The following is a 115,343-nucleotide window of genomic DNA, read 5'->3' on the forward strand; positions in this document are numbered from 1 at the left end:
ACTATGTCGATGTGCTCGTCTACGGCCTGCTCCGCTCAGAGCATCATCCCGAAACTCCATGAGCACTCCTCCCAACCCGTCCAGAGTGAGGTTGGAAAGGCCCATCACCGGACTTCCGCATTTCGCGTGCTCCCGCCGGAAACAGTGGAAACCGTGCCCTCGGGGCACACTCGAGAAGATTCCCCGGCCGCCATCCACAAAGGATCGTCGCTTACTTCCTAAGTATTAACCGATCTCATCCTCGCAGCGGGCGCGGAATGGGCGCGCCGGATTTAAGGTCGGAGCGACCAGGACGATCGAGTGTCCCGGCCGCCGCCCCAGCGGCCGTCATCGGCCACAGGAGGAAACATGATCGAGGCGATCGGCCTCACCAAACGATACGGGAACACGGTCGCCGTGCGAAACCTGTCGTTCGCCGTCAAGCCCGGAAAGGTCACCGGGTTCCTCGGCCCGAACGGGGCGGGAAAGTCGACGACCATGCGGATGGCACTCGGCTTGGACAATCCCACTTCCGGCGAAGTCCGGATCGACGGCGAGAAGTACCGAGACCTGAAATACCCGCTGCGCAAGATCGGCGCGCTGGTGGATCCGAAATGGGTGCATCCGAACCGCTCGGCGCGGGCGCATCTGGCTTGGATGGCGCGCTCCAACCGCATCCCCGTCCGCCGGATCGACGAAGTCCTCGACACGGTGGGCCTGACCGCGGTGGCGGGCAAGAACGTCGGCGGGTTCTCGCTGGGCATGTCCCAGCGGCTCGGCATCGCCGGCGCGCTGCTCGGCGACCCCGAGATCCTGATGTTCGACGAGCCGGTCAACGGGCTCGACCCCGAGGGCATCCTCTGGATCAGGAACCTCATGCACCGCCTCGCCGACGAGGGCCGCACGGTGTTCGTGTCCAGCCACCTGCTCTCCGAGATGTCGCTGACCGCGACCGAACTGGTCGTCATCGGCAGGGGCGAACTGATCTCCCAGTGCAGCACCGGCGAGTTCGTGGCCAGGGCGTCCGACAACTCCGTCCGCGTCCGCGGCCCACAGCTGCCCCGGTTGCGCCAGCTGCTCGCCGGAATCGGCGCGAGGATCGACGACGTCACCGACGAGGCGGGCAATGCGCTACTCGTGTCCGGATTGGACAGTGACGGCATCGGCGAAGCGGCGGCGGCCAACGGCTTGGTCCTGCACGAGCTGAGTCCGCAGCGGGGCTCGCTCGAGCAGGCGTTCATGCAGCTCACCGGCGACTCGGTGCAGTACCAGAGCGACCCGGGCGGCAACGCGCCCGATCGGGCCCCGGTCTCCGGGACCGACTGACTTCGAAGGGACTTCACCCATGACACTGCTCGCCGTCGAACGCATCAAGCTGTTCTCCACCCGCTCGCCGTGGTGGTGCATGCTCGCCGCGCTGGTGGTCACCGTCGGGATCGCGGCGGTGATGAGCGCGGCCTCTAACCCGGTCACCATCTCCGGCAGCCAGACCGGCTACACCTTCGGCATGGCCGTGGTCATGGTGCTCGCGGCGCTCGCCGTGACCACCGAGTACCGCTTCGGCACCATCCGCACCACCTTTCAGGCCGTCCCCCGTCGCGGCGCGGCGCTCACGGCCAAAGCCGTGGTCGCGGGGCTCCTCTCGGTCTTCGTCGGCCTGCTGGCGGGCTTCGGTTCCTGGGCGATCGCGAAACTGCTCTCGCCCGAAGCCGACCTCGCGCTGAACAGCACGGCCAGGTGGATCAACGTCGGCGGGATCAGCGTGGTCTACGGACTCGCGGCGGTCATCGCGGTCGCCGTCGGCATCCTCGTCCGGCAGAGCGCCGGCGCGGTGTCGTTGCTGCTGATCTACATGCTGGCGGTGGAGAACCTCGTCCGGGTGATCCCCACCGTCGGAGACAAGATCTACGCCTGGCTGCCCTTCACTGTCGCGGACCGGTTCATCAGCGGAGCGGGACAGACCACTTCGAGTTCCCCGCTCAGCCCAGGCTGGGCGTTGGCCTACTTCGCGGGTGTCGCGGTGGTATCCCTCGCGATCGCCATCGCGGTGGCGAAGAAGCGGGACGCGTGAATCGCGCTCGACACCAGTGACACGGTGTCACACGGAAGTGATGACTCGCGCGCACTGGCAGGCGCCGCCCGGCGTTGATGGAATCCGACCATGATCCTCCACAGGAAGGCCCGGCGATGACGACCCGTATTCTTTCGGCCGCCCGGAGGCGCCCCTGGCGTTCCCTCGTGGCCGTGACCACCGCGGCCGCGCTGGTGGCCACCTTGACCGGCGCCGCCTCGGCGACCGAGCAGGCGGGCGCCACGGTGGCCACCGCCGACGATCCGGTCACCCACAAGGAGAACAGCCGTGTCCCCGAGGGCGCGGCGTGGACCCAGCACTACTTCCCGTCGTCGGACGGGTCCACTGTGGAATTACACGCCGACGTGCTGCGTCCGGAAGGCTTGCCCGACGGGCGGAAACTGCCGGTCATCCTCTCCGTCGGACCTTACTTCGGGCACTCGGGTCAGCTGGACTTCGAGCATCCCGCGCACACCGGCCCCTCCGGCCGGTTCGGCGACCTCGTCGAAGGCGCCGATCTGCTGGGCCGCGGCTACGCCCTCGTCATGGTCGACCTGCGCGGGTTCGGCGGCTCCACCGGCTGCCTCGACGCCACCGGTCCCGGCGACCAGGCCGACATCAAGGCGGCGATCGACTGGGCGGCGAGCCAGCCCTGGTCCACCGGCGCGGTCGGCATGTACGGCAAGTCGTTCGACGCCATGACCGGCTTGGTCGGCAACAACCTGAACCACGACGCCCTCAAGGCCGTCGTCGCCCAGGAACCCATCTGGGACCTGTACCGCAACATCCGCTCCAACGGCGTCCCTCGCACCACCGCCGTCAGCGTGTCCAACGCCTACGAGAAGATCGCCACGCTGCCGCAGCTTCCCGACGACGACTCCCGTTACCGGGCCGCCGCCGACTACGAGAAGGCGCACCCTGAATGCCTTCTGACGAACCGGTTGGGGTACCAGACCGCCGATCCGGACTCGGAGTACTGGAAAGCCCGCGACTACGCGAACCTGGCCAAGGGCAGTGACACGCCGCTGTTCTTCACCCAGGGAATGGCCGAATGGAACACCGAACCCGAGGCCATGCAGGAATTCCTCGCCAACCACCAAGGACCGGAGCGCGGCTGGATCGGCCCGTGGGATCACGTGCGCGGCAACGACCGGGGCGAGGACGGGCGGTTGAAGATGGGACGCGAAGGCTGGTTCGCCGAGACGATGTCGTTCTTCGACCAGTACCTCAAAGGCGTCGAACCCTCGGTCCAGTACCCGAATTACGCCGTCCAGGACAACAACGGCGCCTGGCGCGCCCAGGACACGTGGCCGGTGGTGAGCAAGTCCGCCACCGTCCCGCTCGGCGGCGGTTCCTATGTGGACAGTGGTGCCGAAGCCGGACCAGCCCCGGACGACAGCTTCGTCCACCGGTCCGCACCACTCGGGCAAGCCACCCGGGTCACCGGCACGCCGCGGATCTCCTTGAACACCGCCCGGGGCTTCGGCACCGTCATGGTCCGGCTCCACGACGTCGCCCCGGACGGCACGGCGACCGTGTTCGACGAACAGGTCTCCACGATCGGACCGGGGAACACGGCCTTCGACTTCAAGGCCGCCGACTGGACTCTGCCCGCCGGTCACTCGCTGGCCGTCGAAATCGGCACCACCCAGGCCAACGTCCTCGGTGACTGGCTCGACACCCCCACCGGGAACACGATCGCCATCACCGGCGCCGAGATCGAGCTGCCCTTGGACAGTCCGTCCGACGACCAGGCCACCCCCGGCGCGCGGGCGCCCTACCTGGACACCTATCTCCTGCTCAACAAGACGAAACCGGCCACCGGCGAGCCGTCCTTCACCCTGCCGCCCGCCACTCCCTGACGCGGCGTCCCGTGAGGCGTCGGAACAGGTCGTGAGTGGGTAGAGGTGTCCCGTCGGATGCCAAGTCCGTGAAGGCCTCCTTGAGGGCCCCTGGGTCACTCAAGGAGGCCTTCACGGACCGGTGTTCGGGGTCTGCGGAAGTTCGGCAGCGGCGGGTCCCGGCGCGATCCGCTGGTGATGGGTCACTGCGGCGCCGGTTCCTTCGAGTGACGTCCCAGGCTCCCGATCGCGGCCATGATCAGCACGACGCCCACGACACCGGCCACCGTCAGCCGCTCCCCCAGGAAGACGACGGCGATCACGACGGCGGTGACCGGCTCCAGGAGGGTCGCCACCACCGCCGCGCCGCTGGGGGTGGTCCGCAGGCCGGTGAACAGCAGCGCGTAGGCGAGCGCCATGGTCACGGCCCCGAGATAGCCGATCAGCGCCCACGACCCGAAGTCGGTGGTCCAGATCCCGTCGCCGCTCGCCAGCGGCACGACCAGCCCGGCGGGAACGAGGACCATCGCGGCGACGCAGGTGGTCGTCGTGGTCATGGTGAGCGTGTCGAGCCGCAGGGACAGGGGCGCGGCGGCTTCGGCGGAGAAGGCATAGGCGGCTCCGGACACGAGCGCGGCGAGCACTCCCGGAACCGGGTGCGGCACGTCGCCGCCAGGGCTGCCGGCGACGCTGACCAGCAGAAGCCCGGTCACCGCGATCGTGACCGTGAGGAGCTGTCCGAGGGAAGGACGGCGGCGGCGCCGGACGCTGCCGGTGATCAGCAACAGCACCGGCGCGAACCCGAGGCACACCACGGTGGTGATGCTCACCCCGGTCCACAGCACGGCCACGAAGAAGAACAGTTGGAAGATCGCCGTCGAAACCCCGACAGCGGCCACTCGCCGCCGATGCAGGCGGCCGAGCCGCACGCAGTCGCGCAACCGCCGCATCGCGGCGGCCGCGATCACCAGGACGACGACGGCGACGAAGGCCCGGTAGCCGCCGATGGTCAGCGGCGAGAGGCCCGACGCGTCGTGCACGACCGGGATGGCCGGGCCGATCGTGCCCCAGAGCACGCCGGCCAGACACACCAGGACCAGCCCTCTCACCTGACCGGCAGGCGCCTGAACAGGCGGGGTTTCCGTTGTCGCCACACCGCCAGCATGTCAAACGGGCTTGGGCCGGGCCGACGTGCGGGTGTCGCATCGGATGAGAAGCGGGAATGGCCCCTTGGGCGCCCACTTTCCCTTGCCCAGCATAGGGGTACGACATCATGATGCGAAATCTCGTCGGCGGCGTACTCGGCGTGCTCGCCCTGTCCGTCGTCACCGCGACCCCGTCGGACGCCCGGGACCTCACACCCCAGGTGTCGACCACGGTGCTGATCAACGAGATCCTCGCCAAGGGAACGAACGGAGAGCTGGACGAATTCCTCGAACTGCGCAACGTCAGCACCGTTCCCGTGAACCTCAGTGGCTTCTCGTTGCGGTTCTACTCGTCGGCGTACGCTCCCACCGCGCCCCTGCCCCTTCCCCCGTCACTGGTCCTGCAAGCGACGAATTCGGTCGGGCAGTACGTGGTCCTGATAGGACAGGACTTCACCGGCACCATCCACGATCAGACCAACGTCGTCCCGGTGACCAACTCCGGTGATCTCATGCCCGCCCGCCGCCGCCGGGCCTGTCGCTCTCCCGCAATTACCTGAGCTGGGACACCGACGACAACCGAACCGATTTCAACCCGACTCCACCCACTCCCGGCGCGCAGTGGCCGACATCCGCGGCAGCGGCCCGGCACTCCCTCGCGGGGTGACCGCGCGGCCCTCAGCCCAGCAGCGGGATGTCCAGGCGTCCGTAGTGGAACTCGCGGACGGCGGTCACGAGTTCGTCCACGGTGAGGCTTCCGTCACCGTCGAGGTCGATCCGGTCGAACGCGGCGTCGGAGTCGGCGTCGCTCAGTCCCACCGCCGAGCCCAGCCAGCTCCGCAGCTCCACTTTGCTCACCAAGCCGTCCCGATCGCTGTCGCACAGGTCGGCGATGGCGGCGATCGTCGGGCGGAGCAGCTCGTCGAAGCCCGCGTCACCCCGGCTGAACATCAGTTCGCGGTTCGCCGCAAGGTATTGCTCCTCGCTGAGGGCCTCGTCCGGGTCGACGCCGACGGCCTCGGCCTGACGCTCGAACAGATCCATCAACGCGTCCCACACGGCGCGGCCTCGCCCGCTGTCCACGCTCTCGCCGAAGGCCGAGACGATACGCCGCGCCTCCGACTGGTAGTCCCCGCGGTCGATGACACCGTCTCCGTTGGTATCCCATTTCCGGAAGCGCTGAAGTTCGCGTTCGTTCCTCATCACGGTGGTCATGGAGATCGACATTAGACAGCAGCACGCGGCCTGACCAAGCCCACGGACGGGGGATGATCGAGCCGAATCCCCCGATCGGCTGGAGACGAAAGCGCCCCGAATGCACTTTCGAGACCGTGCGGACGAACGGTCTCGTCATCGTCGCTCGCCATTGCCGAACCGGTGCCGGCTGATCGGTTCCCATGGGCCGCCGAGGTAACGCCAGATCGCCAGTCCGGTCGCCGTTGCCGTGGCGGGCGTGATTTCGGCGCGGAGGGTCGCGAGAGTAGCGCCGGCGGTGGCGGCACTGACCTTGTTCTGGACGGTGACGTGCGGTTTGAGGGGTTGCCTGTCCTGGGGTGTGAGCCACCGGTGCCATCGGGCTCGCAGGCCGCCGTGCGCGGCCGCCAGGGCCGGCGAGTCGATCGCGAGCGCGACCCCGCGGCCCAGGGAACGGACACCGGTCACCTTCAGGGCGAACCGGTCTGTCTCGCCGGCCAGTGCGGCGCAATCGGCGCTGATCGTGTCGAGGTGCTCTCCGGGAAGAGCGTGGAAAAGCGTGATGTGCGCTCCCACCAGGAGCCGGTCCGGCGGGAACCAGGTGCGGCGCAGCCGGTCCCAGAACTCCTGGGTGTCCTCGTCGACCGTGGCTGTGACCACCAGGGGTCGCTCGGCCACTTCCGCTTCACCTCCCGGCGGCGCCCGCGCCACGTCCGCGGGGTGCTCGTATTCTCCTGCGGACCGAGCCGCCCCGCATCGCTTCGGTGCCGTCGCCATGGTCGCCTCCGGAGAGAAACAACCGATCGGAGCGATTGCCCGGCGGCCGTTCCGGGTATCAGAAGGATCATGTGGATGGTGCTGGTGATCCCGCTGCTGGTCATGTCGTTCGCGCTGCTGATGGAGCGCGTCGAAGCGAATGTGCCCGAACGAGATCCGGGTCGCGCCCCCGAACCCATCTGAGTCACCGCACGGCACCGGCGTCGTCCAGGACGGCGTGCGATCCGTGCCGATACGGTCATGACACCCGAGTACTGGCCGAAATAATTCGAGGACCGCGAGAATGCGCGAGAGCATTCAAATCCTTGACGGAGACGAGCCGATTCTCGGCGGCATGATAATCCGCGAAGCCTGCCCGGCCGGGCCATCCTGCTCGCCCATGTCCGCGGACCTCCTGGGCGCTTGGCGGCGCGACTGCCGACCGTGGTTGCGATCCTCGGTCAGCGGGACGCCGAGCCGTGGTCCAGGCGCCGGTTGGCGTCAGCCGTCGCCTCGGCGATCTTCGCCAGGAACAGGGTGACGACACGGAGTTCCCCGGGGTCGGCGGCGCGGAGCGTGTCCGCGATCTCGGCCCCGGCGAAGGCCAGGAACCGGCGGGCGTGTTCTCGCGCGGCGGGGGTCGGGCGCAGGGTGACACGGCGACGGTCACTGCTCTCACGGCTGCGCAGGACGTGACCGGCGTCTTCGAGCCGGTTCAGCAGGATCGTGGTGGCCCCGGTGGTCATGCCGATCCGCCGGGACAGCTCCGCGGGCGAGAGCGGCGCCCCCGCTTCGGCGGCCCAGGTGATCTGGCCCAGGGCGTTGGCGTCCGAAACGGGCAGCCGCATCCAGACGGCGAGATGCCGGTTCAGTTCACCGAAGCCGACCGCCCAGTCTCGAAGCCGCTGCATCGCCTCGACCTGGAGCGGCGTCCAGCTCTCGGTCAACGGGTCGACGTCGGCCATGCAATCTCCTTTGCAGCATAGTAGCTTTGCAGTAAAGCTACTATGCCAGTGAACGAGAGGGGAACTCGGATGACCACTCGACATGCCGTGGTGTCCGGCGCGAGCATCGCCGGGCTCTCGGCCGCCTTCTGGCTGCGGCGCACCGGCTGGGAGGTGACCGTGCTGGAACGGGCGGCGGCGTTTCGCGACGGCGGGCAGAACATCGACGTCCGCGGCGTCGGCCGCGAGGTACTCGCCAGGATGGGCCTGACAGAGGCGGTGAGAGAGCAGAACACCACCGAGACCGGCACCGTCTTCGTGGACGCCTCGGGCGAGGTGCTCGTGGAACTGCCTTCCGACGGCCCGGACGGCGCGACCGCCGAACTCGAGATCCTGCGCGGCGACCTCGCCGGCACGATCCTGCGGCACCTGCCCGAGGGGGTCGAGATCGGTTACGGCGATCCCCTCGTCGCGGTCCGGGAGGAGGCCGACGGGGTCACCGTGACCACGAAAGCCGGCCGGGTCCTGCGCGCCGACCTGCTGGTCGTCGCGGAAGGAGTCCGCTCCACCACTCGCGACCTGCTCTTCGAGGGCCAGGTCGACCGCCGCGCGCTGGGCATCACCATGGTCTTCGGCACCATCCCGCGCACCGCGGACGACGACAGCCGTTGGCGCTGGTACACCACGGTCGGCGGGCGGCAGGTCCATTTGCGCCCCGACCGGCACGGCACCACGCGCGCGATCCTCGCCTGCACCGAGGCCGAGGACCCGACCCGGCTCGGCCAGGCGGAGGCACTGGCCCGGATCCGGGCCCGCTTCTCCGGAGTGGACTGGGAAGCTCCCCGGATCCTGGACGGGTTCGATGGCTCCGAGGACGTCTATTTCGACCACCTCACCCAGATCCGCATGCCCGCCTGGCATCGCGGGCGGGTGTGCCTGGCCGGCGACGCCGCCTGGTGCGTGACCCCGATGGGTGGCGGCGGCGCCTCGCTCGCGCTCGTCAGCGGCTATGTCCTCGCCGCCGTCCTTTCCAGCACCGGATCCGGCTCGCTCGCGACCGGGCTCGCGGCCTACGAGACGTGGATGCGGCCACTCGTCGACGATGTCCAAGGACTCCCCCGCTGGATCAAGCCGTTCGCCTTCCCCCGGACCCGGCTCGGCCTGAGGTTGCGCAAAGCAGCCGACAAAGCGCTCATGTCACCGGTATTGGCGCCCCTGACGGCGAGGTTCACCAGGATCGCCCACACCGACCGCGCGTTGCCGCCCATCGCGGCGAGGTGAAAAGCCGCGCGGGGACCTTGCGAAACCGCGACCGGCCAAGGACGACTCCATCCGGGTGGAAAGTCCGCCGAGCGGCAACGTGATCCTCCGCGGGTGCGTGAACCCGGCGGTGGGTCCGGAACCGCCGGCCCCGCCATCGGCGTGAGGAGTAGTTCGATGAGAAGCAATCGTCCGGCACTGCGCGCGCGAATCGCGACGAGGACATCCGCGGCGGCGGTGCTCGCGTTCACCGCGGGTCTGCTCGTGACGGCGACCCCGGCCGCGTCCGCGTCGGCCCAAGCCATCCCACCCGACTGCAAGGTATGGCGGAGTACAGGTTCCTGGGCGGTTTCGTCCAAATGCACCCAACGCGCTCACCGGGCCGCAGCGGAATGCCGCACTTACACACAGCCGGCCTACCGCTGGTATTTCGGCGCGTGGGCGAACAAGAACGAAGAGTCGAAAGTGCACTGTCCGCAGGACACCACCGGTCTGCGCGGGATGAGTGTCGACTACCCCGACTGACCCGGTCCGGATCAGCTGCCGATCGCCTTGTGGATCTCGTCCAGTACCAGGGAGACGTTGCCCGCCCCCGCGGTGTGATCCCGGTCCGAATCGTTCTCCACCGCGACGAGGGTGTCCCGCTTCCCCGGACCGGTGGCCATCACGGGTCCCCCGGAGTCGCCGCCTCCGGGGATTCCGGTGACCCAGCCGAGGCACAGGTCCCGGCCGTCCCCGCCGCCGGGCGGGGTGAACCGTTCGCAGCGCGGCTGATCCGGAGCCAGCACCCGCTGGTCGGCCTGCTTGAGCACGTCGGACTGGCAGGTGGTCTCGTCCTCCTGGCACGTCGCGCCCCAGCCGTACTGCCGCACGATCTGCCCGGGGCGCACGGAGTCCGGGGCGGGCAGCCGGGCAGGCACGACGTCCATCGGCGGCACCTTGATCAGCATCATGTCCGCGACCCCGACGCCGTGGGCGCTGCCGGGCACCGGACGCACGACCGTGCCCTTCCGCTGATCCAGGGCGCCTACGCGGAACCGGATACGGGAATCGTCGATCTGTTCCCCCGCTTCGAAAAAGCAATGCGAGGCACTGAGGATCCATTCACGGCTGATCGCGGTCGCGGTGCAGAACGGCGTGTCGTCGACCACCATCCGGACCGCCCAGGGCGCGTAGTCGCTGACCGAGCCGCCGATCACCGCGGAGGCACCGGGAGCGGGCACGACCGCGCCGAGCACCACCAGCGCGGGCAGCACGACGAGCCTGATCGAGCCACGAAGTTTCATCGTGCGTTCTCCTTGTTTCTCGACACGCTTCCTTTCCGGGCAGGACCGATTCCCTTCTTACCACCTTCCGAGAAGGTCCTACCGGCGGAAACGGTGCGTGACTCCTCATTCATCATTACGGGGAGCCGTCCGTCAATTTCGAGTGATTCGCGTCGCCGACGCGAGCGCTACGCCGGTGAGCGAGTCGTGCCGGGAGACCAGGTCGGCCGGTGAGCCCTCGAAGACGAGCCTGCCACCGTCGTCGCCCGCGCCGGGGCCGATGTCGATGACGTGGTCGGCGCGGGCGACGACACGCATGTTGTGCTCGACCACGACGAGCGTGGCGCCTTTTTCGATGAGGTCGTCGAAAAGGGTGTTGATCGTGTCGACGTCGTCGGGATGCAGACCCGTGGTCGGCTCGTCGAGCACGATCCGGTCGGCCGGGTCGCGCCGCGGGTCGCCGAGGTGCCGGGCCAGCAGCAGACGCTGCTTCTCACCACCGGAAAGGGTGTCGAGGGACCGGCCGACGGCCAGGTAACCGAGCCCGGTCCGCCGCATCCACGAAAGGGCGTCCACGATCTCCGCGTGATCCGCGAACAACGCCGCCACTTCCGCGGGCGTCGAGGCGAGCACGTCCGCGATGGACTTCCCGTCCAGCCGCGCCGCCAGTGCGGTTTCGTTGAACCTCAGGCCACCGCATTCGTCGCACGGTGTCGAGACATCGTCCAGAAACGCCAGCTCGGTGGTGATGTGTCCTTTGCCCTTGCAGGCGGGGCACGCACCGCGCCCGTTGAAGCTGAACCAGGAGGGATCGAGTCCCGACGCCGCGCCGAAAACACCGCGAATCGAATCGGCCACTCCCAGCACGGTCAGCGACATCGACCGGACCCCGCCCCGCAACGGATCCTGGCCGACCACCGTGAAACCCAGATGCTCCCGCGGCAGCTGGATCGCCGCGAACGAGCTCTTCCCGGAACCCGCGACGCCGGTCACCGCGGTGAGCACGCCGAGCGGCACGTCGACGTCGAACCCGGTCAAGTTGTGCGACCGGGCGTCGGTCACGCGCACGAAACCCCGGGCCGCGCGGGGCGCTGGTCGCAGAGAGGACGGCTCGGCGAGCAACCGGCCGGTGATCGTCCCGCTGCCGCGCAGGCCGGCCGGGGTGCCCTCGAACTCGATCCGGCCGCCGTCGGCGCCTGCTCCGGGGCCGAGGTCCACGACATGGTCGGCGACCGCGATCACCTGCGGATGATGTTCCACGACGAGGATGGTGTTGCCGCGGTCGCGCAGGCGTTTCAGCAGGGCGACCAGGCGCTGGATGTCGGCGGGGTGGAGCCCGGTGCTCGGTTCGTCGAACACGTAGGTGACGTCGGTGAGAGCGCTGCCGAGATGCCGCACGATCTTCACCCGCTGAGCCTCGCCGCCGGACAGCGTCGACGATTCGCGATCGAGGGTGAGGTAGCCGAGACCGACCGAGATCATCGCGTCCAGCACATGACGGATCCCGTCGAGCGCCGGGGCGACGCGCTGGTCTGAAAAGTCTTCGAGCAGGTCGCGGAGATCCGACACGGACATCCGGTTCCAGTCGACGATCGACCGGCCGCCGATGAGACTCGCCCGCGCCGCCGCGTTCAAACGCGCGCCCCGGCACTCGGGGCATTCTTGTGTGGTGACCACGTTCTCGAGTTCGGCGCGGACGGAAGCCGACATCTTCGAGCGCCCTTGCCTGAAGTAGACGTCACGCATCCGGGTGATCACCCCGTCGAAGCGGGCGCTCTTCGGAAATCGCGGATCGGGATTCCGAAGCTTGAACCTGTCCGCGTACAGGAACAGATCCCTTTCCTCCGCCGTGTAGTCCTTCAGCGGTTTCGATCGGTCGAACAAGCCCGCGTAGGCGAACCTCTTCCATCGATAGACGCCGGGCCGGAACATGCTGAAACGCACCGGCCCCTCGTCGATGTTCTTCTCGGGATCGATGAGCTTGTCGACGTCGATGTCGAAGACCGTGCCGAGCCCGTCGCAGTTCGGGCACATCCCGGACGGGTCGTTGAAAGAATAGGCGGGGGAATAGCCTGCCGACGGCTCGCCGACGCGCGAGAAAACCAGGCGCTGAAGCGGCGCGAGGTCGGTGGCCGTCGCCACCGTGGACCGTGAATTGCCGGTGAAACGCCGCTGATCGATGAGAACCGTGAACGTCAGGCCGTCCATCGCCTGCACCTCGGGTGCGGGCAGTTGCGGCAGGCGGGCCCGGACGAAAGTCGAATAGGAGTCGTTCACGAGCCTCTGCGACTCCGCGGCGATCGTGTCGAGCACGAGCGACGACTTGCCGGAGCCCGACACCCCGGTGAACACGGTCAGCAGATGCTTGGGCACCGTGAGGCACACGTCCTGGAGATTGTTCGTGTGGGCTCCGGTGACGGTGATCGCGCTACGGGCGGCGGGGCCGGCTGAGACCATGATCGAACGCTACGGGACGCCGTGGAACGGACGCGGTATCCCTCGGGCGCGTACGAGTGAAACGGCAGCTGTGAGCCGAAGGTCGGCAGCCGGCCACGCGAGCGGCCGTGTCAGTGAGAACCCGTGGCCTGTGTTTCGCTCTCGATCACGCCGACCTGGTCCGGGTTTTCCGGGGCCTCCATATGGCGGATGCTCGGGCTTCCCTTGTGATCGTGGGCGCGGGAGTACTGGGAATCCAGCACGCTCCTCACCTTGTGCGCCGCGCCCGCGTACGCCTCGTCCACGGTCGCCGCGTGATGGGTGACCGTGACGGGCTGCTTGCCACCGGGGCGCGCTTCGATCACGCACTTCTTGTCTTCCGCCTTGGCGCCCCCGTTGTCGCTGAGGTGCACCTCCACCCTGGTCAACCATCCGCCGAACCTGGACAGGCTGTTCTCGAGGTCCGTCTTCACGTAGGTGGCCAGTCCCTCGCCGCCGTGGACGTTGTGGTCGGTGTTGACTTGGATCTGCACGAGCACCCTCCGAGGGAAGACAGCAATGACCTTCCAGTACCACGGGGAAGGGCGGCTCAAACCCGGTCCGCCGAGGCGTCGCCGCCGCGGAGACGTCCGAGCAGTCGGCTCAGTTCGCCGGCGAGGGCGGTCGACGCCTCGATCTCGGCCCGGCGGATGGACACGCTCTCGACGAGGAACCCGAACGGCATGCCGAGCTTCCGGCAGAAAGCGATCAGGTCTCGCGCGGTCGCCACACAGTGCTCGGAGGACTCGGCCAGCGTGTCGTCCGCGTGTCGCAGCGAGTTTTCGAGCCAGCGCGGGACATCGACGCCGAGCCACTTGAGGAAGGCCAAGGTCTTCGTCGACCCGCATACCGAGAGGGTGAAGAGCACGGGCCGTGGCGTGAGTCCCCGCTCGCGGCAGGCGTAGAAGTAGTCCGAAACCATGCTCTTCGCCGCGTCAGCGTTGTAGACGACCTGCGAGATGAAGTACGCGCATCCCGCCTCCTGCTTGCTGATCAGTCGCAGATGCTCCTCGGGGCGTTCGGTGATGGCGACGCCGCCCAGCAACAGGTCCGGACGGACGTCCCGGCGCAGGGCCTGCGCCTCGGACAGGCTGGTCAGCACCGGCTTGTCCTTCGACGACGCGCCGACGAAGACACCGTGCACACGGTCCGAATCCGCTGTCCTCAGCCAGGTCCGCAGTTCGGTCTCGGCGTATTTGCCGACGCAGCGGTAGATGATCGCGGAGCGGTTCCACCCGCCGAGGTATTCCGCGTGGTAGGCGGCGGGATCCATGGTCGGCAGGTACGGAAACGGCCGCTCCGCCGGATTGCGGTCACTTTCGTCGTCGATGTCGTAAAGCGCCAGCCCGTCCACGTCGAGGGCGGCCAAGCGTCCCAGGGTGGCCGCGGTGATCTCCCGGATCCGTTCGGGCGTGGCGCTCACGCGAGGCGGCGTGATGCCGAACAGGAGGTTGCCGCTCTCGGCGTCGGTCACCGATGTCCGGAAAGCCGTGCTGTCGCTGTGGTCCACCATGACGCGGAAGCTAGCAGTTCGCCCGCGCGGCACAGCCGGGAGTTCATCCGGTGTGGCGAGCGTCGAGCACCTCGGCCAAGGTCGGCAGAGAGGGATGCGCTCCGTGCCGCGTCACGACGACGGCGGCCACTTCGGCCGCGAAACCGCAAGCCGCCACCACGTCCGCGGTCGTCGGCTCGCCGGGAATCTCCGCGAGCCGGGCGGCGAGCGCGCCGACGAACGAATCTCCCGCGGCGGTGGTGTCCACCGCCCGTACCGCGACGGCCGGGACGCGCGCGGCCGACGACGCGTCGAGGACGGCACATCCCCCGGCTCCCAGCGTCACGATCACCCACCGGCATCCGGCGGCGAACAGTCCGGCGCCGCCGCGGCGCAGACCGTCGTCGTCGAACGGATCCTGGCCGGTGAGCTGACGGAACTCGATTTCGTTCGACACCACCACATCGCTGAACGGCAGCAGCTTCCCGGCCACGTCGTCGGCGGGCGCGGTGTTGAGCACGGTCAGCACGCCCCGTGAGCGGGCGGCGGCGAAAGCGCGTTCCGTCGCTTCCGCCGCCGCCTCCAGCTGGCCCGCGACGACCCGGAGCCCCGGCAGTGCGAGGATCGCCGCTTCGGCCGCCGTCGCCGGGATGTCGGCGTTCGCCCCGGACACGACGACGATCGAGTTGACGCCCTCCTCGTCGACGGTGATCGCCGCCCGGCCGGTGGGCAGCGCGGACCTTCGCACGTGGGTCACGTCGGCCCCCTCGGCGCGCAGCGCTTCCAGGTACTCGTCGCCGTCCTCGTCCTGGCCGACGCGTCCGATCACGGCCACTTCCGCGCCGAGCCGGGCGGCGGCGACCGCCTGGTTGCCGCCTTTCCCGCCCAGCTCCCGGCTCGCCGAAAACCCCATCAGGGTCTCCCCCGGCTCCGGGATGCGCGGCGCCTGGACGATGTGATCGACGTTGAGCGACGCGACCACCGCTATCGCGCGGCTCATGCGGTCAGCCATCGGGCCGGGACGTCCCGCATCAGCCGGGCCACGGCTTCGGCCGCCACGCCTTCGGCTTCGAGCAGGTCGGCGAAGATCGTCGGGACGAAGACGAGCCCGTTCCCGCCGTTGTGCGTCCACATCTGCTTCAGGAACAGGTCGTGCGACAGCATGATCTGGTCGCCGAAGCCCTCTCGCACCCACCTCGCCACGGCGCGGGCGGTCTGGGAAACCGTCGGGGCGACGCCTTCGCCGGGGAACGAGATGTCGAGACCGATCATGTCGAACTCCAGCAGCACACCGCGTTCGAGAAGCCCGCGCTGGTACCCCGGGTCTTCGCCGGACGGATCGCTGTGCGCCAGCGCCACTTTGCCCGGAAGCGCACCGCATTCGTCCAGCACGAGGTCGAGCACTTCGTGCCCGCGGCGCTGCCAGCCCGGCAGGTGGATGTTCAGCCCCACGGACGGCCGCGCGGCCTGCGCGAGCGCCGCGGCCCGCAAGGAGGCCCGTTCCCCTTCGGTGAAAAGCGGCGAAACACCGACCTCGCCGATGACACCGGCCCGGATCCCCGTCTCGCCGACGCCCTCGTCCAGTTCGGCGAGGAGGCGCTCGGTCTGCGCGTCGACGGTGACCGCGGTGATGCGCTCCCCCTCGAACTTCTCCAGGTACGCGCCGGTGCCCATGACGATGGTGACCCCGGTGGCCTCGGCCACCGCCGCCAAGGCGAGCGGATCCCGGCCGATCGCCGCGCTTCCGGTCGCGTCGACCACCGTGCCGCCGCCTGCCGCGGCGAACGCGGTCACCTCGCGCACGACGCTCGCCCGATCCTTGGCCGCCACGTTGTCGGCGCAGCAGTAGGGGTCCTGGCGAAGCAGGAATTGCCAGCCCGGCCCCACTTCCGCCTCGACAAGCCGCCGGGTGGCGGGATAGGAGGGTTCGGCGACCACGGACGACAGGTCGTTGAAGAGGTGCTCGTGCGGCAGCACCAGCCCGAGGTCCGCCGCGTCGACCGGACCGAGAACGCCGCGCACCTCAGCCACGACGCACCTCGGCGGGCTGGGCGAGGACCGCCGGTTCGGCCGTGTGCCGGGACGGGATCATCGCGATCGCCGCGGCCGCCAGTGCCACGACCGCGCCGATGACGGTGACCAGATGCAGGCTGGAACCCGGCGCGGGAGCGACGACTTCGAGCAGCAGCGAGCCGATGAGCTGACCGGCCGTCGAGGCCAGCCCCAGCAGCAGGAGTCCCAGACCACGCACCAGCAAGGCCATCAGCGCGATCGACAGGAGGCCGAGCGGCCCGCCGAAGTACATCCACCAGGTGCCCGGCAGCGCGAAGTGCGCGCCCGAGACCGCCATCCGCACCACGTACACCAGGCCGAGCGCCACGAAGCCGATGAGGAAGTTCCAGGTGATGGAAAGGAACATCGAGCCGGACAGCAGGCCGATCTCGGAGTTCCCGGCGGGCTGCCAGCCGGCGAGCAGGCCACCGACGAACGGCATGATCGCCAGCGCGATCATGTGCGGGGCCGACCAGTTCGGGGACACCACCAGCACCGTGGCGCAGATGGCCAGGATCGCCCCGGCCACGCGCGGCGCGCTCATCGCCTGTTTGAACGGGACGCCGATGCCGAGGCGATCGCACACCACGCCGGAGATGACCATGCCGGAGATCAGCGAGGTCTGGAAGATCGCCACCCCGAGGAAACCCACCGTGACGCCTTCGGAGAGCACGATCACCGCACCGCACAGGCCTGCGAAGAAGTTCCACCGCGGGATCTCGCCGCGCACCAGCTGACCGGGCAGCCGGAAGAACGCGTCGCGCGTCCGGCCGCGTGCCAGCACGATGATCAGCATCAGCAGCAGGCCGGTGCCGAAGGACACCAGCGCGGCGGCGTGCCCGTCGGCGAGCTCGGTGCCGAGATGTCCGTTGACGAGCGACTGCAACGGGCCGAGCATTCCGGCGAAGACGGTCGCGACCGTCAGGACGACGACCGAGGCGGCGCGGCCGGTGGGTGACGTACTCATCGAATCCTCCTTGATCCCGAGTGCGCGCGACTCAGATTTCGCGACCGGCGAGCCAGGTCGTCGCCTGCGCGAAAAGCTTGCTGTAGCCGTCCCAGCTCATGAACTCCTCCGGAGCCCAGTGCGGGGAGATGTCCGAGGTGAAGGCGAGGGTGCGGCCGCGGCCGACCTGGCGCGCGGCGAGCATGACGTCGCCCTCGACGGTGGCGAGCAACTCCGCGTCCGGCTTCAGCGTGGTGTGCTGGTATCCCAGCAGGATCGGCCAGTCCCGGTCGAGACCGGCGACCACGGGGTGGCCGGAGTGCACGACGCGGGCACGGACGCCCTCCGGCGTCTCGACGCGGTCGTCGTACGGGTCGATGTCGACCGGGAGGATCTCCTCGATCGGCGTGCGGTGGTAGTTGGCCTTGCCCTCGAAGCCCTGGAAGCTCAGGTAGCCGCCGGCCATCATCAGGCCGCCGCCGTTCTCCACCCACTCGCGCAGCAGCTTGAGCCGATTCGGCGTCGGACGGCCGCGGGTGAAGGTGTCCGGGTGCAGCAGCAGCGTGTTGGAGCCGACGTCGGAGAGCAGGACGACGTCGTAGGCGTCGAGTTCCTCCAGCGTCTGCGGGAACTTCTCGGCCACGTCGTGCGAACGCAGGTGAGTCACCTCGACCCCCTCCGCGGCCAGCGCCGCCAGCAGTCGCTCGCACCCGATCTCCACCTGGGTGTGCGCGAACGGGTCGTATCCCTTGTGGTCGATCGTCGCACTGACCCACGACTCCCCGGCTAGCAGGACCTTGACCATCGGCTACTCCTTCGGGCGAAAGCTTTAGCGTTTGTTGCGCAACATAGCGCAACGGCGCCAATATAAGATGCTCCGCAGTCGCCGTCAACGCTCAACGGGGAGGAGCCGGATGTCGCTGGCCAAGGTGGCCCGAGAGGCCGGGGTGGCCGTGTCGACGGTGTCGCGGTACGTCAAGGGGGAGCTCAACGTCGCCTCCGAGACGGCCCGGCGCATCGACGCCGCGTTGTCGGCCCAAGGGCATCCGCCCGTGCGGAAACAGGTGACCGGCCTCAGCCTCGGCCTGGTGGTCCCGTCGCTGGACAACCCGTACTTCTCCACGCTGGCGGACGCGGTGGTCGACGCCGCCGCGACGGACGGCGTCGAAGTGCTCACGGCCCTCACCGGGTCGTCGCCGTCACGCGAGCGCGCCGCCGTCGAGCGCCTGACGCGGACGCCGGACGTGGGCGGGCTGGTCTACCTGGGGATGAACAACACCAACGAAGCCTTCGCGAGCCACTTGGCGGGCGATTTCCCGGTGGTCTTCCTCGACGAGTACGTCGAAGCCGCCGGACCGCGGATCGCGCACGTCACCGCGAACGGTTTCGGTGGTGCCTTCCAGGCGACCACCCACCTGATCTCCCAGGGCCACCGGCGGATCGCCCATGTCGGCGGACCGGCCGGGCTGCGAACGGCCGACCAGCGTGAGGCCGGCTACCGGGCGGCCCTGAAGACGCACGGGGTCGAGGCGGACGAGTCGATGATCGTGCGCGGCGCCTTCAGCTCGGAGTTCGGCATGAACTTCTTCGCGCACATGGCGCGGGCCGGCGCGGCGCCGACAGCCGTGTTCACCGCCAGCGACATCGCCGCGGTCGGCCTGCTCGAAGCGGCCCGCCGCGCCGGGGTGGCGGTGCCGGGAGACCTTTCGGTGATCGGCTGCGACGGGATCACCCTCGGCGAATGGACGTCGCCGAGGCTGACCACCGTCGCACAGCCGACGGAGCAGATGGCCCGCAAGGCGGTCGACGAGATCACCCGTCTCGCGGCAGGCCACGACCCCGCCGACCACGTGCTCTCCATGCGGCTCGTCGTCCGCGAATCGACCCAGGAGTACCCCTCATGACCGACGAAGCCCTCGCGTTGCTGCGCGACCTGATCCGCCGCGACACCACCTCCGGCGACAGCGCCGCGCAGGCCGCCGCGCAGGAACTGGCCGTCTCCTACGCCACCGCCACTCCGGGGGTACGCGTGCTGCGCCGCTCCACCTCCGGACGGCCGTGGGTGCTGGTCGGCACCGAATCCGGCGACGGGCCGTTGTTCGTGTGTCACATCGACACCGTCCCCGTCGGCTCCCCCGCGCTGTGGGAGCGCGCCCCGTTCTCCGCGGACGTCGACGAGGAGTTCCTGCACGGCCGCGGCAGCGTCGACATGAAGGGCGGGCTGGCCGCCGCGCTGGCGGCGTTGCGCAACGCCGCGGAATCCGGCGCCGGCGCACAGGTCCTCATCACCAGCGACGAAGAGATCGGCTGCCTCGGCGCGGTCGAGGCTTCGGCCTCACTGGATTTGACGCCGTGGATCGTCGTGGTGCCGGAGGCGACCCGGAACCGTGTCTCACTCGGACACCGCGGAGCGACCTGGCTGCGCCTCACCGCGAAAGGGAAGGCCGCCCACGGCTCGACTCCCCAGCTCGGCCTCAACGCGATCCGGCTGCTCGCGGACCGGGCGCTCGGCGCGCTCGATTCCCTCCCCTTGGCCGCCGACGACTATCTGGGCGAGGAAACCGTCAACGTCGGGACCTTCGAAGGCGGAACAGCGGCGAACATCGTTCCCGCATCGGCCTTTCTGACACTCGACGTGCGCACCGTGGACGGTGGAGCGCCCGCGATCGCCTGGGCGTCCTCGCTCGATCCGGCCATCAGCGCGGAGGTGGATCTCGACCTGCCCGCCGTCCGGACCCCCCACCTGCCCGGGATGCTCGCCGGCCGGGCCACCGCTCCCGCCGCCACCTATTTCACCGACGCTTCGGCTCTGGCCGGGTCGGTGGGCGGAGCCCCGATCGTGATCTGGGGCCCGGGCGATCCCCGGCGGATGCACGCGGCGAACGAAAAGCTGGAACTGGATTCCTGGAAGCAGGCGTCGCGCGATTACCTCGAACTGATCCTGTCCTCCGCACGCTGAGGTTTCCCGGCCACTGACCGTCCGATGTGGACTGATCTACGTCGTGGGTTTCGCGTGCGACGCTCGAAGTGCCGCGGCGGCGGCCGACCGGACGGCCGGATGCGAGTCGGCCAAGGCCTCGGCGAGGAGGGCGCGCAGACCGGCGGGAGCGGTTCGGCCCAGCGCGGTCGCGGCGTTGGCCCGCACGCGGGGCCTGGGATCGCGCAGGGCCTCGGTCAGCAGCGGGAGCGTCTCCCCGTGCGTGATCCGCCCGAGCGCCGCGGCGGCGCGAGACCGGACCAGCTCGTCCTCGTCCTTGAGCGCGGTGGTCAGCAGCCAGAGGTAGGCCGGGTCGGCACGGTGGCCGATGATCCAGACGACGACGCGGCGGACGAGGGGGTCGGGATCGCGGCCGGGCAGAGGGTGCCGCGTGCCGATGCGGGCGAGGATCCGCCCGGCGAGCTTGCGGACGCGCCGCTCGGTGGTGGTCACCAGCACCTGCGACACGGTGCGCGCGACCGAGTCGTCGGCCAGGCGCACCAGGCCGGTGAGGGCGGTGTGCACATGGCGGCCGTCGCAGGCTGCGGCCAACCGGCCGAGAGCCCGGTGGTCGCCGTGCTTGGCCAGCACCCGGAAGGCCCGTGCCCGGACGACGGGGTCGACGTCGTCGGTGGCCTTGAGGGCGGCGGGCGTCACCAACGGCCCGCCGATCCGGTTCAGGGCCAGCAGCGCGCCCTCGCGGACCTCGGGCGAACCGTGGTCGAGCAGCGGCACGATCGCCGGCCCCGCCTCCGGCGCTTCGAGCTTGCCCAGTGCTTCCATCACGGGCAGCGCCTGAACGCCGCCGGACTCGCGCAAGACGTCGACGAGCGGGCCGGTCGCCTCGGCGACGCGCAGGTTGCCGAGCACTTCCGCGGCCGCGAAGCGACCCGGGCGGCGGTGGCGGAGATGCTCGATCAGCATCGGAGCGACTCGAAGGTCGCCGGCCCGGCTCAGTGCGCGGATGATGTCGTGTGCCGCGCCGTGGTGGACGTGCCCCAGTGCGCCGGCCAGGACGTCCAGCCGTCTCGGGTCGCCGGCTTCGGCGATGCGCTGGGCGGCGCCGCGTTCGACCCAGATCCGATCGCGCCCCCCGGCGTTCAGCAATGTCACCAGCAGGTCGAACACCGTGTCCGAGGACTGCGGGGTGAGGCCCTCCAGCGCGGCCTGGACGACGTTGACGGCGGGGTCGGACAGGGCCCGCACGAGGATCGGCTGATGGGCGGGATCGCGGCCGGAACCGAGGGCTCTGACCGCGATGGCGCGGACCATGTCGTTCGGATGAGCCGCCAGTGTGGTCAGCCAGGCAGGCCCGGCCGGGTCGGACACGACCGCGTGGATGTGCTGATCGAGCGCTTCACGCGCCTCGACGCGCGCCGCCGGCCAGCCTTCCGGCTCGATCGGTTCGAGGTCGACCAGCCGGGCGATCAACGCGTCCCCGATGGCGGTGACCGAATCCCGATGTTCCCGCATGACGTCCAGTCTGCTCGGCCGCACAACCGAGATTCTCCCGCGGGATGCGCCGAGTCCGCGCAGGTCAGGCAGTAACCTTCGGCGATGCGTCTGTTCTTCTCCGCCGGAGCGGGTTACAGCCACATCGCCCCCTTGCTGCCGTTGGCCGTGGCGGCACGGGATCGCGGGCACGACGTCGTGTTCGCGACCGGGTCGGGCGCGGTCAAGCAGGTACGGGCGTCCGGCCTGCCGTCGATCGGCGTGGACGGACAGGGCGATGAAGCGGCCGCCCGTCAGGCCTGGGGCAGGTATTCGCCCGACGAACTCTCCCTGATGTCGCCGGACGAAAAGCTGGCGTACGTGGTCACCGTGATGGCCGAGACCGGGGCCGGGCCGAGGGTGGACGGGATGCTGGCTTCGATCCGTGCGCACCGGCCCGATCTGGTGGTCGCGGGTGCCGCCGAGTTCGCCGCGCCCGCCGCGGCGGCGATCGCCGGGGTGCCGTACGTGGTGCACGGCATCGGACCGCCGAAACCCGCCGCGATCATGGCAGGCGGCTGGCGCGCGCTCGATCCGATCGTGCGGAGCTTCGGCCTCGACCGGTTCCCCGGGCACGAAACTGTTCCGTATCTGGACATCTGGCCGGAAGTGTTGCGACCACGGGGAATCACCTGGGATCACCCGGTCCGCCTGCCGATCCGCCCGGAAGGAATCCTTCCCTCACCGGGAAACCGGCCGCCTGTCTTCGACGGACTGCGGCACGGCAAGACCGTCTACGTCACGGCGGGGACCTCGCACAACACCCGGCCCGGGGTGCTGGAGACCATGATCTCCGCGGTGCGCGGCGAGGGCGTCAACGTCATCGCGACAATCGGGCTCGACGGCGACCGGGAGCGGTTCGGCTCACAGCCCGCCGAGGTGCGGATCGAGAACTTCCTTCCACAGCAACGAATACTCCCCCATGTCGACGCCGTAGTCTGTCACGCGGGCTCGGGCACCGTACTGGGTTCGCTCGCACACGGCGTGCCGCTGGTGGTCTCGCCGCTGGCCACCGACCAGTTCGACATGGCCGCCCAGGTCGCCGGCGCGGGAGCCGGTGTGCTCGCCTGCCCTGGCTCCCCCACCCGGAGCGGGATCCGCGACGCCGTCCGCACGGTGCTCGCCGATCCCGCCTATCGCGATTCCGCCGTGTCCCTCGCCGCGCGACTGGCGGCGATGCCGGACCCCGCCTCGGTCCTGGACCAGCTGGCGCGATACGCGAACCACCCCGGCTGACCCGCTATGTTTCCGGACATGAAGGCAGCGGACTGGGACGAGATCCGGGATCGGACGGTCGCGTTGTACGCGCGACCCGGGTTCGGTGGCGGTCGCCTCCCGGAGGTCTTGGACGAGAGCCAGGTGCGCCAGGCCGAAGCGCACCTCGGTATCGAGTTCCCCGAGGACTACCGCCAGTACCTGCTGCGGGTCAGCGCGGGCGGCCAGGTCCGGACACTGCGATCCGAGGGTTCGTGCTGGGATTGGGAAGGCGCCCGGTACAAGGACCACGACACGCTTCATGTCCCCTTTCCCGCCCCCGACAGCACTCCGGTGACGGAAGAGGCGCTCGACGACGAGTGGGTCCCCGGGGCCGTCTTTCTTCGGGACGACGGTTGCGGCTACCACACGCTGCTCGTGGTCAGCGGGCCCATGCGGGGAACCATGTGGTTCGACGGCCGCGCGGCGTCCGATCGCCTGCACCCGTTGCCCAACGACGAGCGTCGAGCCGCGACGTTCGCGGAGTGGTATCTGGACTGGCTCACCCACGAGGAAGCGCTGACGACTCCCGAACAGCGCCGCGCCGCCTTCCGACGCTGGGAAACGGGCGTGGACAAGCCGATCTGGTATCGCTGGTTCGACGCGTGAAGCCGACAACCGACCGAGACCGCGTTCTCGTCAAGCCATGTCGGCCAGGAGCCGTGCGAGGCTGCCCAGCGGGAGCGCCGTTCCGTCCCGCCGGGTGATCGACTCGGCCAGCCGCTGGATTTCCGCCGCCCTGCCCGCGCCGAGTTCCTGCCCGGGGTTGGCGGCGGCGTCGAGCCGGGCGAGGCGGACCGCGCGGCGCAGCCGCACGAGCTGCGCGGGATCACCGGTGCGTGCCGCGCTCTCCACCGCGGCGTAGACGTCGGGGTCGAGCAGCAACGCGGTGTCCGCCGTGACAGCCGGATCGTTCTCCTGCCGTCCGCGTTCCCCGTTCTCCCACAAGGCACCGAGCGCGCGCTGCCGCCGTCGTACCGTCTCCCGCCGCCGCTCCAGCGGACTCGCCTGCTCACCGCGGCCGTGTCGCCGGTCCTGCCCGGCACCGCCCGGCGAAACCTGCGACGGCTTGCGACGCTCCGTGTTTCCGTAGACGAGCCGCATGCGCTCCGCCCAGGCCTGGAAGGTCGTTCCCTCGACCGGCGGGTCCGGCACGGTGGCGGGAAGACGGGTGTTGTCGCGCGGGTCGTCCCGTCCGTCGGGATCGGCCGGGATCCAGGCGTTCAGCCGCCGGGCGAGATAGACCTTCAACGGTCCGACCGTCGGGGTGTCGCGATCGACGAACCACGGTGACTGCCAGGTCCCGTCCGGGCCGCTGTCCAGCATCCGCGTGATCGCGTCGTTGCACCAGCCCGCCCGGTACAGCGGGGTGAACAGCGCGATCAGCTCCCGCGCCTGATCCCGGGGCCAGCGGGCGTGCCCGATCAGTGTCAGGACCGCGGCGGTGATCTGCCGGTCGGTGCCCGGGATGACCTTGCCCGGCCACGACCGGATCTGTCCCGCCCATCCCGCCCCACGGCCGTCGGCACTGTCGCGCCCGGCGGCCCGCAGCTCGGCGGCGATGATGCCCGGTACCGGGTCGGCTTCGGCGGCTGGCTGACTCATCGCGGTGACACACGTCTTCCTGGCAGGCGAGCAAGGTCCCCTGATAGTGCCACCATCGTCACGACGAGCGGGAAGCCGGATCGCCCGTCATCCGTCGTCGTCGGGGAGCCGGTCGAGAACCCGTGCGAGCGCGGGTCCGATGACGTCGAGCTCGGCGTCGGTGAGCGCGCCGATGAAGTACCGCCGGACGGCGGCGACGTGCGCGGGAGCGGCGGCGACGATGGCCGTCCGGCCCGTGTCGGTGAGCCGGACCATCGACCCGCGCGCGTCCTCGCCGCATTCCTCGCGGACGACGAGGCCGCGCTTCTCCATCCGGATGACCTGGTGGGAGATGCGGCTGCGCTCCCAGCTGACCGTCCGGCCGAGGTCACGCGCCCGCAGCACCCCGTCCGGAGCCTCCGACAGCGGCACCAACAAGGTGTACTCCGCGGCGGACAGCCCCGCGTCCTGGACCAGCTGACGCTCCAGTACCGCGGTGAGCCGCGGCAGCACGCCGATCATCCCGCGCCAGGCGAGCGCCTCCCGCTTGTCGAGCCAGCGCTCATCACTCATGGGCGGAGCCTACCAGTTATGTTGACGCGTCAACATAACTCGCGTACTTGTGGATGCGTCAACAAAATCTCGATCCGCGCGATACAAGGCGATATGCCATGAGCGCCAGGAAGACCGGCCTCGCGACATCGACTTGGCCCAGCCTGCGGGTATCGGACTGGACCCCCACCCGCGAGACCCTGCACATGTGGACCCAGATCGTGGGCAAGATCCGCATGGCCCACTCCCCCCTGCTCAATCATTGGTGGCAGGTGACGCTGTACGTCAGCCCACGCGGGCTGACGACGACGGCGATCCCGTACCGCACGGGCGCCTTCGAGATCGAGTTCGACTTCGTCGGGCACCGGCTCGAGGTCCGCAGCAGCACCGGCGGCACACGGAACCTCCCGCTCCGGCCGATGCCGGTCGCCGAGTTCTACGCCCGGCTCCTGGACATGCTCGGCCAGCTCGGGATCGAGACACGGATCCGGCCGCACCCCAACGAAGTCGAGCCCGCGATCCCGTTCGCCGAGGACCACACCCACGCCTCCTACGACGGCGAAGCGGCCAATCTGTTCTGGCGGCAACTGCTGCAGGCGAACCGGGTGATCGGCGAGTTCCGATCCCACTTCGTCGGCAAGGTGAGTCCCGTGCACTTCTTCTGGGGAGCCATGGATCTCGCCTGCACCCGCTTCTCCGGGCGGACGGCGCCGCCGCACCCCGGCGGAGCGCCCAACTGCGGGGACTGGGTCATGGTCGAGGGCTACTCCCGGGAATTGTCCAGCTGCGGGTTCTGGCCCGGCGGTGGTGAGGAAGGTGCCTTCTACTCCTACGCCTACCCAGCGCCCGAAGGGTTCGCCGAGCAGCCGATCGGTCCCGAAGGCGCGTACTACAGCACCGAGTTCCAGCAATTCCTGCTGCCCTACGAGGTGGCCCGCGCCGCACCCGATCCCGACCGCGCCGTCGCCGAATTCCTCCGCACCACCTACGAGGCCGCCGCGAACCTCGGGAACTGGGACCGCTCCGCGTTGGAAGACGACCCCCTCCGATGGCACGGAAACCTCGCGACTCAAGGAAAAGGCGACGCCTGAGCCTCATCCGCCCGGACAAGGGCGGCAGAAACCTCGGGGGCGGTCCGGCGCGGACCGCCCCCGAGGGTGTTACCTGGCCGCTCGTTCGGCCGCGCTGCGCTCCACGCAGAACTCGTTGCCTTCCGGATCCGTCAGCGTGACCCAGCCGGTGCCGTCCGGCCGCCGGTGGTCCTCGAAGACCTTCGCGCCCGCACCGATCAGCCTGTCGACCTCTTCGTCGCGGGTGCGATCCCGAGGTTGCAGATCGAGGTGTACGCGGTTCTTCACCGCCTTGCCCTCTGGCACCCGGATGAACAGCATCGTCGGATGTCCCTCGGCGATCAGCGACACCTCGGGGTCGCCGGGTTCGTCTTCGGCACGCATCGGGCGGCCGACCGCGACCGACCAGAATCGTGCCAGCTCGTACGGATCACCAGTCGTATCGAAGGTGATGTTGTGAATACTCGCGACCATCGCACTCTCCGGATTGGATGAATGCGCCTCGAGGTCTCGGCAGGTCAGCGGTGCCGGCGACGAGGCGCGGGGATCTCGTGTGTGAACATCTCGACCGCACCTCCTCTCGCCAAGGGCTGACCAGGCGATCATCGCATCCTCCGACCGGACCGGGCAACGACCTTCCCGATCTCAGTGCGAGATGAGCGGAAAAACCGGGAAGAAACCACGGCCCCGCGGGCAAGTACCCGGTGTGAAGCAGTCGTCTCGCGAAAGGAAGTTCATGGTAAGGGCAGTCACATGAGGGCGGCGCCCGCGCTGGGCACAGAGGATTTCGTCGAAGTGCACGATCGCTGCTTCGCGGCCGTTTACCGCTATGTCGCGAGCCGGCTCGGCATCCAGGCGGCCGAAGATGTCACCGCCGAGACGTTCCTCGTGGCCTTCGACCGCCGTGAGGCTTTCGACGCCACCCGCGGTGAAGTGCGTTCTTGGCTGTTCGGGATCGCGACGAACCTGATCTCCAGGCATCGACGGCAGGAAGCACGGCACCTGCGGGCGGTCCAGCGACTCGAAGCCCGTCCGGTCGAAGGGCACGAAAGCCGGGTCGTCTCGTCGCTGCCGTCCCCTCGGCTCGCGAAAGCGCTGGCACGGCTGACCAGAGGAGAGCGCGATGTCCTGCTGCTGGTCGCCTTGGCCGAACTCGACTACGTAGAGGTCGCCGAGGCGCTCGGCGTCCCCACCGGCACGGTCGGTTCCCGGCTGAGCCGCGCCCGCAAGAAGCTCGCTCCCATTCTGGCTCAGGAGGCTCTCGATGGATGATCTGCAGACGTTGCGGACGGCCCTGGCGGTCGCCGACCCCACCCCGGACGTCGTGGACCGCAGCCGGCACCGGTTGCGGAACCGAATGATCGGTACGCAGCCTCCGCGGCGGCGTTTTCGCCCGCTGACGATCGCGGCGGGGCTCGCCGCGGCGGCAGCCGTGGCGGTCGTGGTGGCCGCCACCCTTCCCGATCCCGGAGAGCGACCGGAATCTCCGCAGGCCGCCGCCCCGGTCGTCACCGGCCAGCAGGTCTTGCTGGCGGCGGCCACCGTGGTCGCCGGGGCGCCCGCAACCACCGGCGAGTACTGGCACGTGGGCACCAAGACGGAGGAGATCCAGTACGACTACTGGACCTCGAAGGATGGACGAAGCTGGTTCCGCGGCGAGAAGACCGGCGGGCGCGTCGAGCGACTTCACGTCGAGTCCCCGTTCAATCTGGGTTTCGCGGCGGTGACGCTGGAGCAGATCCTGGCGCTGCCCGCGGATCCGGAAGCGCTGCGGAGCTGGATCGCCGACGCGAACCTGCGCAGCGGCGCCCGGACGAGCGCGGGCGAGCCGACCGCGGCCGACCGTGACGAGCAGGTCCTGCTGGGGCTCGTTTCGCTGGTTTCCTCGGCCCCCGCTTCACCGCCGGTCCGAGCGGCCGCGTTCCGGGCCATCGCGACCTACCCGGGGGTGACCGCGCTCGGCGCGGTGCCGGGCGGACAGGGCGTGCTGTTGCCGGGCGACCTGCGGCTCGTTGTCGATCCGGCGACCGGGCGGGTGAACCGGACCTCGGTCTTCGTGTCGAACGACGGTGCCCTCCATAGCACTCCGCACCCGCAGGGAGCCGCCATCAGCGCGGAGTGGACCGATTCCCTGCCGCGGTAGTGCTCAGGGCCGGTGGCCGCGCGCGGCCACCGGCCCGTTTCCCCACTTACTGGCAGCCGGCCGCGTCCCGCTACCCGGGACACCGAGGCGAGCGGAGGACGCGCACGACTTTCGGGCCTACACGCCGGTGCGCCCGGACACCTACCGTGAGGTGGTCTAGACCTCTCATGAGAGGAACCTTACGATGAAATTTTCCCGTTCTGCCGTAAAAGTCGCGATCCTGACCGTCGTGCTCGGCACGGTCTCGGTGTTCACCGCCGTCCCCGCCCTCGCGCACGGCTCGATGGGCACCCCGATCAGCCGGATCATGCGCTGTTTCCAGGAGGGCCCGGAGAATCCGAAGTCCGCCGCGTGCAAGGCGGCCATCGCGGTGGGCGACAGCTGGCCGATCTACGACTGGGACGAGGTCAACATCGGCGACGCCAGCGGCCACAGCCGCGAGATCATCCCGGACGGCAAGCTGTGCAGCGCCGGCCGGAGCAAGTACAAGGGGCTCGACCTGGCCCGCAACGACTGGCCCGCGACCACGATGCCGGGCAGCGGCCCGTTCACCTTCAAGTATCAGCTGACCGCCGCGCACCCGGGCACCTTCGAGCTGTACGTCACCAAGCCGAGCTACGACCCGACGAAACCGCTCAAGTGGTCCGACCTGGAAAGCACCCCGTTCTACAAGCAGGACAACCCGCCGATCGCCGGGAACGCCTACCAGCTCAAGGCGAACCTGCCCGGCGGGCGCACCGGCAGGCACCTGATCTACTCGATCTGGCAGCGCCACTGGCCCGACTCCGGTGAGGCCTTCTACTCCTGCTCGGACGTGATCTTCACCTGATCTCCACGGCCGAAAGGGATCCCGCGAACGGCCGCTCCCGTCGCCGCGGTGGCGCACCTTGGTGCTCCGCCCCGCCGCGGGAGCGGCCGATCACCCGATCAGGCTTCGCCGAGCAGATCGGTGACCCGTCGACATCTCCCGCGCTGCACCCACTCAGACCCGGCTGTTTTGCTTGGCGGGCAAGGTGTTTCGAGTACGGGCGGCGAGGCCGACGGCTCGGACGGCGACGTTGCGCAGCGCCAGCCCGTGCCGCGTTCGCGGAACGAGCAGTGAGGCGACGAGGCCGACGCGCCGGTGCCTCGGGTCCACCTGCCGCCGGTGTTTCGCTTCGTAGGCCTGAAAAGCTCGCGCGTGGTCACCGGGATGCGCCGCGAGCGCTTCGGCCAGTGCGTGCGCGCCGGCCATCGCCATGCTCGACCCGTCGCCGAGCAGGGCCACCGTGGACGCCGCGTCGCCGAGCAGGACCACGCGGCCGTGCGACCATTTGTCCATCCGCACGTTGGCGAGCGGATCGAAGAAGGGCGCGGGGTGGTCCTGGTACGCCTCGACCAGTTCGGGGCTTCGCCAGCCGATCCCCGCGTACGCCTCGGCCACCATGCGCTTGTGGAGCGCGGTGTCGTGGCGGTCGTAACCGGGCACCCGCCCTCCACGGAAGGTGAACATCGCGAGCGGTTTCCCCCGGGACGGGTGGATGGTGAGCATCCGGCCGGGCGCGGTCAGCATCACGGCCGCCTCCGGGTCATCGAGCGCGGCGGGCTCCACCGGCACTGTCGCGCCGTACATGCCCAGGCCGGTCGTGAACCGCTCCGCCGGCCCGAAGACCAGGCGGCGTACCGGGGAATGGATGCCGTCCGCGCCGACGAGCAGGTCGAAACGGCGCGGCGGTGACCGGCGGAAGGTGACCTCGACCCCCGATCGGTCCTGCCGGAGGCCGGTGATCGTGTCGTCGAAGAGGAACTCCGCGTCGTCGCGCGCCGCCTGGTGGAGCGTCGCGGACAGGTCGGATCGGGTCACTTCGACCGACCGCGGGGAGGTCGTCGGGACCCGGAGGAGCTGCCGCCCGTCCGGGCCGAGGAGCGAGAGGGCGCCCGAGGCGGTGGCGACCTCGCGCAAGCGCGTGAGGATGCCCATGCCCCTGGCGACCGTCAGCGCCGGTTCCTTGACGACGACGGCGCTGCCGCCGGATCTCAGTTCTTTGGCCTGCTCGACGACCGTCGGCCGGTACCCGTGCCGGGCCAGCCAGTAGGCGAGAGCGGGGCCGGCGATACCGGCGCCGTGGATCAGGACGCGGTAAGGCGTCATGGCCACAACCTTTCCGAGGAGGGAAGCGACGAGCACCGTGGGGCCGGCGCGATGGCCACGCGCCCCTCAGGTACGAAGTTCGTCGTACCTTCAGTCAAACACGGCCCTGAGGTACGATGCAAGACGTACCTGAAAGAGGTGAGGCGATGACCGGGCCGGGTCCGGCCGGAGACGATGCCGGGAACACCGATCTGGGCACGGTGTTCCGCGCGCTCACCGACGAGCATCGCCGCACCGTGATCGCGGAACTGGCGGCGGACGGGAGCGACCGCGAGCGCACCTGCAACTCGTTCGACCTCCCGGTGTCCAAGCAGACGCAGACACACCATTTCCGGGTCTTGCGCGAGGCCGGACTCATCCACGAGATCAATTACGGGAACCGGAAGGGAATCCGGTTGCGCCGGACGGAAATCGACCGCCGGCTCCCCGGCCTGCTCGACCTGCTGATCGCGGAGCGCCGCGACACCGGAAGTTAGCGAGCCGCGAACTCCCCAGACAAGCCGGAAGAGTTCGTCGCGAAATCGCGTGAGCAGCCCGCGAAACCACATTCACCGGACATCGGCGTCCGATTTGTCGCGCTCGTTCGCCCTTTAGTGCCCTGCGTCACAGTTCCGCGATTTTCGACACCTTTTCCAGGATTCGACATGAACACGAAGAAGCCTGCTTCGACGCGATCCATGCTGGTCAAAGCGGTTGCCTTGACCTCGCAGAATTCACCACAAAGAGTGAACGATGTTCGATTCCCGTGAAGCGAATAGAACCATTTTCAAGAAGTGGTAAATGATGATCGTTGTCGCATTTACCGACTACTCCGTTACCCGCAAAGAAAAAGTTGAGATTGTGGCGGCCGCCGAAAGTTCCGTGCCAATCTGGCGATGGGCGCCGAGTTCGGTCACGGGCGCCGCCGGTCCGTTTCGGGAATTCAGGAGTAATTCATGACACTTTCGACGGTCGACGTCCGGCCGGTCCCGTCCTCACGGTTGTCGGGTGGGCCTTCGGCGCCCCCGCGCACCCTGATGGACATCTTCGCCGACACCGTCACGGCCCATCCGGACTCACCCGCGCTCGACGACGGCGTCGGGCTCCTGGCCTATCGCGAACTCGCCGACCGGGTGGACGATCTCGCGCGCCGGTTGCGTGCCAACGGTGTCGGCCCGGGTGACAAAGTCGGCTTGTCGGTGCCGTCGGGGACGAACGACCTTTACGTCGGGGTGCTCGGGGTGCTCGCCGCGGGGGCGGCCTACGTCCCGGTCGACGCCGACGAGCCGCCCGACCGGGCCGAGGTGGTGTTCGCCGAGGCAGCTGTGTGCGCGGTCGTCCGGACCGGTCTCGCCGTGCAGGCCCGTGCGCCCGGAGGCGGCGCTTCTTCGAGAGCGCCGGAACCGGGCGACGACGCCTGGGTCATCTTCACGTCGGGTTCCACCGGTACCCCGAAAGGCGTCGCGGTCACCCATCGCTCGGCCGCCGCGTTCGTCGACGCCGAATCCGGGCTCTTCCTGCGTGATCGTCCACTCGGGCCGGGTGACCGGGTGCTGGCCGGGCTGTCGGTCGGATTCGACGCGTCGTGCGAAGAGATGTGGCTCGCGTGGCGGCACGGCGCGTGCCTGGTGCCGTCGCCGCGCGAGGTGGTGCGGTCCGGGCCCGACCTGGGCCCGTGGCTCGCCGAACGCCGCATCACCGTCGTGTCCACCGTGCCGAGCCTGGCCGCGTTGTGGGAGCCGTGCGCGCTGGCCGACGTCCGGCTGCTGATCTTCGGCGGCGAGGCGTGCCCTGCCGAGCTGGTCGAACGGTTCGACGACGGGCGGCGCGAGGTGTGGAACACCTACGGCCCGACAGAGGCGACCGTGGTCAGCACCGCCACGCGGTTGAGCGCGGGTGAACCGGTCCGGATCGGGCTTCCGCTCGCGGGCTGGGAGGTCGCGGTGGTCGACGGGGACGGGGATCCTGTCGCGCCAGGGGAAGTCGGCGAACTGGTGATCGGCGGTGCCGGGCTGGCCCGCTACCTCGACCCCGCCAAAGACGCGAAGGCGTACGCGGCGCTGGCGGGCCTCGGCTGGGATCGCGCCTACCGCAGCGGCGATCTGGTCCGCGCGGAGCCGTCGGGGCTCGTGTTCGTCGGCCGCGCCGACGGCCAGGTCAAGATCGGCGGCCGTCGTATCGAGCTCGGCGAGGTCGAAGCCGCGCTGCTCGCACTGCCGGGGGTGGCCGCCGCTGCCGCGACGGTGCACCACGGCACGGTGCTCGCCGGGTACCTGCGGCTTGAACGTCCCGATCAGACCTTCGACGCGGACGACGCCCGCGCCCGGCTGGCCCGGCGTTTGCCGCACGGTCTCCTGCCCGTGCTGGCCACGCTCCCCGAGTTGCCGTTGACCCCGGCGGGGAAGGTCGACCGGCAGGCCTTGCCGTGGCCCCTGCCCGCCGAACCGGAGCACGACGAAGATCCGGACGCGGACCGTGCCTGGATCGCGGGACGGTGGAGCGAACTGCTCGGCGTCCGGCCGGGGCCCGATTCGGACTTCTTCGCTCTGGGAGGCACCAGCCTCGCCGCCGCCCGGCTGGTCTCCGAGCTGCGCACGCGGTTCCCGCAAGCGGCGATCGGGGACGTCTACCGGTACCCGACCCTCGCCGCGCTGTCCGCTCGGCTATCCACTGTGGACGACACGGAAGCACCGGACATCGCGGAGGAGGATCCGGTCACCCCCGCTCACCCGTTGCCGCGGCGGGCCGTGCTCGCCCGGACGGCGGTGTTCGGGATGTCCACCTGGGTCACCGGCGCCCGCTGGCTGCTGGCCATCTTGTTCAGCACCGCCGTGTTCGACGTGCTCTTCGGCGGCCCGGTCGTGCCGGCGGCCCACTGGCTGCTGCTGGCGGCGGGATTCGTGCTGCTGGTTTCGACACCGGGACGGGTCGGGCTCGCCGTGGCGGGCGCGCGAGTGCTCACCGCGGGCCTGCGCCCGGGGAAGTACCGCAAGGGCGGACGGACGCACCTGCGGCTGTGGACGGCGGAGCGGGTGGTCGCGCTCGCGGGCGTCGGCGGGCTGCCGGGTACCGCGTGGAACGTCTGGTACGCGAGGCTGCTCGGCAACCGGGTCGAGGCGGGCACCGACCTGCACGCGCTGCCGCCCGTCACCGGTCTCGGCGCCTTCGGGGCGGGCTGCGCCGTCGAACCCGGTGCCGACCTCGCGGGCTGGTGCGTCGACGGCGCGGTGGTCCGGATCGGGCGGATCGAGGTGGGGCCCGGCGCGACCGTCGGTGGACGGGCGACCCTGTTGCCGGGAGCCCGAGTCGGTGCGGGCGCGGTGATCGAACCGGGTACCCGCGTCGCCGCGAGCGTTCCGGCCGCGCCGTCGGTGCCGAGTCCCGCGCGACGTTCGCGAGGATGGGCCGCGGTCTACACCGCGACGCCGCTGCTCACCGGACTCGTCATGCTCGCCGGCGTGCTGCCGTCCGCGATCACCTTCGCGTGGCTCGACACCTCGGGCGCGGCCGCGCTCTGGCTGGTCCCGGTGCTCGGCCCGGTGACGCTCGTGCTCGTCGCGGCGTCGACGGCGGGGATGGCCAGACTCGCGGGCCGCTGGGTGCGACCGGGCGTCCATCCCGTGCACAGCAGGGCCGCGTGGGCTGCCTGGCTGACCGAACACCTCGCGTCGACGGCGCGAGGGAGCCTGTTCCCGCTGTACGCGAGCCTGGCCACGCCAGGCTGGCTCCGGCTGCTCGGCGCGAAGATCGGCCGCGGCACCGAAGCGTCCACTGTGTCCGGTGTGCCGCGGCTGATGTCCGCCGGTCGCGGCGGTTTCCTCGCCGACGACTGCCTCGTCGCCCCCTACCGGCTGGGGGCAGGACACCTCCGGTGCGAGGTCGCGACGGTGGGAGACCGGGCGTTCGTCGGCAATTCCGCCGAGGTCGCCCCCGGACACGCCGTGCCGTCGGGATCGCTGATCGGAGTCCTGTCGCAGGCGCCGGCGCTGGCCGAAGAAGGCACGTCCTGGCTCGGCCGCCCCGCCCTGCGCATCCCCCGGCAGCCGGAGACGGCCGACGGCGCGCGGACGACCGCGCCATCCCGCCTGCTCGTCCTCGCGCGTGCCACGGTCGAGCTGACGCGCCTGGTACCGGTGGCCTTCGCCGCGTGCCTCGCCTACGTCGTCTTCGCCGTACTCGCCTGGATCGACGCCCGTGACGGCCTGGAGTGGGCGGTCGCGTCGTCCGGTCCGGTCCTCTTCGCGGTGGGTCTTGCCGCTGCCTGCCTCGCGGTCGCGGCGAAGTGGCTGATCCAGGGCCGGGTGCGGCCGGGCAGGCATCCGTTGTGGAGCGGGTTCGTGTGGCGCAACGAGCTCGTGGCGGTGTACCACGAAGAACTCGCGATGCGCTGGCTCGGTGCCGGGGTCGTCGGTACCCCCTTGCACACGGTGTTGTTACGGGCCTACGGCGCGAAGATCGGACGCGGTGTGGTGTGCGAGACGAAATGGCTGCCCGAACCGGACCTCGTGACGATCGGGGACGGCGCGGTCGTCGAACGGGGATGCGTGGTGCAGACGCACCTGTTCCAGGACCGGGTGCTGCAGCTGGGTCCCGTGACGATCGGCGCGGGAGCCACGCTCGGCCCGCACGCGATCACCCTGTTCGACACGACCGTCGGCACCGGCAGCACGATCGGCGCGAACTCGCTGGTGATGCGCGGCGAGCACCTCCCCGCCGGACGGCGGTTCCTCGGGAATCCGATCGCGCCCGTGTGACCGCGTGAGCGGGGTCGTCCTCACGCCGGGTGGATGAGGCGGCTCTCGTAGGCGGAGATCACGGCCTGGATCCGGTCGCGGAGTTCGAGTTTCTGCAGGATCCGCCCCAGGTGCGACTTCACGGTCGCCTCCGCGAGGTGCAGGGTGGCCGCGATCTCCGAGTTGGACAGGCCGGCGCCCACTTGAAGGAGCACCTCGTGCTCACGGGCGCTGAGCCTGCTCAGCCGCTCGTCGCGTTCGGTACCGCCGTCGGGGATGTTCACCTTCGGCTACAAGAACACCCAGGGGCCGGTGAGTTCACACAACCTGCTCGGCGTGTACGTGAACGCTCCCACCCGCATCAGTGGCACCTTCGGTTCCCCGAACGTCACGGATTTCGAGAACTCGGACAAGGTGTTCACCGGGATCCCGTCGCTGCCGGCGGGATCCCGGGCTGCCCGCTCTCTTCAGCTGCCGAACGTGGTTCTCCCAGTACCTGTGTCGCCAGGGTCTCCCAGACGTCCAAGACGCCTGCCAATCTGTTCGAGAGGCGCACCTTCTTCCGCAACAGAAAGAAACGAAGACCGATGGCGGACAATCGATTCACCACTCACGCGGATCTTTTCGATCTGAGTGGGAAGCACGCACTCGTCACTGGCGGCACCAGGGGCATCGGGATGATGATCGCGCGCGGCCTTCTTCAGGCGGGCGCCCGCGTCACCATCAGCTCACGCGAGGCGGAAACCTGCGCGGAGGCACAGCGTCTGCTGTCGGAATTCGGCGACGTTCGCGCATTCCCCGCCGACCTGTCCAGGTACGACGAGTGTCAGCGTCTCGCCGATCTGGTCAAGGCCGATTCGGAACGCCTGGACATCCTCGTCAACAACGCGGGAGCGATGTGGCGCGAGCCGCTGGAGACGTTCCCTGCCGAAGCCTGGGACGCGGTGATCGATCTCAACCTCAAGTCTCCGTTCTGGCTGGTGCAGGCGCTGCTGCCCGCGCTGCGCAGGGCGGGCACCGCCGATGATCCCGCGCGGATCATCAACATCGGCAGTATCGCCGCCATCCACGTCGCCGAGGCGCCCAACTACTCGTACGCCGGCAGCAAGGCGGCGCTCCATCAGCTCACCAGGGTGCTTGCCAGGGAACTGGGCCCGCAGCACGTCACGGTGAACGCGGTGGCCCCGGGAGTGTTCCCGTCGCGGATGATGGCTGCCACGATCGACGCCATCGGCGACACGATCGCGGCGAAGGCCCCTCTTCGCAGGCTCGGCCGCGACGACGACATGGCAGGTGTCGCCGTCTTCCTCGCCGGCCGGGCCGGGTCCTACCTGACGGGCGCCATCGTCCCGGTCGACGGCGGGACCGCCACGACCGCGTCGGGCACCTAGAAGCCGGGGGTACCGGCAGAACCTCCCTTCGCCCGCGGAGAGGGATTACCGTGACGGGGTGGCCACGATCGAACTGCGCACCGAGATCAAGGAATTCCTCAGTTCGCGTCGCGCACGGATCACGCCCGAGCGGGCCGGACTGCCCGCCTATGGCGGCAACCGCCGGGTCAAAGGTCTGCGCCGCGAAGAGGTGGCTCTCCTGGCAGGAGTCTCGGTCGACTATTACGTGCGTATGGAGCGCGGCAGCCTCACCGGCGCCTCCGACGGGGTGCTCGACGCGCTGGCCTCTGCCTTGCACCTCGACGAGGCCGAGCGCGATCACCTGTTCCACCTCGCGCGGCAATCGAGGGTGCCCGGCGGTTCCCGCCGCCGGCGACCCGCCGCGACGGTGCGCCCGGCGCTTCAGCAGGTGCTCGACGCCATCACCGAGGCGCCGGCGTGGATCTGCGACGGCCGTTATGACGTGCTGGCCACGAATCACCTTGCCCGCGCGCTGTATTCACCGGTGCTGGCCGACACGCGACGGCCGGCGAACACCGCGCGGTTCGTGTACCTGGATCCCGAGGCGGCGAGAGCGTTCTTCGTCGACTACGACCGAATCGCCCGCGACGTGGCCGCGAAGCTACGCATGGAGGCCGGCCGCAATCCGCACGACGAAAAGCTGATCGCCCTGGTCGGCGAGTTGTCGACACGCAGTGAGCTGTTTCGGCGGCGATGGGCGTCTCAGGACGTTCAGCTCCACCGGTCGGGACACAAGCGTGTGCGCCATCCGGCGGTGGGCCGGCTCGACCTGGACGTCGAGTCGATGGAGATGCCCGCCGAACCCGGCCTGCTCCTGAACGTCTACACCGCGCCGGCCGGCACGGCGACCGCGGACGGTCTGGCCCTCTTGACGGCGTGGGCGGCCGACCAGGAGAAGCCGGCGTCCGTTCGAGGAGATCGGTCACACGCCGGCATCGCAGACTGTCAGTAGGTCCACTCCCAGCCGCCGCCGGCGTTGCCGAACCCGCCGGGGATCAGCGCGAGCACGCCACTCTTGGCCGTGACCTGAAGCTCCATCTGCCCGCTGTACTTACTGTTGGACGCCCAGGTCGTCGGAAGCGACTTCAACGAACTGCCCTTGCACATGCCGAACTCGACAGGTGTCGTGACACCGTCAGGAGTGACGGTCTGGAAGGAGAACGGATTGATCGTCGCGCCGAGCTGGATCGCGTCTTCCGGGGAGAGCTGGTTGGTGGCGACACGGACGTCGAGCACGAGCGTGTGCTTCCCCGCGTCCGCCTTCATGTAGGGGTCGCACTTCGGGTTCACCGCGATCTTGTCGATCGAGAACGTCACCGACTGCGTCTTGCCGTCCCGACCGGTGAAGCCGGCTGCCTCACCGAGCTTCTTCGGGATCCGGCCCTGCGCGTTCGATCCGGCGGGCGCGCCATCGGCAGGCGCCGCGGCGGCCGAGCCCTGCACAGCCGGAAGGCTGGCGGCGTCCGGGGCGGCCGGGGTGCTCCGCGTCCCGCAGGCGGACAACAGCGTGACCGCCGCAACGGCAGCGACGAGAGCGAATCGAGAGGTGCGCACTGTAGAGCTCCTTGAATCGGGTGCTTGGAAAGGTCGCGCAAGTCGCACTGGGTGTTACATCGGGCGGAGAGATGTCAGCCCGATCGGAAGGCGCTCGACGAACTACTTCCCGCGGGCGCGGCGGAGCCTGGCGCGCACGGCCTCGGTGTCGGGATGGCCGCGCCCCAGTATCCGCTTGTAAGCGGCGAGCGTGGCTTTGTACAGAGGGATCGCTTGCCGGAGGTTTCCCGCGGACTCGTAGGCGCCGGCGAGGTTGTAGCGGGACGACCGGGTGTGCGGATGGCAGGGCCGAGCACTCGTTCGCGGGCGACGAGAGTGGCCTCGTGCAATGGGATCGCCCGCCCGAGGTTCCCCGCCGACTCCCACGCGCCGGCGAGATTGTTGCGGGAGGTCAGGGTGTCCGGGTGATCCCGGGCCCAGCGCCCGCTCGCAGGCGGTGAGGCACCGGTCCAGTACCCCTGGCAGCCGACACCGATCGGCGCAATCACCTAGTGCAGTCGAAAGTCTTCGTGGCGAAGTGATCCTGGACCCATACGGCCGCATCACGTTGGGCCGCCTCCGAGCCGCTGGAGACCTACCTCGCGAAGACCACCGCCGTGCCCGACGGCGACTGCGCACCGCTCACCGCCGTCGATCTGCTGACGTTCATCTACGCCATCTCCCAGGCCTGGCACCTGACCCCCACCGGCCTGCTCAAGGCGGACGGCTCCGACCCCGGCGACCCGGCGAGGATCGCCGCGCACCGGGAATCCGTCGTCGCCGCCGTCACCCGCATCCTCGGTCCATCCACTGTGGACGGCGAGTGATTCCTTCGCTCCCTGGCGAATTCCGCCGACGGGTGCCGGCCGCCGCCGTGGCCATGGAGTGAACCAGCGACGACGGCGGCCGGCGGAACGCTGCCGAATCAGCGTTCCCTCGCGTCAAGGCCGCCTGCTCCCGGACGCAAGACATGGTCAGGACGTCCTCATGAGGGGTGTCCCTCTCCGTCGAGAAGGACACCCCTCATGTCCGATGTGGACCCGCGGTTACGCGGCCGGGGGCATCAGGACGGAGTCGATGAGGTACACGGTGGCGTTCGCGGTGTGCACGCCACCGCAGATCACGTTGGCGTCGTTGACCTTCAGCGCGTCCTTGGTGCCGGTGACCTTGACGACACCCTTCTCGACCGAGGTCTGGTCGCCGACGATCTTGTCGGGCGCGATCTGGCCCGGGACCACGTGGTAGGTCAGGATCTTCTTCAGCAGCGCGTCGTCGGTCTTGAGCTTCTCGATGGTGGCGGCGTCGATCTTCGCGAACGCGTCGTCGACCGGCGCGAAGACGGTGAACTCGCTGCCGTTGAGCGTGGAGACCAGGTCCACCTTGGGGTTGAGCTTCCCGGAGACCGCGGACACGAGGGTCTTGAGCAGCGGGTTGTTGCTCGCCGCGACCGCGACCGGGTCGGCCGACATGCCAGCGACGGAACCAGGGCCGCTGGGCACCTTTTCCGCGTAGCCGGCGCAACCGGGACCGACGAGGTCCTTGGCCGGGTCGGCCATCGCGCTGGAGGACGGCATCGCGGCCGAAGAGGACGGCGCCGGGGTGCTGCCCGCGTTGTTGCTCGATCCGGTGTCGTTGCCACATGCCGCGCCCATGAGGGCGAAGGCGGCGAGACCGGCTGCAAGGGTGACGCGGCGAGTACTGCGCTTCATGACTGGTAACTCCTATTAGCTGAGGGAATCGGCCCACAGGGCTGGATGCGCCTCGACGCTTCCGAGGCGGCGAACACCATGGTTTCGACGCCTCCGCCGGGCCGGATGGGCGGGTTCGATCATCGAGACCGTTCCGTTACCTGACGCACACGATCGTGGACCCTCGGTCATTCGTGGCACGGCGAAGAGCAATCCGCAGAGGGCCACGCGACGAATGCCTCGTGTCACTCACACCACTCGATCCGCCCCGGGGGCAATCGTGCTCACACTCGCGTTGATCGGCCTGGTCGGCGGATTGGTCACCGGCATCTCGCCGTGCATCCTGCCGGTGCTGCCGGTCATTTTCCTGTCCGGCGGCGTGCAGAACACGAAGCCGACCGTCCACAAAGAACAGAGCGGCGGTGTCGCCACGGCGGAAGCCCCTGCCGAGACGAAGGTCCCGCGTTCGCGTCCCTACCTGATCATTCTGGGGCTGGTCGTCAGCTTCACTCTGGTGACCCTGTTCGGTTCGCTGCTGCTGTCGATTCTCGGTCTGCCCCAGGACGTCCTCCGCTGGGCGGGGCTGATCGTCCTGGCCCTGATCGGGATCGGGCTCATCGTCCCGAAATTCGAGCACCTGCTGGAGAAGCCGTTCAGCTGGATCCCGCAACGCCGTCCCGACGCCAACCGCGGCGGCTTCGCCCTCGGTCTCGGGCTGGGCGCGGTCTACGTGCCGTGCGCGGGCCCGGTGCTCGCCGCGATCACCGTTGCCGGGTCGACCGGGCAGATCGGCCTCGACACCGTCGTGCTCACCGCCACCTTCGCCATCGGCGCCGCGCTCCCGCTGCTGATCTTCGCCCTCGCCGGGCGCCGGGTCGCCGAGCGGGTGAAGGCCTTCCGCAAGCGTCAGCGCGGTATCCGGATCACCGCGGGCATCGTGATGATCGCCCTCGCGATCGGTCTCGTGTTCAACCTGCCGCAACTGCTGCAGCGTGCCGTGCCCGACTACACCAGCGGCCTGCAGAACGACATCAACAACTCCGAGCAGGTCAAGAAGGCACTCAACCTCGGCGGCCTGGAGAACGACCAGAACAAGGACCTCGACCTCTGCACCGACGGCGCGAAGGACCTCGAAAGCTGCGGGAAAGCCCCCGACATCAAAGACATCCAGCAGTGGTTCAACACACCCGGCGGCGCCCCGGTCGACCTGGCACAGCTACGCGGCAAAGTGGTCCTGCTCGACTTCTGGGCCTACTCCTGCATCAACTGCCAGCGCTCGATCCCGCACGTCACCGCCTGGGACAAGGCCTACCGCGACGCCGGCCTCCAAGTGATCGGCGTCCACTCCCCCGAGTACGCCTTCGAAAAGGAACCCGGAAACGTCAAGGCGGCAGCGGACAAGTTCGGCATCGGCTACCCGGTCGCGCTCGACAACAACCTGTCGACCTGGACCAACTACCGCAACCGATTCTGGCCCGCGCACTACCTCATCGACGCCGAAGGCACCGTCCGGCACATCAAATTCGGCGAAGGCGACTATCAGACCACCGAAAAGCTCATCCGCGAACTGCTGACCAAGGCGAACCCGAACGCGCAACTCCCCGCGGCCACCGGCACCGCCGACGACACCCCGGACACCGCCGCGATCACCCGCGAGACCTACCTCGGCTCCACCAAACGCGTCAACTTCGCCGGAACCGAGGACTACACCGCGGGCACCAAGACCTTCACCTACCCCGCCACCCAGGCACCGGACACCTTCGTCCTCCAGGGCGACTGGACCCTCACCAGCCAGAACATCACCCCCGCCGGCACCAGCGGCAAGATCTTGCTCAACTACCGCGCCAAAGAAGTCCGGATGGTCCTGGCGGGCAACGGCACCGTCACCTACACCGCCCAAGGCCGGACCAAGACCATCCAGGTCACCGGCACACCGAACTCCTACCAGCTTCTGTCCACACAGGACATCGAAGCGGGCGCTCTCGACGTCACCGTCGGTTCGGGCGTGCAGGCGTTCTCCTTCACCTTCGGCTGAGCACACGAGAAAGCAGAAACCATGAGCTTGGAATCCGTCACCACCGCCACCTTCCCCACCGAGGTCCTCGAACACGACAAGCCGGTACTGGTCGACTTCTGGGCGCCTTGGTGCGGCCCCTGCAAAGCGCTCGCTCCCGTCCTCGCCGAGATCTCGGCGGAACACGGCGACAAGATCACCGTCGTCAAGGTGGATATCGACGACAACCCCGAAATCGCCGGCGACCTCGGGATCTTGTCCATCCCGACCATGATCCTCTTCGTCGACGGCAAGCCCACCACGACCATCAACGGCGCCGCGTCCAAGACGAAGATCCTCGGCAAGCTCGCACCGTGGCTCTAGCCGGACCTCGTTCACCGGCCTCGAGAAGGACGGCTGCGCCGACCACGACCGGCACGGGGTGGCGGCCTTCGCGCAAGGCTTTCGCCATCGGGATGCTTGTCGGAGGATGGGAACCGGGTTCGCTACCGCGGCTGGTCGATGGCGTGGCGCAGGTTGGTCAGCCAGGTGAGGTGACCGCGTAACGCGGCGCGTCCGGCCGGGGAGAGCCGCAGCCAGGTCCTGGGTCTCCGCCCGACCGATCCCTTCCGGATTTCGAGATAGCCGGCTTCTTCGAGGGTTCGACTGTGCTTGGACACGGCGGAGTCACTGGCACCGGTGAGATCGCGGGCGGTCGCGAATTCGACCCAATCAGCGCCCTGCAGCAACGCGCACAGCGCCAAGCGCGGCCCGGTCTCGAAGATCGGATCGCGCTTCGCGCTCGCGTCGTCGTCGGCATGGTCGAACGTGGTCACGCCAAGACCCGTCCCGCCACGATGTCGTCACGCATCTTCGCGCGGGTCAGGACCTGCCCGGCGAAGATGACCGCGGCCACGGGAATCAGGATCAGCAAGGCGATCACCCGCTGACCACTCCCGACCAGCGCGTAGATGCCGGCGACACTCGCGATGGTGATCGCGAGCACGACGAGCCACACCCTGCGGGCGCTGGGATACGCGCTGATCCGGCGCGGGAGCTGGACTCCGGTCCGCCGGCGCCGGCCGATCGAGTACGCCGCGGAGGCCAAGCCGATCGCGAGCAGCACCCACTGAAGTCCTGCCGCCGTCTCGGGCAGGAACGACATCCAGATGGGAATCCCGGCCATCAGCACCAGGGCGATCCCGTAGAGCGTCCAATAGGTGCGCGAAAACCCGGCGTAGGCGGCCAGCTTGCGTCGAGCGTCGGCGACTTGGTCGAGTTCGGGCGTGTCGGACATCAGACTCTCCAATCCGCATCAACTTTCGATATGGAAAGTATATGCAGAACGGAACAAGGTGTCAAAGGCGGTGGCGGCTCGCGCGCTTGCAGCGGACCGATCGGGGTGGCCGTAGTCCGGGATGGTTGGCGGCGAACAGGCGTCTTGCGAGTGGTGCCGCAGTTCATCGACACAGATGTCCAAACGGCGCTGACGATCCTCGGTCGCCGCGACACCAGTCACGACGACAACGCCGTAATCGACTTGCGGAACATGTGCCTGGGTACCGCGGATCTCCGGAACGCGAACCTCAGCGAGGCGAACCTCGTCGGCACCGACCTGTTCGCCGCGTTCCTCACCGGAGCGAAGTTCGTCAACGCCAAACTCAACGGAGCCAACCTCGAGGGCGCCATCCTCCGCAACACCGACTTCACGAAGGCCGACCTCAGCAACGCCACCCTGACCCGGACCGGCACCCCCATCACCGACACCACCACACAGGGCGTGTGGTGGTGACATGGCGCAGACCGAGACCAGCGGGGCCTCGCGGTCGACCGCGGACCCGCATCGCCGTCCCGATTCGCTCCTGGCCGAGGTTGCTGGAGTTCGTCCGGCTGGAAACCCCGGAAAATGCGCCGCTTGGCGGATTCCGCAGGCTAGGTTGAGATCATGCGCTTCGGACTCTTCGTCCCGCAGGGCTGGCGGCTGGACCTGACCGGCATCGAGCCTGTGGACCACTGGAAAACCATGCTCGGCATCGCGAAACACGCGGAGGCCGGGCCCTTCGAATCGATCTGGGTCTACGACCACTTCCACACGGTGCCGGAGCCGACCGAGGAGGCCACCCACGAGGCGTGGTCACTGATGTCGGCCTTCGCCGCGGCCACCGACACCATCCGGCTCGGGCAGATGTGCACCTGCATGGGCTACCGCAACCCGGCGTACCTGGCGAAGGTCGCCGCGACCACCGACATCATCTCCGGCGGGCGCGTCGAGATGGGTATCGGCGCCGGCTGGTACGAGCACGAGTGGCGGGCTTACGGCTACGGCTTCCCGAGCGCCGGCGAGCGGCTCGCCCAGCTCGACGAAGGCGTCCGGATCATGCGGGACCTGTGGACCACCGGAAAGTCCACACTGGATGGCGAGCACTACCGCACCGACGGCGCGATCCTGCGCCCGCTACCGCTGCAGGACGGCGGGATCCCCCTGTGGATCGCCGGTGGCGGCGAGAAGAAGACCCTGCGGATCGCCGCGCGATTCGCGAAGTACACCAACTTCGCCGCCGACGTCGAGACCTTCACCCGGAAGTCGGAGATCCTGGCGGGGCACTGCAAGGACGTCGGCACGGACTTCGGCGCGATCGTGCGCTCTGCCAACCACAACGGCGTCATCGGCGAGACCGAGAAAGAGGTCCAGGACAAGCTGGCCTGGCTCAAGGACCACTACGCGAGGCACGCGTCCCCGGAGGCGGCCGAGCGCGCGTACTCGATCTTCACCGCCGGGGTGGGCGTCGGCACACCCGAGCAGGTCGCCGAGCGACTGGCCGAGCTGGAAAAACTCGGCATGACCTACGCGATCTTCAACTTCCCCGAAGCCGCGTACGACCGCTCCAGCATCGACCTCTTCGCAAAGCATGTCGTCCCGGCGGTGAACACCTAGGCCGTATCCGGCGAATCCTGCTCGACGGGCCGGTTGGCTCTCCCTTCTCCCATCGGCGGTCGTCAGAACAAGTCCGCGGCTGACCTGGGCTTGAACGGACTGGTGGGGCGGCATCCACGCGATACCGCCCCACCACGATCACAGCCATGTCCCGCGATCACTCTGCCGCCCTGCTCGCCGGCTACCGGCTGATCTTCCTCAACGACCAGGACAAGGGCGCCGGCCAGCCGCGCGCGGTACGCGGGAATCGTGTTGGAACGCCCGCTCAGCCTTCTGAATCCGCGAGTCTCGCGATCTCTTCCGGCGTCAGCACCAGCTTCTGCCCGGCCGATTCCGGCAGCCCGAGTGCTTCCGCGACCCGATGCATCACCGGCACCGTGCTCCTCACCACTTCCTGGCGAGTCGGGAAGTCCGCACGCTTCCCCTTCACGACGGAGAGGTTGACCTGCCGGCCGCGGACACCGTCGTCATCCCTCGCCACGTCGGCGACCTTCCGGGCAATCGTCGCCACCGACTCGACATCCGCCGACTCGAGGAACAACCAGATCGCGACGTTCGTGTTCGTCGGCAGGCCCGGATGCCGAACCTCGACCAACGCGCCATTGACCCCCGCCACCGCGGAGAGACGCGTCTCGAAACCCGCCGTATCGACCTCGACGGACCGCGACGCGCAGCCCGCCAACGCCAAGGTCGCCCACAACACGCACACGACGACCCTCATCGTGACCTCACCCTCGACCTCCCATCGACAAAGACCTACCCTCCGACCGCGTACGGTTGGACCGAGGGCCGGATCAGCCGGCTTCCTCACGGGGCGCGGCGGACTCCGGCACCGCTGCGACCTCGGCGACAGTGGGTTCCGGTCCGGGGCTGGCCGTGTTCTCCGGCGGGGTGCGGGTGAACATGAAGGACTCCAGGACGGCGACCAGTTCAGGGCGGCTCCGGGTGGTCCAGGTTCCGATGAACTCGACTTCGTCGCGCCCCCGCGCCGTATTCCCCTCTCGCGCCAGTCCTTTCCCCTTTCCCTTGCCGGCGCGAGGAAGGCGCAGGAAGTCGACTGTGTAGCAGCCCTCGGGGTCGCCTTCCGGTTCCCAGCGGGCATCGAAAGTCAGCCGGGAATGTCCGTCGTTGCCGGAGATCAGGACGGAGCCGTAGAACCATTCCATGGTCTCGGGCGACGGGTCGACGGCGTAGAGACCGCTGATGTCGATCCGCCATCCGGCAGCCACGCGAAGCGGTTGCAGAAGCCGCCAGTGATCCTTCATGAAACCCGTCGCCTTTCGTGGTGTCGACTTGTCGTGCGGTCGGTCTGCTGAGTCGATACGCCCCGCACGCCGGGTGTAGTGCTGTAAGCGTTGCAGGCAACGGTGAGCGCAACCCGAGGGGCGTGGGATGAGCAGCGAAGCCATCAGGCTACTGAACGAGCTGATAACGGATCTGGAGGCCACAGGCTGGACGGAGCAGCGGCCACCCCTGTGGAACGGGTGGAACAGGAACGAGGCACGTAAGTACGCGAGTCCGGGAGGTGAGGCGATCGTCTGGGTGTCGATGAACCCTCCGGACGTTCAAGCGGTCCATCACTGGCGCGGAGACGCTCGCGGGAAAGGCGCAGCCATCTAGCCCGTCCCGCGGGCCCTCAGCACGACTGCGCCCTCAAGGATCGCCATGCTCGAACGTCTCGCGGCGCGCGGGTGATCGTTCACGGGCACCGGTTCGGGAGCTCGGGCTCCAGTGGACGCCGAGTTCTTCGGCGGCACGCTGCGCCTTGATCGCGCCCTTCCTGCCCTCGTAGGTCGACCACGGGCCCGGTCGACGTCATCTCGGTCTTCCGAGCAGCCGGGGCGCGGTCCTTGTCGGGCATGAAGAAGGCACATCCACCCAGTACCATCGCCGTGGCGGCCATCGTCACGAACACCACCGCGGGCCGTCGACTCATCACACACTCCCTACCCACGCTCAGCCACCACCTCGGTCCAGCGTGCGGTATCCGAGTCCACCACCGCATCCGTAGCACTACTCAAGCAGGCATAGTCCGCCGACCGCGGCCTGAATGTCCGGCGCAGTAGGGTTTCGCGCATGGCGCTGGTGTCGCATCTGTCCAACGGTGAGCTGGCCGAGTGGTGCGAACAGCACCTCCTCGGCGCGGCCGACCGCCGTCGGAGCGTTCCGAAGCACCGAGGTGAGTCTCGGGTGGGGCGGCGCGGCGGCGGAGATCGTGTCGACCACCAAGGACCTCGGCAAGTTCTGGCGCGCGCTGCTCGGCGGCAAGCTGCTCCCGCCGGCCCAGCTGGCCGAGATGAAGACCACGGACCCGCGCGGGCTCTATGACGGCTACGGCCTCGGCGTGCTCCGCCACGTGACGAACTGCGGCATCGTCACCTGGTTCCACGACGGCGGCACCCCCGGCTTCGCCACCGGTGGCGCCGTCACCGACGACGGCCGGACCAGCGTGATCGTGTCGCTGTCGAACGACGGCGAATTCAAGGACCAGATGGCCGCCAAGATGCGCCTGGTCGACAACGCGATCTGCCGATCACGTTAAAGCCCCGCCAGCGCAAAGAAAGTCGCCTCGTGCCGGGTGCCGTTCTCCTGGTTCCCTGTCCCGCAACGACAGAGAACCAGGAAAGCAGGCTCCGACCGGCAAAAGCCTTCCAACCTCGGCTGGCATCCATGCTGTTCTGCCCGCGGTGAACATCGACCCGGGCGGGCTCGAAGAGCATTACAGTCCGCTCCCATGGCGACGATCACGACGCGCACGGTCGAATATCCGGCTGACGGCCTGACGATGGTGGGACACCTCGCACTCCCGGCCGGAGCCGGTCGCCGACCCGCGGTCCTGGTCGGGCCCGAGGGAACGGGGCTGAACGACTTCCAGCGCGGCCGGGCCAACGCCCTAGCCGAACTGGGATACGTGGCACTGGCCTTCGATATCCACGGCGGGCGCTGGTTCACCAACCCCCAGGAGATGCTGGCCCGCTGCACCCCACTGCTCGCCGATCCCGACCGGATGCGGGACATCGGCCACGCGGCGCTCAACGTGCTGCGCGCCGAAGCACTGACCGACGCCGACCGGATCGCCGCCATCGGTTACGGCACAGGAGGCGCGATCGTCCTGGAGCTCGGCCGCGCCGGGGCCGAGCTGCGCGCGATCGGGACGATCAACGCGCTGACCACGGGCCGACCGGGCGAAGCGGCACGCATCCGCTGCCCGGTATGGGCCGGGGTGGGGTCGGAGGACCCGATCCAGCCGGCCGCACAACGCGACGCGTTCGCGTCCGAGATGCAGGCCGCAGGCGTCGACTGGCGCCTGGTCATCTACGGCGGCGCCCAGCACGCCTTTCACCACCCTCCCACCCGAGCCGACCAGACCGTGCTCCCCGGTGTCGGCTACCACCACCAGCACGCCCAGCGAGCCTGGCACGACATCATCGACCTGCTTGCCGAATGTCTGCCCACATCGGAATGAGCTCCGCCAAAGTCCCCCGCGGCCAATCGGCAGGCTCGGTAGCATGCGACACATGACCATCAAACTTGAGAACGTGGGCATCGCCGTTCGCGACCTCGAAGCGGCGATCTCCTTTTTCACGGACCTCGGCCTCACGGTCATCGAACGCACCACGGTCAGTGGCGAGTGGACCGAAACCGCCGTCGGCCTCGACGGCAACCACGCTCACATCGCGATGCTCCAGACCCCGGACGGTCGCGGTCGCCTTGAGCTCTTCGAGTACATCCACCCCGAAGCGATCGAGTCGAATCCGACTCTCCCCAACCAGATCGGCATGCACCGCGTCGCCTTCTCGGTCGGCGACATCGACAAAGCCCTCGAGATAGCCGCGAAACACGGATGTCGTCCGCTTCGGGGCGTGGCCACCTATGAGGACATCTACAAGCTCACGTACGTCCGCGGTCCCAGCGGCATCATCGTGATGCTCGCCGAGGAACTGAAGAAGAACTGACATCCGACACCCTCGACCTGCTCCAACCCTCCGGGGTCTGTCAAACGAGCGGTGTAACTCGGGTTGACGGAAACTACTTGTGTCCGGCGGCCAGACGACCGTCGAAGGCGCTCTCGAACGCGTTCAACGCGGGTTTCCACCGCATCGTCCAGCGTTCGCGGCCGGCGCCGGATCTTCACGTGGATCGCGTCGATGAAGATCACCGGATAGACCGGGTCCAGGGGCCGGTTCTGCCACTCGACCATGCCCTCCACCACCTTGTCGGTGATCGTGGAGATCGTCTGCCGGGACACCTCGGCGCCATAGACCTCGGCCAGATGCGCCGAGATCTCCCCGGTCGTCAAGCCCTTCGCGGCCAGCGAGATCACCATCTCATCCACACCGCTCAGGCGTTTCTGCCGCTTGGCCACGATCTTGGGCAGACAGGGTCGTCATGGAGAGTGCGCGGAGGTGCCCTGTCTGATCAAGATCACCGAGCATCCACTTGAGGGCGGAGCCGCCGACTCGCACCGCGACCTGGCCTCCGCCGTGCTGGTAGAAACGGGTCGCCGAAACACCGGTGGTGCCGGTGGTGATGACCAGCTCGACCGTCCTCCTCGGCATGCCCGACATCCGCGGCTCAGCGGGACGCGTCAGCACCGTTACGTGACGGTCCCCGCAGAGTTTCTGTCTGTGTGGTGCCGCTATGGCATGATCCGAGCATGACGACATCCAGAAAGGGCCATGGCGCGTAGATCGCCCGCCGCCGTCCGCGCGGCCCTTCCTGTTCACCCGCGCCTCCGGCCGTTCTCCGTCGTGCCTGGGTTGCCACGCTGGGTGTTGGCTGACATCCACCGTGTTGAGGCCACCCAGCTACGGCCAGGCGACATCGCGACCGCGTTCCGCGAGTTGCAGCGGTATGCCCGCGTCGCCCACCAGTACCGGGCACACTGGGCTCTCGGCTGCCCGTGCTGCGAGCCTCTGGCGCGTGAAACCTTGGACCTGGCACTCCGAGCACTTCCGCCGCGAAGCCGTGCCGCCCTGCACGCGCTCGTCCGCCCCCTCGACGACCAGATACGTCGAAAGACCCTGCCCGATCCTGCCGGGCCGCCGGACTGGCCGTGGTGGCAACGCCGCATCAGCGGGATCTACCGGTGCTGACCCCCGACAAGGACCGCCACAGGCGGCGCCGGACGGGCCTGAAACACCGGCGTACCAGCATGGCGATCGTGCTCGGCGACAGGTTGGTCAACGTGTCCCCGCCGGCGGGCAGCGGCCCCTACGCCTGCCCCTGCTGCGGTTATCTGACCCTCGACGCTCGGGGCGAGCACGAGACCTGCCAGATCGGCTCCTGGGACGACGATGGCCATGACGACCTCGACGCCACAGTGGTCCGGGGCGGTCCGAACAAAACCTCAGCCTCACCCCGGCACGGAACAACTTCGCCGAGCGGCTCGGCTGGGCGTCAACCGGGAAACCGCCCGCAAATGGCTTCACTCCGCCAAACCGGGGGGGCGCCCTGACGATCCTGGAAGCCACGGACGACATCGAGGTGGTCGCCGAGGCGGAAAACGGGACAGAGGCGGTCGAGGCTGTCACCCGCCACCGGCCTCATGTCGTGCTCATGGACGTGCAGATGCCCGGTTTGGACGGTGTCGCCGCACTCCGGGAGATCAACCGGTTCCCGAATCCGCCTGAAGTCGTCATGCTGACGACGTTCGATCGCGATGAACACATCTACGACGCTCTGCGTGCCAAGGCCGCGGGATTCCTGTTGAAGGACGCCGCCCCACGTGACCTGATCGCCGCGGTCCGAACGACGGCCGACGGCGGCGCCGTCCTCTCGCCGACCGTGACCAAGTGGGTCCTCGCCACCTTCGCCGGCAAGCAATCCCGGGACGAGCGTGCCGCCAGAGAACGCCTGGCGACTCTCACCGAACGCGAACGGCAGGTCGCCCGCGCGGTGGCCCAGGGGTTGACGAACGGTGAGATCGCCCGGAAGCTCGGCATGAGCGAAACCACCGTCAAAGCTCATTACTCGTCCGCGACGCCGACTGATCGACCGGTGAAGCCTGAGGCTCAGCCGTCGAGACCGTAGTGACCGGCTGGTAGCGTGTACTGGCCCGTGATCATCTGGGCCGGTACGAGTGGATCCTGCGATCGGGGATGGTTGGTATGGCGAATCCGTTGGTCGCGGACAAGGTCAGCTCGACGACGTGGGCGACCGGTGCCCCGCTCCTCGAAGAGGCACAGGGGGTCAAGTCCAGCATCGAAAGCGGTGACTGGGCTTCGGCGGTGATGGGTGTCGCCGGGACGGCGATGGAAGCCCTGTCGATGGTGACCGATCCGTTCGGCACGGTGCTCGCCGCGGGCGTGGGCTGGTTGATGGAGCACGTCGGCCCGCTCAAGGAGGCGCTGGACAACCTCGCGGGCGACCCGGATCAGGTCGCCGCGCAGGCGCAGACCTGGCAGAACATCGCGAAAGAGCTCGAGAGCGTGGGCCAGGACCTGGTCGAGCAGGTCGACGCCGACGTGCAGAGCTGGGCAGGGCAGGGCGCCGACGCCTACCGCGCGCAGACCGCCGAGCTGGCCACGTTGATCTCGGCCGCGGGCGAGGCGAGCGCGGGAGCGGGGAGCGGGGTCCAGACCGCAGGCGAGGTGGTCGCGGCGGTGCGGGGACTCGTCCGCGACATCATCGCGGAAGTGGTGGCGCGCCTGGTTTCCTGGGCGCTGCAGGTGATCGCGACGCTCGGTATCGGGCTGACCTGGGTGGTGCCGCAGGTGGCGGCGCTGGTCGCGAAGACCGCGACCAAGATCGCCGGCATCGTCAAGAGCCTCATCGGCGCGCTCAAGAAGTTGTCGGGCCTGCTGCGCAAGGCGGGCGATGTCTTCGAGAAGGCGGCGGGCGGCTTCAAGAAGATCAAAACCGGCAAACCGCCGGGCCGTCACTCGCCGGGCTCGCTGTCCGGTCCGGGAAAGACCGGTCCCAGCAGCACGGGCGGAGGGGGCGGGGGATCGCGCTCGCTCGACTTTTCACCGGGCAAACCGGACCAACATCCCTATGGGGGCGTGGACGTCCCTCAGTCCGCGCACGACCATGTGAGTCTGGGCAACCTCAAGCCGCCGAGGCCGAGGCCGCCGGGCAGCACGGCGCCGCCGCGGCCCTGGGGGTTCAGCGGCGGTCACATGTTGCAGAACGATCTGCCCCCGGGTACCGCCCCGCACAACACCCCCGGGCCGGGTGGCCGCCCCAACTGGCACGGAGCGGGGGTGAACGGCGGTAACCCGCCGGTGACGGCGGGACCGGTCGGCCCGCCGCCGCACCACGCCCCGCCGACCGGGCCGGGACCGTACGGTTCGCACCCTGACGCCAATGGCGTCTACAACCTGCACCACCCGACGATGGCCGACCCGAACGGCGGCGTGGCGGGCAAGCCGATGAGCACGATGTTCCCGCAGGGCCTGAACCAGGGGATGGTGCAGAACCTCGGGGATCAGGCGTGGAACGGCGGCAACCCCAACGGTGGTGTCACGCCGGGCCCGCCGCCCAGGCCCGGCGGCCAGCAGAGCTACACGTGGCAGGGGCAGGGACAGATCCCCTTCACCCCGATCTGGGACCCCGGCGGCGCCCACCACGGCAGCGGCAGCGGAAACCACCCGAACGCGGGCAGCACCATCAACATGTCGGGCTTCGCCAATCCGAACGGAACAGCGGGGCCGGGCGGCTTCCTCAGCCCGCCCACCTACTATCCCGACGGCAGGCTGGACCCGCCGGTGAAGTTCCCGTGACGACGAAGGGGAACCCGGGCACATGACACCCACCACCCTCAGCTCACCGCTCACCGTGGGGGAGTCGATCGGACTCGCCTTCGACGAGCATCGCCGGTTGCGGATCATGGCTCCGGAAGAGCTCCTGCCGCTCGCGGCCTGGCTCTACACAGACGCGCAACCGAACCTCTCGGCGCTCGATCAGCTCGGTGCGACGTTGCAGCGATGCCGGACCGAGGAAAAGACCCTGGTCGGCAACGGATGCATGATCGATTTTGTCAACGATCTCGTCGTGCTGGAGAGCCGTTACGACCGGTGGCCGCGGAAAGTCTTGCCGCAGTCTGTTTTCTGGCCCGTGCTCAACGGGTTGAGGTCGTTCCTGAGCGCCACCGCGGGTCACCCGGAGCTGGGTCGCCCGGCGGGGTACCCGCTGGCGCCGGTGCGCCACTTCGAGGACTCCGCCGAAGACATGAACAAGCCGTTCCTCGTCAGCCACACCTATTTCCCGGTGGACTGGACCACCGACGACGTGCGCGCCGCGGGGGACGGGGCGTGGACGTCGCCGAGCGTGCTCCGCGACGAGAAGACCGGCTTGTGGTCAGGTATGTGGCGAGATCTCGAATTGGCGGGCTATTTCGACCCGTCGACCGGTGAAGTGCAGACCTATTTCCCCGTGATCGCACCATGACCGCCCGGGCCCGCGGCGAGTTGAGCGGCGCACGCCTTCCGGACCTCTGCTTCGAGTAGATGCGTGGGCCGGCCCCAGCTTTCGCCCCATTCGTCGAAGCAGTAGGAGACCTTGCCGAGGTGAAGGTCGATGACGCTTTCGGGGTACCCGGTCTGAATGAGGATGCCGTCGACTTCGTCGACGATCCACGCCTCGCTGACCAAGCCGTCGGCGTGCAGGCGGGCAAGGTAGGTGAAGGCGGTCCGCGCCGCAGCCGTAACCGAGTCCGGGATGAACGTGTGGCAGTCGGCGAGTGCTTCGCGCACGACGTCGTGCACTTCGTGGGAATCTGTGCCGCCCAAGCTTGCCAGCGTCCGGAGGTCCGGCCCGTCATGGCCGTCCACGAGCCAGTGCGCCGCCCAGAGAGGAATCCGCTCAGTAGGCGCCATGCCCAGCGCTATCCAGGCGGCGACCAACTTCGGCGAGGGGATCTCGCCGGGGCGGCGAGCGGGCCAATCACGCATGAGTCGATCTTTCCCTGGGTATTGGGAGGTAAGTCAAACATGGCAGGATCGATCCTGTCTTCTTCGTTGCTTTGAAGGCATGGTTTGCCTACCTACTGGTGTGGTCGGCGGTCGAGTGTGGAGGATTTGGGACATTGAACGTCCCAATCCAGTCGAACGCATGATCCGGGGGGGTGTCACCGGGTTTGGTGGCATCTTCGGACCGCTGATAGGGACACGGCCGCCTTCGGCTAGGTCTCGTCGTAACAATGAGCGCCAACGGCAAACCCTCCAGAAGAAAATCGCCGACGCGGCCCGCAAACAAGACAACCTGCTACGCCAAGCAGAAAACGCCGCCCCCGAAGACCCCTTCAGCCATCCCAGACGACGCCGACGACCCTCCCCTGCCCAGCTGAACCTGCTAGCCGCTCTGCCCTACCTGAAAGCCAACCTGCGTCAGGCTCCAGCCGACCTGCTGCACCGTCTGTTAGATCTGACGAAGCTCACGATCAAGGTCCACTACCAGACCGATCAGGCGACCATCACAGCCACGTTGCCTGGGGACCTGGACGCGATAACCGCCATCGGCGACTCGGCATCGCAAGAACAATGCCCAGGCCAGACCCAATGTGCATTCTGCTTGTGCCCCCTGCCCGGCAGCAGCGTCCGCACCTGACTCGCCGACATGGCGCCGTCCAGGAACACCTGCAGGCGCCGTCCGGTGGTCACCGTCTGGAATCGAGCACGGCGCGCGTCCAGCCGGTCAGGGCTGTCCTCCGGCCGTTCACCGAACGCCCGCAAGAACTCTTTCAGAACCTCGGCTTCGACTCCAGGCTGTTCCAAACCGCCGGTCAATCGGGCGAACAGCTGACCTTCCGGAAAGAAGTCGCGTGCTCAGTGAGCCAGCTCGATCCCTGTCGCGGTCTTCCCCACCCCGGCGTGCCGGCGAAGACCACGATCTGGTTGCCGTCACCGCCGCCATCCCCCCGTTCCAGGACGTCGTCCTGGTTGACATGATTCTTGTTCCTGCCCGGAAGCTGGTCGGGCACCGCAGCGTCGATCATCATCAACCCCCTCCGCGGGCAGCGTACCGAGAAGAACCACCTCCGGCACGGACCACGGGCTCACCGAAGCAATCAAGTCGTGCGGGCTGCGACAGCTTGGGTCAAGATCTGCAGAAAAGAGCGTTCGCATGCCGGATTTTGCAGTAAGCTCCACGTCTCACGAAAAGCGTCGATGACGAGCTGCTCGGCGATTGCCTTGTCCCGCAGCCTGGCATAGGTCGTCCTGTAAGCAGTCTGACAATAAGAGTCGACAAGAACGCCGAACGCTTCGACGTCACCGGATCGAGCCCGGGCCTCGAAGTCGCGTTCCCGATCGGAAGTACGTCGGACATCGAGAGTTTCGAACTGTCGCACAACCAGGCCGCGCTCCTTATTGAAGGATTCTTCCTGTCATCCGACCATCCTTCGCACCGTTACCGCACTCCGCAACACCCCACCCCTTCCCGAGTGAACTTGCGGCGTTCACCTCATCGCCGGGAGACCCAGTGGTCGGCCTCCCGGCACATACCGGCTTTGGTGGTATGACTTGTTCTCGGGTTCGGCACTTGATCGGCTGCGATGCCACGATCACGGGGCCTCCCTGCCGTGCTTTCGTGGCTGAACCGCCGAAGGTGGAATGCAGTCAGGCATCCGCAGCAGGCGTGATTTCCGCCCACAAGAAGCGCAACAGGGCTGCCGACCCAGTGATGAAAGCGTGCTGAAACTCAGCTCGGCCGTGTCCGGCGCGAGGTGGGCTGCGCGGATCGCAGGTGTGCCTTCCGCCGGTGGTGCCGTTGCTGACAGGCGCGTGAGCAGTACCGGCGGCGCCGGCCCACGGTCGGCTGGACGAGTCGGTCTTCGCAGACGGCGCAGCGTTCCAGCGACGCGGTGGTTTCGACACGTGTTTCGTCACGTCCTTCGTGGGGTGAAGGCCGACGATCCGGGAGCGCCTGCGCCGCGGTAGTGAGACTCGTCGTCGCGACTCGACGGCGTGGCGTGCGCCGCATCAGTTCGCCGTCGAGCCACGGGCATTCGTCCACGATGTCGTCGTCGGGGCATTCCAGGAGGTGCCGCAGGTACGCGTGGGCATCTTGCAGCTCGCGGATCTTCTCCTCGACTACCCCGGCGTGGCTCCGCACGACGCTTTGCCATTCGTGGTTGCGGCTGCCGGAAATCACGACCGACGCCTTCTCAAGCGGCATTGCCGCGGTCACACAGCACAGGTAGGCGAGACCGATGCGGCGCAGTTCGGTCTCGGAGTACACCCGCCGCCCGTTGACGCGCGGGGGCTCGGGAAGCACACCTTGGGACTCCCACCACCGCACCGCCGACGGGGCGAGGTCGTAGAGGGCGGCAGCCTTGCCGATCGAGACGCCGAGTGCATCGCTCATGGCCTCATTTGACATCAAGTCGCCTTGAAGATCCAAGATTGAAGTGAGGTTAGACATACCTAAGTAAGGAGTCGGGATTTGAGTACGACCACCGGCGCCCGGACGGATTCCGCGGCCGAGCCGGAAATCCGTCCGGAGACCGAGGAACCGGCCGGGCTCGCCAAGCCCGGGGCGCTGGGGCGCCTGTTCGCCCCCATCCGGTCCTCTCTGATCGTGTGCGGCGTTCTGTCGGCGCTGTCCGCGGCCGCGGGGATCGTGCCCTACATCGCCGCGGCCGAGATCGCGCGGGTCGTGCTCACCTCTCCGGAAGGTGCGGCGGCCGCGGTCTGGACGTGGGTGGGGATCGGGGCCGGCGGTGCGGCTCTGTGGCTGGTGCTCATGGTCCAGTCCTCGCGCCTGGGACACTACGCGGACGCGGCGATCCTGCACGATCTGCGGGTACGGATCGTGCGTCACCTCGGGGCGCTGCCGATGGGCTGGTTCCGTGCCGCGGGCTCGGGCCGGGTCAAACGGGCCATGACGGGCGATCTCGAGGAAATGCACGAGGTCATCGCGCACGCGCTGGGACAGCTGACGGGAGCGGTCACGGTGATGGTCGCCGCGGGCGGTTACCTGTTCTTCGTCGACGTCCCGATGGCACTGGCCGTGGCGGGCGTGCTGGGCCTGATGGGACTGAGCTACCGCGTCTCGATGCGCTCCATGACGACGCATGTGAACCGGTTGATCGCCGCCGAAGGCCGGATCAGCGCGGCCAGTGTCGAGTACGCCGACGGCATCCAGGTGGTCAAAGCGTTCGGCACCGGAGGCCAGGTCCTTCGCCGCTACGACGACGCGGTGAACGAGTACGCCGAAGCGTTCGCGGCCTGGGTCGCGGAGGTGCGCTACAGCTCGGCGGGCACTCGGTTGCTCGGCTCGGAGATGGCCGTCCTGACTGTCGTGACCGCCGCCGGGCTGGCCTTCATCGCCGGCGGGTCGCTCACCGCGGCGGACCTCGTGGCCTTCCTGGTCGTCTCGGCCGGGTTGCCGACCTCGATCCTCCCCGCGGTGTCGGCCGCGCAAGGAGTGCGCAAGGGCCGGATGGGGGCGGCCAACATCGAACGGCTGCTGGCCCGCCGCCCGCTCCCGGAGCCGCAAGCCCCGGAAACACCGGCCGGCCACGGGGTCGAGTTCGACGACGTGTCGTTTTCCTACGACGGGGCGACCTTGGCGGTGGACCGGATCAGCGCCGTCTGCCCGCCGGGGACGGTGACCGCGATCGTGGGCCCCTCGGGAGCGGGCAAGACGACCCTCGCAGCTCTGCTCCCGCGCTTTCACGAGGTGACCAGTGGTGCCATCCGGATCGGCGGGACCGACATCCGCGCGATCCGGTCGGCCGATCTGCTGGCCTCGATGTCGCTGGTGTTCCAGGATGTCGCGCTGCTGCGTGACAGCGTGGCGGAGAACATCCGGATCGGACGGCCGGGAGCCGGTGACGAGGAAGTCCGCCGGGCCGCCGTCGCCGCGCAGATCCACGACGTGATCGAGGCACTGCCTGCCGGATACGACACCCCGCTCGACGCGGGCGGCGGCGGGCTCTCCGGCGGTGAGCGCCAGCGGCTGACGATCGCGCGGGCGATCCTGTCCGGCGCCCCGATCGTGGTGCTGGACGAGGCGACCGCGGCGCTCGACCCGGACAGCGAGACCGCGGTCCAGGAAGCACTCGCCGGGTTGACCGCGGGCAAGACGGTGCTCGTCATCGCGCATCGGCTGCACACGATCGCCGAGGCCGACCAGATCCTCGTGCTCGACAACGGACGACTGGCCGAGCGGGGCCGCCACCGCGACCTGCTCGCCGATGGCGGTCTCTACGCCCGGATGTGGGCCGCTCAGGAAGCGGTGCCCGCATGATCCGCCGGCTTTACCGCCTGTGGCCCGATCCGCGCTTGCTGGCCAAGCTGTGGTCGCTGACCGCGGCGCAGGCCGTCCTGCAAGGTCTGCTGCTGGGTCTGCTCATCCCGATCCTGGACGCCGTCGTGCGCCCCGAGCCCGACGTCGCCGCGGCCGCGCCGTGGCTGGTGCTGGGTGCGATCGGCGCGGTGACCTACGGAACGCTCAGCATCCTCGCCGACCCGGTGGGCTACGCCGCGGGCGGCGCGCTCGCGGCGCAACTTCGCCGACGCTCGATGCGGCACGTGAGCACGCTCCCGCTGGGCTGGTTCACCGCGGAGCGCAAGGCGCGGCTCGCGAGAGCGGTGACCGCGGACATCGGCGACGCCGCCCATCTGGCGGTGGTGATCGGCAATCCGGTCATCACCTCGACCGTGCTGCCCGGCACGATCGTGATCATCGCCTTCCTCGTCGAGTGGCGGGTGGCGTGCCTGCTGTGCCTGACGGCGCTCGCCGCCTCGTTCGTCCTCCGGCGGGCAGCGCACGTCGCCAGCGAGGCCGAGATCGAACTGGAGCGCGCGTCCGCCGAGGTCGCCGGCCGGGCGATCGAGCTCGGCCAGGCCCAGCCCGTCCTGCGGGCGGCGGGGCATGCCGAAGGCACCCCGCGGATGCACGCCGCGCTGGACGAGCACCGCAGGACCTACCGGGAGGGCATGGACCGCGCCCGGCGGCCGTTCTTCGGTTACACGGCGGTGGTGGCGGCCGGATTCGTCGCGGTGCTCGCCTTGGTCGCCGGGCTCATGCTCGGCGAAAGCATCGGAGTCGCCGAAGCGATCGTCCTGCTGGTGCTGGCCGCCCGGTTCCTGCAGCCCCTGGGCAACCTCATCGACCTCGTCGGCGCGCTCCGGGCGATGACCAACAAGATCTCCCGTATCGAGGAGCTCCTCGCCACGCCGGCGCTGCCGTCGCCGACCGGACCGTCGCGCGGAATCGGCGAGCCCTCCATCGAGTTCTCCCATGTCACCTTCACCTATCCCGGTGGCGTCGCCCCCGCGCTCCGGGACGTGTCGTTCTCCTGTCCCCCGGGCTCCACCACCGCCCTGGTCGGCCCGTCGGGCTCCGGGAAGACGACCGTGACCCGGCTCATCGCCCGGTTCTTCGACGTGGAGTCGGGGGCCGTGTCCGTCGGCGGTGCCGACGTCCGCGACCTCGAACCGGCCGTGCTGCTCGACGACATCGCGATCGTCTTCCAGGACGTCTACCTGTTCGACGACACGATCGAGCAGAACCTGCGCCTCGCCCGCCCCGAAGCGACCTGGGACGAACTGCGGGACGCCGCCCGCGCGGCCCGGCTCGACGAGATGATCGAACGCCTGCCCGGCGGCTGGGACACCCGCGTCGGCGAAGCCGGGACCCAGTTGTCCGGTGGTGAGCGGCAACGGGTCGCGATCGCCCGCGCGATGCTCAAACGGGCCCGCGTCGTGCTCGTCGACGAGGCCAGTTCCGCGCTCGATCCGGAGAACGAGGCCGCGATCACGCAGGCCATCGCCAATCTCGGCGCCGACCCGGACCGCACGGTCCTGGTCATCGCGCACCGTCCCGCCACCCTGGCCTCCGCCGATCAGGTGATCTCCCTGGATTCCGGCCGGGTCACGGAGACCGGAACGCCCGCGGAACTCCTGCACACCGGTGGGTCCTTCGCGCGGATCAGCAAGCAGTACGACCAGGCGCGGCACTGGCGCATCGGGACGACAGCGCCGTGAGCGCCGCACACACGCCGGATTCAGGAGGAACCACAGTGTCCACAAAGGACTCCCGCCGACATCGCGACACCGTCGCTCTGCTGGTGGTGTCGTGCGCCGTGCTCGCCACGGCCGGCTGCGGCGCGAGTTCGCCCTCCGCCGGGCCGGGAGGCTCGATCGAGGTCCAGTCGTGCGGCCGCACGGTGGCGTTGGACGCGCCCGCGCGGAGCGTGGTGGTCGTGGGCGCCGGGTCGGTCGACACCCTGTTCGAGATGGGTGCCGGTGATCGCATCACCGGAGTCGTCGGAGTACACGCGCGGCCCGCTCCGCGGTTCGCCGCCCGGCTCGGCGACCTGCCCGACATCGGCGACGCACTGCCGGGCCGCGAAGCACTGCTCGCCCGGCAAGCCGATCTCGTACTCGCCGAGCAGGGCCGGACCCTGAGCGGCCAGGAGGGCACCCCCACGATCGAGCAGCTGCGGCAAGCAGGCACCGCCTCCTACGTCGTGGCCAGCGGCTGCGACGAGAACCCGGTGGCGGCCAAGGTCACCGACTCCTTCACCGAGATCGAGAACTTCGGCACGCTGCTCGGCGCGTCAGACGGCGCCCGGGATCTCATCGGCCGCCTCCAAGGAAGGCTCGACGACGTCCAGAGACGGGTAGCGGGCCGGAAACCGGTCAAGGTCGCCTACCTCACGCTGATCGGCCCGGATCTGTGGGCCTTCACCAGCGGGCTGGACGTCGACATCGTCACACGAGCGGGCGGGAAGAACCTTTGGGACGACCCCGGAAAACCGTTCACCCTGATGAGCAGGGAAGAGATCACCGCGGCCGATCCGGAGGCGATCCTGTTCTTCCCGTCGACCCCGACCGCCGACCCGCTGGAGTACGTGCGGCGGAACTTCCCGACCACGGCCGCCGTGAAGGACGGCCGGATCCACGTCGTGGCACCGGAAGACTCCGCCAGGACAGGGGTTCGCCCGGTGTACCAGGTCGAGACGATCGCGCGCTTCCTGCACCCCGAAGCTTTCGAGGCCAAGTGAACCTCGCAAGGCATTCCCGGGTCTCCTGGGTGCTGGTGCCCGCTCTGCTCGCGGTCCTGGCGGTGACGACGACCTTCGGGATCGCGTTCGGCTCGGTCGGCGTCGACCTGCCCACGGTGGGTGAGGTGCTCTGGCATCGCCTGATCGGCGATGACAGGGCACCTGCCGGTGCTGTCGACCAGATCGTCTGGAACCTGCGGGTGCCCCGGGTCCTGCTCGCGGTGGTCGTCGGAGCGGGCCTCTCGCTCGTCGGTGCCGTACTGCAGGCGACCGTGCGCAACCCCCTGGCGGACCCCTACGTGCTCGGTGTCTCGGCCGGAGCCGGGTTGCTGGCCGCGGTCACCATCACGATCGGCTCCGCCGCCCTCGCCGGCCTGTCCACGTCGGCGGCGGCGTTCGCCGGTGCGCTCGGGGCCACCGGCGCGGTACTCGTGCTGGGCCGTCGCGACGGCCGTTACTCACCGAGCCGCCTGATCCTCGCGGGCGTCACCCTGTCGTACCTGTTCACCGGACTGACCAGCTTCGTGATCTTCCAGTCCGCCGATCCCGACAAGACCCGCTCGGTGATGTTCTGGCTTCTCGGCTCCCTCGGCGAAGCCGGCTGGTCGAATCTCGCGGTTCCCACCGTGGTGGTGCTGATCGGCTGTGCCTACCTCCTCACCCGGGCTCGCGCCCTCAACGCCATGGTGCTCGGCGACGACACCGCGCTTTCGCTCGGCTTCGCCGTGCACCGGCAGCGGTTCGTGCTGCTCGTTTCGGCTTCGCTGGTGACCGGTGTCCTCGTCGCTGTCGTCGGCGGTGTCGGGTTCGTCGGCTTGGTCATCCCGCACCTCGTCCGCCTGGTGGTGGGCCCGGATCACCGCCGCATACTCCCGATCGCCGTGCTCACCGGCGCGATCTACCTCGTCGCCGTCGATCTGCTGTGCCGGGTGATCGTCCGGCCGGCGGAACTGCCCGTCGGGATCGTCACCTCCGTGCTCGGTGCCCCGCTGTTCCTGTGGCTGCTCCGCCGTTCCAGGACCGGACGATGACGCGGCTCGAACTGACCGGGGTCACCGTCGAACTCGGCGGAGCACCGATCACCATCGGCTGCGACCTGGTGGTCCGCGACGGCGAACGCGTCGGCCTCGTCGGCCCCAACGGCAGCGGCAAGACCACCTTGCTGCGCACCGTTTTCCGTGCCGTCGACCCCGTCGCCGGCGAAATCGCGCTCGATGGGGACCTCGTCGGCACGCTCAGCCAACGGCAGATCGCCCGCCGGGCCGCGCTGGTCCACCAGGAGCCGGTCACCGACTTCGACCACACCGTCGAAGACATCGTCACGCTGGGCAGGGCACCGTGGCAGGGCCCGTTCGACCGCACGAGCACGGCCGTGCGCGCGGCGGTCACCGAGGCCTTAACCCGCGTCGGGCTCCTCGGCCACCGGGAGCGCCCGATCGGCACGCTGTCCGGTGGGGAAAAGCAGCGTGTCCTGGTCGCCCGGGCGATCGCCCAGGAAAGCCCGCTGCTGCTCCTCGACGAGCCGACCAACCACCTCGACATCCACGCCGCGCTGGACCTGCTCGAACTGATCCGGGCGCTCCGCCGCACAACCCTCTGCGTGCTCCACGACCTCAACCTCGCCGCCGCCTACTGCGACCGGTTGTACGTCCTCGACGCCGGACGCGTCGTCGCCGACGGAGCACCGGCGGACGTTCTCACCCCCGAACTCGTCCGCGACATCTTCCGCGTCGGATGCGTGCGCCTGCCCCATCCCACCACCGGGCGGCCGCTCCTCGCCTTCACCGCCGCCCTGGAGCGCAAGGCGAACGTGTCGACCGGATCGCCGGTTTCCCGAGGCAGTGCGCGGTAGCCTCGGAGTCGTCGTTCACTCACGCATCGTGCTCGCGGAAAGAGGAACCGATGGACAACAGGCCCGCCTCGGTCGCCCGTCGCACATTCCTCGCCGGAGCGGCCGCCCTCGGCCTCGGCGCGTGCGGACCCGGCCGCCAGGCCGCCGGTGACCACGATGGAGCCACCAAGCCGGTACGCCATCCGTACGGCGAGACGCAGGTTCCGGTCAGCCCGCGGCGAGTGATCACCCTCGATCCGGGGCAGGCCATGCAGGTCGCGGTCGAGCACGGTGTCCCGCTGGTGGCGTCGGCGACACTGGAGACCGACCAGCCCATTCCGGCCTACCTTCCGCCGCCGAAGCAACCGTTCGAGCATCTCGGCTTCGGGCAGGTGGACGTCGAACGCCTGGCGGGCTTCGGCCCCGACCTGATCGTCGGGCACACCTCGATCCTGCGGGACAAGTATCCGGCGGTATCCGGGCTGGCCCCCACGGTGGCCTACGCCAACACCGCGAACAAGGTCGAATGGCACGAGGCGTCCCTCACCGTCGCCGACGTCTTCGGTGCCCGGCAGGCACAGCAACAAAAGCTGGACGCCTATCGTGCGCGAGCGAACCGGTTCCGCGAGCGGCACCAGCGGCTGCTGGGCGGCCGGAAGATCGTGCTGCTCCGCTTCACCACGGAGGAAATGCGCATCATCACCGATTCGGTGATCTTCCCGTCGAGGATCCTCAGCGACGCGGGGATCACCCGTTCGTCCTCCAGCTCCCCCGCCAAACCCACCGACACCTACACATCGCTCTCGCCCGAGCAGGTCGGCAGACTCGCCGACGCCGACGTGATCATCCACTTCAGCGGCGGTGGCGCGAGCGAAGGCGGCCAGGTTTCGAGCACGTCGGCCAAGTACACCCAAGGAGATCTGTGGCGGCGGCTTCCCGCCGTGCGGACCGGCAAAGTCTTCGAGGTCTCCCGGATCTCCTGGTGGGACGGCGGTTCGACGTCGGCGGCGAACGCTGTGCTCGACGACCTCGACCGCGTCGTCGGCGAGTTCGCCTGAGCCGTCATCGCATCGATCCGCGGCGCCACCAGCGGCCCATCAACACGGCCAGATAGCAGCCGCCGAACACACCGGTCGCCACTCCGACCGGGAGGTCACCCGCCGGGAACGCGGCCTGTCCCGCCAAATCCGCGCCGATCAGCAGGACGGATCCGACCAACCCGGCGCCGACCAGGCTCGGGCCGGACGCGTGCAGCAGGCGCCGGGCGACATGCGGCGCGGCCAGTGCCACGAACGCGACCGGGCCCGCCGCCGCGGTCGCCGCACCCGCCAGCCCGACGGCGATCGCGAACAGGCCCAGCCGGGTCGGACCCACCGGAACGCCGAGCCCGATACTCATCTCGTCGCCCAGCTCCAGCAGACCGAGCCGGCGGGACAGCAGGATGGCCGCCGGCACCAGCACGACGACGGCGATGGTCCCGATGGTCACGTGATCCCAGGTGCGGTTGAGCAGCGAACCGGTCAGCCACACCCCGGCGCGGAAGGCGTCGTCCAGTTCCGCCGTGATGAGCAGATACCGGTTCGACGCGGAGAGGAACGCGGCGATCCCGATCCCCACCAGCACCAGCCGGAGGCCGGAAACCCCGGCACGATGCGAGATCAGGTACACCACCGCCGCGGCCACCATCGCGCCGGCGAGGGAAGTGAACGCGACCGCGAGCGCGCTCCCGCCGAGGAGCACGATCTGCAGCAGCGCGCCGGTCGCCGCGCCGCCGGACACTCCCAGGACGTCCGGGCTGGCCAGCGGGTTGCGCGCGAGACTCTGCACGATCGCGCCGCTCACCCCGAGTGCGGCGCCTACCAGCAGCCCCGTCAGTACCCGCGGCAAGCGAACGGTCCAGAACACGTACTCCGCTCCAGGCGGCCCCGGACGGCCCGCGAGCATGCCCAGCACCTCAGACACCGGGATCGGGAACTTGCCGACGGTCAGCGCGTAGACGGTCAAGCAGGCCAGTGCGACGGCGAGCACACCGGCCATCGCGGTCTCTCGCGGCCGGATCCGTACGGACAGACCGGCCACCCGCACCACCCGCGTCCTGGTCATCCGGACCTCCGCCGTCGCACCAGGAACACGAAGAACGGGGCGCCGATGACGGCGGTCATGATCGACACCCGAAGCTCCCCCGAGGGAAGGACGACCCGGCCGAGCACGTCCGCGAGCACGACCAGGGTGCCGCCGAGCACCCCCGCGTACGGCAGCAGCCAGCGCTGGTCCGGACCGGTCACACCGCGGGCAAGATGCGGAACGGCGAGCCCGACGAACGCGATCGGCCCCGCCGCCGCGGTGGCGATCCCGGACAGCAGCAACACCGCCAGCCCGACCAGCACCCGCGTGCGCGCCACGCGCACCCCGAGCGCACCACCGAGTTCGTCGCCAAGACCCAGCGCGTTCAGCCGGGCGCCGAGGGACAGCGCCAGCACCACGCCGGCGGCCAGGAAGGGCAGCAGTTGCACCACGACCGCCATCCCCGGCTTGGCGACGTCCCCGACGATCCAGAACCGGTACTCGTCGAACGACTTCGGGTCCAGATAGACGATTCCCTCGGCGCAAGCGGCGAGCACGGCCCCCACGGCGGTGCCTGCCAACGCCAGCCGGACCGGCGTGCCTGCCCCCGGACCGCGGCCGGCGATGGCGTAGACCAGCATCGTGCTCAGCGCCGCACCCAGCATGGCGAACCAGACATACCCGCGGAACGTGCCGATCCCGAAGCCGACGAGCGCGACCAGCACCCCCAGCGCCGCGCCCGCGTTGATCCCGAGCACTCCCGGGTCGGCGATCGGATTCCGCGTCAGCGACTGCATCAGCGCCCCGGCCAGGCCGAGCGCCGTCCCGACGCAGACACCCAGCACCGTCCGCGGCATCCGCAGGTCGTACACGATCACCGCGACGTCGCTGCGGTCGTCGTCGAACAGCACCTGCAGCACCCGACCGGCCCCCACCGGTTCAGAGCCCACGAGCAGGCTCAGCAGGACGGCACCGGCAAGCACCACGAACGCCAGCGCCAGGCCGCCCGCACGCCGCATGACGGCCGTCACCGCCGGACCATCCCCCGTCACCTGCCAGTCCATCCTGTTCGTCGTCAGGACGCCGAAGATCATAAGCGGTGAATCCCGGCGAACTCGGGTTGTCCACCAACGGAGTAACGCCCCGGGCCAGTCTCGCATGATTAGCTATGCCTAACCTAACTAACTCCAGGTAAAGGCTCGACCACATGACCAGTTCGCTCTCCACCCCCATCGAGGACGTCGCGGTCGCCCGTGTCCGATGGCCCCGCTTCGCACTGGCCGCGATCCTCGTCGTGACAGCCGCTTGGTACGGCTGGGGGATCTGGAAACTCGGCTACGGCTATCCGTACTACAGCGCCGCGGTCGATTCGATGTCACGGAGCTGGACCGGCTTCCTCTTCGGTTCGGTGGACCCGCTGGGCGTGGTGACGGTCGACAAACCGCCGATGGGCTTGTGGGTCCAGGTGCTTTCGGCGCGGGCACTGGGCTTTCACGGGTGGTCGCTGATCCTGCCGCAGGTTCTGGAAGGAGTCGCGACGGTCTGGGTGCTGTTCCTCACCGTCCGGCGATGGCAGGGCGAGCGGGTCGCGCTGCTCGCCGCCGCGCTCTTCGCCTGCACGCCGATCGTGGTCGCGGTGGTCCGCGACAACATGCCGGATCCGCTGCTGTTCCTGCTCCTGGTGAGCGCGGCCTATGCCGTCACGCGCGCGATCGACTCACCGGCGCGGGAACGGCGGTGGATGCTGCTCGCCGCGGTCTTCCTCGGCTGCGCGTTCACCACGAAAATGGTGCAGGCGTGGCTGGTCCTGCCGTCACTGGCCGCGGCCTACCTGGCGGGTTCGGCTTCCACGGTGCGCGCCAAGGCCGTGACGACGGCGCTGGCGACCGGCGTCCTCGCGATCACCTCGTTCTGGTGGGTCGTGGTGGTGGACCTCTGGCCGACACCGAAGCCGTACATCGGCAGCAGTGTGGACGGCACCGCCCGCGATCTCGTGTTCGGCTACAACGGCTTGGGCCGCATCGTCGGCCAGGACTTCGCGGCGGCCGCCAGTTACGCCGAAGACCACGGGAAGTCCTTCTATCAGAGCGATCCCGGTATCGGCAGGCTGTTCGGGACGTCGCTGGGCGGGCAGGCGGGCTGGTTGCTGCCGCTCGCGCTGGCGGCCGTTCTCGCTTCGATCCTCTTGGTGTTGCTCGGCAGGCGTCCGCCGCGAAGGATCGTGGCCGGCTGGACGCTCTGGGGCGGCTGGCTGCTGACCTGCGCCGTCGTGTTCAGCTTCATGCGCGGAATCTGGCTGCTGTACTACACGGCCGAACTCGCGCCCGCCATCGCCGCGCTCTCGGCCGCCGCCCTCGCCGCGCTGTGGCGGCATTATCGAGCGGAGGGCCGCTGGTGGCCCGTGCTTCCCACGGTCGTCGCCTGTCTCGGCGGCTGGGCCTGGCTCCTGGTGAACCGCGCGCCGGAATGGAACGGCTGGGCAGGCCTCGTGGTGGTCGTCGTGACGCTGGTGTCCGTGGCCCTGCTCGTCGCCGGGAAGCTGGGACCCCGCCGCCTCGCCCCGCAGGGTTTCGCCGCGGGACTGGTCGCGATCACGGTCGCCCCCGTGGTGTGGTCCACGGCGACGAGCGTCGGCTACTCCGCGGGTCTGCCGATGCTCCCCGCCGCCGGGCCGGTGTCGCTGCAGACGGACTATCTCGAGCCCGAGGTCCGCGACGATCTACGCGGACTGCTCGGCGGCTGGGGAGCGCGTGACTACCGGGCATCCGCCGGTGTCCTCGACGACTCGGGGAAGGCGCTTCTCGGTTACGTGGAAAGGGAATCGGGCGCCACGCGGATCGCGTTGGCAGCCGAAACGGCGGACACCGCCGCGCCGTTCATCCTGGCCACCGACCGCGGCGTGGTCGGTATGGCGGGCTTCACGAACCGCGATCCGGCTCCGTCGGCCGATCAGCTCCGGCAGTGGATCGAGCACGGCGAAGTCGCCTTCGTTCTGCTTCTGCCGGAGGAAAAGGGGCAGTACGAGTTCGTGCGGACCTCGTGCGCCGCGGTGCCGCCCGCTTCCTACGGTGCCGAAGAAGGACCTGGCGACCTCTATCGCTGCCGCCGTTGACCATTTCGGGTCTCGGCGACTGAACGAAACGGCGAACACGCGTGATCAGACGGACGACACGCGTGATCAGACGGACGACGCGAAAGCCACTTTCGGGACGTCTGACGTCCCGAAAGTGGCTTTCGCGTCACGAGAACCACAGACCGGTCAGTACTCCTTGAGGATCTTCTCGATCTCGTCCTGGAACGACATGGCCGCCTTGTAGTGCAGGGCGTAGAAGTTGCCGGTCGGCAGGGATTTGCCCGCCTTCACCGCACGCAAACCCTTGTACGCGGGCAGATCGATGATCTGCTGCGTGTCCGCGCCCGCCTTGCCCTGGTAGTCGGCCTGGTACAGGATCACGTCGGCCTCGTCGAGCTTGTCCAGGTTCTCGGTCGAGAACTCCGGGGTGTTGTTCTGCGGGTCCGTGATCCCCGCGCGAGCGAACTGCACGCCGAGATCCTTGAGGATCGTGCCGCCCCAGGACTCGTCCAGGTTGAGGTACCACTTGCCGCCACCACCGTTGATCAGCGCGAACTTGATCTTAGACAGCTTGTCCGCGTAGGTCGAGCGGATCTGCGCGGCACGGTCCTCGTACTGCTTCTTGAGCGCCTCGGCCTCGGGCTTCTTGCCCACCGCGTCGGCCGCCTGGATGACCCACTGCGGCCACGCGACACCGGGTTCACCGGCCGCCCCGCCGAGGATCGCCGTGGGCGCGAGCTTCTGGTAGTCCTCGATCTTGTGCTTCTCCAAGGAAAGGAACTTGTTGCCGAGGATCAGATCGGGCCCCTGCGCGCCGACCTGTTCGATGTCGACCTCCATCGAGCCGCCGACCTTGGGCGCCTTCGTGTACTCGTCGGCATACGCCGGGAAGACCGCGAAGCTGTCCGTGTACCCGGAGGCCGTGGCTTTGGGGTGCACGCCGACGTCCAGAAGCCCGAAGTAGGTGTACTGGTCGAGCGCGACGATCGATTTGGGTTCGACCGGGATCTGCACCTGCCCACTCGGGGTGTCGAACGGTTTGGTGGCACCGGCGGCACCCGCGCTGTCATCGGTCGAACCACAGGCTGCGGTGCCCAGTGCCAGTGCGGTCACCGAAACCATCGCGACCGTCGTACGCCACTTCCGGAACTGCGTCCTCACGACGCCTACCTCTCTGTCAAGCCATCAGTCAGCTTAATTAGGACAGGCTATCCTAAGCATGACCTCGGTCTGCGAGGGTCACCAACCGGTCAAGATTTGTCAGCCAGCTTTCCGCCATCAGGGTGAGGATCTCGACGGGAAGGACGGCGGGCAGATACGACCAGTGCGCCGTGAGCACACCTCGTTCGACCGAAGCGTTGATCGACAGCGCGTGCGTCGCGGGCGCTTCCGGATCCACGTCGCCGCCGAGGACGTTCTCCCCCGCCGCCGGTAGCCAGTCCTCGTCACGGGCACCGCCGGCGTCGACCTGGCCGACGTAGTTGAACAGCACCTCGGCGTCCGGCAGGTCTTCACCGTCGCGGTGGCGCAGCAGGCCGTAGCCGATGCCGTTGTCCGGCAACGACTCCCGATCCCGGCGCAACCGCCGGGCGGTGTGCCCGATCTCCTCGCCCGCTTCGACGCGGACCGGATACAGCGAGGTGAACCAGCCGACCGTGCGGGACAGGTCGGCGTCACCGAGGACGCCTTCCGCCCGGCCGTGGCTTTCCAGGTCGACCAGGAGTGCCTGTCCGCCACGCTGTTCGGCGATGGCGGCCGCGAGCGCCGCCAGCAGCAGGTCCTGCACTCCGCAGCCGAGCGCGGCGGGCACGGGACCCAGCAGCGCGCTGGTCGTCTCGGCGGAGAGCGTGAAGGTGTCGTTACGGCCGCTGGAGATCGTGTCCTCCGGCCGCAGCGGCCGGTCGGCGGGCCGGACGTCGGCACCGTCCACGACGGACCGCCAGTACGGCAGTTCTGTGGCCCGGTCGAGTTCGCTCAGGCGCAAGGCCCACTCTCGGAAGGACACCTCGACCGACGGCAGCGGCTCCCCCGGTGCGCGGCCGAGTACGGCGATGTCCTCGAACAACGGCTGCCAGGACACCGCGTCGACCACCAGGTGATGGACCATGAGCAGCAGCCTGCCCGGCCGGTCCTTCCCCGCGTCGAACCACACCGCGCGCACGACGTCGCCGGTGAACGGATCCAGTTCCCGGACGGTCCGTTCGAACTCCGGGAACTCCGTGGTGAACAGGTCGTCCATGGGCCTTTCGGCCAGCTCGACCCGGCGCAGCAGGGAACCGGCGTCCACCGTGTCGCGCACGACGACGGTCCAGTCCTCCGTGAGCCGGGCCCGCAGGACGTCGTGCCGGTCCAGCACGGCGGCGAGGACTTCGGTGAGCCGGGGAAGCCCGACACCGGCCGGGACCCTCAGCACCGCGTACTGGCTGAGCCTGCCGAGCGGGCCGCCGCGCTCGCGTTGCGCGAGCATGATCGGCGTCGCCGGGAATTCGCCGACAGCGGACACCTCGGACCGCCGGGCGCCCTCGGCGCCGGACGCCACCGAAGCGAGCGCCGCCACCGTGCGCTGCTCGAAGACGGCGCGCGGCGTGATCCGCAGTCCAGCGGCACGGGCCCGGCCGACCACCTGCATGGACAGGATGCTGTCCCCGCCGAGGGTGAAGAAGTCGTTCTCCACGCCGACTTCGGGCAGGCCGAGCACGTCGGCGACGATCCCGGCGAGCAGGCGTTCGCGCGGGGTGCGCGGCGCTGTCCCGCCGCTGAGCGCGGACAGATCGGGCGCCGCCCAGTCCGCGGTGGCCAGCGCCGCCCGGTCGACCTTGCCGTTCGCCGTCATGGGCAGTTCGCCGAGCGGCATCACGGCCGACGGGACCATGAAGTCCGGCAGGGTCTCCGCCACCCAGGACCGCAGCGTCACACCGTCCACAGTGGACCCGACCGTGTAACCGACGAGACGGTCACCGCGGACCACCACGACCGCGTCCGACACCGCCGGATGCGCCGCCAGCCGGGCCTCGATCTCCCCCGGCTCGACGCGGTGGCCGCGGACCTTCACCTGGTCGTCGGTCCGGCCGCGGAACTCGACACGGCCGTCCTCGGTCCAGCGGGCGAGGTCGCCGGTGCGGTACATCCGCTCGCCGGGCCCGCCGAACGGGTCGGCCACGAACCGGCCCGCCGTGAGCCCCGGCGCGCCGAGATAGCCGCGCGCGAGCTGGGCACCGCTGAGGTACAGCTCGCCGACGACGCCGGGCGCGACCGGCCGCAGGGCGTCGTCCAGCACCCGGATGCGGGTGTTCGCGACCGCTCGCCCGATCACCGGCCGCGCCGAGTCGCGCAGCCGCGCGATCACCGTGTCGACGGTGCATTCGGTGGGCCCGTAGAAGTTGTAGCTCTCGGTGCCGTCGAGGTTCCGCAGTTCCGACCACAGCCCCGGCGGGACGGCCTCGCCGCCGACACCCACCACGGCCAGCGGCGACTTCCCTTCGCGCACAAGGCCCGCGGCCGCGAGCTGGACGAAATGCGAGGGCGTGACCTCGACGAAGTCGATCCGCCGGTCGATCAGGAACCGCGCCAGATCTTCGGCGTCGAGCCGGACTTCGTCGGTGACGACATGCAGTTCGTGCCCGCCCAGCAGGCCCAGCGTGGGCTGCCAGGAGGCGTCGAAGGCGAACGACCAGTTGTGCCCGACGCGCAGCCGTTCCCGCCCGGTCCGCGCGACGGCGGGCCCGAACACGTCACGATCGTGGCTGTGGACCAGGTTCACCACGTTCCGGTGCGGCACCAGCACGCCTTTGGGGCGGCCGGTCGAGCCGGACGTGTAGATCAGGTGTACCGGATGCTGCGGCAGCAACGGGGAAAGCCGGTCCGCGTCGGTGACCGGTTCACCGGAGAACTCGCTGTCGCCGGGCCACTCGTCGTCGGTCAGGACCAGCAAGGGCCTGGCGTCGTCGAGGATCCCGGCCGTCCGGTCCGCGGGCTGGGCGGGGTCGATCGGCAGGTAGGCGGCGCCGGATTTCAGCACGGCCAGCATCGCCACGAAGAACAGTTCCGACCGCCGGTGCCGGATCGCGACGATCCTTTCCGGTCCCGCTCCCCGCGCGATCAGCGCGCGGGCGAGCCGGTTCGCCCGCGCGTCCAGTTCGCGGTAGGTCAGCGTGCGGTCCTCGCACGCGACCGCGACGGCTTCCGGCCCGCGGCGCACCTGCTCCTCGAACACGGCGACCACCGTGGACTCGGGAACGGCGAGGGCCGTGTCGTTCCAGTGGTGCAGCACGAGTTCACGCCGCGCGGGCGGTACCAGGTCGAGCCTGCCGACCGGCGCGTCGTGCCAGTCCGGGACCCCTGAGAGCAGGTCCACGAAGGACTGTCCGAGTTCCGCGATCCGCTCGGGCGTGAACACGTCGGTGCGGTATTCGAGGATCAGTTCGAGCCGTGGTCCAGGCGCGGCGACGACGGTGAGCGGATAGTGCGTCGCGTCCTCGCCCTCGACCCCGGTCACCTGGACCCCGGCCTGGCGTTCGCTCTCCGCCAGCGCTTCGGCGTCGACCGGATAGCTCTGGAAGATCAGCAGCGTGTCGAAAAGCTCGCCGGAGCCGGCCTGCCGCTGGATCTCGGCGAGGCTGAGGTAGTGATGGTCCAGCAGCGCGGCCTGTTCGGCCTGCACCCGTGAGAGCAGGGCACCCAGGGTTTCGGCGGCGTCGCTGCGGACCCGGACCGGCAGCGTGTTGATGAACAGGCCGATCATCCGGTCCGCGCCGGGCAGGTCGGCGGGCCGTCCGGAGACGGTCGCGCCGAAGACGACGTCGCGCCGCCCGGTCAGGCCGCCCAGCAGCAGCGCCCACGCCGTCTGCAGGACGGCGTTGAGCGTGACCCCGTGTTTCCGGGCCCAGCCGGTCAGTCGCCGGGTCTGGTCTTCGGAGAGCCCGACGGTGAGCTTGTCGGGCAGGCTCTGTCCCCGGCCGATGCCCGGCGGCGCGAGCAGCGACGCGCCGTCCAGTCCGGCGAGCGCCTCCTTCCACGCCTTCCGCCCGCTCTCGCGGTCCTGGCGGCCGAGCCAGTCCAGGTAGTCCCGGTACGGACGCGCCTTGGGCGGCGATCCGGTGCGGTACAGCTCCAGGAGTTCCTGGCCCAGCAGCGGCGCGGACCAGCCGTCCAGCACGATGTGGTGGCTGGTGATCAGCAGCCGGTGGGCGTCGTCCCCGAGGTCGAACAGGGTGAACCGGATCAGCGGCGGCGAGGCGAGATCGAACGGGCGCAACCGTTCAGCCGCGGTGACCGCCTCGATGTCCTCGCCGGAGAGTTCCCGCCAGTCGAGAGTCGCTTCGCGCGGGACGACCTGCACCGCCCGCCCGGAATCGAGGTAGCGGAAGGCGGCGCTCAGGTTCGGATGCCGCTCCAGCAGCCGGCCCGCCGCGGACCGAAGCCGGGCGGGGTCGGCGTCGCGCAGATCCAGCATCTGCTGCGTGACGTAGACGTCGAGGCTGTCCTCGTCGAAGGACGCCAGGAAGAGCATGCCTTCCTGCAACGGCGAAAGCGGCCAGACGTCGGCAGGCGCACCGAGCTCGTCGACCTCGTCCAAGGTGAGGTCCAGCAACGGGAAGTCGGCCGAGGAGAACCCGCCGACCCCGTCCGCCGTCAGCCGCGCGGCGAGCTCCGCGGCGGCGGCCATCCACTCCGCGCCGATGGCCTCCGCGTCCTTTTCGGACAGTGCGCCCGGCAGGTAGGCCAGGTTCGCGACGAGACCGTCCGGGGTCACCGAGCAGTTGACCTCCAGCGGATGCGCGGCGGTCATCGCCGGGTCGAGGTCGCCGCCGAGCCCGGAATCCGGCTGCCAGTCCGCCGCGCCGCCCGCGGCCTCGACGTCGAATCGGCCCAGGTAGTTGAACAGGACTTCGGGCCGCCCGCGGCCCGAGAGTTCGCCGGTGAGGTAGCGCAGCGGCGCGTATCCCCCGGGGGTGCGGAGCCGGGTGTCCTTGGCGTGCTTGAGCTGCCGGACCGGATCGGCGTCCGCGGTGATCCGCATCGGCGCGACGGTGGTCAGCCAGCCGACCGTGCGCGAGAGGTCGCGCTCGTCGTCACGCCCGTGCCCTTCGGTCTCCACCAGCACCGACGTGGTGCGGCGGACCCGTGTGATCGCGGTGACCAGGGTGCTGAGCAGCGCGTCCTGCACCCCCGCGCGGAACGACTTCGGCACCCCCGCGAGCAGCGTCGCGGTGGTTCCCGACGGCAACGACACCCGGATCTCGCGGGTGTCGCCGACGGTTCCGGTCGCGATGGGACCCGGTTCGCCCAGCACCTCGCGCCAGTACGGCAGATCCTCGCGGTGCCGTTCGATCTCCGGCGCGAGCCCGGCGGCCCAGGCCCGCAGCGACACCGGCACGGCGGGGAGTTCCCTGCCCGCGCCCGCGGTGGCGAGGTCGTCGAACAGCACCCGCCAGGACACGCCGTCGACGACGACGTGGTGGATCACCAGCAGCAGCCGTCCTGGCTCCGCACCGGCGTCGAACCAGACCGCGCGGACCATCGCGCCGGTCGCCGGGTCCAGCGCGGCCTCGGTCTCGATCGCCAACCGGTGCAGGAGGTCCTGATCGGGCGCGCCCTCCACGCGTCGCACGACGTCCGCGGCGGACACCGCCCCCGGCGGCGGAATACGCAACGTGGTCCCGAGGACCGCCCTCAAGGCATCGTGCCGGTCGAGGATCGCTTGCAGGGCTTGGTGGAGCGCGCTTTCGGTGAGCCCGGCCGGGGTGCGCACGACGGCGGACTGGCTGAACCGGCGCGGCACGCCACCGCGTTCGAGCAGCGCGGCGATCATCGGGGTCCGCGCCACGACGCCGACCGGCGACACCGTGGTGGTCCCGGCGGCGACCAGCGGTTCGGCCAGTTCGGCGAGGGCGGCCACCGTGCGGGCCTCGAACACCTGGCGCGGGGTGACCCGCAACCCGGCTTGCCGGGCCCGGCTGACCACCTGCAGGGAAAGGATGCTGTCGCCACCGAAACCGAAGAAGTCGTCCGTCACCGAGATCGACGGAAGACCGAGCACGGCCGCAAAAGCGTCGGCGAGGGCCTTCTCCTCGGGGGTGCTCGGCGCGGCCCCACCGGTGAGACCGCTCAGGTCCGGGGCGAACTCCGGCGCCATGGCCAGCTCGCCACGGTCGACCTTGGCGTTCACCGTCAACGGCAGCCGGTCCAGCACGACGATCGCCGAGGGCACCGAGTAGTCCGGCATCCGTGCGGCCAGGGCGGCACGGAGGTCTCCGGGGGCCGGCTCGGCGCCGGGTTCCGGTGTCACATAAGCGATCATGCGTTTGACGCCGGGCTGGTCCTCGCGGATCACCGCGACCGCTTCGGCGACTCCCGCGCGGTCGCACAGCGCGGTCTCGACCTCGCCGAGTTCGACCCGGAAGCCGCGGATCTTGACCTGGTGGTCGACGCGGCCGAGGAAGTCCAGCTCGCCGTCCGCGGTCCAGCGGACCAGGTCACCGGTGCGGTACATGCGCTCGCCGGGTTCGCCGAACGGATTGGCCACGAACCTCGTCGACGTCAGTCCCGGCATGCCGAAGTAGCCGCGCGCCAGGCCTCCGGCCATGTACAGCTCGCCCGCGAAGCCTGGCGGCACCGGCCGCAGGTCGGCGTCGAGCACATACGCCTGTTTGTTCGGGTCCGGCGGGCCGATGACGACGCGGCGGTCCGCCCGGCACCGCCAGAGCGTGGAGTTCACCGTGCATTCGGTCGGGCCGTAGGCGTTGAACATCCGGCGGTCGCGGCTGAAGCGCGCCACCAGTTCCGGGGTGAGCGCGTCGGTGCCCGCGATCAGCGTGACGCCCTCGGGCAGGCCGGAGCCGGCGAGCGTGGTGAGCGCGGACGGCGGCACGAACAGATGCGTCAGGCCCTGCGCGGCGACGAACTCCGCCAGCGGTTCACCGAGGCGGCTCTCCTCGGGTACGACCACCGCGGTCGCCCCCACCAGCAGTTGCGTCGACAGCTCCGCCAGCGAGACGTCGAAACTCGGTGAGGCGAACAGGAGTACCCGGCTGCCGGGTCCACTTCGGACGGACTCGGCGAACATGGCGACGAGATCGGGGACACCGCGATGCGGCACGAGGACGCCCTTGGGGCGGCCGGTCGAACCCGAGGTGTAGATCAGGTAGGCGGCGCTGTCCGGGTGGGGCGGCGGCAGCTCGGCGGGCGGTTCGAGGAGGGCGTCTTCGAGCACGACCACGGGAACTCCGTGCTCACACAGCTTGTCCGCGGTGCTCGTGTCGGCGATCAGCAGCGCCGGATCCGCGTCGGAAAGCATGTAGGCGATGCGGTCGGCCGGGTACTCCGGGTCCAGCGGCAGGTACGCGGCCCCGGCGAGCTGCACGCCGAGCATGGCCGTGAGGAACCCGAGCCCGCGTTTGATCCCCACGCCGACGATCCGTTCCGGCCCGGCGCCGCGCGCGACCAGGACCCCGGCCAGTCGTTTCGCGCGTTCGTGCAACTCGCCGTAGGTGACCGCGACACCGCCGTCCTCGACGGCGACCGCCTCCGGTCGCGCCCGCACCTGCCGGACGAACAGTTCGGTCAGGGATTCGCCCGCCCGCGGAAGGGCGGCGCTGTTCCACTTGCGCAGCACCAGTTCCCGTTCGTCGGCAGTGACGAGTTCGACCGTGCCGGTCCGCCTTTCCGGTCGGACCGGCACGGTCGTCAGGAGGTCGGTCAGCACCGCGGCCACCCGCTGGACGAAACCGGGTTCGAGCAGGTCTTCCCGGTACACCAGGGCGACGACGAACTCGTCACCCGGCGCGGCGACGGCGGTCAGCGGATAGTGCGTGACGCTCCGGGTCTCCTCGGGCGTCACGAGCAGTCCGGCGGCGTCGTCCGCGCGGCGCAGCGCGTCGGCGTCGGCGGGCGCGCTCTGGAAGACGGTGAGCGTGTCGAACAGCTCCCCGTGCCCGGCCTCCTTCTGGATCTCGGCGAGCCCGAGGTACTGGTGGTCCAGCAGCGCGGCCTGCTCGGCCTGCACGCGGGTGACCAGTCCGGTGAGCGTCTCCCCCGGATCCAGCCGGACCCGCACCGGCAGCGTGTTGATGAACAGGCCGATCATCCGGTCGACGCCCGGCAGTTCGGCGGGCCTGCCGGACACCGTGGTGCCGAACACGACGTCACGGCGGCCGGTGAGTTTGCCCAGCGCGATCGCCCACGCGGCCTGCACGACGGTGTTGAGCGTGACCCGGTGCTCGCGCGCCCAGGCCGCGAGGCGTTCCGTGTCCACAGTGGACAGTTTGACTTCGAGCTCGCTCGGGAACTCCGCGGCGGGAGTGCCACCGGGGGCGAGCAGCGTCGGCTCCGCGAGACCCGCCAGCGACTCGCGCCAGGCCGCGCGGGCGGCTTCCCGGTCCTGACGGCCGAGCCAAGCGAGATAGTCGCGGTACTTCGGCGCCGGAGGCAGCTCCTCGCGGCCGTACGCGGTGAACAGTTCCTCCCCCAGCAGTGGCCCGGACCAGCCGTCGAGCAGCAGGTGATGGGCGGTGACGACGAGCTTGTGGTGCGTCGACGCCAGGCGCAGCAACCGGAAGCGGATCAAGGGCGGCGACGCGAGATCGAACCGTTGTGCCCGGTCCGCGTCGAGCAGGGCGGGCACTTCGGCCTCGACGACCTCGTCCACCCGCCACGGCACCCGGACCGCTTCCGGGATCAGCTGGACGGTCTCGCCGCTCTTGCGCGGCCGGAACGCGGCACGCAGGTTCGGATGCCGGGTGAGCACCGTCTCCGCCGCCGCGCGCATCCGCCCGGGGTCGAGCTCGCCACGCAGGTCGAACACCTGCTGGATGGTGTAGACGTCGGTCGCGGCACTGTCCCAGGTGGAGAGGAAGAGCAGGCCCTCCTGCAACGGGGACAGCGGCAGCACGTCCTGGACACCGCGGGCGGCACTCACGAAACACTCCAATCACCGGAGAACTCGGCGAATTCGTCGTCGTCCAGCTCGATCAGCGGTCGCTCATCGGCGGGTGGCGGTTCTTCCTCCGCCGGGCGGGCGGCCTCCGCCAGCGCCGCGACGGTGCGCAGTTCGAACACCTGGCGCGGCGTGATCTTCAGTCCCTCGGGGCGGGCGCGGCCGACGAGGTTCAGCGACCGGATGCTGTCGCCGCCGAGCGCGAAGAAGTCGTCGAAGACGCCGACGCGCTCCAGGTCCAGGACCTCGGCCATGCAGGCGGCGAGCACCTGCTCGGTCTCGTTCCGCGGTTCGGCGGCACCGGTCTCGGCCTGGCGGTCGGGTTCGGGCAGCGCGGCGCGGTCGAGCTTGCCGTTGGGCGTCACCGGGAACACATCGAGCCGGACGAACGCGCCCGGCACGAGTTGTTCCGGCAAGTGTTCCCGCAGCGCGGACCGCAGTTCGCCGTCGGAACGCGGTTCACCGGTCAGGTAGCCGACCAGTCCGGCGGCCCCGGCGACGACCTCGGCCCCGGTCACTCCCGGGAGGGACGCGAGCACGGCCGCGATCTCGCCGAGTTCGATCCGCACGCCGCGGATCTTGACCTGGTCGTCGCTCCGGCCCAGGTACTCCAGCACCCCGTCGGCGCGGCGGCGGGCGAGGTCGCCCGTGCGGTAGAGCCGTGTGCCGTCCGGGCCGGCGACGAACCTGGCCGCCGTCAGCCCCGGACGTCGCAGATAGCCGTGTGCCAGCTGGACACCGGACAGGTACAGCTCACCCACGCAGCCACGCGGCACCGGCCGCAACGCCGCGTCGAGAACGTGCGCGCCGGTGTTCCAGACCGGCCGCCCGAGCGGCACCGGCCGCGCCGGATCGTCACCCGACGTGTCGTGATACGTGACGTCGACGGCCGCTTCGGTGGGCCCGTAAAGGTTGTGCAGCCCCGCTTCCGGCAGCACCTCGCGCTCCGTCGCGACGAGGTCGCCCGGCAGGGCCTCACCACTGCACACGACGCGGTGCAACGGAAGTCCGGCCGTGGCGGGTTCGGCCAGGAACGGCCGCAGCATCGACGGGACGAAATGGACGGTGTCGACACGCTCGGCCCGGATCACTTCCGCGAGCTGTGCGGGATCCTGGTGCGCGTCCGGCGGCGCCACGACGAGGGTGCCGCCGGTGATCAGCGGCAGGAACAGCTCCCACACCGAGACGTCGAACGAGATCGGCGTCTTCTGCAGCGTCCGCGTGTCCGGCCCGAAACCGTACTCGGCGGCCATCCAGCGCAGGCGATTCACCACGGCACGGTGATCGACGACGACGCCCTTGGGGCGCCCGGTCGAACCCGACGTGTAGATCACGTACGCGGGCGCGGTGTCCGGAATGGGCACCACCGGCCGCCGCTCGGTTCCGGCCAGGAGATCCGGCAGGTTCTCCGGCGTGACGAGCAGCGCCGGTGCCGAGTCCCCGGCGAGGAATTCGCGCCGTGCCAAGGGATAGCCGGGATCGATCGGCACGTACGCGGCACCGCGGCGATGGACCGCGTGCAGCACCGCGACCAGTTCGATCGACCGGGGCAGGCTCACCCCGACCAGATCGCCGGGCCGCACGTCTAGGCCACCGGCGATCCGCGCGACGAGGTCGTCGAACTCGGCGTAGGTCAGCGACCGCCCGTCCGCGGTGATGGCGACGGCGTCCGGCGTCGCGGCGGCCCGCGCGGCGAACAGCTCCGGCAGGGTCGCCTGTTCGACGTCGACCTCGGCGCCCTGCGGTTCCTCTCGCGTGGCGAGCGGAATGCGGCCGACGAGGACGCCGGGGTCGGTCAGGATCGCGTCGAGCACGCCGGTCAGCCGGGCGAGGACGGCGTCGGCGTCGACCACGCCGGGCCGGTGGTCCAGCCCGAGCCTCAGCTCCTCCCCCGGCTCCACGATCAGCGCGAGCGGGTAGTGCGTCGCGTCCGTGCCGCCGACCGCGTCGACCGTGAGACCGGCCGAGCTCTCGGCACCGGCCAGCCGCTCGTCGTCGACCGGGTAGCTCTCGAACACCACGAGCGTGTCGAACAGTTCGCCGGTGCCCGCCCAGCGCTGGACGCGCGTGAGCCCGGCGTGCTGGTGGTCCAGCAGCGCGATCTGTTCGTCGTCGACCCGGTTCACCAGTGCGGCGAACGACTCCGCCGCCGAGATCCGCACCCGGACGGGCACGGTGTTGATGAACAGGCCGATCATGCGTTCCGCGCCGGGCAGGTCGGCGGGACGGCCGTGCACGGTGACGCCGAAGACGACGTCGGTCCGCCCGGTCAGCTGCCCGAGCACGAGCGCCCAGGCGGTGTCGACCAGCGTGCTGACCGTGACCCCGAGATCGCGGGCGGCCGCCGTCAGCTGGGCGGTGCGGTCCGCGCCGAGGCCGGTGCTCGCCCGGTCCGGCCGGACGGTCTCCCGCCCTTCGGCCGAAGGCAGCAGCAGCGTCGGCCCGTCGAGATCCGCCAGCGCCGCGCGCCAGGCCTGCTCGGCGGCCTTCTCGTCGCGGCCCGCCAGCCACTTCAGGTACTCGGCGTACGGCCGGACGGGCGCTGGTTCCTCGCCCGCGTAGAGGGTGAACAGCTCCTCGGCGAGCAGCGGCCCGGACCAGCCGTCGGCCAGGATGTGGTGGTGCGCCAGCAGAAGGCGCCACCCCTGTCCCGTGCGGATCAGCGCCATCCGCACCAGCGGCGCGTCGGCGAGGTCGAACCGGCGGGTGGCGAACCCGGCTTCGAACGCTTCGGCGTCCCCGGTTTCGACGACCTCCCACGGCAGTTCCGCCGTTTCCGGCACCACCTGCACGGTGACCCCCGAACGCAGCTGCCGGAAGGCCGCCCGCAGGTTGCCGTGCCGGGCGAGCAGCCCCTGCCCGGCCGCGCGCAGCCGCTCCGGGTCGACCGGTCCGCTCAGGTCGAACGAGTGACAGACCGAGTAGACGTCCTCGGTGTCGAACGACGACTGGAACGCGATCCCTTCCTGCAGCGGCGAAAGCGGCAGGATGTCGGCGACGCCACCGAGTTCGTCCACATCGGACTGGGTGAGGGACACCAGCGGGAAGTCCGACGGCGTCCGGAACGGCTCACGGACCGTCTCGGCCAGTTCGGCGAGCGCGGTCTGCCAGCCTTCGGCGAGTTCCCGGATCTCCTGTTCGGTGAACAGATCGCGGACGAACGCGAACTCGCCGTGCAGTCGCAGGCCGTCCTCGTGCCGGACCGCGACCGCGTTGATCTCCAGCGGATGGCTGACCGGGGTGACCTGGTCGGCGGCGCCGTCGAGCAGTGAGGACTCCGGTGCGGGCCGCCAGTGCCCGGCCGCCGCCGGGCCGTCGAGACGGCCGAGGTAGTTGAACAGGACAGTGCGCGTGCCCGGTGGCTCCAGCAGGCCGAAGCTGATCGCCTCCGGCAGGGTGCGCAGCTGTTCCTTGACCGTCTTGAGCCAGGCGATCGCGTCGCCGCCGGCCCCGCCGATCCGCGCCGGATAGATGCTGGTGAACCAGCCGACGGTCCGGGACAGATCGGCGCCGGGCACCAGATGCTCGTCGCGGCCGTGGCCTTCGAGGTCGATGACCAGGCCGCCGTCGTCGGCGAACCCCCGGGCCTCCCGCCACCGCGAGACCGCCATCGCGAACCCGGTCAGCAGGACGTCCTGCACACCCGCGTGCGCGGCCGCGGGCACGCCCGTCAGCAGCTTTTCGGTGAGCGCGGCGGGGATCTCCATGGTGTGGCCGTCCACCGTCGAGCGGGTGTGCGCTGCCGGGTCGAGGGCGATTTCCCCGCCCAGGAAACGGTTCCCGGCGAGGACGTGCGCCCAGCGTTCGCTCTCGTCGGCCCAGTTCAAGTCGCGGATCGACCGGGCCCAGTCGAGCAGCGAGGTCTCGGCCGGGGGCGGCCGTTCCCCGGTGACCCACGATCCGGCGAGGTCGTCCATCAGGATCCGCCAGGAGACGCCGTCCACGACGAGGTGGTGCGCCACCAGCAGCAGAAGGCGCTCCCGCTCGAACCAGACGGCCCGCAGCATGATCCCGGCTTCCGGGTCCAGTTCCCCGAGCGCGGCGGCGAATTCCTCGCCGACGTCACCGGTGGCACGCCGGAGGACGTCGGCGCCGGAAACGCCGCCCTCGGGCCGGATCCGGTAGACCCAGCCCGACTCCAGCCGGGCGCGCAACGCGTCGTGCGCGGCCAGGATTCCGTCCAGCAGCGTGACGAGCCTGTCTTCGGTCAGCTCGGGCGGCGTGGTCAGAAGCATCGACTGGCTGAACCGCCGGGTGTCGCCGCCGAGATCGCGCAAGGCCTCCATCACCGGCAGCAGCGGGACGACGCCGGTGCGCGTCCCGGCCACGACGACGTCGCCGTCACGCCGGGCGAACGCCGCCAGCGCGGCAGGGGTCCGGTGCTCGAAGATCTCGCGGGGGCTGAGCCGGTAGCCCGCTCGCCGCAGCCTCGCGATCAGCTGCAGCGACGAGATGCTGTCACCGCCGAGCCGGAAGAAGTCCGCACCGGCGCCGACCCGGTCCAGGCCCAGCACCGCGGCGATCTCCGCCGCGATCGCGGATTCCACCGCTCCCTCGGGGGCGTCGTCCCCCGCGTGCGCGGCGAGATCCGGCTCGGGCAGGGCCTTGCGGTCCAGTTTCCCGCTGGGGGTCAGCGGAAGTTCGCCGAGGACGGTCACGGCCGTGGGGACCATCGCGGCGGGCAACCGCTCGGCCAGCCGCGCGAGGACGGTCTCCTCGTCCACCGTGCCGGTGACGTACGCGGTCAGCACCGTGCTGTGGTGGACGGCGACCGCCGCCGTCTCGACGCCTTCGATCCGGCTCAGCGCGTGTTCGATCTCGCCGAGCTCGATCCGCTGCCCGCGCAGTTTCACCTGCTGGTCGGTGCGGCCGAGGTAGGTCAGCGTGCCGTCGTCGTTCCAGCGCGCGAGGTCGCCGGTGCGGTACATCCGGCCGCCGCCGAACGGGTCGGCCACGAACCGCGTGGCGGTGAGACCGGGCCGGTTCCGGTAGCCGTGGCCGAGCTGGGTCCCGGCGAGGTACAGCTCGCCGGGGACACCGGGCGCGACCGGCCGGAGCGCGGCGTCGAGGACGTACGTGCGGGTGTTCCACACCGGACGGCCGATCGGCACCGGCCTGGAGCCGTCCTCGCCCGCGGTGTCCCACGCGGTGACGTCGACGGCGGCTTCGGTGGGCCCGTACAGGTTGTGCACCGCGACGCCCAGTACCTCGTGGGCGCGGACCGCCAGCTCCGGCGGCAGGGCCTCGCCACTGCAGACGACCGTGCCCAGGCTCAGCCCGGCCGCGGCAGGCTCGGCGACGAACGCCGCCAGCATCGACGGGACGAAGTGGACGGTGTCGACCTTCGCGGCGCGGATGATCTCCGCCAGCCGGGCCGGATCGCGATGCGCGTCCGGCTCGGCCACCACGAGGGTGCCGCCGGTGAGCAGCGGCAGGAACAGCTCCCACACCGACACGTCGAACGACGCCGGGGTCTTCTGCAGGGTGCGGGTCTCCGTGCCGAAGCCGTACTCCCCGGCCATCCACAGCAACCGGTTGACGATCGCCGCGTGCCCGACGGCCACGCCCTTCGGCCGCCCGGTCGAACCCGATGTGTAGAGGACGTAGGCGGTGCTGTCCGGCAGGACGTCCACCGGCGTGAAGCCGCCGGAACCGTCCACTTCGGACAGCCAGTGCGGGGTGACCTCGATGGCGGGCCGGGAGTCTTCGAGCAGGAACGCGATCCGCTCGGCGGGCAGGTCCGGGTCGACCGGGACGTACGCAGCGCCGCAGGCCTGGATCGCGTGCAGGACCGCGACCAGGTCCGCCGACCGCGGCAGTGACACCGCGACGACCTCGCCAGGCCGCACGCCCTGCGCCTGGAGGGCGGCGGCCAATTCCCGTACTCGGTTCGCGAAGCGGGAGTACGTCCACTCGTCACCGCCTTCGACCACGGCGATCGCGTGCGGCGTCCGCAGGGCCTGTGCCGCGAACAGGTCGGGCAGCGTGGTGCGCGGGACCTCGTGGGCGGTGTCGTTCCAGTCGTGCAGCACGCTCCGGCGTTCGGCTTCGGTCAGGAAGTCCGTGCGGCCGGCGCCGCCCTCGGCGAGCCATCCGGCGACCGTCCGCAGCCGCGCGGCGAGCCGCGTGACGTCCTTGCGGTGGCGCAGGGTCAGCGAGAGGACCTCGCCGGGCGCGACCAGGACGGTCAGCGGATAGTGCGTGTCGTCGCGTTCGTCGAGTCCGGTGACGGTCAGCCCGGAGCGGCGTTCGGCGTCGGCGAGTGCCTCGTCGTCGACCGGGTAGCTCTCGAACACCAGCAGCGTGTCGAACAGCTCGCCGGTGCCCGCGGCGCGCTGGATGTCGGCCAGCCCGGCGTGCTGGTGATCCAGCAGCCGGGCCTGTTCGGCCTGGACCCTGGCCAGCAGCGCGGTCGCGGGTTCGTCCGGGCGGAGCCGGACGCGGACCGGCACGGTGTTGATGAACAGCCCGACCATCCGGTCGGCGTCGTCGAGGTCGGCGGGCCTGCCGTGCACGGTGGTGCCGAACACGACGTCGGAGCGGCCGGTCTCGGCGGCGAGGGTGAGCGCCCAGAGAACCTGGACGACGGTGTTGAGCGTGAGGCCGTGTTCGCGGGCCAGTTCCACCAGTCCGGCGGGGAGTTCGACGGCGAGATCCCGCACGGGCTCCTCCGCCGCGCCGACCAGCGTCGGTCCGTCCACATCGGACAGCGCGGTCCGCCAGGCCCGCGCGGTGGCCTCGCGATCCTGCCGGGCCAGCCAGTCCAGGTACCGGTCGTAGTCGGCGGCGGGCGGCAGCGCGGTGGTGTCCCCGCCCGCGGCGTAGAGCAGGAACAGTTCGCGGCCGAACAGCGGACCCGACCAGCCGTCCATCAGGATGTGGTGGTGGGTCAGCAGGAACCGGTGCGTTCCGTCGGCGAACCGCGCGCAGGTGGCCCGCATCAGCGGCGGCGCGGCGAGGTCGAACCCGGCTGCCCGGTCCTCGTCGAGCAGCCGCGCGAACCCGGCTTCGTCGAGATCCGTTTCACGCCACGGGAGTTCCGCTGATTCCGGCACGAACCGCACCGGCCGCGAAGACTCGCTGAAGACGAACCCGGCCCGCAGATTCGGGTAGCGCTCCAGCATCGCGTGCAGGCACCGGCGCAGCAGCGCCGGGTCGAGGTCGCCGTCGAGGGTGAACACCTGCTGCACGAGGTAGCCGCCGGGTTCGAGCTGGTCGAGGTAGAGCAGGCCCTCCTGCAGCGGCGCGAGCGGCCGCGTCTCGCCGGTGTGGACGACGACGGGCTCGGCGGCGGGCGCGAGCCGTTCGGCCGCGGCGGCGAGGTCGGTGATCGTCTGGTGCTCGAAGACCTGGCGGGCGGTGATCTTCCAGCCCGCGGACCGCAGCCGCGAAACGACCTGGATCGAGGAGATGCTGTCGCCGCCGAGCGCGAAGAAACCCGCGTCCGCGCCGACGTCGGCGAGGCCGAGCACGTCACGGAAGGCCTGGGCGACCGCCTGTTCCGCTTCGGTTTCCGCGGCGCGGCCCGCCGTCTCCGGCGGCGCGGCCCACTCCGCGGTGGCCAGCACCCGCCGGTCGATCTTGCCGCTGGCGTTGAGCGGAAGGCTGCTCAGCGACACGATCGCGCTCGGCACCAGGTATTCCGGCAGCACGGCGCCGAGTTTCCGGCGCAACGCGGTCCCGTCGAGTTCGTCCCCGGTCGGCACGACGTAGCCGACCAGACGTCGCGGTCCGGCGTCCGCGCGCGCGACGACGGCCGCCAGTGAGACCTCCGGCAGCGCGGTCAGCGCCGCCTCGACCTCGGCGGGTTCGATCCGGAAACCGCGGATCTTCAGCTGTGTGTCGGCGCGGCCGAGGAACTCCAGGTCCCCGTCGCCGGTCCAGCGGACCCGGTCGCCGGTGCGGTACAGCCTGCCACCGCCGAACGGATTCGCGACGAACCGTTCCGCCGTCGCCGCCGGGGCGTTCCAGTAACACGACGCGAGCGCGTCGCCGCCGACGTACAGCTCCCCCTGGTGCGCCGGGCGCAGCCGGTCGTCGAGGACGTACAGGCTCCGCCCGGTGTCCGGCCGTCCGATGAGGACACGACCGCCGAACGATTCCGGGCAGCGCCACACCGTCGCGTTGACGGTGGTTTCGGTGGGACCGTAGGCGTTGAACAGCTTCCGCCCGGGCGCCCAGCGGGCGACGAGGTCGGCCGGGACCTCGTCCGAGCCGACCACGACGGTGGTCTTCGCGGGCAGCGCGCCGGTCGGCAGCGCCTCCAGCGCGGCGGGCGGTAGGTCGACATGCGTCAAGTCGTGCCGCCGCGCGAACTCGCCCAGCGCCGCGCCGAGCCGTTCCCGCTCGGCGGGGATGAACAGCGTCCCCCCGGACAGCACGGACATCGCCAGTTCTTCGAGGTAGACGTCGAACGCGGGCGAGGTGAACTGCAGGACCCTCGCGCCGGGACCGGCGCCGTAGGTGTGCAGCGCGGTGTGGACGAGGCTTTCGACACCGGCGTCCGAGACGAGGACTCCTTTGGGACGGCCGGTCGAACCGGAGGTGTAGATCAGGTACGCGGCGGGCGAGGCCGGGGACGACGGTCCCGACGGACGCACTCCGGTCGCGGTGATCTCGGCGATCGGGCGCGCGTCCGCGACGATCTCGGCCCGCCGCGCGTCCGGTGCGTCGTAGGCCAGCGGCAGATAGGTGGCGCCGGTCTTGGCCACCGCGAGGAACGCGGCGACGGCGTCGACCCCGCGCTCCAGCTGGACGAGCACCCGCTCGCCGGGTCCGGCACCGAGACCGGTCAGCGTTTCCGCGAGTTCGGTGCTGACCGCGTCGAGTTCCCGGTAGTTCAAGGGCCGGTCGCCGAACACCGCGAGCGTTTCCGGGTACCGGGCGACGGCTTCGGCGAACAGCTCGGCGATGGTGCGCGCGCCCGGGCTCCTCGCTCCCCTGCCGTGTTCGAGCAGGCAATCGCGTTCCGAGGACGACAGCAGTTCCACCGCCGTGATCGGCCGGTCCGGATCCGCGGCGACCTCGGTGAGCAGCCGGACAAGCCCGTCCGCGAGCCGCTTCGCCGCCGCCGGGGTGAACAGGTCGGTGCGGTAGAGCACCGCGCCGAGAACCCGGTCCTGGTCCAGCGACACGAATTCGAAGTCCAGGTCGAACTTGGCGACCGGAAGCTCGAACAGATGCGGCTCGACGAAGAGTTTCCCGTGCTCTTCGGCTTCGCTTTCCGCGTGCTGGTAGGCGACACCGACCTGGAACAGCGGGTGGTGCGCGGTCGACCGCCGCGGGCGCAACTGGTCGACGAGCCGGTCGAACGGCAGGTCCTGGTGGTCGAACGCGGCCAGATCGGTCTCGCGGACGCGGTCCAGCAGCGCGCGGAACGCCGGCCGCCCGCCGACGTCGGTACGCAGGACGATCGTGTTGGTGAAGAACCCGACGAGTTCGTCGAGCGCGGTGTCCGAACGCCCGGCGACCTGCGTGCCGAGCGGGATGTCGTCACCCGCGCCGGTCAGGTGCAGCAGCGCGGCCACGGCCGCCTGCGCGAGCATGAACTGCGTGACGCCGGTCTGAGCGGCCAGTTCACGCAGCCGGGTGACGACCTCCGCGGGCAGTTCGAATTCGGCCGCGCCACCGCGCTGCCCGGCGACCGGCGGACGAGGAAGGTCCGCGGGCAGCTCCAGCAGTTCGGGCAGGCCCGTCAGTTCCTTGAGCCAGAACTCCGGCGACGGCAGATTCTTCTCCTGCCACAGCGCGTAATCCGCGTACTGCACGGGCAACGGTGTCCACTGTGGAGCGATTCCGCCGAGCCGGGACTCGTAGGCGGTGAACAGGTCACGCCTCAGTGGATGGGACGACCATTCGTCGCCCGCGATGTGGTGCAGCAACAGGACGAGCACGTGGTCGTCCTCGCCGATCCTCAGCACCGAAGGCCGGATCGGTGGTTCGTCGGTCAGGTCGAACCCGTACGAGATCGCCTCGGTGACGGCGTTCTGGAGCCCGTCCTCGGTGACCTCGGTGACAGGGCAGGCGATCGCGGCCCCGTCGAGGATCCGCTGGTACGGAACGCCTTCGCGGTCGGGGTAGACGGTGCGCAGGATCTCGTGCCTGGCGACGAGGTCGCCCAGCGCGGCCCGCAGCGCCCCGGCGTCGAGCGGGCCGCGGAGCCGCCACACCAGCGGCAGGTTGTAGGTCGCGTTCGGGCCGTCGACGCGGTGCAGGAACCACAGTTGCCGCTGTGACGCCGAAAGCGGCGGGAACTCCGGTCGCGGAACGGGCAGCAGCGGGGGCCGGGCCGCCGCCGCGTCCGCCAGCACGGCCGCGAGGGCGGCCGGGGTCGGGTTCTCGAAGACCGTACGCGGGGAGACCTCGACCCGCAGGGCCGACTTGAGGCTCGCGACGAGTTTGATCGCGAGCAGGGAATGTCCGCCCAGTGCGAAGAAGTCCTCGTCCGTGAACACCCGCTGACGGTCGAGCACCGCGGCGAACCGTTCGGTGATCAGCTGTTCGGCGGCCGTCCTCGGCTCGCGGCGCACGCCGCCGGAGGGCCGGCCGGGTTCGGGCAGCGCGGCCTGGTCGAGTTTGCCGTTCGCGGTGACCGGCAGGGCTTCCAGCGCGACGATCGCCGAAGGCACCAGGTACGACGGCAGCGCGCGCACCAGTTCCGCGCGCACGGCGACGGTGTCGACCGTCCGCGGCGTCACGTAGCCGACGAGTTCACCGGACCGGACGACCACGGCCGAAGAGCCCACTTCGGATACCAAGGAGAGCGCGTGCTCGATCTCGCCGAGTTCCACCCGGACACCGCGGATCTTGACCTGGTGGTCGGTGCGGCCGAGGTAGGCGAGACTGCCGTCGGGGTGCCACGCGGCGAGATCGCCGGTGCGATACATCCGGTCGCCGGGGGCGCCGAACGGGTCGGCGACGAACCGCTGCGCGGTGAGCGCCCCGGCGCCGTGATAACCGATGGCCAGCTGTGGTCCGGCCAGGTACAGCTCGCCCCGCTCCCCCGGGGCGACCGGGCGCAGCGCGGCGTCGAGCACGTAGGCGCGGATGTTCCAGGTGGGGGCGCCGATCGGGACCGGACGGCCGCCGTCCTCCTTCGCGGTGTCCCAGAAGGTGAGGTCGACGGCGGTTTCGGTGGGCCCGTAGAGGTTGTAGAGGGCCGCGCCGGGCAGGATCTCGCGGGTGCGCAGCATCTGGTCGATCTGGAGCGCTTCACCGCCGACGATCACGATCCGCAGCGACGTCGCGCGGGCCGCAACGGGTTCGGCGAGGAACGCGGCCAGCATCGAAGGCACGAAGTCGACGACGGTGACGGCTTCGCGCACGATCAGCTCGGCCAGATACGCCGGATCGCGGTGGCCGTCGGGCCGGGCGACGACGACCGGCTGCCCGGTGTAGGACGGCCAGTTGACCTCGGCGAGGAACACGTCGAAGGACACCGGCGCCTTGAAGATCATCCGGTCACCCGCACGGGGATCGACGGTCGCGGCGAACCAGGCCATCCGGTTCCCGACGGCGGCGTGCGACACGACGACGCCCTTCGGACGTCCGGTCGAGCCCGAGGTGTAGAGCACGTAGGCCGGATGCGCGCCGGTGATCGGCGCCTGCGCCGTGACGGGTTCGGCCTCCCGCGCGAGCAGTTCCGGCGTCGCGACCACCTTCGCGCCGGAATCCTCGACGAGGAACCGGATCCGCTGTTCGGGCAGGCCCGGGTCGATCGCCAGGAACGCGGCGCCGAGCCGGTGCACGGCGTGCAGTGCCGCGATCAGCTCCGGTGACCGCGGCAGGGCGACGGCGACGAGATCGCCTCCGGTGACGCCGTGGGCGGCGAGCACCCCGGCGAACCTCGCGACGCGCTCGTCCAGTTCGGCGAACGTCCAGCGCGTTTCGCCGGCGATCACCGCGAGCGCGTCGGGCGTCCGGCGCACCCGCTCGGCGAACTGCTCGGGCAGGGTCCCGGCGGGTACCTCGTGCGCGGTGTCGTTCCAGTCGCGCACGACGGTCGCGGCGACCTCGGCGGGCAGCAGCGGCAGGCGGCCCACGGGCCGCTCGGCGTCGTCGGCGAAACCCAGCAGGGCGGTCACGACACCGCGCAGCAGGTGATCGGCCCGCTCCGCGGACACGACGTCCGCGCGATGGGAGAGGCCCAGCGTCAGCCGCGGCCCCGGCACCACCGTGAGCCCCACCGGGTAGTGCGCCGCGTCGGTCGTGGTGACCGACCGGACGTCCAGTCCGGCTTCGCGCTGTCCTCGCGCCAGTTGCTCCTCGTCGACGGGATAGCTCTCGAAGACCAGGAGACTGTCGAACAGGTCGCGCCCGCCCGCGAGCTGCTGGATCTCGGTCAGGCCGAGGTGCTGGTGGTCCAGCAGGGCCGCCTGCCCGGACTGCACCCGGCTCAGGAAGTCCCGTGAGCGTTCGGCCGGGTCCACGGTGATCCGCGCCGGCACGGTGTTGATGAACAGGCCCACCATCTCGTGGGCGCCGGGCAGGTCGGCGGGACGGCCGGACACGGTGACGCCGAAGACGACGTCCGCGCGGCCGGTGGCCCGGCCGAGCACGAGTCCCCACGCGGCCTGCACCAGGGTGTTGAGCGTGATCCCCCGGCCGCGCGCGAACGAGACCAGCCGTTCGGTGTCCTCAGTGGACAAACGATGGTCGATCTGCTCCGGGACGACAGAGCCGGAGACGTTCGGCGCGACCAGGGTCGGTCCGTCCACATCGGACAGCGCGGCTCGCCAGGCGGCGCGGGCGGCGACCTTGTCCTGGGCGTGGAGCCAGGCCAGGTAGTCGCGGTAGGGCCGCACCCGCGGCAGCACGGCGGGGTCGCCCGCCGCGGCGTAGAGGGCGAACAGGTCACGCCCCAGCAGCGGTCCCGACCAGCCGTCCATCAGCAGGTGGTGATGGGTCAGCAGGAGATGGTGTTCGTCCTCGCCCACGTGCACCAGGGTGAAGCGGATCAGCGGCGGGGTTTCGAGGTCGAACCGGTCCGCGCGGTCCGCCTCGGCGATCCGGTCGGCCTCCGCGCGGTCGGCCGCGCCGACCTCGGTGAAGGGCACCTCGACGCGGCGCAGCACCAGTTGCACCGGGCGTTCCACGCCGGTGGCGGTGAAGGCGACACGCAGATTGGCGTGCCGGTCCAGCAGGGCCTGCGCCGCGGCCCGCAGCGCGGCGGCGTCCACCGTCCCGCCCAGCTCGAAACGCAGCTGGACGGTGTAGACGTCCTGCTCCTCCCGGTCCAGGGAGGACAGGAAGAACAAGCCTTCCTGCAGCGGTGTGAGCGGGAGAACGTCCTCGAGTCCCCCGTGCGTCATGCTTTGCCCCATTTCGCTTCGAGCAGGTCGATCTGCTGCTGATTCAGCGAGACCAGGCCGAAGTCGGACGAGGTGTGCCCGCCCGTGCCCGGTCCCGCGGTGTGTTCGGTGAGCGCGGCCAGCGCGTCGGACCACGCGTCGGCCAGTGCCAGGACATCGGATTCGCCGACCGCGCCCGGCGCGTACGTCCAGTCGGCGGTCAGTTCCGGCCTGCCGTCGTACTCGGTGACCACGATGGTGATCTCCAGCGCGTGTGCCATCGGCAGGGTGGGTTCGGTGGCGCCGTTCACGCCGGTGCCACCGGGTGCCGGTGCCCACGGGCGCGCGGTTTCGGGGACGGTGAACCGGCCGAGGTAGTTGAACCCGATCCGCGGGGTTTCGAGGGCGGCGAGGTCGTCCCGCGCGCCCGGGTCGAGGTACCGCAGGATCCCGAAGCCGAGCCCTTGTTCCCCCGGCACGGCGAGCAGTTGTTCCTTGACCGTCTTGAGCGCCTTGCCCGCGGCGCCGCCCCCGCGCAGCGCGTCGGGGACGTCGATGCCGTCGAGCTTCAGCCGCACCGGGTACGCGCTGGTGAACCAGCCGACGGTGGCGGACAGGTCCGCGCCGTCGAGGAGTTCGGTGCGGCCGTGGCCCTCCAACTGGACCAGGAGTTCCCGCGGTCCGCGTTTCGCCGCGGCGAGCGTGAGCGCGGTGAGCAGGACGTCCTGGACTCCGGCGCCGTAGGCGGCCGGGACCGTGGTCAGCAGCGGCTCGGTCTTGTCCGCGGGCAGCACCCGCCGGATCCGTTTCGCGGCGCCGACCAGGTCGCGATCCCGTTCGGTGACACCGATCCCCGGCGGCACCGGCGCGTCCGCCAGCGTCGCCCGCCAGTGCGGGAGTTCGCCCGCGAACTCGCCTTCGGTCCCGGCTTCGGCGAGCCGGTGCGCCCACGCCCGGAACGACGTGCCCGGTTCGGTCTTCTCGCCCGCGAGCGCGGCGGGCAGGACCCGCCAGCTCACACCGTCGACCGCGAGGTGGTGGACCAGCACCAGCAGCCGTCCGGGCGCGTCGCCCTCGTCCTGCCAGACGAACCGCACCTGCCTGCCCGCGCGCGGGTCGAGGGTTCCGGCGGCCGCCTCGACGTCCGGGACGCCGAGCGAGAGCACGTCGGTGGCCCGGACCGATCCGGGCGGGAGCACGTCGAGCGTCCAGTCGCCGGTCAGCCGGGCACGCAGCATGTCGTGCCGGTCGAGGACTTCCTGGATCCGCTCGGTGAGCGCGTCCAGAGTGAGCCCCGGCGGCGTGACCAGCGTCTGTGCCTGGCTGAACCGGTCGATGGGGCCGTCCAGTCCGCGCAGCCAGTGCATCACCGGCGTGATCGGCGTGCGCCCCGTGGCCGCGATCGTCTCGGTGACGGCGGCGGCCGGGGTGCGGGTGGCGGCCAGCGTGGCGAGGTTCGCCGTGGTCTTCCGGTCGAAGACGTCCTTCGGCCGGATCTCCAGCCCGGCGGCACGGGCCCGGCCGGACACCTGGATGGACAGGATGCTGTCGCCGCCGAGGGTGAAGAAGTCGTCGTCCAGCCCGATCGACGGCAGGCCCAGTACCTCCGCGATGATCCCGGCGAGCAGCCGTTCGGCGTCGGTGGCGCCGGAGAGGTCACCGGTCGCGGCGGGCTCCGGCGGGGCCGGGAGCGCCCGCCGGTCGAGTTTCCCTTGCGACGTCAGCGGAAGCTCCGGCAACGGCACGAAGACCGCGGGCACCATGTGGTCCGGGAGTTTCGTCAGCGCCGCCGACCGGACCTCTTCGACGTCGGGATCGCCGACGACGTAGGCCACGAGCCGGTTGGCGCCGCGGGCGTCCGGCGGGGCCAGCACCGCGACGCGCTCGACACCGGGACACCCGGACAGGACGGCTTCGACCTCGGCCAGTTCGATCCGGAACCCGCGCACCTTGACCTGGTGGTCGGCCCGGCCGGCGTAGACCAGCGCGCCGTCCGTGCGGCGGCGGGCGAGGTCGCCGGTGCGGTACAGGCGGCCGGGACCGAACGGGTTCGCGACGAACCGCGACGCGGTCAGCCCCGGCGAACCGAGGTAGCCGCGGGCCAGCCCGGTACCTGCCGCGTAGATCTCGCCGACGGTGCCGGGCGGGACCGGGCGCAGCCGCCGGTCCAGCAGGTAGACGGCGGTGTTGTGCACCGGGGCACCGATCGGTACCGCGCCGGGGCCGCCTTCGGGCACGCATTCCCACAGGGTGATGTCGACCGTGGTCTCGGTCGGGCCGTAGGAGTTGAACAGCCGCCGCTCGGCCGCCCATTCGGCCGCGAGACCGGGCGGGCAGGCCTCGCCCGCGGCGATCACCACGAGGTCGGCGGGCACCTGTTCGGGCCGGATGGAAGCCAGCGCGGCGGGCGGCAGGGTCGCGTGCGTGATGTCGTGCTTCGACAGGAAAGCGGCCAGGGGTTCGCCCGCGCGTTCGTCGTCGGGGACGATCACCAGCGTCGCGCCGGTGAGCACGCCCATGCACAGTTCCCACACCGACGTGTCGAAACTGACCGACGCGAACTGCAGCACCCGGCTGCCCGCGCCGACGTCGAACGCCTCGACCATCGTGTGCACGAGACTCGCGACACCGGCGTGGCTCACCATCGTCCCTTTAGGACGGCCGGTCGAACCGGAGGTGTAGATGATGTACGCCCCCGCCGCGGTCGAAACCACCGGCGTCAGCGGATGCTCGCTTGGCGGCAGGGCGGTGCCGTCCAGTGTCAGCACCGGGGCGGAATCCTCGACCATGGCGGCGAGCCGGTCGGCCGGGTAGTTCGGGTCGAGCGGGAGATAGACCCCGCCGGCTTTCTGGATCGCCAGCAACGCCACGATCAGTTCGGCCGACCTCGGCAGCGCGACCCCTACCACGGATTCCGGTCCGGCACCGCGTTCCGCCAGCGCGTGGGCCAGCGCGGTCGAGCGGCGGTCGAGTTCGGCGTAGGTGAGCGTGGTGTCCCCGTCGACGACGGCGGCGTTGTCCGGTCCGGCCTGCGCCACCCGCGCGAACAGCCCGGCGATGGTCAGGTCCGCGACCTCGTACGCGGTGTCGTTGGCCTCCAGCAGAAGTTCGCGCCGTTCGACGCGGGAGAGGACGTCGACCTCACCGGCGGGCAGCCCGGGATCGGCCGCCAGCGCCGCGCAGACGCGGGCGAAGCGGTCGGCGATCTGCTCGATCTCCCCCGGTGCGAAGGCGTTCTCCGCGTACTTCCACGTGACACGCAGCCTGTCGCCGGGTTCGACGACGAGCGCGAGCGGGTAGTGGGTGTCGTCGGACGCCGTGACCGAACGCAGGTCCAGCGCACCCGACGCGGCGCGGACGGATTCGCCGTCCAGCGGGTAGTTCTGGACCACGAGCAGCGTGTCGAACAGCTCGCCGGTACCGGCGAACCGCTGGATGTCGCCGAGCCCCACGTACTGGTGTTCCAGCAACGTCGCCTGCTCGGCCTGGACGCGGCCGAGCAGAGCGAGCAACGGCTCGCCGTACCCGGCCCGCACCCGGACCGGGATCGTGTTGGCGAACAGGCCGATGGTGCCGTCCGCGCCGTCGACCTCGGCCGGGCGGCCGGACACGACCGTGCCGAACACGACGTCCTCGCGATCGGTGAGCCTGCCCAGCAGCAGCCCCCACACGGCCTGGACCAGGCTCGTCATGGTCAGCCCCGCGTCGCGCAGCACCGAGACGAGCTTCCCGGTGAGTTCCTCGGGAAGCTCGGTCTCGAACCGCCGTGCCGTCCGGTCGCCGACGGCGGCCGGGGCGAGCAGCGCCGGTTCGTCGAAACCGTCCAGCGCGGTACGCCAGGCCTTCTCGGCGGCCGCGGTGTCCCTTGTGGACAGCCACACGAGGTGATCGCGGAACGGGCGGGCCGTCCGGGCCGGTGCCGCGTCCCGCGCGTAGGCGTCCAGGAGGTCGCCGACGAGCAGCGGTCCCGACCAGCCGTCGTACAGGAGGTGGTGGGCGGTCAGCAGCAGGACCGCGCCCCCTTCCGGACGCCGGATCAGGGTGAGCCGCAGCAGCGGCGGCTCGGCCGGGTCGAACCGGTCGGCCAGGTCGGCGGCGGCCAGCGCGTCGATGTCAATGTCACTGTCACTGTCATCGTGCTCGGCCCAGCGAGGTTCGACGGCCGACGGGACGATCTGGATCGGCACACCCGCCGCGGTGTGCCGGAAACCCGCGCGCAGGGCGGGATACCGGTCCAGCAGCGCGGCGGCGGCCCGGCGCAGCCGCGGGCCGTCGACCTCGCCCGCGAAGTCCAGCCGCAACTGCATCAGATACGGGTCGGGACCGGTCGCCTCGAAATCGGTCAGGAACAGCAGACCGGTCTGGAGCGGGGTGAGCGGCAGGACGTCCTCGACGTCCCCGAGACCGTCCACCTCGGCTTGCGACAGCACTGCGAGCGGGAAGTCCGACGGTGTGTGGAACGGCGTCCGGACCTCCTCGACCAGCTCCGCGACCGCCTCCTGCCACCGGATGGCCAGCGCGCGGACCTCGGCCTCGCCGACGATGTCCGGGACATAGGCCCAGGACGCGCGGACGGTTTCGCCGTCGACGGAGACGTTGATCTCCACTGCCGCGGCGACCGCGGTGCTGGGATCGGCGTGGCCGCCCATCGGTTCGACGGGGGCCCAGTCGCCGTCGCCGCCGGTGAACCGGCCGAGGTAGTTGAAGCCCACCTCGGGTTCCGGCAGGCCGGGAACGCGGTCGAGATACCGCAGCTTGCCGTACTGGAGACCGGCGAGGTCGCCGCCCGGCAGGCCCCGCAGCGCGGTCTTGACGCCCTTCAACGTCGCGACCGGATCCTCACCCGGCACCAGCGGAACCGGGTAACGCGAAGTGAACCAGCCGACGGTGCGCGAGATCTCCGGGCCGAGGTCGGCCCGGCCGTGGCCCTCAACCGCCACCAGCAGCTCGTGCCCCACGGCCTTCACCAGCGCGGCCAGCAGGACGTCCTGCACCGTGCCGTGCGCGCCGACCGCGACTTCGGACAGTCCCGCCCACGGCAGCGCGACCTCGAACTTCGCCGCCGTGGCGACGAGATCGACCGCGGGATCCACCGGTCGGCGGCCGAACCGCGGGAACGGCCGGTCCAGGAAGTCCCGCCACACGGCGGGATCCGCGTCGATCCGGGTGGCCTCGCGGGCCCAGCGGGCGAAACCGCTCCCCGGCGTGGCGGGCGCTCCCGCGAGGTCCTCCAGCAGGATCCGCCACGAGACGCCGTCGACTACGAGGTGGTTGATCACCAGCAGGAGCCGCCGCCGGGGCGGGCACCAGACCGCGCGCAGCAGCACACCGGCTTCGGTGTCCAATTCGGACAGTGCCCGTTCGCGTTCGCCCGTCAGGTCGTCGACCACGCGGACGGGAGGCGCGCCGGTGGCGCCGGGAACGAGCCGTCCGTCTTCGGTGATCCGCGCGCCCAGTTCGGGATGGCGCGCGAAGAGGTCGTCGAGCCGGCGCTGGAGACCTTCCGTGTCCAGGTCCGCCGGGGTGCTCAGGAGCAGCCACTGCGCGAATCGGTCGAGGTCGCCGCCACGTTCGGCCGCCCACGCCATGATCGGCGTGCGGGCGATCTCCGCGGGCTCCGGTTCGGCGACAGCGGACTCGTCGAGAGCACCCACCCGCTCCGCGAGCGCCAGCGGGGTGCCGAGTTCGACGACGTCCCGCGCGCGGACGGCCAGCCCGGCGGCGCGCGCCCGGCCGACCACCCGCAGGGACAGGATGCTGTCGCCACCGAGGCCGAAGAAGGAGTCCTGCTCGCCCACCGACGGCAGTCCCAGCACGTCGGCGAAGATCCCCGCGAGCAGCGCCGCCGTCGGGTTCCCGCTGGCCTGGTCCGGGGTCGTGACCCGGACGCCGGGTTCGGGCAGGGCGGCCCGGTCGAGTTTCCCGCTGGGGGTCAGCGGGAACTCTTCGAGGACGAGGAGCGTGTCCGGCACCATGTACGACGGCAGCCGGTCGCGGCAGGACGCCAGCGCCTTCTCGATGTCCACAGTGGACGATCCGGTGACGTATCCGGTCAGCCCGCTGTCGCGGGCGACCACGGCGGCGCCGGTGATCCCCGGAACGCCGGCGAGCACGTGCTCGATCTCGCCGAGTTCGATCCGGAAACCACGGACCTTGACCTGGTGGTCGGCGCGGCCGAGGTAGTCGATCCGCCCGTCTTCGGTCCAGCGCGCGAGGTCACCGGTGCGGTACATCCGGCCCGGCGCGAAGGGATTGGCGACGAACCGTTCGGCGGTCAGCCCCGGCCGTCCGAGATAGCCCCTGGCCAGCCCGCCCGCCAGGTACAGCTCACCCGTGACACCCGGCGGGACCGGGTTGAGGTCGCGGTCGAGGACGTAGCAGCGGCTTCCGGCGATCGGCGCGCCGATCAGGACCCGTTCCCCGTCCTCCACCGGCCAGCTGGTCGCGTACACCGTCGCCTCGGTCGGACCGTAGATGTTGAGCAGCCGGGCGTCCGGGAGCGCGGCCCGGATGGTGCGGACGAGGTCCGCGGACAGGGCTTCGCCGGCGAGCGCGAACGTCTCGACCTTTAGCCCGGACAGGTTCTGCTCGAAGACACCGGCGATCGCCGACGGCACACCGCAGACCAGGCTCAGCCGGTCACCCGCGGTCGCGTCGGCGAGCGAGAGCACGTCGGGGACGACGTCGATCCGGCCGCCGCTGAGCAGCGGGGCGAAGATCTCGAACACGGACACGTCGAAGGTGACCGGGGTCGCCGCGAGCACCCGCGAGAGACCTTCCGCGCCGAAGGTGGCCCGGCCCCATTCGACCAGTCCCAGCACGCTCTCGTGCTCGACGACCACTCCCTTGGGACGGCCGGTCGAACCGGAGGTGTAGATGACGTAGGCCGCGTTGCCGGGCCGCACGGCCACTTCGGTGCCGTCCCCGTCGAGATCCCTGAGATCCTCGAGATCGTCCGGGGTCAGGACGAGCGCGGGCCGGGCTTCGTCGAGGACACCGGCGATCCGTTCGGCCGGGTGACCGGGATCGATCGGCAGGTACGCGCCGCCCGCCTTGTGCACGGCGAGCATCGCGACGATCAGCCGGGCCGACCTCGGCAATGCCAGCGCGACGATCGATTCCGCGCCGACACCGCGTTCGGCCAGCATCCGGGCCAAGCCACCGGCCTGGGCGTCGAGTTCGGCGTAGGTCAGGCTCGTGTGCTCGTCGGTGACGGCGATGGCGTCCGGGGTCCGGCGGACCTGCGCCCGGAACTCGTCGGCGAGGGTCCTGGCCACGCGGAACTCGCCGGTGTCGTTGAACCGGCGGACGACCAGATCGCGCTCGGCCGCGCCGGCGATACCGAGCCGGCCGGCCGGCCTCGTCCCGTCGGCCACCACATCGAGCAGGACCCGGACGAACCGGTCCAACAGGCCGGCCGCGGCCTTCTCCCCGAACGAGGGCTGGTACTTCACCCCGACGTACAGCCGCTCTTCCGGGGCGACGATCAGGGTGACGGGGTAATGCGTCGCGTCGAGCGGCGGGCCGCCGGTGACCCGCAGCCCCGGCCCGGCGTCCCATTCGGTTTCCGCCGGGTAGTTCTCGACGACGAGCAGCGTGTCGAACAGATCGCCGAGGCCCGCGGCGCGCTGGATCTCGCCGAGCCCGATCGCGTGGTGCGCCAGTGACCCGGCCTGTTCGCGCATCACCCGCGCCAGCAAGGCGTCCACGGTCTCGTCCGGGCGAAGCGTGATCCGCACCGGGAGGGTGTTGATGAACAGGCCCGCCATCTCGGTGCCGCCGGGCAGTTCCGCGGGGCGGCCGGACACGGTGGTGCCGAACACGACGTCGCCGCGACCGGTCACCCTGCCCAGCAGGATCGACCAGGCGACCTGGACCACTGTGTTCACCGTGCAGCCGAGGGCGCGGGCCCGCTCGCCCACCGCCGCCGTGACGTCGGCGTCGAGTTCGCGGTGAAGCTGTCCGGGCCACTCCGGTTCGGTGGAGCCCGGCGCGAGCAAGGTCGGCTCGTCCAGGCCCGCCAGCGTTTCCGCCCAGGCGGCGCGTTCCGCTTCCTTGTCCACCGTGGACAGCCAGTGCAGCTGGTCGCGATGCGGGCGCCGGACCGGTGCCTCCGCCCCGCCGTAGGTGGCGAGGAGTTCGCGGGCCAGCGCGAGTGACGACCACCCGTCCAGCAGGACGTGGTGATGGCAGACGAGCAGGCGATGATGTCCGGGACCGCCCCGCAGGAGCGCGAACCGGATCAGCGGGGCGTGAGTCAGGTCGAAGCGTTCGCGGCGGAACCGCTCGACGGCGTCGTCGGTGAGCAGACCCTCTTCCCAGGCCAGGGGCGGATCCGGCAGGACGACCTGGACGGGGTCGCCGTCGGGCCGCAGCCGGAACTCCACCCGCAGCGCGGAGTTCCGGCGTACCAGCTGTTCCGCGTGGGCCCGCAGGCGGACAGGGTCCAGGTCGCCTGCGAGGTCGAAGGACAACAGGACGGTGTAGACGTCGGTCTCGGCGTCCTGCGCCAGCAGACCGGCCTGCAACGGCGTGACCGGCAGGACGTCCTCGACGTCGCCGAATCCGTCCACTTCGGACTGGGTGAGCGGGACCAGCGGGAAGTCCGACGGTGTGTGCCCGCCGCCCTCGGTCAGCGCCGCGATCGCGCGATGCCACGCGTCCAGCAACTCGACGAGGTCCTCGCTGGAGGACCAGCGTGCCTTCAGCACACCGTCTTCGATCAAAGTGGACACTTCGACCGGATGGGACGCGGGGAGTTCCGGGTCGGCGCCGCCCGCCAGGAAGCCGAGCCCCTCGACGGGGGTGAAGTCCCGGTCGTCGCGGGTGGCCGTGCCGAGGTGGTTGACCAGGAACGGGCGCGGTGTCCCCGGCACACGGTCGCGCAGCGGGCCGTAGCCCGTGCCGCCGTCGGGCACCGAAGCGAGGGTTTCCTTGACCCGCTTGAGCACCTGCTCCGCTGTGCCGTCCAGGTCGACCCGGATCGGGTACAGGCTGGTGAACCAGCCGACCGCGGACTCCGCGCCGGGAACGCCGTCGCGGCCGTGGCCCTCCAGATCCGCGCGGAGTTCCCGCTCGCCCCAGACCTCGCGGGCGGCGAGCCCGAGCGCGGCGAGGAGGACCTCACGGGTTCCGGTGTGGAAGGCGCGCGGGATGTCCGTGACCACCGCCCGGGACAGATCCGCGGGAAGTTCGGTGATCACGTGCCGGAGGTCGCCGACCGTGCCGGTGCTCAGCTCGGCACTGCTTCCGCCCGCCATCTCGGTCCAGAACGCGGTCTGCGTGTCGTCCGCGGTGAGCGACGCGGCCCAGTTCCTGGCTACGAACGCGCCGGGCCCCGTCGGCTCGCCCGCGAATCCGGCGGCCAGATCCGCGGCGATGACCTGCCACGACACGGCGTCGACCACGAGGTGGTGCGCCACCAGCAGGAGACGGCCGGGCAGGAAGTGGACACCGCGGAACATGACGCCCGCCCGCGGGTCGAGCGCGGCGATCTCCCGTTCGAGTTCGCGCCGCGGGTCGGCTTCGCCGAGGACGGCGCGCAGTCTCACCCGCGTCTCGTACGGGGTGCGGATTTCGAGGGTGTCACCGGCCAGCCGCGCACGCAGGAAGTCGTGCCGGGCCACGAGCCGGGTGAACAGCCGCGCCAGTTCGCCGGTGGTCGACTCCGGCGGGACCCGGAGGAAGGTGGCCTGGCTGTAGCGGTCGATCGGGCCGCCACGGTCCAGCAGCCAGCGCGACATCGGCGTCGGCGCCACCGGTCCGGTCCGCTCGGCGGCCGTGGCCGGGAGGGCACGGCCGTCGAATTCCCGTGCCCGTACCGCAAGTTCGGCCACCGTGCCCGTCTCGACGACGTCGCGCGGGGTGACGAGCAGCCCGGCCCGGCGCAGGGCACCGACGAGGTGGATGGCCGTGATGCTGTCGCCGCCGGAGGTGAAGAACCCGGTGTCGGCACCGACCTCGGCCAGGCGCAGCACCTGGGCGAACGCGTCCGCGACGGCGGCTTCCCGCTCGTTCCGCGGGGCGAGCGCCGCCGGAGCGGACTCCCCGGCGGGTTCCGGCAACGCGGCGCGGTCCAGCTTCCCGTTGCGGCTCAACGGGAACGCCGCCAGCGGCACGAGCACCGACGGCACCATCGCGGCGGGCAGCGCCGCGCTCAGCCCGGCCAGCGCCGCGGCGGGATCGACGGTCGCGGGTACGCAGTAGGCGACGAGCCTGCCGTCACGGACCACGACCACGGCGGCGTCGACACCGGGCAGGTCGGCGAGCCGCGCCTCGATCTCCCCCGGTTCGATGCGCTGGCCGCGGATCTTCACCTGATGGTCGGTCCGGCCCAGGTAGACCAGCGCGCCGTCCGGGCGGCGCCGCACGAGGTCACCGGTCCGGTACATGCGGCCGCCGGATGGGCAGGCCACGAACCGTTCCGCGGTGAGCCCCGGCCGGTCGCGGTACCCCCGCGCCAGCTGGGCGCCCGACAGGTACAGCTCACCCGCGACGCCGTCCGGCACCGGCTGGAGCGCGGCGTCGAGGACGTGCAGGCCGGTGTTCCAGACCGGGACACCGATCGGGACCGGCCGCTCGCCGGGCACGGTGTCCCATTCGGTGACGTCCACCGCGGCCTCGGTCGGGCCGTAGAGGTTGCGCGGCGCGGTCCCGAACACCTCGGCGGCCCGGGTCACCAGCTCCGCGGGCAACTCCTCGCCACTGCACACCACGCGGCGCACCGAACCGAGGTCGTGCGGCACACCGGCCGCCACGAAGGCCGCCAGCATCGACGGGACGAAGTGGACGGTCGTCACCCGCTCGGCCTCGATCAGCGCGGCCAGGCGATCCGGGTCGCGGTGGTCGCCCGGCTCCGCGACGACCAGCGTGGCGCCGGTGATCAGCGGGAGGAAGAACTCCCACACCGAGACGTCGAAGGTCGCCGGGGTCTTCTGCAGGATCCGGTCACCGGCGTCGAAACCGTAGCGCTCGCCCATCCACAGCAGCCGGTTGACGATCGCGGCGTGCTCCACCAGCACGCCCTTGGGCCGCCCGGTGGAGCCGGAGGTGTAGATCAGGTAGGCCGCGTTGCCCGGCACGATCCCGGCGGGCGAGAACGCGTCACCGTCGGGCAGGTCTTCCGCCGTGATCACGGCGTCCGGCGCGGCGTCGGCGAGCAGTTCGCGGACGCGGTCCTCGGGCAGTTCCGGGTCGATCGGCAGATACGCCGCCCCCGCCCGCAGCACCCCGACCAGCGCGACGACCAGCTCCAGCGACCGCGGCAGGACCACCGCGACCACCGATTCGGGACCGGCCCCGCGCCCCCGCAGCCCGGCGGCGAGCCGCGCGCTGCGCTCGTCCAGTTCGGCGTAGGTGAGCCGGTTTCCGCGGAACGCCAGCGCTTCGCGGCCCGCGTGGTCGGCGAACGCCTGTTCCAGCAACGCCGTCAGCGTCACGGACGGGACCTCGTGCGTGGTGTCCGGCGGCTGCTCGGCGGGCAGCACCACGGGGATCGCGGTGACGGGTTCGTCGGCCGAGGTGAGGAGTTCGCCGAGCACCTGCACGAATCGTCCGGCGAACAGGGCGGCCTCGGCTTCGTCGAACAGATCCCGGGCGAATTCGAGGAATCCGCCGAGCCCGCGCCCGGATTCGGTGACGTTGAGGGTGAGATCGAATTTCGCGGTGCCGGTGGGCACCAGGTCCAGTCCGGCGCCTAGACCGGCGAACCGGCTGTCGTCGCCGGGGGTGTTGCGGTAGGCGAACAGCACCTGGAACAACGGATGCCTGCCCGGCGCCCGCGGCGGTGCCACCCGCTCGACGACCTGGTCGAACGGGACGCCGTCGTGCGCCAGCGCGGCGAGACCCGCGCGCCGGACCCTGGCCAGCAGCTCACGGAAGGTCGGGCCGCCGGAGAGATCCGTCCGCAGGACGACGGTGTTGACGAAGAACCCGACCAGCGGGTCCAGCGCCTCGGTGGGCCTGCCCGCGACGGGGACGCCGATCGGCACGTCCGTCCCCGCTCCGCAGCGGGACAGCACGGTCGCCAAGGCGGCGTGCAGCACCATGAACACGCTGGTGCCGGTCTCGGCGGCGAGTTCCCGGACCCGGTCGTGCAGCCCGGCCGCCAGATCGAGGTCCAGCACGATTCCCGATCCGGTGGGGTTTCCCGGTCGCGTCCGTCCACTGGGGACGGTCAGTTCGCCGGGCAGGCCGTCCAGTTCGGCCGCCCAGAAGTCGAGGTCGGCCGAGACCGGCAGGGATCGCTGCCACAGCGTGTAATCCGCGTACTGGACCGCCAGCGGCATCCACTGTGGAGTGTCACCGGCGGCGCGCGCCGTGTAAGCGGTCTCGAGATCCGCGAGCAGGGGCCGCAGCGACCATTCGTCGGTCGCGATGTGATGCGTGGTCAGGACCAGCACGTGGTCCTCCGCGCCGAGGACGATCAGCGCCGCGCGCAGCGGCGGTTCGGCGTCGAGCGCGAACGGCCGCCTGCTGTGCTCGGCGATCACCGACGGGAGGGTGTCCTCGGCGGCTTCGACGATCTCGTATCGGGCTGGAGAAGGCGGCAGGATCTGTTGCCACGGCTCGGTTCCGTCGTTCTGGTAGACGGTGCGCAGCGGTTCGTGCCGCGCAACGACGTCGTCGAGCGCCGCGAGCAGGGCGTCGCGATCCAGCGCGCCACGCAGGCGCAGGCTCAGCGGCAGGTTGTAGACGGCGCTGTCCGGTCCGGCGAGGGTCTGCAGCAGCCACATGCGGCGCTGCCCGGCGGACAGCGGCAGCCGGTCCGGCCTCGCGGCGACGGGAACGTCCGGCCTGGCCGGGGCGAGATCGTCGAGGCGGCCGATCAGCCCGGCGGGAGTCGGCGTGTCGAACACCGTCGCGATGGGCACGTCCACGCCGAACTCCGCGCCGAGACGCGCGCTCAGGCGCATGGCGAGCAGCGAATGCCCGCCGAACCGGAAGAAGTCGTCCTCGGGCCCGAAGCCCGGCACGCCCAGGATGTCAGCGAACACCCCGCACAACCGCGCGAGGCGCGGGTCTTCGACGGTCACGCCGGAACCGGTGTGGGTCCGGCTCGCCAGCGCGAGCCGGTCGATCTTCCCGTTGGGGGTCAACGGAAGTTCGGCGACCGGGACGAGCAGGCCCGGCACCATGTAGTCCGGGAGCCGTCGCGCCAGCTCCCCGCGCGGGTCACCGGTTTCGCCGGTGGGCACGTAGTAGCCGACGAGCCCGGCGCCGGCGGCCACGACGGCGCAACGCCCCACCCCGGGCGCCCGGCCGAGGACGGACTCGACCTCGCCGAGTTCGACCCGGAAGCCGCGCACCTTGACCTGGTGATCGGTGCGACCCAGGCATTCCAGGTCGCCGCCGCCGGTCCAGCGGGCGAGGTCACCGGTGCGGTACATCCGGCCGCCGCCGAACGGGTCGGCGACGAACCGGGACGCGGTCAGCCCGGGGCGGCCGAGGTAGCCGAGGGTCACCCCGGAACCGGCGAGGTACAGCTCACCGGTCGCGCCGGGCGGGACGGGCCGCAGGGCGGCGTCGAGGACGTAGGCGTGCGTGTTGTGCAGCGGCCGCCCGATCAGCGGCCGGTCGGCCCCGGCCAGGCTGATCCCGTGCGCGGTGGACCAGATCGTCGTCTCGGTCGGGCCGTAGAGGTTGGTGACCCCGGCGGTGGTGGCGCTCAGCGTCCGCGCGAGGGCGGGTGGCAGGGCTTCACCGCCGACGAGCGCCCGGACGCCGCGCAGGGCGAGCGGCGCCGATTCGGCGAGCGCCTGCCACAGCGACGGCGTCGCCTGCATGGCGGTGATCCGCTCGCGGTCGAGCAACGCGCTCAGCCGCAAGGGATCGCGGGTGTCGTCCCGGCTCGCGAGCACGATGGTCGCGCCGTCGAGCAACGGCAGGAACAGTTCCAGCGCGGCGATGTCGAAGCTGACCGTCGTGACGGCCAGGAAACGGTCGGCCGGGCCGAAAACGAACCGTTCGCGCAGGGAGGCGAGAAGGTTCGCGAGGTTGCGCCGGGTGACGACGACGCCCTTGGGGCGGCCCGTCGAACCCGAGGTGTAGAGCACGTACGCGGGCGCGTCGAGGGGGACTTCCGGCAGCTCGACCGGGTCGGCGGGCGCGCCTCCCGCGAGCCAGGCCGGATCGATCACCAGCGCGGGGGCGGCGTCGGCGAGCATGAACTCGACGCGTTCGGCCGGGAAATCGGGGTCGATCGGCAGATACGCGGCCCCGGCCTTGAGCACCGCGAGCAGCGTGACCACGAGCCCGGCCCCGCGCGGCAACGTCACCGCGACAAGGTCTCCTTGCCGCACGCCTTCGGCGACCAGCCGGGCGGCGATCGCCTCCGACCGCTCGTGTACGTCGTTATAGGAAAGCCGTGAACCGGCGTCCTGGAGCGCGATCCCCTCGCCGCGCGGGAGGGCGCCGAGGACGTCGTGCCGGTCGTGTCCGGACGTCCGCGACCGGCCCAGTTCGAGCAGCCGGGCCCGCTCGCCGTCGTCGGTCGTGTCGAACCGTCCGACGGGCGTTTCGGGTGCGGCGGCGGCCAGGGTTTCGAGCATGCCGACGAATCGGCGCGCGTGATCCTTCAGCTCGTCCGCGTCGTAGGCGGCCGGATTGGCGTCGACGTCCAGCGCGATCCCGGCGGCACCCGGCAGCCCCTGCACGGTGAAGGACAGGTCGTCCACCGGTCCCGCGGCCAGGTAGTGCGTGGTGGCGGGCAAGCCGCCGAAGGTGAGCCCGGTGGCGAAGGGCTTGATGTTGATCCACGGGCCGACCAGCCGCCGTGTGCCGAGCCTGCCGAGATCACGGCGCAGATCCTCGCCGCGGTACCGATGATGCGGGCGGGTCAGCTTCAGTTCCGCGACGACCCCGGCGACCAGTTCCTCCACCGTGGTCGACGGTGTGACCGGGATCCGCAGCGGCACCACGTTGACCGTCGTGGCGGGGACGCGGGCGGCGGGCCCCATCCGCCCCATCACCGGCAGGCCGAGCACGATCTCGGGGGCGCCGGTGACGCGGTGCAGGTACAGCCCCGTCGCGGCGATGACGAGTTCGGTCCAGCCGGTGCCGAGCCGTTTCGCCAGCGCGCCGAGCGCCTCGAAATCCTGGGCGCCCAGGCGGGTGCTCTCGCGCAGGAATGTGTGCGACGCCGGGACCGGCGCCGACGGCGAGACGACCTCGGGCAGGCCTTCCAGCCGTTCGGCCCAGAACGCGCGGTCGCGCTCGAACTTCCCGGACTCCCGGTACGCCGTCTCGTCGGCGAGCAGCTCGGCCACCGGTTTGAACGGGCTCGCGCCGACCGGTTCACCCGCGGTCAGCGCGGTGTAGACCGCCGCCACCCGCCGTTGCACCAGCCCGAAGCCGTAGCCGTCGAGCAGGATGTGATGGCAACCGAAGAACCAGGAGAAGTGGTCGTCGGCTCGCCGGTAGAGGATCTGCGTCACCAGCGGACCGGTCGCGGGGTCGCGCGCGATCGCGAGTTCCGCGCGCATGGCGGGAACGGGATCGCCCTCGACGTCGACGACGCGCAGCTCCGGCACGGGTCCCGGCGTCCGCCACGGCCCCGCCTCGTCGTGTCCGAAAAGGACGGACAGGCCGTCGGCCTCGGTCAGCGTCCGGCGCACCGCTTCTGCGAAGGCGGATACGTCGAGCGCGCCCCGGATCTCCAGGTACTCGCCGGTGTTGTACGCCGGACTGGCCGGATCGAGACGCTGTCCGAACCAGACGCCCTGCTGCGCCGCGGTCAGCGGGCTCCGGACGTCCTCGTGCGCCGATGACACAGTTGTTCCTTCCTCTGGACCGAGAGCTCAGTGACCGTGCCCGCCACCGGGAGCCGGCGGGAGCTCGTGCGCCATCGACTTCGCGATCGCGATGACTTCCTTGGGCTGCACCAGGAACGGCCGCATCATGCTCATGTCCTCGTGTTCGAGCATGTGGCAGTGGTAGACGAACTTGCCGGTCACGTCGGCGAACTTGGCGACGACGTCCACCGACTCGCCCGCCGCCACGTTGACGACGTCCTTCCAGCCCGCCTGATCCGGCGCCACCGGTTCGGACTTCTCCCAGAACACCGGCGTCGCGGTACCGCCGCCGATGCCCCCGCCCGGCAGGTCGATGAACTGGAAGCCGTCGATGTTGTAGAAGCCCCGTTTCACCGGCTGGAACGCGCAGACGTGGATGTGCATCGGATGCGGCCAGCCGGACCAGTCGAGGTTGACGAACCGCCACCGTTCCCAGGAACCGGCCTTCACGGTGTACTGCGTCGGATCGGTCCACTGATACGCCATGCGTTTCCAGGTGGTGACCGAACCGTCCTGCTCCTTGAGCTGCACGATGCCGTCGATCGGGAACGGCCCGGACGGCGCCTCGACGCGCTGCATCTCCCACAGCCGGGCGTGCGAGACCCCGACCGGGGTCAGCATCACCATGCGCTCGGCCTCGACGGGCTGCTTCTCGGTGACGCGTACGAAAGACCTCGCCAGCGTCTTCGGCAGCCGGAAGGTGCCCGGCCTGCCGCGCGGGGAGACCCGGAACTGGAGGAAGTCCGGCCACGGCCCGGGGTCGTAGTCGATGTTGCGCAGCATGAGTTTCTTGCCCGCCAGCGCGCGGAAGTCGATCAGGACGTCCGCGCGTTCGGACGCGGCGAGGCTGAAGCCGCCCGCGACGTCCACCGGGGCGCCGAGCAGGCCGGCGTCGCTGCCGATCACGAAGATCGTGCCCGCCGGTACGGGTTTCCCGTCTTCCGTGACCAGCTGCACCACGTACGGCCGGGTGTTGGAGGCGTTCGCCATCCGGAACCGGTACCAGTCCGGCTCGACGTCCTTGAACGGCCAGATCGCGCCGTTCACCAGCGTGTACGGCCCGGCGAACGACCGCACCTGCCGCAGCGGGTCCGTGCTCATCACCGTGGTCTTGTGCAGCATCGTGCCGGTGAGGCGGTTCTTGTCGTCGGTGTCGAGATTGCGGTCGCAGATGAGCAGCGGCACCTCGCGATCCCCGGACGGGAGGCGCAGGGACGCCTCTTCGCCGTCGCGGAGGATGTACATGCCCAGCAGCCCGGACATCACGTTCCAGCGCGTGATGTGCATGGCGTGGTCGTGGTACCAGAGCGTGGTCGCGGGCTGGTCGTTGCGGTACTCGACCAGCTGGCTGCGGCCCGCCAGGACGGCGTCTTCGGCCCAGCCGTCACTTCCGCCGTCGCTGAAGTGGCCGTGCAGGTGGACCGACGTCCAGCCGGGCAGCGCGGCGACGTCCGCCCGCGGCGCGACACCTTCACGGCCGGGAACGTCCCACTGGTACGGATCGGCGTTCTCGTCGAAAAGGATTTCGACCACCGGCAACGGATACGGGCCGGTGAGCTCATTGGTCCAGGTGACCCGCAACGGTCTCCCGCGCCGGGCCTCGATGATCGGGCCGGGGAACCGGCCGTCGAAACCCCAGATCCGCGTGGGCGGCAGCTGCGAGTGCAGCCTGACTACGTTCGGTCGCATCCGGACTGTCAGGTTGTCGACGCCGTCGATCCGGCTGCCGCGTGCGGTCGACATGGCGGGCAACGGATCCCGGAACGGCGTCAGCTGGGTGACCGTCCCGCGGAACGGTGTCCCCGGGCGCGGTGCCGTGGCCGCCACCTGCCGGACCTGACCGACGCGGTCCCCCTGCGCCCGCGGCCTCGCGTAGGCGCGGGGATCGATCGTGACCGGGCCGCGTTCGCGCCCCGGCATGGATTGGATCGTGGCCGATCCGACCCCCAGCGCCAGCGCGCCCGCGAAGCCCGCCTTGAGCAGAAAACCCCGGCGGTCGAAGCCTTCTCTGTCGCTCACGAGCGATCGGCTTCGGCCATGGCTTCGATGAGGCTCTTCGGCCTCAGATCGGTCCACGACGCCTCGATGTGGTCCAGGCATTCCTGACGGCTCGACTCGGCCTTCGTCACCGTCCAGCCGTCGGGCACCTCGGCCCACGCGGGCCACAGCGAGTGCTGGTTCTCTTCGTTGACGAGCACCACGAAACGGCCGTCTTCGTTGTCGAACGGATTGGTCATCACAGCTCCCTCTCCAAACTTAGGAGAGGCTATCCTAAGGATTCCGGAGAAGCCATAGGCCGAAAACGTGACGGGCAAAGCATTTACGCCCGGCCGCGCCGCATTTCGCCCACGAGAAGCCAGCCGAGATACAGTCCGCCGAGCACCAAAGTGGCCACCCCGACCGGCAACTGGGTCCCCGGGATGGCCCTCTGCGCCAGCAAATCCGCGAACGCGAGCAGGAAAGCGCCCGCCAGCGCCGAAACCGTCAACGACGGACCGACCGACCGGGCCAGCCGTTTGGCCACCTGGGGCGCCGCCAGCGCCAGGAACGAAATGGGGCCGGCGGTCACGATCGCGACCGCGCTCAGGAGCACCGCGATGGTGATCGCGCGGCGCCGCACCGAACCGACGGCGAGCCCGAGCGCGGTGGCGGAATCGGGACCGAGTTCCAGCGTCAGCAAGGGTTTGCTGAGCAGGAACGCGGACGGCAGGACCACCACCAGCACCACGACAAGGACCCACACGTGCTCCCACGCCCGCCCGTTGAGACTGCCGACCAGCCAGATCTGGGCGTTGAGCATCTCGTTCAGCTCGGCCCGGCTGAGCAGGTACGCGATTCCCGCGCTCAGCAGCGCGTTCACCCCGACCCCGACCAGGATCAGCCGGTATCCGCGCACCCCGCCCCGATAGGACAGGAGATAGACGAGCACGGCCACCACCCCACCGCCGCAGAGCGCGCCGACGCCGGTGGCGAGCAGCCCGGAATCCTTGAGCACCAGCAGGCACACCAGGGCACCCGCGGCCGCGCCCGCGTTGAACCCGATGATGTCCGGGCTGCCCAGCGGATTGGCGGACAGACTCTGGAACATCGCGCCGCCCACCGCCAGCGCGGCGCCGACGAGCAGGGCCACGAGCACCCGGGGAAGGCGGACGTCGTTCACGAAGTACCGCTGCTGCAACGTTCCGTGCCCACCGAGAGCACGGAAGACGTCCGGCACGCTGATCGGATAGTTGCCGGTCACCAGCGCGGCCAGCACCACGGCGAGACACAGCACCGCCAGAACGGCCGCGACCCACGCGGTCCGGCGGTGAACCCGCAACGAGAAGCCACCGCGTTTCGTCCGCACCGTCCACTGAGGACTCGAAGTGACGGTCACAGTTCCCCCAGCCGTTTCCGGCGGACCAGATGGATGAACACCGGAGCGCCGATCACCGCGGTGACCACGCCCGCTTCGAGTTCACCGGTCGGCAGCACGACCCGGCCGAGGACGTCGGCGCCGAGCACCAGCAGCGGCGCCGAGACCATCGAATACGGCACCACCCAGCGATAGTCCGGGCCGACCACCGCGCGGACCGCGTGCGGGATCGCCAGCCCGACGAACCCGATCGGTCCCGCCGCCGCCGTCGCCCCGCCACAGAGCAGCACGATCGCGAGGACGCTCAACAGCCGCGTCCGCCCGAGGTGCGCGCCCAGCGCGCGGCCGACCTGGTCGCCGAGGGCCAGCGCGTTCAGCGAGCGGGTGAGCAGCAGGCTGATCACCGCGCCCACGACCAGGAACGGCAGCACGTCCCAGAGCACGTCGTAGCCGCGGTTGATCAGCGAGCCGATGGTCCAGAACCGCATCGACTGCGTGGTCCGCGCGTTCATCGTGGTGAACGCCGAGATGACGCCGGTGAGCACCGCGGTGACCACGGTGCCCGCCAGGGCGAGCCGGACCGGGTTCGCCCGGCCCTTGCCGGTGGACCCGAGCAGGTACACGACCACGCTGGCGATCGCTGCGCCCGCGAGGGCGAACCAGACGTACCCGGACAGTGTGCCGACGCCGAAGATCGCGATGGCGACCACGACGGCCGCCGAAGCACCGGACTCGACGCCCAGCAGGCCGGGGTCGGCCAGCGGGTTCCGCGTCACTGCCTGCATCAGCGCGCCCGCCGTCCCCAGCGCGGCACCGACCACGACGCCGAGCAGGGTCCGCGGGATCCGCTGGTCCCAGACGAGATTCGCGTCGTAGGAGCCGTCGAAGTGGAACAGTGCGTCCCACACCACGCCGACCGGGAGATGTTTGGCGCCCACCGCAACGCTGACGATCACCATGATCCCGATCAGCGCCAGGCCGACGAGCAGTCCCATGCCCCGGGCGGCTTGCCCCCGGGGCCGGATGACCAGATCGGGTCGCGGAGAAGAGAGAACCGCCATCAGCCCGCCGCCTCCACCCGGCCGGCGGCCAGCCGGACCGCGCTGGGCAACCGGTCGATCGTCGACTGCCGGTGCGCGATGACGATCAGCGACCGATCGGCGTGCAGGCGGTCCAGCGCGCGTTCGATCCGGTCCCCGGTGTCCGGGTCGACGTCGGCGGTGGCCTCGTCGAGGATCAGCACGGCCGGATCCACCAGCGCCGCCCGGACGAGACCGATCAGCTGGCGTTCACCCGCCGACAGCGTATCGCCGGCGGCGCTGACCGGTGTGTCGAGCCCTTCGGGCAGCCGGGCCACCCATTCCCTCAGCCCCAGACTGTCCAGTGCCCAATCGATCCGCTCGTCGGACGGCGGCCGCGGCACCAGCCGGAAGTTGTCGCGCAGCGTGCCGCCGACCACGTGGACGCGTTGGGGCACGAGCATGATCCGGCTGCGCAGTTCCCCGGGGTCGATCTCGTCGAGCGGGATCCCGCTGTAGCGCACGGTTCCGCCGTCGGCGGAGTAAAGCCCCGCGAGGATCTTGGCCAGCGTCGTCTTGCCGGATCCGGTGGGCCCGACCAGCCCGGTTCGCGCGCCCGGCCGGAACGTGCAGGACACGTCGTGCAGGACCGAAACGCCGTCCACATAAGAGAACCGCAACGCCGAGGCTTCGAGCGTGCCGCGTTCCGGTACGGCTGCCGCGCTCCCTGTCCGAGGCGGTGGCTCGGTGGTGTCGAGCAGGTTCAGCAGCCTGGCCAGCCCGACCCGCGACGTCTGCAACTGGCCGATCAGGTTGGTCAGCTGGTTGGCGGAGTCGAACAGCTGCCGCATCGCGAGCACGAACACCGCGACCGTGCTCAGCGGCAGCCCCCAGGCGAGCACGAGACCGCCGCCCGCGATGAGGATCGTGGCATCGGCCAGCGCCTGCGCCAAGGTCACTCCTCCGGTGCGCAGCACCACGAACTCGGACCGCAGGGTGGTGCGCCGCAAGGTCTCCTTGTCCCGGTCGAACCGGTCGCGCCATTGCTGCTCGGCGCCGCGGGAGACGAGCAGGTCCCGGGACTGGATGCCCTCGCGGTAGGTCGCCGCGACGGCTCCTTGCGCCGCCGCTTCGTCCGCGAACGCCGTGCGCGCGCCGCGCTGGAACCAGCGCATCACCAGCACCGCCAGCGGGATGAAGACCAGGACCACCACCAGCGTGAGCTGCCAGGAGTAGAGCAGAAGCATGATCGTGGTGAAGAGCAGGAAACCGGTCACCGAAAGCAGGTCGGGGAGATCGGCGCGGACGAACGAGGCAAGGTCGGCGATCTCGGCGGTGCTGCGGCGCAGCAGGTCGCCGGACCGCTGGGTCTCCAGGAACCGCAGCGGCGCCGACGCGAGCCGGGACACGACGAGGTCGCGCAACGAAGCCACGACCCGCTCACCGGCCTTCGCGAGCCAGATCTCACCCGCGCGCAAGAGGAACAGGCGAGCGAGCACGAGCGCGGCGAAGACGCCGGCTGCCGTGTAGAGCCCCGTGAGGTCCTTTTGCGACACTCCCGCGACGGCCCACCCGACCACCGACGGGATCAAGGTCAGCGCCAGCGTGGCGGCCGTGCCGAGACCGATCGCGACGGCCAGGATCGTCCGGTGCGGCTTCAGGAACGGCCACGCCCGGCGAAGGACGCCCTTCTGTTCGGGGCGTTCGCTCAGCACCACGGTTTCAGGCACTCGGAGCCACCTCCCTCACGGCCGGGGCAGCGGCTTCCAGCGCGACGACACGGTCGGCCGCGTCCACCACGGCGGCCCGGTGACTGGCGAACACGATCGTCCGTTCGTCGTTCATCCAGTCCCGCAGTCCGGCGAGGACACGTCGTTCGGTTTCGGCGTCCACCGCCGAAGTGATGTCGTCGAGCAGCAGGACGTCGGCGCCGTGCAACAGGGCCTGGGCGAGAGCGAGGCGTTGCAGCTGCCCGCCGGACAGCGTCGCGCCGCTCTCCCCTGTCTCGGTGTCGTAGCCGTCGGGCAGCGAGGAGACGTGGTCGTCGATCGCCGCCGCGACACAGGCCGCGCGCAGGTCTTCCTCCGTCAGTTCCGGCCGGCCGAGCATCAGGTTCTCCCGGATCGTCCCGGAGATCAGGTCCGGCCGCTGGGGCACGAACACCAAGCGGGCGCGGACATCGCTCAAGGCGGCCCGGCGCAGATCGACGTCGCCGTGGCGGACCGTCCCGGCGTCGGGATCCTCCCGGCGCGCCAACAGCCGAAGCAACGTCGACTTGCCCGAGCCCAACGGCCCCGTGACGGCGAGGAACTCACCGGGGCACGCGGTGAGGTCGACCGGCCCGACCACACGGCCGTGCGCGGCGTGCACCTCGACCCCGGTGGCGACCAGGTCCGCCACCCGGCTGAGCGGTACACCCGCTTCGGGATCGGCGACACCGGGCTTTGTCTCGAGTACCTCATTGATCCGCTTCGCCGCTGTCAGTGCTTCGCCGAGCTGAGTGAAGCGGTGGGTGACCACGCCGACCCAGGTGCCCAGCATGCCCATCCAAGTCGTGAAGGCCACCAGACCGCCGACGGTCAGCGCGCCGTCGATCACCGCCATCCCACCGACGAGGAGGCCGACCGCGGTCGCCAGGCCGGGGACGAACGGACCCGCCGCGGCCCAGCTCGCCGCCACCTTGGCGGTCGCCATGGTCTCGGCGGTGACCGTCCTGCTGTGCTCGGCGTGCCGGGCCAGCAGTGGCCCGTCCCCGCCGATGCCGCGGATCGCGACGCTCGCGGTGAGCAGTTCCTCGACGGTGTCGGCGCGGGCGCCGTGCGCGGCGGCCAGCCGGTCGTTGGCGGCCGCGAACCGCTTGGGCAGCACGATGTTCAGCACGACGAGGGCGGGCACCGTGGCCAGTCCGACCACCGCGAGCGACCCGTCCTGCCTGCCGATGAGCACGAGGATGATCGCGAACCCGCCGATCCCGGTGATCATCGAAGCGAACCCGGCCAGCCAGTGGTGCACGAAGTCGACGTCACGGGTCCCGCGGATCGCGAGGTCGCCCCGGCCGAAGCGGGCCCGATCCCGTCTGTCGAGCAGAAGCGCCTTGTCGAGTAAGGCGCCGCGCAACCCGTTCGACGCCGACAACGCGGCGAGCGTGATCTGCCACTGCATCAACGCCAGCCCCGCCACCAGGAGGATCGCCGCGCCGACGACGGCCAGCGACCAGCGCACCGTCGCCGACTGGTCGCCCGCGTTGATGCCCTGGTCGATGGCGAATTCGACGCAGAGCGGGAACACCACCGTCCCCAGTTGGAAGATCGTCCCTCCGGCCACCGCGACCAGCACCCGGCCCCAGTTGCGTGCCAAGGCGCCCGCCAGCAGGCGGACGGCGCTCCGGCTGTCGCCGCGCACCTTCATTCCCTGTCCCCCGTGGGTTTCGTCGCGGCGCTCAGTCGTCCTGTTCCGCGTCGAACGGGGCGTCCTCGGACTTGCCCTGCCGCCAGTACCCGCAGAAGTCGATCCGCTTGCGGTCCACACCGCGTTCCCGGACCAGATGCCTGCGCAATTCCTTCACCAGTCCCGCCTCGCCCGCCAGCCAGGCGTAACCGGGTTCCGGCAGCAGTTCCGTCGCACGGACGGCCTCCAGCAGCGTCCCGGCCGTCGTCCGGTCCCGCGACAACCACGTCACCTCGACCTCGCCGTCGGTGCGCCACTGCTGGCGGTCACCCTCGACCGGCACCTCGACGAACACCCGCGCCCGCTCGCCCGGGGCCAGGCCTTCGACGATCCCGCCGATCGCCGGGAGCGCCGTCTCGTCACCGACGATCAGCTTCCAAGCCGAGCCCTCGGGCGGGAGGTAGTCGGCGCCCCGGCGCGAAGGATCCGTTTCCTCGTGGGGAAAACGCGCGTTGGGACCGTAGATCACGACCTCGTCGCCCGGCTTGGCCGCGCCCGCCCAGCGGGAGGCGGGGCCGACGTCCCCGTGCCGCACGAAGTCGACGTCGATCTCGCCGGGCCGCAGCGAGCGGATCGTGTACGTCCGCATCGCCGGACGCTCCGCCGCGGGCATCTCGCGGTAGCGGGCATACCAGTCCTCACCGGTCGGCACCCGAGGACTCGCGCCGGGCGAAGACGGCAGGAAGA

At 70.3% G+C, this 115,343-nt stretch carries 77 protein-coding genes and 3 pseudogenes (1 of these 80 running past the window's edge); 38 read left to right on the forward strand and 42 right to left on the reverse strand.

Annotated features, from left to right (window positions below):
• Positions 1-348 precede the first annotated feature (348 nt).
• The 3 genes from AB0N89_RS03430 (at position 349) to AB0N89_RS03440 (ending at position 3,912) form a co-directional block, all read left to right on the forward strand.
• Positions 349-1,305, forward strand: a complete 957-nt coding sequence (locus AB0N89_RS03430; RefSeq protein ID WP_364199731.1) for an ATP-binding cassette domain-containing protein — start codon at positions 349-351, stop codon at positions 1,303-1,305.
• Positions 1,306-1,324: 19 nt separating this feature from the next.
• Entirely contained in the window at positions 1,325-2,050 is a 726-nt protein-coding gene (locus AB0N89_RS03435; protein WP_364199733.1) for a hypothetical protein, read from the forward strand.
• Positions 2,051-2,166: 116 nt separating this feature from the next.
• Positions 2,167-3,912, forward strand: a complete 1,746-nt coding sequence (locus AB0N89_RS03440; RefSeq protein WP_364199735.1) for a CocE/NonD family hydrolase — start codon at positions 2,167-2,169, stop codon at positions 3,910-3,912.
• Between the two features lie 182 nt (positions 3,913-4,094).
• Here the strand turns inward: AB0N89_RS03440 and AB0N89_RS03445 are convergent, their stop codons facing one another.
• Complete coding sequence (locus AB0N89_RS03445) at positions 4,095-5,045, reverse strand: DMT family transporter (RefSeq protein ID WP_364199737.1); 951 nt, start codon at positions 5,043-5,045, stop codon at positions 4,095-4,097.
• A 119-nt stretch (positions 5,046-5,164) separates the two neighbouring features.
• Between AB0N89_RS03445 and AB0N89_RS03450 the strand changes: the two genes are divergently transcribed.
• The gene (locus AB0N89_RS03450) at positions 5,165-5,596 is read left to right on the forward strand and encodes a lamin tail domain-containing protein (RefSeq protein ID WP_364199739.1); all 432 of its coding nucleotides are present in this window, start codon (positions 5,165-5,167) and stop codon (positions 5,594-5,596) included.
• Between the two features lie 118 nt (positions 5,597-5,714).
• Here AB0N89_RS03450 and AB0N89_RS03455 read toward each other — a convergent pair whose 3' ends face one another.
• From AB0N89_RS03455 to AB0N89_RS03465, 3 genes are all read right to left on the reverse strand, one after another.
• Positions 5,715-6,251 (reverse strand): EF-hand domain-containing protein, encoded by a 537-nt coding sequence (locus tag AB0N89_RS03455; RefSeq protein ID WP_364199741.1) that lies wholly within the window; start codon positions 6,249-6,251, stop codon positions 5,715-5,717.
• 135 nt (positions 6,252-6,386) lie between these two features.
• Positions 6,387-6,908 carry a 2'-5' RNA ligase family protein gene (locus tag AB0N89_RS03460; RefSeq protein WP_364199743.1) on the reverse strand — a complete coding sequence of 174 codons (522 nt, stop codon included), beginning with the start codon at positions 6,906-6,908 and terminating at the stop codon, positions 6,387-6,389.
• Between the two features lie 539 nt (positions 6,909-7,447).
• On the reverse strand, positions 7,448-7,951 hold the full coding sequence (locus tag AB0N89_RS03465) for a MarR family winged helix-turn-helix transcriptional regulator (RefSeq protein ID WP_364199745.1): 504 nt from the start codon (positions 7,949-7,951) through the stop codon (positions 7,448-7,450).
• Positions 7,952-8,020: 69 nt separating this feature from the next.
• Here AB0N89_RS03465 and AB0N89_RS03470 point away from each other — a divergent pair, with 69 nt between their 5' ends.
• The gene (locus AB0N89_RS03470) at positions 8,021-9,211 is read left to right on the forward strand and encodes an FAD-dependent oxidoreductase (RefSeq protein WP_364199746.1); all 1,191 of its coding nucleotides are present in this window, start codon (positions 8,021-8,023) and stop codon (positions 9,209-9,211) included.
• A gap of 156 nt (positions 9,212-9,367) precedes the next feature.
• Positions 9,368-9,715 carry a hypothetical protein gene (locus AB0N89_RS03475; protein ID WP_364199748.1) on the forward strand — a complete coding sequence of 116 codons (348 nt, stop codon included), beginning with the start codon at positions 9,368-9,370 and terminating at the stop codon, positions 9,713-9,715.
• An 11-nt stretch (positions 9,716-9,726) separates the two neighbouring features.
• Here the strand turns inward: AB0N89_RS03475 and AB0N89_RS03480 are convergent, their stop codons facing one another.
• The 8 genes from AB0N89_RS03480 to AB0N89_RS03515 all read right to left on the reverse strand — a co-directional run bounded on the left by AB0N89_RS03480 (position 9,727) and on the right by AB0N89_RS03515 (position 18,225).
• Complete coding sequence (locus AB0N89_RS03480; RefSeq protein WP_364199750.1) at positions 9,727-10,476, reverse strand: trypsin-like serine protease; 750 nt, start codon at positions 10,474-10,476, stop codon at positions 9,727-9,729.
• A gap of 132 nt (positions 10,477-10,608) precedes the next feature.
• On the reverse strand, positions 10,609-12,912 hold the full coding sequence (locus AB0N89_RS03485) for an excinuclease ABC subunit UvrA (protein ID WP_364199752.1): 2,304 nt from the start codon (positions 12,910-12,912) through the stop codon (positions 10,609-10,611).
• A 110-nt stretch (positions 12,913-13,022) separates the two neighbouring features.
• Positions 13,023-13,424 carry an HPF/RaiA family ribosome-associated protein gene (locus AB0N89_RS03490; protein ID WP_364199754.1) on the reverse strand — a complete coding sequence of 134 codons (402 nt, stop codon included), beginning with the start codon at positions 13,422-13,424 and terminating at the stop codon, positions 13,023-13,025.
• A 56-nt stretch (positions 13,425-13,480) separates the two neighbouring features.
• Positions 13,481-14,443, reverse strand: a complete 963-nt coding sequence (locus tag AB0N89_RS03495) for a 5,10-methylenetetrahydrofolate reductase (RefSeq protein ID WP_364199756.1) — start codon at positions 14,441-14,443, stop codon at positions 13,481-13,483.
• Between the two features lie 43 nt (positions 14,444-14,486).
• Positions 14,487-15,422, reverse strand: coding sequence for a ribokinase (locus AB0N89_RS03500; RefSeq protein ID WP_364199758.1), 936 nt, complete (start codon positions 15,420-15,422; stop codon positions 14,487-14,489).
• Positions 15,419-16,453 carry a phosphotriesterase-related protein gene (locus AB0N89_RS03505; RefSeq protein WP_364199760.1) on the reverse strand — a complete coding sequence of 345 codons (1,035 nt, stop codon included), beginning with the start codon at positions 16,451-16,453 and terminating at the stop codon, positions 15,419-15,421. The genes AB0N89_RS03500 and AB0N89_RS03505 overlap by 4 nt, the downstream gene beginning before the upstream one ends.
• Positions 16,446-17,441 carry a DMT family transporter gene (locus AB0N89_RS03510; RefSeq protein WP_364199762.1) on the reverse strand — a complete coding sequence of 332 codons (996 nt, stop codon included), beginning with the start codon at positions 17,439-17,441 and terminating at the stop codon, positions 16,446-16,448. The genes AB0N89_RS03505 and AB0N89_RS03510 overlap by 8 nt, the downstream gene beginning before the upstream one ends.
• A gap of 31 nt (positions 17,442-17,472) precedes the next feature.
• The gene (locus AB0N89_RS03515) at positions 17,473-18,225 is read right to left on the reverse strand and encodes a glutamine amidotransferase (protein ID WP_364199764.1); all 753 of its coding nucleotides are present in this window, start codon (positions 18,223-18,225) and stop codon (positions 17,473-17,475) included.
• A gap of 109 nt (positions 18,226-18,334) precedes the next feature.
• Between AB0N89_RS03515 and AB0N89_RS03520 the strand changes: the two genes are divergently transcribed.
• Both AB0N89_RS03520 and AB0N89_RS03525 read left to right on the forward strand, forming a co-directional pair.
• The gene (locus AB0N89_RS03520) at positions 18,335-19,324 is read left to right on the forward strand and encodes a LacI family DNA-binding transcriptional regulator (RefSeq protein ID WP_364199766.1); all 990 of its coding nucleotides are present in this window, start codon (positions 18,335-18,337) and stop codon (positions 19,322-19,324) included.
• Complete coding sequence (locus AB0N89_RS03525) at positions 19,321-20,379, forward strand: M20/M25/M40 family metallo-hydrolase (RefSeq protein ID WP_364199768.1); 1,059 nt, start codon at positions 19,321-19,323, stop codon at positions 20,377-20,379. The genes AB0N89_RS03520 and AB0N89_RS03525 overlap by 4 nt, the downstream gene beginning before the upstream one ends.
• A 36-nt stretch (positions 20,380-20,415) precedes the next feature.
• Here AB0N89_RS03525 and AB0N89_RS03530 read toward each other — a convergent pair whose 3' ends face one another.
• A complete protein-coding gene (locus tag AB0N89_RS03530) occupies positions 20,416-21,870 on the reverse strand; it encodes a HEAT repeat domain-containing protein (RefSeq protein WP_364199769.1) in 1,455 nt (484 codons plus the stop codon).
• 84 nt (positions 21,871-21,954) lie between these two features.
• On the opposite strand from AB0N89_RS03530, the gene AB0N89_RS03535 reads away from it, so the two are divergent.
• Both AB0N89_RS03535 and AB0N89_RS03540 read left to right on the forward strand, forming a co-directional pair.
• Positions 21,955-23,124 (forward strand): glycosyltransferase, encoded by a 1,170-nt coding sequence (locus AB0N89_RS03535; RefSeq protein WP_364199770.1) that lies wholly within the window; start codon positions 21,955-21,957, stop codon positions 23,122-23,124.
• 18 nt (positions 23,125-23,142) lie between these two features.
• Positions 23,143-23,751: an SMI1/KNR4 family protein gene (locus AB0N89_RS03540; protein WP_364199771.1), complete on the forward strand. Its 609-nt coding sequence runs from the start codon at positions 23,143-23,145 to the stop codon at positions 23,749-23,751.
• Positions 23,752-23,781: 30 nt separating this feature from the next.
• Here the strand turns inward: AB0N89_RS03540 and AB0N89_RS03545 are convergent, their stop codons facing one another.
• Entirely contained in the window at positions 23,782-24,747 is a 966-nt protein-coding gene (locus AB0N89_RS03545; protein ID WP_364199772.1) for a hypothetical protein, read from the reverse strand.
• 87 nt (positions 24,748-24,834) lie between these two features.
• Positions 24,835-25,299, reverse strand: a complete 465-nt coding sequence (locus AB0N89_RS03550; RefSeq protein WP_364199774.1) for a MarR family winged helix-turn-helix transcriptional regulator — start codon at positions 25,297-25,299, stop codon at positions 24,835-24,837.
• 98 nt (positions 25,300-25,397) lie between these two features.
• On the opposite strand from AB0N89_RS03550, the gene AB0N89_RS03555 reads away from it, so the two are divergent.
• Positions 25,398-26,369, forward strand: a complete 972-nt coding sequence (locus tag AB0N89_RS03555) for a DUF5996 family protein (protein WP_364199776.1) — start codon at positions 25,398-25,400, stop codon at positions 26,367-26,369.
• Between the two features lie 69 nt (positions 26,370-26,438).
• Here the strand turns inward: AB0N89_RS03555 and AB0N89_RS03560 are convergent, their stop codons facing one another.
• Positions 26,439-26,822, reverse strand: a complete 384-nt coding sequence (locus tag AB0N89_RS03560) for a VOC family protein (RefSeq protein ID WP_364199778.1) — start codon at positions 26,820-26,822, stop codon at positions 26,439-26,441.
• 279 nt (positions 26,823-27,101) lie between these two features.
• Here AB0N89_RS03560 and AB0N89_RS03565 point away from each other — a divergent pair, with 279 nt between their 5' ends.
• The 3 genes from AB0N89_RS03565 (at position 27,102) to AB0N89_RS03575 (ending at position 29,320) form a co-directional block, all read left to right on the forward strand.
• The gene (locus tag AB0N89_RS03565; RefSeq protein WP_364199780.1) at positions 27,102-27,620 is read left to right on the forward strand and encodes an RNA polymerase sigma factor; all 519 of its coding nucleotides are present in this window, start codon (positions 27,102-27,104) and stop codon (positions 27,618-27,620) included.
• Complete coding sequence (locus tag AB0N89_RS03570) at positions 27,613-28,491, forward strand: CU044_5270 family protein (protein ID WP_364199782.1); 879 nt, start codon at positions 27,613-27,615, stop codon at positions 28,489-28,491. Before AB0N89_RS03565 ends, AB0N89_RS03570 begins: the two co-directional genes overlap by 8 nt.
• A gap of 184 nt (positions 28,492-28,675) precedes the next feature.
• A complete protein-coding gene (locus AB0N89_RS03575; RefSeq protein WP_364199784.1) occupies positions 28,676-29,320 on the forward strand; it encodes a lytic polysaccharide monooxygenase in 645 nt (214 codons plus the stop codon).
• 153 nt (positions 29,321-29,473) lie between these two features.
• Here AB0N89_RS03575 and AB0N89_RS03580 read toward each other — a convergent pair whose 3' ends face one another.
• Positions 29,474-30,622 (reverse strand): FAD-dependent monooxygenase, encoded by a 1,149-nt coding sequence (locus AB0N89_RS03580; protein WP_364199786.1) that lies wholly within the window; start codon positions 30,620-30,622, stop codon positions 29,474-29,476.
• A gap of 146 nt (positions 30,623-30,768) precedes the next feature.
• Between AB0N89_RS03580 and AB0N89_RS03585 the strand changes: the two genes are divergently transcribed.
• Positions 30,769-31,098, forward strand: a complete 330-nt coding sequence (locus AB0N89_RS03585) for a helix-turn-helix domain-containing protein (RefSeq protein ID WP_364199788.1) — start codon at positions 30,769-30,771, stop codon at positions 31,096-31,098.
• Positions 31,099-31,557: 459 nt separating this feature from the next.
• Entirely contained in the window at positions 31,558-35,355 is a 3,798-nt protein-coding gene (locus AB0N89_RS03590; RefSeq protein ID WP_364199790.1) for a Pls/PosA family non-ribosomal peptide synthetase, read from the forward strand.
• A 20-nt stretch (positions 35,356-35,375) separates the two neighbouring features.
• Here AB0N89_RS03590 and AB0N89_RS03595 read toward each other — a convergent pair.
• A pseudogene (locus AB0N89_RS03595) lies at positions 35,376-35,591 on the reverse strand (helix-turn-helix transcriptional regulator); the annotation flags it as partial.
• Between the two features lie 330 nt (positions 35,592-35,921).
• Here AB0N89_RS03595 and AB0N89_RS03600 point away from each other — a divergent pair.
• Positions 35,922-36,725 (forward strand): SDR family oxidoreductase, encoded by an 804-nt coding sequence (locus tag AB0N89_RS03600; protein WP_364199792.1) that lies wholly within the window; start codon positions 35,922-35,924, stop codon positions 36,723-36,725.
• A 58-nt stretch (positions 36,726-36,783) separates the two neighbouring features.
• A complete protein-coding gene (locus tag AB0N89_RS03605) occupies positions 36,784-37,698 on the forward strand; it encodes a helix-turn-helix transcriptional regulator (RefSeq protein WP_364199794.1) in 915 nt (304 codons plus the stop codon).
• On the opposite strand, the gene AB0N89_RS03610 is transcribed toward AB0N89_RS03605, so the two are convergent.
• From AB0N89_RS03610 to AB0N89_RS03620, 3 genes and pseudogenes are all read right to left on the reverse strand, one after another.
• Entirely contained in the window at positions 37,692-38,300 is a 609-nt protein-coding gene (locus AB0N89_RS03610) for a hypothetical protein (RefSeq protein WP_364199796.1), read from the reverse strand. The genes AB0N89_RS03605 and AB0N89_RS03610 overlap by 7 nt on opposite strands.
• Positions 38,301-38,402: 102 nt before the next feature.
• Positions 38,403-38,666 carry a tetratricopeptide repeat protein gene (locus AB0N89_RS03615; RefSeq protein WP_364199798.1) on the reverse strand — a complete coding sequence of 88 codons (264 nt, stop codon included), beginning with the start codon at positions 38,664-38,666 and terminating at the stop codon, positions 38,403-38,405.
• Positions 38,639-38,788 (reverse strand): annotated as a pseudogene (locus AB0N89_RS03620) (hypothetical protein); the annotation flags it as partial. The gene AB0N89_RS03615 and the pseudogene AB0N89_RS03620, both read right to left, overlap by 28 nt.
• A 108-nt stretch (positions 38,789-38,896) precedes the next feature.
• Between AB0N89_RS03620 and AB0N89_RS03625 the strand changes: the two are divergent.
• The gene (locus AB0N89_RS03625; RefSeq protein WP_364199800.1) at positions 38,897-39,106 is read left to right on the forward strand and encodes a hypothetical protein; all 210 of its coding nucleotides are present in this window, start codon (positions 38,897-38,899) and stop codon (positions 39,104-39,106) included.
• Positions 39,107-39,325: 219 nt separating this feature from the next.
• On the opposite strand, the gene AB0N89_RS03630 is transcribed toward AB0N89_RS03625, so the two are convergent.
• A complete protein-coding gene (locus tag AB0N89_RS03630; RefSeq protein ID WP_364199802.1) occupies positions 39,326-39,988 on the reverse strand; it encodes a fasciclin domain-containing protein in 663 nt (220 codons plus the stop codon).
• A gap of 259 nt (positions 39,989-40,247) precedes the next feature.
• On the opposite strand from AB0N89_RS03630, the gene AB0N89_RS03635 reads away from it, so the two are divergent.
• Both AB0N89_RS03635 and trxA read left to right on the forward strand, forming a co-directional pair.
• Positions 40,248-42,002: a cytochrome c biogenesis protein DipZ gene (locus AB0N89_RS03635; RefSeq protein WP_364199804.1), complete on the forward strand. Its 1,755-nt coding sequence runs from the start codon at positions 40,248-40,250 to the stop codon at positions 42,000-42,002.
• A 21-nt stretch (positions 42,003-42,023) separates the two neighbouring features.
• Positions 42,024-42,344, forward strand: a complete 321-nt coding sequence (gene trxA / locus AB0N89_RS03640) for a thioredoxin (protein ID WP_364199806.1) — start codon at positions 42,024-42,026, stop codon at positions 42,342-42,344.
• Between the two features lie 122 nt (positions 42,345-42,466).
• Here the strand turns inward: trxA and AB0N89_RS03645 are convergent, their stop codons facing one another.
• A complete protein-coding gene (locus tag AB0N89_RS03645; RefSeq protein ID WP_364199808.1) occupies positions 42,467-42,796 on the reverse strand; it encodes a transcriptional regulator in 330 nt (109 codons plus the stop codon).
• On the reverse strand, positions 42,793-43,257 hold the full coding sequence (locus AB0N89_RS03650) for a hypothetical protein (protein ID WP_364199810.1): 465 nt from the start codon (positions 43,255-43,257) through the stop codon (positions 42,793-42,795). The genes AB0N89_RS03645 and AB0N89_RS03650 overlap by 4 nt, the downstream gene beginning before the upstream one ends.
• Before the next feature lie 150 nt (positions 43,258-43,407).
• Here AB0N89_RS03650 and AB0N89_RS03655 point away from each other — a divergent pair, with 150 nt between their 5' ends.
• Complete coding sequence (locus AB0N89_RS03655; RefSeq protein ID WP_364199812.1) at positions 43,408-43,752, forward strand: pentapeptide repeat-containing protein; 345 nt, start codon at positions 43,408-43,410, stop codon at positions 43,750-43,752.
• Positions 43,753-43,905: 153 nt separating this feature from the next.
• Positions 43,906-44,895 (forward strand): LLM class F420-dependent oxidoreductase, encoded by a 990-nt coding sequence (locus AB0N89_RS03660; protein WP_364199814.1) that lies wholly within the window; start codon positions 43,906-43,908, stop codon positions 44,893-44,895.
• Positions 44,896-45,160: 265 nt separating this feature from the next.
• Here AB0N89_RS03660 and AB0N89_RS03665 read toward each other — a convergent pair whose 3' ends face one another.
• Together AB0N89_RS03665 and AB0N89_RS03670 are read right to left on the reverse strand one after the other, a co-directional pair.
• The gene (locus AB0N89_RS03665; protein ID WP_364199816.1) at positions 45,161-45,616 is read right to left on the reverse strand and encodes a hypothetical protein; all 456 of its coding nucleotides are present in this window, start codon (positions 45,614-45,616) and stop codon (positions 45,161-45,163) included.
• A 73-nt stretch (positions 45,617-45,689) separates the two neighbouring features.
• Positions 45,690-46,160 carry a hypothetical protein gene (locus AB0N89_RS03670; protein ID WP_364199818.1) on the reverse strand — a complete coding sequence of 157 codons (471 nt, stop codon included), beginning with the start codon at positions 46,158-46,160 and terminating at the stop codon, positions 45,690-45,692.
• A 785-nt stretch (positions 46,161-46,945) separates the two neighbouring features.
• On the opposite strand from AB0N89_RS03670, the gene AB0N89_RS03675 reads away from it, so the two are divergent.
• The 3 genes from AB0N89_RS03675 to AB0N89_RS03685 all read left to right on the forward strand — a co-directional run bounded on the left by AB0N89_RS03675 (position 46,946) and on the right by AB0N89_RS03685 (position 48,851).
• A complete protein-coding gene (locus AB0N89_RS03675; RefSeq protein WP_364199820.1) occupies positions 46,946-47,437 on the forward strand; it encodes a serine hydrolase in 492 nt (163 codons plus the stop codon).
• Between the two features lie 192 nt (positions 47,438-47,629).
• Positions 47,630-48,361, forward strand: coding sequence for a dienelactone hydrolase family protein (locus AB0N89_RS03680; protein ID WP_364199822.1), 732 nt, complete (start codon positions 47,630-47,632; stop codon positions 48,359-48,361).
• 52 nt (positions 48,362-48,413) lie between these two features.
• Entirely contained in the window at positions 48,414-48,851 is a 438-nt protein-coding gene (locus AB0N89_RS03685; protein WP_364199824.1) for a VOC family protein, read from the forward strand.
• Here AB0N89_RS03685 and AB0N89_RS03690 read toward each other — a convergent pair.
• Positions 48,779-49,264: pseudogene (locus tag AB0N89_RS03690) on the reverse strand (transposase); the annotation flags it as partial. The gene AB0N89_RS03685 and the pseudogene AB0N89_RS03690 sit on opposite strands and share 73 nt — an antisense overlap.
• Before the next feature lie 786 nt (positions 49,265-50,050).
• Between AB0N89_RS03690 and AB0N89_RS03695 the strand changes: the two are divergent.
• The 4 genes from AB0N89_RS03695 (at position 50,051) to AB0N89_RS03710 (ending at position 53,286) form a co-directional block, all read left to right on the forward strand.
• Positions 50,051-50,353 carry a CPCC family cysteine-rich protein gene (locus tag AB0N89_RS03695; protein WP_364200142.1) on the forward strand — a complete coding sequence of 101 codons (303 nt, stop codon included), beginning with the start codon at positions 50,051-50,053 and terminating at the stop codon, positions 50,351-50,353.
• A gap of 2 nt (positions 50,354-50,355) precedes the next feature.
• Positions 50,356-50,928, forward strand: a complete 573-nt coding sequence (locus AB0N89_RS03700; RefSeq protein WP_364200144.1) for a response regulator transcription factor — start codon at positions 50,356-50,358, stop codon at positions 50,926-50,928.
• A gap of 77 nt (positions 50,929-51,005) precedes the next feature.
• Positions 51,006-52,619 (forward strand): hypothetical protein, encoded by a 1,614-nt coding sequence (locus tag AB0N89_RS03705; protein ID WP_364199826.1) that lies wholly within the window; start codon positions 51,006-51,008, stop codon positions 52,617-52,619.
• Between the two features lie 22 nt (positions 52,620-52,641).
• Positions 52,642-53,286 carry a hypothetical protein gene (locus tag AB0N89_RS03710; protein ID WP_364199828.1) on the forward strand — a complete coding sequence of 215 codons (645 nt, stop codon included), beginning with the start codon at positions 52,642-52,644 and terminating at the stop codon, positions 53,284-53,286.
• Here AB0N89_RS03710 and AB0N89_RS03715 read toward each other — a convergent pair.
• Positions 53,262-53,789: a hypothetical protein gene (locus AB0N89_RS03715; RefSeq protein WP_364199830.1), complete on the reverse strand. Its 528-nt coding sequence runs from the start codon at positions 53,787-53,789 to the stop codon at positions 53,262-53,264. The genes AB0N89_RS03710 and AB0N89_RS03715 overlap by 25 nt on opposite strands.
• Before the next feature lie 160 nt (positions 53,790-53,949).
• Here AB0N89_RS03715 and AB0N89_RS03720 point away from each other — a divergent pair, with 160 nt between their 5' ends.
• Positions 53,950-54,444: a hypothetical protein gene (locus AB0N89_RS03720; protein ID WP_364199832.1), complete on the forward strand. Its 495-nt coding sequence runs from the start codon at positions 53,950-53,952 to the stop codon at positions 54,442-54,444.
• A gap of 1,092 nt (positions 54,445-55,536) precedes the next feature.
• Here the strand turns inward: AB0N89_RS03720 and AB0N89_RS03725 are convergent.
• Positions 55,537-56,202 carry a MerR family transcriptional regulator gene (locus AB0N89_RS03725; RefSeq protein WP_364199834.1) on the reverse strand — a complete coding sequence of 222 codons (666 nt, stop codon included), beginning with the start codon at positions 56,200-56,202 and terminating at the stop codon, positions 55,537-55,539.
• A gap of 78 nt (positions 56,203-56,280) precedes the next feature.
• On the opposite strand from AB0N89_RS03725, the gene AB0N89_RS03730 reads away from it, so the two are divergent.
• From AB0N89_RS03730 to AB0N89_RS03755, 6 genes are read left to right on the forward strand one after another with little or no spacing between them, the layout of a single operon-like run.
• A complete protein-coding gene (locus AB0N89_RS03730; RefSeq protein WP_364199836.1) occupies positions 56,281-58,089 on the forward strand; it encodes an ABC transporter ATP-binding protein in 1,809 nt (602 codons plus the stop codon).
• Positions 58,086-59,831 (forward strand): ABC transporter ATP-binding protein, encoded by a 1,746-nt coding sequence (locus AB0N89_RS03735; RefSeq protein WP_364199838.1) that lies wholly within the window; start codon positions 58,086-58,088, stop codon positions 59,829-59,831. The genes AB0N89_RS03730 and AB0N89_RS03735 overlap by 4 nt, the downstream gene beginning before the upstream one ends.
• Before the next feature lie 35 nt (positions 59,832-59,866).
• Entirely contained in the window at positions 59,867-60,853 is a 987-nt protein-coding gene (locus tag AB0N89_RS03740) for an ABC transporter substrate-binding protein (RefSeq protein WP_364199840.1), read from the forward strand.
• Positions 60,850-61,884 carry an iron ABC transporter permease gene (locus AB0N89_RS03745; protein ID WP_364199842.1) on the forward strand — a complete coding sequence of 345 codons (1,035 nt, stop codon included), beginning with the start codon at positions 60,850-60,852 and terminating at the stop codon, positions 61,882-61,884. Before AB0N89_RS03740 ends, AB0N89_RS03745 begins: the two co-directional genes overlap by 4 nt.
• Positions 61,881-62,705: an ABC transporter ATP-binding protein gene (locus AB0N89_RS03750; RefSeq protein ID WP_364199844.1), complete on the forward strand. Its 825-nt coding sequence runs from the start codon at positions 61,881-61,883 to the stop codon at positions 62,703-62,705. Before AB0N89_RS03745 ends, AB0N89_RS03750 begins: the two co-directional genes overlap by 4 nt.
• Before the next feature lie 50 nt (positions 62,706-62,755).
• Positions 62,756-63,742, forward strand: coding sequence for an ABC transporter substrate-binding protein (locus tag AB0N89_RS03755; protein ID WP_364199846.1), 987 nt, complete (start codon positions 62,756-62,758; stop codon positions 63,740-63,742).
• A 4-nt stretch (positions 63,743-63,746) separates the two neighbouring features.
• Here the strand turns inward: AB0N89_RS03755 and AB0N89_RS03760 are convergent, their stop codons facing one another.
• A complete protein-coding gene (locus AB0N89_RS03760) occupies positions 63,747-64,787 on the reverse strand; it encodes an iron chelate uptake ABC transporter family permease subunit (protein ID WP_364199848.1) in 1,041 nt (346 codons plus the stop codon).
• Positions 64,784-65,812: an iron ABC transporter permease gene (locus tag AB0N89_RS03765; RefSeq protein ID WP_364199850.1), complete on the reverse strand. Its 1,029-nt coding sequence runs from the start codon at positions 65,810-65,812 to the stop codon at positions 64,784-64,786. Before AB0N89_RS03765 ends, AB0N89_RS03760 begins: the two co-directional genes overlap by 4 nt.
• Positions 65,813-65,955: 143 nt before the next feature.
• Between AB0N89_RS03765 and AB0N89_RS03770 the strand changes: the two genes are divergently transcribed.
• Positions 65,956-67,860, forward strand: a complete 1,905-nt coding sequence (locus AB0N89_RS03770; RefSeq protein WP_364199852.1) for a glycosyltransferase family 39 protein — start codon at positions 65,956-65,958, stop codon at positions 67,858-67,860.
• Between the two features lie 147 nt (positions 67,861-68,007).
• Here the strand turns inward: AB0N89_RS03770 and AB0N89_RS03775 are convergent, their stop codons facing one another.
• The 11 genes from AB0N89_RS03775 to AB0N89_RS03825 all read right to left on the reverse strand — a co-directional run.
• Positions 68,008-68,982: an ABC transporter substrate-binding protein gene (locus AB0N89_RS03775; protein ID WP_364199854.1), complete on the reverse strand. Its 975-nt coding sequence runs from the start codon at positions 68,980-68,982 to the stop codon at positions 68,008-68,010.
• A 52-nt stretch (positions 68,983-69,034) separates the two neighbouring features.
• Positions 69,035-77,737 (reverse strand): amino acid adenylation domain-containing protein, encoded by an 8,703-nt coding sequence (locus AB0N89_RS03780; RefSeq protein WP_364199856.1) that lies wholly within the window; start codon positions 77,735-77,737, stop codon positions 69,035-69,037.
• Positions 77,734-91,065, reverse strand: coding sequence for an amino acid adenylation domain-containing protein (locus AB0N89_RS03785; RefSeq protein WP_364199858.1), 13,332 nt, complete (start codon positions 91,063-91,065; stop codon positions 77,734-77,736). Before AB0N89_RS03785 ends, AB0N89_RS03780 begins: the two co-directional genes overlap by 4 nt.
• On the reverse strand, positions 91,062-106,814 hold the full coding sequence (locus AB0N89_RS03790) for an amino acid adenylation domain-containing protein (RefSeq protein ID WP_364199860.1): 15,753 nt from the start codon (positions 106,812-106,814) through the stop codon (positions 91,062-91,064). Before AB0N89_RS03790 ends, AB0N89_RS03785 begins: the two co-directional genes overlap by 4 nt.
• Positions 106,815-106,841: 27 nt before the next feature.
• Entirely contained in the window at positions 106,842-108,854 is a 2,013-nt protein-coding gene (locus AB0N89_RS03795; protein ID WP_364199862.1) for a multicopper oxidase domain-containing protein, read from the reverse strand.
• Positions 108,851-109,072: an MbtH family protein gene (locus AB0N89_RS03800; protein WP_364199864.1), complete on the reverse strand. Its 222-nt coding sequence runs from the start codon at positions 109,070-109,072 to the stop codon at positions 108,851-108,853. Before AB0N89_RS03800 ends, AB0N89_RS03795 begins: the two co-directional genes overlap by 4 nt.
• Positions 109,073-109,155: 83 nt before the next feature.
• Entirely contained in the window at positions 109,156-110,211 is a 1,056-nt protein-coding gene (locus tag AB0N89_RS03805) for an iron chelate uptake ABC transporter family permease subunit (RefSeq protein ID WP_364199866.1), read from the reverse strand.
• The gene (locus AB0N89_RS03810; RefSeq protein ID WP_364199867.1) at positions 110,208-111,251 is read right to left on the reverse strand and encodes an iron chelate uptake ABC transporter family permease subunit; all 1,044 of its coding nucleotides are present in this window, start codon (positions 111,249-111,251) and stop codon (positions 110,208-110,210) included. Before AB0N89_RS03810 ends, AB0N89_RS03805 begins: the two co-directional genes overlap by 4 nt.
• On the reverse strand, positions 111,251-112,939 hold the full coding sequence (locus AB0N89_RS03815) for an ABC transporter ATP-binding protein (RefSeq protein ID WP_364199869.1): 1,689 nt from the start codon (positions 112,937-112,939) through the stop codon (positions 111,251-111,253). Before AB0N89_RS03815 ends, AB0N89_RS03810 begins: the two co-directional genes overlap by 1 nt.
• Complete coding sequence (locus AB0N89_RS03820) at positions 112,932-114,611, reverse strand: ABC transporter ATP-binding protein (RefSeq protein ID WP_364199871.1); 1,680 nt, start codon at positions 114,609-114,611, stop codon at positions 112,932-112,934. The genes AB0N89_RS03815 and AB0N89_RS03820 overlap by 8 nt, the downstream gene beginning before the upstream one ends.
• A 37-nt stretch (positions 114,612-114,648) precedes the next feature.
• Positions 114,649-115,343, reverse strand: partial view of a siderophore-interacting protein gene (locus AB0N89_RS03825; RefSeq protein WP_364199873.1) — the 3' portion only. 163 nt of this gene lie beyond the right edge of the window; 695 of the gene's 858 nt are visible here — the last part of the coding sequence; the start codon falls outside the window, past its right edge — the gene reads right to left on this strand; its stop codon occupies positions 114,649-114,651.

Origin of the sequence: Amycolatopsis sp. NPDC089917 (assembly GCF_040684635.1) — a bacterium.
Taxonomy (GTDB): Bacteria; Actinomycetota; Actinomycetes; order Mycobacteriales; family Pseudonocardiaceae; genus Amycolatopsis.

Excerpts from the sequence above, each read along its gene's own strand:
- AB0N89_RS03430 (WP_364199731.1), top strand. The coding sequence starts at position 349 with ATGATCGAGGCGATCGGCCTCACCAAACGATACGGGAACACGGTCGCC.
- AB0N89_RS03585 (WP_364199788.1), top strand. The coding sequence starts at position 30,769 with ATGACCGGGCCGGGTCCGGCCGGAGACGATGCCGGGAACACCGATCTG.
- AB0N89_RS03735 (WP_364199838.1), top strand. The coding sequence starts at position 58,086 with ATGATCCGCCGGCTTTACCGCCTGTGGCCCGATCCGCGCTTGCTGGCC.
- AB0N89_RS03565 (WP_364199780.1), top strand. The coding sequence starts at position 27,102 with ATGAGGGCGGCGCCCGCGCTGGGCACAGAGGATTTCGTCGAAGTGCAC.
- AB0N89_RS03590 (WP_364199790.1), top strand. The coding sequence starts at position 31,558 with ATGACACTTTCGACGGTCGACGTCCGGCCGGTCCCGTCCTCACGGTTG.
- AB0N89_RS03650 (WP_364199810.1), bottom strand. The coding sequence starts at position 43,257 with ATGTCCGACACGCCCGAACTCGACCAAGTCGCCGACGCTCGACGCAAG.
- AB0N89_RS03455 (WP_364199741.1), bottom strand. The coding sequence starts at position 6,251 with ATGACCACCGTGATGAGGAACGAACGCGAACTTCAGCGCTTCCGGAAA.
- AB0N89_RS03495 (WP_364199756.1), bottom strand. The coding sequence starts at position 14,443 with ATGGTGGACCACAGCGACAGCACGGCTTTCCGGACATCGGTGACCGAC.
- AB0N89_RS03465 (WP_364199745.1), bottom strand. The coding sequence starts at position 7,951 with ATGGCCGACGTCGACCCGTTGACCGAGAGCTGGACGCCGCTCCAGGTC.
- AB0N89_RS03725 (WP_364199834.1), bottom strand. The coding sequence starts at position 56,202 with ATGAGCGATGCACTCGGCGTCTCGATCGGCAAGGCTGCCGCCCTCTAC.
- AB0N89_RS03580 (WP_364199786.1), bottom strand. The coding sequence starts at position 30,622 with ATGACGCCTTACCGCGTCCTGATCCACGGCGCCGGTATCGCCGGCCCC.
- AB0N89_RS03675 (WP_364199820.1), top strand. The coding sequence starts at position 46,946 with ATGTCCGGCGCAGTAGGGTTTCGCGCATGGCGCTGGTGTCGCATCTGT.
- AB0N89_RS03720 (WP_364199832.1), top strand. The coding sequence starts at position 53,950 with ATGATCCGGGGGGGTGTCACCGGGTTTGGTGGCATCTTCGGACCGCTG.
- AB0N89_RS03530 (WP_364199769.1), bottom strand. The coding sequence starts at position 21,870 with ATGCGGGAACATCGGGATTCGGTCACCGCCATCGGGGACGCGTTGATC.
- AB0N89_RS03710 (WP_364199828.1), top strand. The coding sequence starts at position 52,642 with ATGACACCCACCACCCTCAGCTCACCGCTCACCGTGGGGGAGTCGATC.
- AB0N89_RS03470 (WP_364199746.1), top strand. The coding sequence starts at position 8,021 with ATGACCACTCGACATGCCGTGGTGTCCGGCGCGAGCATCGCCGGGCTC.
- AB0N89_RS03760 (WP_364199848.1), bottom strand. The coding sequence starts at position 64,787 with ATGACCAGGACGCGGGTGGTGCGGGTGGCCGGTCTGTCCGTACGGATC.
- AB0N89_RS03575 (WP_364199784.1), top strand. The coding sequence starts at position 28,676 with ATGAAATTTTCCCGTTCTGCCGTAAAAGTCGCGATCCTGACCGTCGTG.
- AB0N89_RS03750 (WP_364199844.1), top strand. The coding sequence starts at position 61,881 with ATGACGCGGCTCGAACTGACCGGGGTCACCGTCGAACTCGGCGGAGCA.
- AB0N89_RS03475 (WP_364199748.1), top strand. The coding sequence starts at position 9,368 with ATGAGAAGCAATCGTCCGGCACTGCGCGCGCGAATCGCGACGAGGACA.
- AB0N89_RS03695 (WP_364200142.1), top strand. The coding sequence starts at position 50,051 with ATGGCGATCGTGCTCGGCGACAGGTTGGTCAACGTGTCCCCGCCGGCG.
- AB0N89_RS03810 (WP_364199867.1), bottom strand. The coding sequence starts at position 111,251 with ATGGCGGTTCTCTCTTCTCCGCGACCCGATCTGGTCATCCGGCCCCGG.
- AB0N89_RS03685 (WP_364199824.1), top strand. The coding sequence starts at position 48,414 with ATGACCATCAAACTTGAGAACGTGGGCATCGCCGTTCGCGACCTCGAA.
- AB0N89_RS03450 (WP_364199739.1), top strand. The coding sequence starts at position 5,165 with ATGATGCGAAATCTCGTCGGCGGCGTACTCGGCGTGCTCGCCCTGTCC.
- AB0N89_RS03570 (WP_364199782.1), top strand. The coding sequence starts at position 27,613 with ATGGATGATCTGCAGACGTTGCGGACGGCCCTGGCGGTCGCCGACCCC.
- AB0N89_RS03500 (WP_364199758.1), bottom strand. The coding sequence starts at position 15,422 with ATGAGCCGCGCGATAGCGGTGGTCGCGTCGCTCAACGTCGATCACATC.
- AB0N89_RS03755 (WP_364199846.1), top strand. The coding sequence starts at position 62,756 with ATGGACAACAGGCCCGCCTCGGTCGCCCGTCGCACATTCCTCGCCGGA.
- AB0N89_RS03665 (WP_364199816.1), bottom strand. The coding sequence starts at position 45,616 with ATGAGGGTCGTCGTGTGCGTGTTGTGGGCGACCTTGGCGTTGGCGGGC.
- AB0N89_RS03785 (WP_364199858.1), bottom strand. The coding sequence starts at position 91,065 with ATGACGCACGGGGGACTCGAGGACGTTCTCCCGCTCACACCGCTGCAG.
- AB0N89_RS03515 (WP_364199764.1), bottom strand. The coding sequence starts at position 18,225 with ATGGTCAAGGTCCTGCTAGCCGGGGAGTCGTGGGTCAGTGCGACGATC.
- AB0N89_RS03525 (WP_364199768.1), top strand. The coding sequence starts at position 19,321 with ATGACCGACGAAGCCCTCGCGTTGCTGCGCGACCTGATCCGCCGCGAC.
- AB0N89_RS03630 (WP_364199802.1), bottom strand. The coding sequence starts at position 39,988 with ATGAAGCGCAGTACTCGCCGCGTCACCCTTGCAGCCGGTCTCGCCGCC.
- AB0N89_RS03485 (WP_364199752.1), bottom strand. The coding sequence starts at position 12,912 with ATGGTCTCAGCCGGCCCCGCCGCCCGTAGCGCGATCACCGTCACCGGA.
- AB0N89_RS03535 (WP_364199770.1), top strand. The coding sequence starts at position 21,955 with ATGCGTCTGTTCTTCTCCGCCGGAGCGGGTTACAGCCACATCGCCCCC.
- AB0N89_RS03705 (WP_364199826.1), top strand. The coding sequence starts at position 51,006 with ATGGCGAATCCGTTGGTCGCGGACAAGGTCAGCTCGACGACGTGGGCG.
- AB0N89_RS03555 (WP_364199776.1), top strand. The coding sequence starts at position 25,398 with ATGAGCGCCAGGAAGACCGGCCTCGCGACATCGACTTGGCCCAGCCTG.
- AB0N89_RS03800 (WP_364199864.1), bottom strand. The coding sequence starts at position 109,072 with ATGACCAATCCGTTCGACAACGAAGACGGCCGTTTCGTGGTGCTCGTC.
- trxA (WP_364199806.1), top strand. The coding sequence starts at position 42,024 with ATGAGCTTGGAATCCGTCACCACCGCCACCTTCCCCACCGAGGTCCTC.
- AB0N89_RS03480 (WP_364199750.1), bottom strand. The coding sequence starts at position 10,476 with ATGAAACTTCGTGGCTCGATCAGGCTCGTCGTGCTGCCCGCGCTGGTG.
- AB0N89_RS03715 (WP_364199830.1), bottom strand. The coding sequence starts at position 53,789 with ATGCGTGATTGGCCCGCTCGCCGCCCCGGCGAGATCCCCTCGCCGAAG.
- AB0N89_RS03540 (WP_364199771.1), top strand. The coding sequence starts at position 23,143 with ATGAAGGCAGCGGACTGGGACGAGATCCGGGATCGGACGGTCGCGTTG.
- AB0N89_RS03550 (WP_364199774.1), bottom strand. The coding sequence starts at position 25,299 with ATGAGTGATGAGCGCTGGCTCGACAAGCGGGAGGCGCTCGCCTGGCGC.
- AB0N89_RS03660 (WP_364199814.1), top strand. The coding sequence starts at position 43,906 with ATGCGCTTCGGACTCTTCGTCCCGCAGGGCTGGCGGCTGGACCTGACC.
- AB0N89_RS03545 (WP_364199772.1), bottom strand. The coding sequence starts at position 24,747 with ATGAGTCAGCCAGCCGCCGAAGCCGACCCGGTACCGGGCATCATCGCC.
- AB0N89_RS03560 (WP_364199778.1), bottom strand. The coding sequence starts at position 26,822 with ATGGTCGCGAGTATTCACAACATCACCTTCGATACGACTGGTGATCCG.
- AB0N89_RS03765 (WP_364199850.1), bottom strand. The coding sequence starts at position 65,812 with ATGGACTGGCAGGTGACGGGGGATGGTCCGGCGGTGACGGCCGTCATG.
- AB0N89_RS03520 (WP_364199766.1), top strand. The coding sequence starts at position 18,335 with ATGTCGCTGGCCAAGGTGGCCCGAGAGGCCGGGGTGGCCGTGTCGACG.
- AB0N89_RS03440 (WP_364199735.1), top strand. The coding sequence starts at position 2,167 with ATGACGACCCGTATTCTTTCGGCCGCCCGGAGGCGCCCCTGGCGTTCC.
- AB0N89_RS03770 (WP_364199852.1), top strand. The coding sequence starts at position 65,956 with ATGACCAGTTCGCTCTCCACCCCCATCGAGGACGTCGCGGTCGCCCGT.
- AB0N89_RS03680 (WP_364199822.1), top strand. The coding sequence starts at position 47,630 with ATGGCGACGATCACGACGCGCACGGTCGAATATCCGGCTGACGGCCTG.
- AB0N89_RS03600 (WP_364199792.1), top strand. The coding sequence starts at position 35,922 with ATGGCGGACAATCGATTCACCACTCACGCGGATCTTTTCGATCTGAGT.
- AB0N89_RS03435 (WP_364199733.1), top strand. The coding sequence starts at position 1,325 with ATGACACTGCTCGCCGTCGAACGCATCAAGCTGTTCTCCACCCGCTCG.
- AB0N89_RS03510 (WP_364199762.1), bottom strand. The coding sequence starts at position 17,441 with ATGAGTACGTCACCCACCGGCCGCGCCGCCTCGGTCGTCGTCCTGACG.
- AB0N89_RS03670 (WP_364199818.1), bottom strand. The coding sequence starts at position 46,160 with ATGAAGGATCACTGGCGGCTTCTGCAACCGCTTCGCGTGGCTGCCGGA.